Raw genomic sequence first — 115,343 nt, forward strand, 5'->3', positions numbered from 1 at the left:
TGAAATATTACCTATTACATATTCTTCAACTACTGACAATTTAAATTCTTTGCTATATGAACTATTTCTATTTGATGTTTCAAATGCACTAGGTCCATGTTCTTTATATCTTAGATACCAACGACGTACAGATGCTTCATCAGCTTCGACTGATTTCGCAATACTTTCAAAGCTACCATTACCTTTTTCATAATTCTTACATGCTTGAATCTTAATTTCTTTACTATGTTTAGTTTTTCTGCCCATAAAAAATACCTCCAAGTAGATAATCTAATTTTAATTAATTAGACTGTCTACTTTGGAAGTATCATATCATTGTGAGGATTTTTATTATTATTGTCTTACTTCTTCAATTGACTTTACAATGCTGTGAGTGATTGGTTTCCACTCGATTTTTCTAAACAGGGCAACTATAGATATTGGTATATAAGTAAATATGAAAATCGGGAATGAAAATATATATTTAATTTTCTTTAGTGGAGTAGAATTAATTTGTTTCCACTCTGTTATTGTTGTAATAAGGCCAAGTGCAAACAACACAAGGTATGAGTTTACTCCTGACATTATTATTGCTCCCGAAGTTTCGCTTATGATCTCAGGATATGTTTCTATGTTAATAAGCCCCACTGTAAGGAAAACGAGATTTATAAATACGCTGGCCAATGACAAAAGTAAAGCTGGCATAATTGTCATGAGCATGTCGTAGCAGCTGAAGCTTTTTTTAGTGAATATACTCTTAAACAATGTCTTGCCGTATTTAGCAAATACCTGATAAAAGCCTTTTGCCCAGCGAAGTCTCTGATTCCATGACTGTTCGAATATATAAGGCTGTTCATCGTAAAGCACAGCTGTACCGCAGTATCCTATCTTTTCACCTTCTATGGCGTTATCAATTGAAAATTCAATGTCTTCAGTAAGCAGATGATGCTTCCAGCCGTTGTTTTTTCTTATTATATCGTCACTTACCATGAAACCTGTTCCTGAAATAGCACAGCCTGTGTTAAGCATCATTCTTGAGTTGTTAAGATATTTTGCTTCTCTTAAGAACCAAAGAGAATAACCTGCTGATATCCAGTTTGTGTCATAATTTTTGGAATTTCTGTAACATGTAACTATTTTATATCCGTTGTCAAATACTTTATTCATTTCTGCTACATAGTTTTCATCAAGCAAATTATCTGCATCGAAAACAAAATATCCGTTGTAATGTTCATCACTTGCAATTATACTTTTAAACGCGTAATCAAGTGCATATCCTTTGCCCACATTTTGTCTGTTGAATCTTTCTAATACATACGCTCCTGCATCTCTTGCCACATCAGCTGTGTTATCGGTGCAGTTATCTGCAACCACATAAATATCAATCAGTTCAGAAGGATATTTTTGTTGCTTGATGCTGTTAATCAATTGCCCTATTACGGCACTTTCATTTCTAGCTGCAATAACCACGGCATATTTGTTGTTTTTTTGGGCAGTCATTACCTTGCTTTTTCTAAACAGTGCAATAACCACGTAATATGCCTGGTAAAAATAAAAACCTGTAAATAATATTAAAATTATAAAGTTAAATATATTTATAAATGATAACAATTTCATACCTCCACATTTATGTTGTTTCTGCTTACGCTTTGAAGTATAACATTTATTGTTTTTTAATCAATTAAGTATTTCTTAATTTTGTTTTAAAATTTATGAAAACGATGGTAATTTTATAAATTTGTTTTACTATTATTGCTGCAAAGTTTTTTTTTATGCTTTGGAAAATTTCTAAAAATTCCTTGCTTTTGTTGAAATTAGAAAATCAATTGACTATTGACAAAGTGTAGATTATAATTAAAGTACTATTAAAAAATTAGGAGTGATTTACAATAATGGATGATGACGGTATAAGTCAGGTCGCAATATTAATAATTTTGTTGATAATGTCAGCATTTTTTTCTGCATGCGAAGCAGCATTTAATGATTACAGCAGAATAAGGATGAAAAACCTGGCTTGTTCAAACAACAAAAAAGCAGAGTTAGTAATTAGATTGGATGAAAAAAGCGACAGTCTAATATCAACTATTCTTATTTTTAACAATACTTTCAATATTACTGCTGCTTCACTTGCAGTGTATATTTTTTCTAAAAATTTTGAAAGTAATGGAATTGCAATTTCAACTACTTTGATACTTCTTGCAATTCTTATTTTTGGGGAACTCATTCCAAAAGGTTTAGCGCAGTTTGCACCTGAAAAATTTGCAATGTTTGCAGCACCCATAATGAGCATATTTATATTCTTGTGTTCACCAATAAATACGGTTATTGCTGCTTTAAAGAAAATGTTTTACAAATTGTTTGAAACTGAGATTCAGCCTTCAATTACTGAAGATGAACTTCGAACAATGATTGACGAGGTTGAAAACGAAGGAGTAATAAACAAGAATGAAAGTGATTTGATTCGTTCTGCTATAGAATTCAATGAAACTGTAGTAGAAGACATATACACACCAAGAATAGAAATTGTAGGAATTGAGGAAGATGAAAGCCTGGATGAAATCAAGGAAAAATTCTTGGTCAGCGGTTATTCAAGATTACCGGTTTTCCAGGGAGACATGGACAACATAGTGGGAGTTCTTCATGAAAAAGACTTTTATCAGGCTCTCAGCAGAAAAGAAAAAGACATTAAAAAGCTTGTTTCCAAGATTATATATATAACTCCAAACAAGAAAATTTCAGAACTTTTAAAGGAACTGCAAAGGTCGAAAGCGCACATGGCTGCCGTTATTGATGAATATGGCGGAACTGAAGGAATTGTAACAATGGAAGACATCATAGAAGAGCTTGTGGGAGAAATTTGGGATGAGCATGATGAAGTTATAGAATGGTTTAAAAAAATCGGAGATGACAAATATCTGGTTTCATGCAATGCCGATGTGGATGACATGTTCGAATTGTTTAATATCGAGCCTGATGAAGAAGTAGATGTAACAACGGTTAACGGATGGATTACAATGCTTTTTGAAGAAATTCCGGATGTGGGCGGAAAAATGGTTTATAAAAACCTTCACATCACCATAACAAAGGCAGAAGCAAAAAGAGTTCTTGAAATTCAGGTGGAAAAAATAAACGAAGAAGAAAATAAAACTTTATAAATATAATCAAAAGAGCGCAAAAATGCGCTTTTTTTATTTGTCCGAAACATGCAAATCGTTTGCAATAATAGAAAGTTACTTTTAAAAATGTAATTATTTTCAAAAAAATATTGACAATTATTTACATGTAAATTACAATCTGTGTTATTAAATGAGACATGAGCATTGATGAAATTATGACGGAATATACCATATGAGAATATTCTAAATATAGGAATTTGATATAAGTTAAAGGAGTACATATGAACGAAAATGAAAAAAAACAAGATCGGCCCGGAAAGCTGGTGATTTATTATTATGTTATTGCAATATCAATAGTGTTGTTGATTAATTGGTTTTTGTTTCCTGCCGTGACTGGAACTAAAGCCGTGGAAGCAGAGTATTCACAATTTTTACAGCAAGTTAACGATCAACAGGTAGTCATGGTTGAAATACAGAATGATTACATTCTTTATAAAACAGATGTTGATGAAAACGAAAATTATTTCAAGACTGACTTCACCGATGATCCTGAACTTCTACAGGTTTTGAAATCTCAAAACGTTGAATTTGGACAAATAGGTCGTAAAAAACCAGATTACCTTGTAAGCTTAATCATCTGTTATATATTGCCCATTTCCATAATTCTGGTTGACGGATTCATGAAAAAAAACAAAACTAATGACTCTGAGTTATCTTCTTCTGAAGAAAAGTCAGGAAATAAAATTAATGTTACAACCGCAAGTAAGACTACATTTGCTGAAGTAGCAGGACAGGATGAGGCAAAGGAATCTCTTGCAGAAGTTGTAGATTACCTTTCCAATCCTGAAAAATATGCTGAAATCGGAGCAAAGTGTCCTAAGGGAATTCTGCTTGTGGGACCTCCGGGAACAGGTAAGACACTTATGGCAAAGGCTGTTGCAGGTGAAGCCAATGTTCCGTTCTTTGCAAGTTCTGGCTCTGAGTTTGTTGAAATGTATGTGGGACGAGGTGCAGCTAGAGTTCGAGAGCTGTTTGAAAAAGCAAAAAAGAAAGCACCATGCATTGTTTTTATTGATGAAATAGATACTGTGGGAAAGAAAAGAAACAGCAGTTTAAACAGCAATGAAGAACGTGAACAAACATTAAATCAGCTACTGACAGAAATGGATGGATTTGAAGATAACAAAGGTGTTCTTATTTTAGCAGCTACAAACAGACCTGAAACATTGGATCCAGCCCTCTTAAGGCCAGGACGTTTTGACAGGCAGGTTCGCGTTGAACTTCCAGACATGGAGGGGCGTATATCAATATTAAAGGTCCATGCCCAAAATTATAAAATGGAAGAAAAAATAGATTACAATTTAATTGCAAGGGCAACATCAGGTGCTTCAGGAGCTCAGCTAGCCAACATTGTCAACGAGGGAGCACTGCGTGCTGTCAGAATGGGAAGAGCAGAAGTATCCCATGCAGATCTTGAAGAATCAATTGAAGTTGTAATAGCAGGTGAGCAAAAGAAAAATGCAATTCTGAGCCTGCAGGAGAAAAAAATAGTTTCTTATCATGAAATCGGTCATGCAATACTTGCTGCAAAGCAGACAAACAGCGCTCCTGTTCACAAAATTACTATTGTTCCAAGAACATCCGGTGCTCTTGGATACACAATGCAGGTTGAAACAAGAGACAAGACACTATTAACCAGGACAGATGCAATGAATAAAATTGCTACATACTGCGGAGGCCGTGCTGCTGAGGAACTTGTGTTTGGAGAATATACTACAGGGGCTTCAAACGACATAGAACAGGCTACAAAGATTGCAAGAGCCATGGTTACGAAGTATGGAATGACTGACAAGTTTGACATGATGGCACTTGAAACCGGAGGAAGACAGTACCTTGGAGGAGATTCTCAGCTTTCCTGCTCTCCTGAAACAGCTCAGCTTGTAGACAGAGAATCTCTGTCAATAATCAAGGAAGCTCATGCAAGAGCAGCCAAAATTTTAAAGGACAATGAAAAAAAATTACATGAACTGGCAAACTACTTGTTTGAAAAGGAAACAATTACAGGAGAACAGTTTATGGAGATTCTTCAAGCATAATATATAAAAAACTAAGCAGCAATATTGCTCCTTTTTATTTTAGTCAGCATAATAAAAATCCTGTGAAATATAATTAATTAAGGATGTCTATTTTAATGTCTCAACTATGTTGAGGCATGTTATTTATTAATGATTATTGCGGGGTTGATTTCTTGAGGAAATTGTGGATTGGTTTAATTTTCATGGGTATATTTTTTTCTTTTGCCAATGGCAGGCCAGAGGTGCTTACAGATGTGCTTTTGTTTGACCTGCAAAAGGCAGTTGATCTTATAATAAGCCTGGTTCCTGTTATGGCGTTCTGGACAGGTATGATGCGTATTGTGGAAAAATCAGGAATTCTAAATAAAATATCTAAATTTTTAAGGCCTGCAGTCAGGTTTTTATTCAAGGAAGTCCAAAATGACACGAATGCTGTTAATGCAATAGTTATGACTATTGCTGCAAATATGCTTGGTATTGGTAATTCTGCCACAGCCTTTGGTATAAAGGCAATGCAGGAAATGCAAAAAATTAACAGTGATAAAAAAACAGCAAACAATGCAATGTGTATGTTTTTGATTATTAACATGTCTTCAATACAGCTTATTCCATTAAGCATCATAAAATTAAGAGCAGATTCAGGAGCCTCAGTTCCTGCGGATATTATGCTTCCTACTATTGCTGCAACAACATTTTCTACAATTGTAGCTGTTATGCTTGCTAAATATTATGAAAGGAAAATGTGAAATGAATTTTTCTGATTTAATCATGCCCTTTGTTGTGGGCGGAATTCTTTTTTATGGAATTATTGCGGATGTAGACATATATTCTGCATTTATTGAAGGGGCGATGGATGGAGCAAAATCAGCATTTAAAGTATTTCCTTACATACTGGCAGTTATATTTGCAATAAATTTGTTTATTCATTCCGGGGCGGAAGAATTTATTGTGAGTATGTTAAGGCCTGTAACGGATATTTTGGGATTTCCTCCGGAACTTCTGTCCCTGGCTGTTATTAAACCATTATCAGGAGGAGGGTCATTGGGGGTTTTTCAATCTATACTGGACAATTATGGAGCGGATTCTTTTATTGGAAGGAGTGCCTCTATACTGATGGGTTCATCTGAAACTATTTTTTATACAACTGCAGTGTACTTTGGTGCTGTTGGCATAACAAACACAAGACACACAGTCAAGGTGGGGCTTATGGCCCACGGCGCTTCCATATTTGCTGCGCTGGTTGTGGGAAGACTCATGTTTATGTAATTATTTTACGATTTTACGTGACTTTTTTCCTTCAAGCAGGTCCTGCCAAAATGCAAATACGCCTGCCAGCAAAAAAACATCGCCAACACTAATGGTCTTGGAAAAAGGATAGGGAGAAGGAATGGTTATGATGTCGCAAAGAAATTTGAATTTTGTTTTGTCTGTAAGAAGAGAATGTATTAAATCCTGTCCTGTCTGAAGATACAGTCTTTTAGCTTCAACATCTCCTAGAACATCAGAAACAAAGACGGGCATCTTAAAACCATTTGAAGCAATTGCTATGAAATTAAGCAATGTTCCAATAAAGAAAAGCATCATGTAAGACTTTTTTATGTTTATTGCAGCTACATAAAAAATAGCAAAATAAATCAGCCAGCTAAGTGAAAGATACCTTAACAAGCTGCTGCTGGGAAACCTTTTAAACAAAAATTGAGCAGTAATTTCTATTACTGCTGTCAATATTAATAATTTGTAGCCCTTTATCTCGAAATTTCGATTAGTGATATCAGGACTTTTTTTTGTTGCTATTAAAATTAGTATTGCAATTAAAATTGATAAAATGGATATCAATATTATTTCTGAAATCATAATACACCTTTATTCAGATAAGCTAAAATATGTTGCCTTTAAAGCAATTATTGCATCATCCACTATGTCTGGATTAAACTGTGTTCCAGCATTTATTTTTATTTCATTGAGTGCTGTTTCAAGGCTTAGTGAATGTCTGTATGGTCTGTTGGTTGTCATGGCGTCAAAGGAATCTGCAATTGTAAGAATTGAAGTTTCCAACGGAATTTTATCATGGTCCAAACCGTCAGGATAGCCTCTTCCGTCATTCCTTTCGTGGTGATGTCTTATTATTTCTGTAATGTTTGAAAGATAGCTTAAATCTGAAATTATTGTTGCTCCTATTTCAGGATGAGATTTGATAGTGTCAAATTCTTCTTTTTCAAGCTTTCCATCCTTGTTAAGAATCTTCTTGTCAATTCCTATTTTGCCTATGTCATGTAACAGGGCGGCACTCTTTATTAAATCAATTTTGCCTTGCGGAAGACCAAGTTGTTTTGCAATTGCTTCGGAATAAGCACCAACTCTCATGGAATGACCGCTGGTATACGGGTCGCTTGCTTCTATGGCTCGTACAAGGACATTCATGGTGTCAAAATAATTTTTGCGCATGTCTATGTACAATTTGAATGTGTATCTTGCAAATAAAAGTGGAATGAAGAACAAAAGCATTCCGCCTGTTCCGTAGCTATAAAATGCAAAAGCAAGTATTATGCCTAAAAGACTTACAAGCAATATGTTAATTAGCATTCCATAAAAACTACTTTTCCATATGTTTGAAAATTTTTCTTTTAATAATATAGCCATTAACACTGACATGCAAAAAGTGTTTAACAAAATATAAACAATTAATGCTGCAATGCCTGCTACCGGATTGTAAAATACAAATCTTACATTAAGGAGATTGTCTACAACAACATATGCTAATCCAGCTATGCCTGTATTAATAAAATATTGGCTTATATTAAAGATTGTTTTATAAGGTGGATTATTAAATATATGAACTCTTCCTTTGCCGTCAACGTAGGGACATCTGAACGCTACACCAGCTGCCATTACAACGGCAGCAATCAGGGGGTTTGTCAAGATTATTGCAGTAAATGCCAATGCTGTGCTGACTGATATGGCACCTATTTTAGGCAACGGTATTAGAAATGTCTCTGCTACGGCTGATAATACGCAGAAAACCGTAAGCAAAGTATAATCTTCAATTGTATACATTTCAAAAAAATTAATCAATAACATTACAGCAATGGATGCTAACAATGTTATGTATACATATAATTTTATATTAATTTTTTGTTTTTCTAGATTATTATTCATTGTACTTACACCATCTACCATTTTTTAACCTCTATATTTCTATATAATGAAGGGCTGACAAATGATCAATTAATTTTTATAGCCAGCTGATGCTTGCGCCTGCAGCCAATACCAAAGATACTAAAGAAGCTATTATAGGCATTAATTTTTTCATGGGAATCCTCCGACAGTTAGTCTCTGCTCGGTTCGCTATTAGAACAGGAAGGATCCGCTACGCTAGTTTTGAAATATTTTAGTCAGCCCGATCATTCTTTTATATATAAACAGATTTTTCTGTTTATAGCATTTAATGTTGCTTTTATTGTAGAGTCAATTTTGTTTGTTGTAACTATGGAGGAACCGATGAGAACATTTTCCTTCCCGTGGTCTATTTGAGTTATTGCTGCTACCATTACGTCTTTGCCTGCAACTTTGGCAGTCTGTATGTCTTCTACAATGAAGCAGTCAAGGTCTATGGCTTTTTTTATAGAATCCAGTGTAGATAAAGCAGCAACCATGAGTGTGTTTTTTTCTGTTTTAATTCCTTCAGCTTGTCCTGTATATTCCTTTTCATCCCAGGAAAGCTTTGTGTTTATTTTTATTCTGTCAGAAGAAGTTTCATTTGTGTAACCGTCATACAACAGCCTGAAATCAGTGTTTATTGAAATGTTTTTATTGATTTGTGCAACACTTATAATTTTATAATCCACATCTAAATTAAAATGAGACAACAAAGCTGTTCTGATATCACGTGATATTTGCTTTGAATGTCTGCTACTGTCAGACAGCACATGTATTTCGCTTATATTGTTGTTTGCATCAGAAATAATTTTACACGACATGACAGATTTAATATTGGCTAAAAAATACTCCACTTCATCAAAATTCATATTATTCCTCCAAATGTTATACTACACGCTTTCAGTATAATACACATTTCGCATATTTTCAACAATTTAATTAAGAAATTTTCATAATTTTATCAATATTATACAAAAAAAACACATCTTTTCGACAAAATGAAAAAATGTGTTCTGTAAATGACTGTTAAATTTCGTTGAAATATTTCATAAGTCCTGTATATATTGCCCAGGCTGTTTTTTCCTGGTATTCATCAGATACAAGTTTTTGCTCTTCAGCTGGATTGGATAAAAATCCACATTCAATTAATAAAACAGTGTTTTTTGTATCATCCATTATTTTTATATCTTGTTTAATTTGTGGTACGCGCTGGTTTTCCGGATCAAGGATTGTTTTCATACTGTCCTGTAAAATGAAGGCTGCTGCCTTTCCATACTCATTATTTTTTTGGTAAAAAACATGAGAACCATAATATTGTTGTTGTGGAAATGCATTTAAATGTATGGATACAACTATATCAGCATTTGATTTGTTTATTGTGCTCACTCTGTTTTTCAAGTCTTCGTTTTTCTTGTCTCTGATTGTATCTGATGCTGATGAATAAAGACCCGTATCATCATATCTTGTCATTTCAACTTCAAAACCGCTTCCTTCAAGAAATGTCATGAGCTTTTTTGATATCTCAAGATTAATTGGTGCTTCTCCTATATGTAGGCTTCCGCTTGCACCCTGATCGATGCCCCCATGCCCTGGATCTATGAGAATTTTTATTTTTGAGAGCTTTTCACCTGTTCCATTGATTGTTTCGCTGGTAATTCCTATATTTGAAAATAATATCAGCAAGGCTGTGATTATCAAAGCAATTGAAAATACTATATTTACTTTTTTAAATAATTCTTCCATATATCCTCCAAAACATTTTCTTACTTAAGCTTATGAAGGCTGAAAATTTATTATTACTATAATCTCATTTGACATTATGTATTTTTTAATATATAATGAGCTCAACTAAATATTAAAGTTTGGTAACTATAGTTTTAAAAGGGAAAACAGTAAAATCTGTTACAGCCCCCGCTACTGTGAAAGGTGATAAGGCTCAAAACCACTGTGATAAACGGGAAGGTGAGCTTTAGATGAACCGATAGTCAGGAGACCTGCCAAATTTTGATTTGAAGATTTTCGGGAGGATTATCTTAAATGTTAAAGTATATTTACTGTACATACATGTCTTCCAAGAAATTGGAAGATTTTTTATTTTGGAATAATTTTTACAAAAAATATAGTCTCAGGGTGATATTATGAGGGATTATATTATAAAAGACGGTAAAAAATTAAGGTGCGGCTATACAACCGGAACGTGTGCAGCTGCTGCTTCATCTGCTGCGGCAATTATGCTTCTCACAGGTAAGACAGTTGACAATGTGCAAGTGAGATTGCCCTCAGGAGAAACGATTTTCATGGACATAAAAAATCCATGTTTTGATGTTCATGGGGTGAGCTGCAGCGTCACAAAAGACAGCGGCGATGATCCGGATATAACTGACGGCATTGAAATTTATGCCAAAGTGAGCCTTGATGACACAGGAAAAATAAATATATATGGGGGACAGGGAGTGGGAAGAGTTACTCAAAAGGGTCTTGACTGCCAGGTTGGCGAGGCAGCCATAAATTCTGTTCCTAGAAAAATGATAACTGAAAATCTTAAGAGAATTTCAAATGAGTACAAGTACAGGGGAGGAATGAGCGTAACTGTATATGTTCCGGAAGGTGAAGAAAAAGCCTTGAAAACATTCAATCCTCAGCTTGGAATAATTGGAGGCATATCCATACTTGGAACAACAGGAATAGTTGAACCCATGAGCAAGAAGGCTCTTGTTGACAGCTTAAAAATAGAGATGAAAGTAATAAGAGAAAAGGGCTATACAAGACTTCTTGCTTTTCCCGGAAATTACGCTGAGAAATTTATAGACAGCGCTTTGGGAATACGAGGAGAAAACAGCCTTAAGTTCAGCAATTACTTAGGTGAGGTTCTGGACTTTTCTGTGGAGCTTGGTTTCAAGGAAGTTCTCATTGTAGGGCACATAGGCAAGATGGTTAAGGTAGCCGGAGGAATGCTTAACACCCATTCCCATAACGGTGATTTCAGGATGGAAGTCATTGCTTGTTATGCAGCATTGTACGGTGCAGGAAGCCATGCAGTAAATGAAATTTTATTAAGCGCCACAACAGAACATGCTTTATCAATACTTGAAAGAGAAAATGTAGAAAAGCCTGTATTGAAGAAAATTAGTGAAAAGGCTGAATATTACATAAATAAGCGTGTAAACAACACCATTAAAACGAAACTCATAATTTATTCAAATGACAAAGGCATATTAAACTAAGGAGAAATCATGGTACATTTTGTTGGAGCAGGCCCGGGAGCCGCAGATTTAATTACATTAAAGGGGCACAATTTATTGCAGAGAGCAGATGTGGTAATATATGCAGGCTCTTTGGTAAATCCTGAACTTTTGAAATACACAAGGGATAATTGCCTGATTTATAACAGCGCAAACATGACTCTTGAAGAAGTTATTGATGTTATAAAGAAAGCTGAAAAAGAAAATAAAGACACTGTGAGGCTCCACACAGGAGATCCAAGCATTTACGGGGCAATACGTGAACAAATTGACATTTTAAAAGAGCTTCATATTGAATTTGAAGTTGTTCCAGGGGTAAGCTCATTTTTTGGAGCAGCAGCTTCTTTAAATGCTGAATACACTCTTCCGGAAGTAAGTCAGACCGTTATTATTACCCGTATGGAGGGGAGGACTCCGGTGCCGGAAACAGAAAAAATAAGGTCACTGTCTTCTCATAAATCAACCATGGTTTTGTTCCTGAGTTCAGGACTATCTGAAAAGCTTTCAGAAGAACTGATTATGGGAGGATATGAACCCAGTACGCCGGTTGCAGTTGTTTACAAAGCAACATGGCCTGATGAAAAAATATTTCATGCCACCGTTGCAACTCTTCCTGAAATTATGAAAACAAACAACATAACGAAGACAGCCCTTATTCTTGTTGGAAACTTCCTGGGAAATGACTACAAGAGAAGTGAATTGTACAATCCTTCTTTTACACATGAATTCAGAAAGGCAGAAAATAAATAATGAATATCTGTATTTTCGGAGGAACCACAGAAGGAAGAAAACTTGCAGAATTTTTGTCTGAAAACAACATAAAGGCAGATTTATTCATTGCAACTGAGTACGGGCAGCAGTTTTTGAAAAATATCAGCAATATTTCTGTATATCAAAAGCGCATTGATGAAAAAGAAATGATAAATCTTTTTCTTGAGAAAAAATATGACTGTGTGGTGGATGCAACTCATCCATTTGCACGGCTTGTATCTCACAACATTGTGAAGGCAACACTTGTTAGCGGAACAAGATATGTGAGAGTAATAAGAAATTCAATGGAAAACAAAGACTGCATTTATTTTCAGTCTTTCTCGGAATGCATTGATTATCTTAAAAATAAAGAAGGAAACATTTTGCTTGCTACCGGCAGCAAGGATCTTGATAAGTTCACGGCAGTTGAAAATTACAGTGAAAGAATTTATGTAAGGATTCTTCCTATGGAAAGTTCACTTAAAAGATGCATTGAGCTTGGATATGAGAACAAAAATATAATATGCATGCAGGGACCATTCAGCACTGAACTTAATGCTGCAATGATAAAAAGCACAAATTCAAAGTTCCTTGTAACAAAGGAAAGCTCAGATTCCGGAGGATTTGACGAAAAGGTTCAGTCATGTGTGAACACGGGAGCAAAATGTCTTGTAATAAGGAAGCAATATGAAGACGGATTAACACTGGATGAAATAATGAACTTTTTTAAAAAAACGATCATGGAACAGGCAGGCTAACATGAAAAAATTAAATATTGTTGGATTAGGTATTGGCAGCAACAATTACATTCATTCTGCAGCAAAGGGAGCAATTGAAGAAGCAGACTGCCTTATAGGCGCCAGGAGAATGCTTGAAAGCTTTGAGTTTTTACATAAAGAAATGTTTGAAAGCATATGCACTCAGGATATTATAGATTATATAAAACATTCAAAGTGCAGAGTTTTCAGTTTGCTTGTGTCTGGAGATTCAGGATTTTACAGTTTGTCAAAAAAAATAACTGAAAACCTTCTGAAAGACCATGAAGTAACAGTTGAAAATATTCCTTCAATCAGTTCCATGCAGTATTTGTGTTCTAAATTAAATATTTCATGGGATGATGTTAAGCATCAAAGCGCTCACGGAAGAGACATTAACATTGCATCTGCTGTAATGTTCAGCAAAAAAACATTCTTTTTAACCGGTGGAGAATTTGGTCCTAGGGAAATATGCAAAGTTCTTTGCACTAAAGGATTGGGTCATGTAAATGTCACTGTAGGTGAAAATTTATCATACCCAAACGAAAAAATCATTACGGATACAGCATTCAATTTATCCCTGATGAATTTTGACAGCCTTAGTGCAATGCTGGTAGAAAACCGTGAAGCTCTTGATATAAATATTGGAATGCGAAGCATAGGGGATGATGAGTTTATAACAGGAAATATTCCCATGACCAAAAGCGAAGTAAGAACTATATCCATAGGAAAGCTTAACATAAAAAACAGTTCAACAGTCTATGATATTGGCGCAGGAACAGGCTCCGTTTCAATTGAAACTGCTCTTAAGCTCAGCTGTGGTCAGCTTTATGCCATTGAAAAAAATGAAGAAGCCATAAGTTTAATTAAAAAGAACAAAGAAAAATTCAAAGCATACAACATAGACATAGTAAAGGGACTGGCTCCCGACTGTCTTGAAAATCTTCCAAGCCCTGACTGTGTGTTCATAGGGGGAAGCGGAGGAAATCTTGAAAAAATAATCTGTGAAGTTTTGAAAAAGAATAAAACTGCAAATGTTGTTATAAATGCCATAGCCCTGGAAAGTGTCAATGAAGCCATAAGGTGCATGGAAAAGTTCAAATTTGAACATGTTGAAATAACAAACGCATGGATTTCAAAATCAAAAAAAATAGGATCATACAACATGATGATGGGACAAAACCCCATTTATATTATAAGCGGTAAGGGAAGTGGTTTAAATTAAAACAATCAAGGCACCGAGAATAATGATAGCTGCAGCAGGAAGCGGCAGCGGAAAAACTACAGTCACAACGGCTCTACTTAAGGCATTTTTGCTTGAAGGCAAAAATGTTGCAGCCTACAAGTGCGGCCCTGACTACATAGACCCCATGTTTCACAGCGAGGTTATAAAAATTCCTTCAAGAAACATTGACACATTTATACTTGGAGAAAACAACGTCAAATATGTAGTTGGAAAGAACAGCCTCAGCATGGACATATCGGTTGTAGAAGGTGTAATGGGATATTACGACGGTACAGGAATAGGAACTAATGGAAGTTCATATGAAATTGCAAGACTGCTCGGTTGTCCTGTTGTGTTGGTTTTAAACTGTGAAGGAATGGCGATATCTGTTTGTGCAGTAATTGAAGGGTTTAAAAACTTCAGGGAAGAAAGCAACATCAAGGGCGTCATCCTCAACAACATTTCCGAAGGGATGTACAGGTATTACAAAAATATTATTGAAACAAACATACAAGTGAAGGTTTATGGCTATATGAACCGTCTTGATGACTGCAAACTTGAAAGCAGGCACCTTGGACTTGTCACTGCTCAGGAAATAGGAAATTTACAGTCCATAGTAAACACTCTCGGAGAAAATGCTTCAAGAACAATTGACATTAAAGGATTAAATGAACTTGCACAAACTGCTCCTGTTATTGAATATGAAGACCCTGTTATAGAAAGAAAGGACGAAGTTAATATTGGCATTGCATATGACAAATCATTTTGCTTTTATTATAGGGACAGTCTTGAAGTTCTGGAAAAAATGGGAGCAAATTTAATATATTTCAGTCCAATGTCTGATAAAAAGCTTCCGGACAATTTAAGCGGTCTGATTTTTGGAGGTGGTTATCCTGAACTTTACATGGATGATCTTTCAAATAACAAGTCAATGCTTGAAGACATAAAAGAAAAAATAAGTTCTGGCATTCCAACATTTGCAGAGTGCGGAGGCTACATGTACCTTCTTGACAGTTTTAAGGAAGACGGCAATGAATATGAACTTGCCGGAGTTTGTGAAGGTCAAAGCTACATGACAAACAGGCTGAACAATTTTGGCTACGTTACTTTAACTGCAGACAAGGACAATCTTATGTGCAAAAAAGGCGACAAAATAAATGGACATGAATTTCATTACAGCACAAGCACTAATCTTGGGGATGCATTTACTGCAACAAAGCCTGAATCGGAAAAAACATGGAAGTGCATAGTTGCTGACGACACAAAATTCATGGGATATCCTCATCTGCACTTTCTTGGAAATATTGATTTTGCAAGAAATTTCATGGAAACGGCAATAAGTTACCAAAAGGGGCACATAAAATGATACCGTTGATTTTAGGTTACACACTGGACTTGTTAGTAGGAGATCCACAGGGTTTCCCTCATCCCATCAGGCTCATAGGGAAGATGATAGAAAATGTTGAAAGGGTTTTAAGAAAAAAATGCAAAAGTGCTCAGGATGAAAGGCGTGCAGGAATTATTCTATGGTTTGTTGTGGTTTTGACTTCGTATGCTGTGCCTCTTGTTATATTGTGGCTATCATCAAAAATCAGCCTTTTGCTTGCAGGGGCAATTGAAACAGTAATGTGTGCATTTATTCTGGCAACAAAGAGTCTTAAGGATGAAAGCATGATTGTTCATAAATACCTTGAACAAAATGACTTAAGCTCTGCCAGGAAATATTTGTCATACATAGTGGGCAGGGATGTGGAAAATCTAAACAGCAATCAAATTGCCAAGGCTGCAGTAGAAACCGTTGCAGAAAACACATCTGACGGTGTAATAGCTCCAATGTTGTTTATTCTTATTGGAGGAGCACCATTGGGATTTTTGTACAAAGGGATAAACACCCTTGATTCAATGGTTGGATACAAGAATGAAAAGTACATAAACATGGGAAGGTTCTCTGCTCTTCTTGATGATGCAGCAAATTTTCTGCCATCAAGAATTGCATCTTATTTAATGATTACTGCTTCCTACATATTGAATATGGATTATGTGTCAGCCTACAGAATATACAAAAGAGACAGGTACAATCACAAGAGCCCAAATTCGGCCCATACAGAATCCGTATGTGCAGGAGCATTGAACATTATGCTTGGGGGTCCTAATTATTACGGAGGAACTCTTGTTACAAAGCCTACCATTGGTGATGACAAAAGACCAGTTGTGAACGACGACATAAAAAAAGCAAACAAGCTCATGTATGCAACGTCTTTATTGTGCCTGGGTATTGGGATAACGGTAAAGTTTTTAATCTTGAGTTTTTAATATGGAGGAAGTATGGAATCTCACGGAGCAGACATATACACGGCTTCAAGAATATCAGGAATTCATGAAGACAGCATAATTGATTTTTCATCTAACATAAATCCCCTGGGAATACCTGAATCAGTTGAAATTGCTGCAATGAACTCAATCAAAAATGCAAACAGGTATCCGGATATAAATTCACGGGAACTAACAGAGGCTATAGCAGCAAGCGAGCATGTGCCCTCAGAGTGGATTTTTGTTTCAAACGGAGCTGCAGAGGCAATTTTTAGAATAGCTTTTTATTTAAAACCCGGAAAAGGACTTGTAACTGCTCCTACATTCAGTGAATATGAAAATTCTCTGAAATTATCCGGAACTGATGTGGATGTATATAACTTATGTGAAAAAAACAATTTTAAAATAAACCATGATGTATTAAAAAGCATAGACAATACGGATATTGTGTTTTTGTGCAATCCAAACAATCCAACAGGACAAATCACAGACAGCAGCACTGTTGTTAAAATAGCAGATCACTGCAAAAAAAATAATGCAGTACTTGTTGTTGATGAATGTTTTCTTGATTTTGTTGAAAATAAGGAAAAGTACAGCATTGTTAATAAACTTCAGGAATATGACAACCTGATTGTTTTAAAGGCTTTTACAAAGATATATGCAATTCCGGGGATACGTCTTGGATATTGCATGTGTTCAAATAAACAGTTAATCCGGGGACTGAAATCCTCAGGTCCGCCGTGGAACGTTTCAACCATTGCTCAAGCTGCAGGAATAGCTGCTTTAAAAGAAAAAGAATATGTTAAGAAGTCCGTGGACTATGTGAAAATACAAAGGGAATATATTGTATATGAGCTTCAAAAAATAAACATTAAGACATATGAAAGCCATGCAAATTATGTTTTTTTAAAAACAGATATTTTGCAGTTAAAACAAAAATTGCTTAAAAAGGGAATACTCATAAGAGACTGCTCAAACTACAGAAACTTAAGTGAAAATTACTACAGGATAGCAGTTAAAAGTGAATATGAAAACAAATTATTAATTCAAAAATTAAAAGAAATAACAGGTATGCAATGAAAACAATACTGGTGATAATTGACGGGCTCAGCGAAGATAAAATTCATGAACTTGGAAACAAAACTCCGCTTGAATTTGCCTGTACTCCGTTTATAGATAAAATTATAGAACAAGGTCATCACAGCCAGCGAACATTTTATCCATCCAACATGCAGCCGGACAGCTTAAACTGCATACTTGCCATACTTGGAGTGGATGAACGTTACATTCCCAAAAACAGGGCATTTCTTGAAGCGCTGGCTTCAAACATACATGTGGAACATGATGAAGTGGTTTTAAGATGCAACCTCATAAGCATCAAGGACGAAAAATTGGAATCTTTCAATGGGATAAATCTCACTGAAGAGCAAATGAAAAATGCATCTCTTAATGTGAAAACAACCGGAGAAATAAAGTTTCATCACATCAGCGGCTACCGTAATTTGATTGTTCTTAAAAAGAACCGGGAAATCATGTTGATGAAAAATATACCGCCTCATGAGAATGTGGGAAGTAGTATGGCAGAAATTTTAAAAAGTTTTGAACATATTGAAATCTTAAAAGAATTTGTTTTACATAACAAATTTTTTATAAACGGCCACAGCTATATGTTTTATCCATGGGGACCGTCAGAATATTCAGAGATACCCTCATTTCATGAACTCTACCAAAAGTCATGTTCGTGTGTCTGCAGTGCTGAAATAGTAAAAGGCATTGCAAAAGCAATGAAAATAGATGTAGCAGCTTTAAAAAACTCAACAGCAGATATAAATACTGATTTAAAGGAAAAATCATCAGCTGTTCTTAGAGAATTAAAAGATCACGATGTTGTTATTGCGCACATTAACGGCACGGATGAAGCTTCTCACAGAAAGGATCTCTCAGGAAAAATCAGTTTCATAGAAAAAATAGACAGTGATTTTATGAGGGAAATATACAATAATGCGTGTGACACAAGAATAATAGTTGTGTCAGATCACCAAACAAGCTCCCTTTCAGGAAGACATGAAAAAGGGAATGTGGATGTAATTTGTTTTGAAAAAACAAGAGGGAAGGAATGATAATATGGCTAAAGTAATAATGGTTCAGGGTACAACTTCTAATGCAGGCAAAAGCCTCATAACAGCTGCCCTTTGCAGAATATTCAAACAGGATGGTTTCAAGACTGCACCTTTTAAGTCTCAGAACATGGCTCTTAACTCATACATAACCCGTGACGGATTTGAAATGGGAAGAGCTCAGGTAATGCAGGCAGAAGCTTGCGGCATAGAACCTGATGTGAGAATGAATCCAATTCTACTTAAACCAACGGGAGACAAGGGCTCGCAGGTTGTGTTAAATGGCAGAGTTTTCAGGGATATGACAGCAGGGGAGTACTACACATACAAGGAAGACATGATTCCTCACATAACAAAGGCATTCAATTCATTGTCAGAGGAATATGACATCATAGTCATAGAAGGTGCAGGGAGCCCTGCTGAAATAAATCTCAAACAGCAGGACATTGTGAACATGGGCATGGCCAAAATTGCCGACTCTCCTGTAATTATAGTGGGAGACATTGACAGAGGCGGAGTATTTGCATCACTTTCCGGAACAATGCTCTTGTTTGATGATGAAGAAAAAGAAAGAGTCAAAGGATTTGTAATAAACAAGTTCAGAGGTGATGTGGACTTGTTGACTCCGGGACTAAAAATGCTTGAAGACATAACAAAAGTAGAAGTGCTTGGAGTTGTTCCGTACATAAAGGTTGACATCGACGATGAGGACAGCCTTTCAGAGCGCCTTACAAATACATTTGAACAAAAGTTAATTGACATAGCTGTAATAAAACTTCCACGGCTTTCAAATTTCACTGATTTTAATGTGTTTTCCATGAATGAAGCAGTGTCATTAAGATATGTGTCAAGTACAAGAGAGCTGGGAAATCCGGACATGATAATTATACCCGGCACAAAAAACACCATTGATGATTTGAAATGGCTCAGGCAGTCAGGCCTTGAAGCAAGAATAATCCGTTTTGCCGGTGAAGGAAATCCTGTGTTTGGTGTGTGCGGCGGTTATCAGATGCTTGGTGAAACAATCAATGACCCTGATAATGTTGAAGGGGGAGGCAGCATCCGGGGAATTGGACTTTTAAAAATGGATACAACATTTTACAGTGAAAAAACAACAGTGCAGACTACAGGAATTATAAATGAAGCAGAAGGAATTTTCAGCCCCCTGTCAGGCATTGAAGTTACCGGATATGAAATACACATGGGAGATACAATTGTCAGGGAAGGAAAATCTCTTTTAACAGCAGGGGGCAAGCAGGACGGCTGCATTTTCAACAATGTTGCAGGAAGCTACATCCACGGCATATTTGACAGCATGGACGTTGCAGATACAATTGTTCAAATTCTTGCTGAAAGAAAAGGAATAGGATTGACAAACAAAAAACAACTTGATATGAAGACATACAAGGAAATGCAGTATGACATTTTAGCAGATTGTGTGAGAAAATCTCTGGATATGGAAAAAATTTATAAAATAGTGGGAATTAAATGAAAATAGATGTTTACGCATTTTCCAGGAATGGTGTCTTGTTGTGCGATAAAATAAAGCATGGATTAACATTGGATGAAATAGATGTGTTTGTACCTGAAAAGTATTCCATGATAAAGGAAGAGTTGAATTCTATCGGCAACCTGCATAAGTCTGTAAGACAGTCGTTTGAAACAAGGGATGCTGTTTTGTTTGTATGTGCTGCAGGAATAGCTGTAAGAGCCATTGCTCCTTTTGTAAAAAGTAAAATCAAAGACCCGGCTGTAATATGCACAGATGAAAAAGGTAAAAATGTAATTTCTCTGCTCAGCGGTCACATGGGGGGAGCTAACAGACTTTCTAAAAAAATTGCTGCAATTACAGGAGGACAAGCAATTATAACAACTGCTACTGACATAAACGGAAAAATTGCTGTGGATGAATGGGCCCACGACAAAAATTTGAGTATTTTAAACATGAAAACTGCAAAATTATTTGCAGCCGAAATCCTTGAAAACAAGACAGCAGGACTTACAAGTGATTTTCCTGTAATTGGAGTTGTTCCTGAAGAAATTGACCCATACAATAAACAAAATTACGAAACGGGAATTTGTATAAGCCTTGATGAAAACAAAAAACCATACACAAACACATTGAACTTAGTACCAAGGATAGTTTCTGTGGGTGTAGGGTGCAGAAAAGGAACAGATTTTCATACAATACTTAAATCAATAAAAGAAGTTCTCAAGGAAAATAACATTTCATGCCTTGGGATTAAGTCAATAAATTCCATTGACATTAAAAAACATGAAGACGGAATAGTTAAAGCGGCGGAATTTTTAAATGTTCCGTTTTACACATATTCAAAAGACCAGCTCAACACACTGGAAGGCAGCTATACTGAATCAAACTTTGTAAAAAAAATTACAGGAGTTGACAGCGTTTGTGAAAGGTCGGCTTCCATGGGAAGTAACTGCAATAAATTGATTATAAATAAAACAATAAAAAATTCTGTCACTGTGGCTGCCTGCATGGATGAATACAATGTAGATTTTAATTACTGATTGGAGCTATGATGAACAACATAAAATTTGTAGAACCTCAAAATATTGAAAAGCGAAGTTTTGAAATAATTCAGAATGAACTTGGTGATTTTAAGCTTGAAAGCGAAAAAGAACCCATAATAAAACGTGTCATACATACAACTGCTGATTTTGATTATGTGGACAACTTAATTTTTTCAGATAATGTCGTTAAAAATGCAAAAGCTGCATTAAAAAGTGGAGCAACAATAATAACAGACACAAACATGGCCTATTCTGGAATAAATAAAAAGGCAGCAGCTAAGTATGGAGTTGACATAAAATGCTTCATGGCAGATGAAGATGTTGCAAAGGAAGCAAGCGAGCGCGGAGAAACAAGGGCAACAGTATCAATGGAGAGGGCTTCAAAAATACAAGGACCACTCATATTTGCCATAGGCAATGCACCTACTGCACTCATAAAGCTTTATGAGCTCATATCAGAAGGAAAAATAAATCCTGAACTGGTTATTGGTGTTCCTGTGGGATTTGTGAATGTGGTTGAAGCAAAGGAACTCATAATGAGTGCTAATATTCCCTACATAGTTGCAAAGGGAAGAAAAGGAGGCAGCAATGTTGCTGCAGCCATAATAAACGCCCTCTTGTACAATGTGGAGGAAAATTAATGGAAAAAGGAATGTTTTACGGCATTGGTGTGGGAGTTGGCAGCATGGATGCTGTTACAAAAAAAGCTGCTGACATCCTTAATATTCTTGATGTTTTATATGTGCCTGCTGCAAAAAAGGATGAATCAGCAAGTATAGCCCATGAAATAATAAAAGGCTTAATAAACAGCGGCACTGTTGTAAAAAGCAGGCACTTTCCAATGAATTATAACTCGGAAAATTTACAAAAATCATGGCAGACAACTGCCGATGAAATTGAACAGGATGTAATTGAAGGAAAAAACGTAGGTTTTGTAACAATAGGAGACCCCATGGTTTACAGCACATACATTTACTTACTGAGAATTCTTAAACAAAAAATAAATATAACAACAATACCAGGTATAACTTCATTTCTGGACATTGCATCCAAAAATAATTTTCCTCTGGTTGAGGGAGATGACCCTTTAATAGTGCTGCCTGCCACAATGGATACAGAAAAGCTTAAATGCTACATCAAAAATGAAAGCTCGATTGTTCTCATGAAAGTCTACAGAAATTTTGATGCAGTAATTGACTTGATTTTAAATGAAAAGCTTGAACACTGTTCATTAGCTGTGAGCAATTCATCAAAGGAAGGCGAAAGGGTTTATAAGAGCATCAAAGATTTGAAAAAAGAAGATGTTTCATATTTTACAACAATATTGATTAACAAAAAATGGGAGATTTAAATGATATACGCTGTGGGAATAGGACCTGGAAGCACCAGAACAATGACATACGAAGCAATGTATGCAATTGAAAATTCAGATGTAGTAGTGGGATACAAAACATATATTGATTTAATAAAAGACATCATCAAGGACAAGGAAGTAGTATCAAACGGAATGAAGCAGGAAATTGAAAGGGTAAAAAAAGCCGTTGAAATAGCAAAGACAGGAAAGACGGTTGCAGTCATAAGTTCCGGTGATGCAGGCGTCTACGGCATGGCGGGACTAGTGCTTGAGCTTGCTGAACATGAAGATGTTAAAATAATAAGCGGCGTGACAGCTTCAACTGCTGCAGCAGCAGTTCTGGGAGCTCCCCTTATGCATGATTACTGCCACATAAGTTTAAGCGACCTTTTAACTCCACTTGATTTAATTTATAAAAGAGTTGAGCTGGCTGCACAGGGTGATTTTGTAATGTGTATCTACAATCCAAGAAGCAACGGCCGCCCTGATTACCTTAAGAATGCCTTTGAAATAATAAAAAAATACAAGCATATTTCAACTCCTGTAGGAATTGTAAAAAATGCCGAAAGAGAAAACCAAAAGTCAGTTGTATGCACTCTGGGCACAATTGATTATGACGATATTGACATGTTAAGCATTGTAATTGTTGGAAACAGTTCCACATACATAAAAAACAATAAAATTATCACAAGAAGAGGTTATAAATTATAAAACAATAGTGATTACAGGTGTTAGGAAAGCGGTGAAAACCCGCTGCAGCCCCCGCTATTGTAAATGGAGGAAAAAATGAAAAAAACAAAATTATTATCATTAATCTTGTCCGCAGCATTAGTTTTAGCTATGGCTGGATGCAGCAAAAATGAAAAGGTGGCTGTGCCAGAATCAAATAATGCTTCAGCGCAAAACACAGAAGTTAAAAATGAAGAAACAAAAAAGGATTCAGAAGAAATTGTTTTAAAGTACGATGTTACAGTGGGGCAGAATGATGTAACATTTACAGATGCAACCGGGGAAAGAGTAACAATTGAAAAGAAACCTCAAAGAGTTGTGTGCCTGTACAATTCATATCTTGACATATGGGACAGCTGCGGAGGAACAGTTATAGGAAGAGTGGAGGAGTCAGAAGAAAAGCCTGTGGAAAATGCAAAGTCTGCTGAATCCGTAGGAACTGCCAGCGACCCCAGCCTTGAAAAAATAATTTCACTTAAACCGGACCTTGTTATTATGACTACAGCTTACAAGGTACAAAAAGAAATGGTTTCAACATTAAAGCAAAACAATATTCCTGTAATTGCACTGGATAACGACTATAAAAATGATTATTATGAAACAGTGAAGCTTTTTACAGCCGTAACAGACAGAGAAGACCTCTATGAAACTCAGGCAGAAGAAGTTAAAAACAACATTGATGAAATAATTGCAAAAGCCCCTGCAGATAAAAATTACAGCGTTCTTATATTGTTTGCTTCTGCAAAAAGCTTGTCGGTGAGGGATTCAAACTCAATGGTTGGTGAAATGCTCAAGGACTTGAACACAGTGAATATTTCTGATACGGAAATGGAAACATCCGATTCAAAAACATTCAGCATGGAGAAAATCCTGGAGGAAGATCCGGATTTCATATTTGTGTTGACCATGGGAACAGACATTGAAAAAGTCAAAGAAAGATTAAAAAGTGATGCTGAGGACAATCCTGCATGGGCATCTCTTACAGCTGTTAAGGAAGGTAATTACCACATACTGCCAAAGAATTTATACATGTACAAGCCAAACAACAATTATGATGAAGCTTATGAAAATCTGGCAAAAATTTTATACCCGGAAGTATTTAGCAAATAGAAGACAACATGAGGAGAGCTATGGACAGCAAAAACATGAAGATTGAAAAAATTAAGAAGAAATCTATATTGTTGATTTTCATCTTTCTTTCTGCAGCAGGTTTTTTAATAAGCATTGGAAACGGAGCTGTTAAAATACAATCAGGCGAAATATTGAGTTCACTATTATTTAGACAAGATACAGTAAACTCTCAAATAATATGGAATGTCAGACTGCCAAGAACAATAGCAGCATCTCTGACAGGAACATGTCTAGCGCTCTCCGGTTCGATTTTGCAGGGTGTTATGAGAAATCCCCTGGCTTCTCCAAATATCATAGGAGTGTCATCAGGGGCAGGGCTCATGACATTGGTTGTACTCATACTTTTTCCGGAGTTTTATTTTCTTGCACCACTGGGTGCATTTGCAGGAGCTTTACTTGCTACCATGTTTATTTATTTTCTGGCATGGAAAGATGGATCGGGCCCTAACAGGATCATACTTGCAGGAGTTGCGGTTTCTTCTCTTCTTGGAGCAGGAAACAACGCAATAATGACTTTTTATCCTGATAAGGTGTCAGGCATAATAGGGTTCATGGTTGGAGGCCTTTCAGCCACAAACTGGAATGATGTTTTTACAATCCTACCTTATGCTTTTGCAGGAGTAATAATGGTTTTATTAATACAAAACAAGCTCAACATATTGATGCTTGGAGACGAGGTTGCAACAGGACTTGGGATTAATGTTGAAAGAACACGTTTCTTTTTTATAATAATATCTTCTCTCTTAGCAGGTGCAGCGGTCAGTGTTGTGGGACTGCTTGGGTTCGTGGGACTCATAGTTCCTCACATGACCAGACTTTTCATAGGATCTGATTACAGATACCTGATGCCGGCAACAATTTTTACCGGTTCCTTTGTGGTTGTCATATGTGACACGCTGGCAAGAACAATGTTTGCTCCTGTTGAGATACCCGTGGGAATCATCATGTCTGCACTTGGAGCACCATTTTTTTTGTATTTGCTGAGAAGAAAGGCAGAATATTAATATGAATTTAGAAGTTGATAAGCTTAATGTAAGTTATGGTGAAAAGGAAGTCCTTAAAAATATAAGCTTTATGGTAAATAAAGGCGAAATTTTAACCATTATTGGACCAAACGGCTCGGGGAAAACCACATTGATAAAGGCTGCAAGCAGATGTCTTAAACCAACATGCGGTAACATTTATATCGGCGGCATGGACATAGATGAAATGAACACAAGGACAATAGCACAAAAGCTTGCGGTTCTCCCTCAGGTTAAAAATGTATCCAGTGATGTTTCAGTAGAAGAGCTTGTTTCTTACGGAAGATATCCTCATCTGAAATTCGGAAAAAAACTCTGCAGGGAAGACAAGGAAATTGTGGACTGGGCATTGGAAAAAACCGGAATGAAGGATCTCAGAAAAAGATATGCTGTTTCACTTTCAGGAGGAGAGAGGCAAAGGGCGTGGATAGCCATGACATTGGCCCAGAAGTCAAAAATTTTAATTCTTGACGAACCTACAACATTTCTTGATATATCCTACCAACTTGAAGTTCTTGAGCTTGTGAAGGAATTAAACCAGTCTCTGGGGCTTACTGTAATTATGGTTCTTCATGATTTAAACCAGGCAGCCAGATATTCCGATAAAATTCTTGTTATGAACAATGGGAGGGTTTGTTGTATGGGTCGTCCTGAAGATGTGGTGAACACATGTCTTTTAAATGACATTTTCAAAATAGATGCTGACATATATGATGACAAAGTTAACAACTGCCTTTTCCTAATACCTAGAAACACAATTTCTTAAAAATAAAAAAATTGATTAACAATGCTCCTTTACAAAGTATGAAATTATAAAAATTTATAATACTATAAAAAAGGAGGTTGAAATATGAACCAGAAATTAGCAAATTTATCATCAGAACAAGAAGAAAAATTAAAAAAGATTGAATCTGAACTGGGCTGTGTCTTAATAGCCTATGAAAATAAATCTCAGTCCATGGAAACTAATTTTCATTAGAAAATAAAAAATACGCCAAAGGGCGTATTTTTTAGAACAAATCGAAACTATCCTGCCACAATATAATGTTGTTCGCTTCAAAAGATTTTTTTAAATCTATAATTCTTTGATTTGAGGAACCCTTAAACCTTAAGTTGTTTTGAAAATAATTTATGTCAAAGGGACCATCTACTAATACATCACAAAATTTCAGAAGGTTCATATACATTTCATTACAAATTATTTCTTCGTATGTGTGGCCGGAATAAATCCATATATTTTTATTAGTGCAGGATTTGATTTTTTCGGCAAGCATAGAAAGAGCTGTTGCCTGAAGCATTGGTTCTCCGCCTATAAATGTTATGTCTGTAAAATAAGGCGTTATTTTATTATAGACTTCATCTATGCTCATTTCCTGGCCTGATTGTATGTCCCAGTAATTTTTGTTGTGGCAGTCAGGACACCTAATGTCGCAGCCGCTTACATAAAGACTTGTTCTGAATCCTTCACCGTCCACTATTGTGTTTTCTGTAATGCCGGCAACATAAATTGAATTTTCTAGCAACTGTGTTTCACCCTGTCTTTCAGTTCTGCCTTTTTAGCTGCATTCCAGCTGTCGGTACCTCCAACCAGGTATCCTGTTATACGCTGTATGGTGTCTATGCTTGTTCCTTTGCACTCAGGACACTCTGTAAGATTTTCTGAGGCATCTTCATACCCGCAGTCCATGCATCGGTTTCTTGTATGATTTACGGAGCCGTAGCCTATGTTGTACTTGTCCATCAAATCAACTGTCTGCATTACTGATGCAGGATTGTGGGTTGCATCTCCGTCAAGTTCCACATAAAATATGTGGCCGCCCTTTTCATATTCATGGTAAGGAGCTTCAATTCTTGCTTTGTGCTCAATTGAACACTTGTACCATACAGGAACGTGTGAACTGTTTGTATAATATTCCTTGTCTGTTATTGATGGTATTGAACCAAACTGTTTTCTGTCCTTTTTTATGAATCTTCCGCTTAAACCTTCTGCAGGAGTTGCAAGAAGACTGTAATTAAGGTCGTAATAATCTGATTTTTCCTTGATTTTGGAGTTCATGAACCTGATAATTTCAATTCCCAGCTCCTGAGATTTTTCGTCTTCGCCGTGATGATGTCCTGTTAATGAAATCAATGCCTCAGCAAGTCCTATGAAACCAATTCCCAACGTACCGTGCTTCAGAACACTTTCAATGCTCTCATCGGATTTAAGATTATTGCTTCCAACCCACATGCCGGACATTAGCATTGGAAACTGCTTTTTAACAGCAGTACACTGGAATACATACCTGTCATAAAGCTGGTCTGCAGCAGCATCTATACATTTTTGAAGAGATTTGAAAAATTCTTTTTTCTTTTCACTTGTATCTTCAATTTCGTGGCATTCAAGAGCAAGCTTCACCAGGTTTATTGTTGTGAATGACAGATTACCTCTTCCAATGGAAGTTTTTTCTCCATGTCTGTTTTCAAAAACTCTTGTTCTGCAGCCCATTGTAGCAACTTCTTTTTCAAATCTTCTTGGATCATTTATGTCCCAGCCTTCATGTATGTTGAATGAAGCATCAAGATTTAAAAAGTTAGGGAAAAATCTTTTTGCTGTAACCTTGCATGCATATTTGTATAAATCGTAATTTCTGTCGGAGGGGAGATAATTTACACCTGTTTTCTTTTTCCATATGTGAATTGGGAATATTGGTGTTTCTCCATTTCCAACGCCCTGGTACGTGGACTTCAACACTTCTCTTATAATGCATCTTCCTTCTGCACTTGTGTCTGTTCCGTAATTGATGGAACTGAACACAACCTGGTTGCCCCCACGTGAATGAATTGTGTTCATGTTGTGTATGAAAGCTTCCATGGACTGATGAATACGCTTCACACATGCATTTATTGCCTGTTGTTTGTATCTTTGATTCCCTGTGAGATTTGAAAGGGGAGTTTCTATATAATCTTCTATTTCAGCATCATAAAGTTCCTTTAAGTCCGTATCCAGAAGCTCTTCGATTTTTTTAACCTCTTCCTTGTACGTGAGTCTTACATATGGAGCAAGGTAAAAGTCAAATGCAGGAATAGATTGTCCGCCGTGCATTTCATTTTGTATTTGTTCCATGGAAATGCAGCCTATTATGGAAGCAGTTTCTATTCTCTTTGCCGGTCTGCTTGAGCCATGTCCAGCCCTGAAACCATTTTGAAGAATGTAATCAAGTGGGTGCTGCAGACATGTGAGAGATTTTGTTGGATAATAATCCTTGTCATGAACATGTATGTAGTTATTGTCTACAAAATATTTTGACTTTTCTGAAAGAAGACAGTCGTCGACAAATGGTTTTGAAGATTCGCTGGCAAACTTCATCATCATTCCGGCAGGAGTGTCTGCATTCATGTTTGCATTTTCTCTTGTTATGTCGTTTGGAACAGTGTTTACAATGTCCATGTAAATGTCATATTGTCTTCTGCCTCTTGCAATATTTCTTTTGTTTCTGTAAATTATATATTCTTTTGCAGCGTCTTGCCTTTTGCTGGACATGAGTTTTTTTTCAACCAAATCCTGTATTTGTTCAACGGAAGTTGTTTCGGTGGTGTTGTCTGCAATATCCTGTGCGATTTCCTTTGCAAGATATATATCCTGTCCTGCCATAGTGTGATTCATTGCTTTTAGAATTGCATCGGTAATTTTGCTCTTGTCAAATTCTATAAGCCTTCCGTCTCTTTTTATTACATTCATATTATTCCTCCTATAAAATGTTGCTGTAAATTAATGCTTTCTACATGATATACTTCGGCATAAATTAATAATTGTTAATAACCTGAAACCATGATACAGCTAACAATATTTTTAATATTTCATATGCCTGTTACATAAAAAAACTATGGTAATAAATTACCACAGTCCGAATTTACTGCTATTTATCACTTGTCCAATCTTCCGTTGGAGTGAATATTTTATGCAGGTCTTCTGGCTTGCACATGGCATTGCTTTCTCCTTCCCTTAACAGTGGCTATGAAAACAACTAAATGCGTACAGCGGCGGGACCGCGCAGGATTTTAACCTGCTTCCCTCTTAGCTGCCGATATGGCAGAACATAAAACTGTATTCAATTATAATGAGTCTAACATCAAAGAAATTATTTGTCAATGAAGTTAATTTTTTATCATCAGTGCTTTTTCCATATTGACGGAGAGAACAGTGTGATAACAGGCAGAACTTCAAGTCTTCCAATTATCATACACGCTGTCATTGTAATTTTACTAAGATCAGAAAACTCCGAAAAATTTCCCATAGGCCCTACTACTTCAAGACCTGGACCGATGTTGCTTATTGTTGCTAGCACTGCAGAAAAAGTTGTAGTGAAATCAAAATTGTCCAGAGAAACAATGATTATTGCTGAAATCATGACTGCAACATACGAGAAAAAAAATATCATTATGCTTTTCAAATTGTCATTGTCCAGAGATTTGCCGTCAATTTTAACTGTCTGGACTGAATTTGGATGGACAGTATGCCTAATTTCATAAGCAACAGATTTAATGAGCACAAGAATTCTGATGAATTTCACACCTCCTCCTGTTGAACCTGCACATGCGCCGAAGAACATGAGCATCAGGAGAATTGACTTTGAAAACATAGGCCAGAGATTGAAATCTGCAGTAGCATATCCTGTGGTTGTAACAACTGTAGAAACCTGAAATGCAGAATGTCTCAATGCTTCTATAACGGAATAGTTGTAAAGAGGCAATATGTTGATGCAAATCAATATGGCTGCAGCAAGTACTGTTATTCCGTAAAATCTGAACTCTTCATTCTTGAGGGCATTTTTCCACTCACCTTTTATTATAAGAAAGTAAAGAGCGAAGTTTGCTCCGAACAAGAACATGAATACTGCAATTATCCATTCTATCCAAGGATTGTTATAATAACCCACGCTCAGTGCCTTTGATGAAAATCCGCCTGTGCCTGCAGTACCAAAAGCATGAATCAAAGAGTCAAATACAGGCATACCTGCAATTATTAAAAACACTATTAGAATCAATGTCATGGCTCCATAAATGACGTAAAGAATCTTTGCTGTTTCAGAAATCTTTGGAACCAGTTTTCCAAATGACGGCCCAGGACTTTCAGCTCTGGCTAAAAAAACAGAACGTGCTCCCATTGAAGGAACTAAAGCCATAGTAAAAACAAGAACACCCATTCCTCCGATCCAGTGAGTGAAGCTTCTCCAGAAAAGTAAACCTCTGGGGAAACTTTCAATGTCAGTCACAATGCTTGATCCTGTTGTTGTAAATCCGGATGCAGTTTCAAACACCGCATCAACATAGCTTGGTATTGCTCCGCTTAAATAAAAAGGAAGTGCTCCAAGTAAGGACATTGCAAGCCAACAAATTGCAACAGAAGCATAACCCTCACGTTTTCTCAGTTGAGAATCGTTTGTGTTTGTATTTTTTAATATTAAACCGATAACTCCTATTAATACAATTGAGAATATGAATGCTTTTATTTCATATGTGTTATCAATTATTGAAATTATAAGTGAAGGAAACATAAGTAATGATTCCCAGAACAATACTGTACCTAATATTTTAAGTACAACTTTTATATTCATTTATTGCCTCCGACTAGTCTTCGAGTATCTCGCTAAGGTCTGAAATAAAGCCTGTCTTAGTTACGACTATAACCTTATCTCCTTCTTTGATATAATCATTTCCATATGGAATAATAATTTTTTTATTTCGCACAATGGCTGATATGAGGACGTCTTTTTTAAGTTTTAAATCCTTCAGCTTTATATTTAAAAGATTTGCAGAACTGCTTGCTGTAAATTCTGCAACCTCAGCTTCATCGTCAAGTATTTTGTAAAGTTTTTCAACTGCACTGCCCTGAGAGTTGTCCAAGGCACGCACATATCTTAAAATGTTGTTTGCCGTAGTGAATTTTGGGCTGACAATGCTGTCAAGACCAAGTTTTTTTACAATTGGGAAATAATTCTGACGGTTAATTTTTAAAACAACCTTGTTTACGCCGCATTGATGAGCGTACAGTGAGCTTATTAAATTTTCCTCGTCCCTGTCTGTTAAAGCAACAAAAGCATCGGCTGTCTGGATGTTTTCGTTGTCAAGAACTTCCTGATCAGTTCCGTCTCCGCATATAATCAATGTGTTTGACAATATTTCGTTCAATAAAATACAGCGGTTTTTATCAAGCTCTATAATTTTTACATTCATGCCGATTTCATTTAAAATCCAAGTGAGATATATGGCAATTCTGCTTCCGCCTATTATTGTTACGTTTTTTGCCTTGTGAGAACTTCTTCCCATGTATTTGAAGAAGTTTGATATGTCAGACCTTTCGCCCATTACATAAACCAAATCGTCAGTATTGAAAACAAAAGTTCCTTTTGGTATTATTATTTCACCGTTTCTTTTTACAGCACAAAAAAGAACCTTTGCAGGCAATTTCTTTGTTAAATCCATCAGTCTTGTGTCTATTAGCCTATCTGATTCTAAAACGCGGAATTCTACCATTTCCAGCATATTGTTGGCGAAAGTCTCGACGTTTGTTGCCAGAGTAAACTGCAGCATTCGTGCTATTTCATCGGCTGCATCCATTTCAGGATTTATTACCATATCAAGTTCCAGTTCTTGCTTAAGCATTTTATATTCATTGGAGTAATCTGTGTTTCTGATGCGGGCAACAGTGTGCTTAGCACCCAGCTTTTTTCCTATGACACAGCATACCATATTTAGTTCATCGCCGTCAGTAACTGCAATTAACAAATCAGCTTCTGCAACATTTGCTTCTTTTAAAATTTCGACACTTGCTCCGTTTCCCTTTATACACATGACATCAAGAGTGTCATCAGCGTGTGAGAGAACGTCTGCATCGCTGTCCACAAGCGTTATATCATGATCTTCTGTGGATAGTTGTTGTGCTAAAGTGTAGCCTACTTTACCGCTGCCGACGATAATTATTTTCATAACTTCCTCCTATACAATATGTAAATATTGTATTAAATATTATACCTTGTAAAAAGGTATTATAACACAAAATAGAGAATTTGCAAGTCATTTGCACTTATATGTCGTATAAGAAATTAACAAACGTAATATAATCTGGAAATTTTCAATTAAACAAATAGCATACACCCAGTAATCAGCACGCATAGAGTTATAATCATATCTATGTGTCAGATATTTGACGTAGTGTCAGTATTTGGACAAATTCTTATTAAACTTCACATAATAATTCATTGAAAATTACATTAAGAAAATATTTTCCATAATGGCACGCAAATTGCTTGCAGTATTACAGGAATTATAAAATAATATGTGGGAGATATAAATATGAGAATTGAACAGCATCCTATTCTCCAATTTCAAAAGGGAAAGAAATTGAAGTTTACATTCAACGGCGAGGAAGTTGAAGGATTTGAAGGAGAGACAATAGCTGCAGCACTTCACGCAGCAGGTGTTAGAGTTCTTGGAAGAAGTTTGTTTTTGCACAGACCAAGAGGCTTTTACTGTGCCATAGGAAACTGCTCCTCATGTTTTATGACTGTCAACGGAAAAGCAAATGTAAAAACATGCGTGACAGATCTTGAGGAAGGAATGGTTGTAGAAACTCAGGAAGGCAAGGGTGTGATAATATGAAACAAGCTGAATTATTGATAATAGGCGGAGGACCGGCAGGTCTGTGTGCTGCAATCAGTGCAGCATCATGCGGAGCCAATGTTCTTGTGGCTGAAAGAAACAAAAATCTCGGAGGGCAGCTGGTTAAGCAAACTCATATGTTTTTCGGCTCGGAAAAACAATATGCTTCAACAAGAGGAATTGACATAACCGGAATTTTGCTAAATGAACTGAACAAGTACAAGGAAAATGTGGAAATTATGACAGACACCACAATTGTGGGGATGTTTGAAGACGGTGTTGTAACAGCGTTGCACAAAGAAGACAATTATTTTAAAATTAAACCAGATGCAGTTGTTGTTGCAACCGGTGCTTTTGAAAAGGCTCTTGCATTTCCAAACAACGACCTTCCAGGAATTTACGGAGCCGGTGCAGTGCAGACTCTCATGAATGTGTACGGTGTTAAGCCAGGCAACAAAGTTCTCATGGTGGGAGCGGGAAACATAGGTCTTATTGTGAGCTACCAGCTCATGCAGGCCGGAGTTGAAGTAGCTGCAATACTTGATGCTGCGCCGAGAATAGGAGGATATCTTGTTCATGCATCAAAAATCAGAAGAATGGGAGTTCCCATATTAACATCACACACTGTTAAGAGTGCAATAGGCAAAAAATTTCTGGAAAAGGCAATCGTGTGCCGGGTTGATGATAAATTTAATCAAATTGAAGGAACTGAAATAGAATTTGATGTTGATGTAATGTGTATTTCTGTTGGATTAACACCACTTAATGAACTGCTGTCCATGAGGGGATGCCAGATGAAGTATGTTCCTCAGTTAAGCGGAATGGTTCCTTTAAGAAATGAAAACTATGAAACAACAATAGAAAATGTGTTTGCAGCAGGAGACACAACCGGCGTTGAAGAAGCAAGTGCAGCAATGGTTGAAGGATATCTTGCAGGGCTTTGTGCTGCAGCAAAAATAGGCCATATGACAGATGATTTTGAAGAGAGAAAAAATGACTATATTAAGCAGCTAGAAAGTCTGCGCTCAGGACCTGTTGGAAAGCATATTTTGTCAGGTATAGAACAAATAGTAATAAAAGGAGAACAATATGTTTGAGAAAACCGGAATTCCAAGCGAAGAAATGATAAGGGAGAAATTTCCTCCCATTGAAAGAATAAATAAAGGCCCTGTGGCCGTAGTTGAATGCTACAAGGAAATACCATGCAATCCCTGTGAAACAGCATGCAGGTTCAGTGCAATAACTATAGGCGAAGACATAAACAACATTCCTGTTTTAAATGAAGATAATTGCACAGGATGCGCCATATGCCTGAGCAAATGTCCGGGTCTTGCCATAATGGTTGTAGATGGTTCAAAATCTGACACTACAGTACAGGTGAAACTTCCTTATGAATTTTTGCCTCTTCCTTCAGCAGGAGAAACTGTTAAGGGACTTGACAGAGAAGGCAAAATCATAGCCGACGTCAAGGTTTTACAGGTTCAAAATCCAAAATCTTTTGACAGGACTCCCGTTGTAACAATCGAAGCAGACAGAAGCATAATGTATAAAATAAGAAATATCAGGACGGAGGCAAAGTAATGGATGATAATACAATTATCTGCAGATGCTCGGATGTAACCCTTAAGGAAGTAAGAGAACTCATAAGTGAAGGCTACGTTACATTTGATGAAATAAAAAGAATAACGCGCATAGGCATGGGACCGTGTCAGGGAAAGACATGCGGTCAGCTTGTCATGAGGGAAATTGCCAATGCCACAGGACAAAATATTAAAGACGTTAAATTTCAGACAAACAGACCTCCTGTTGTGGGAGTCAAACTAGGACTCATTGCAGAGGAGGGAAGAAGATGAAAAACATTGCTGATGTTGTAATTATAGGCGGAGGAATATCAGGCTGCTCAACTGCTTACAATCTGGCAAAAAAAGGAGTCAAAAACATAGTTGTTATTGAAAAGAACTATATATGCAGCGGCTCCACAGGCAGGTGCGGTGCAGGGGTGAGAATGCAGTGGGGAACAGAAATGAACTGCAAAATCGCAAAACAAAGCATAGAGTTTTACGAGCATGCCAATGAAATACTTGAATACGACAGAGATGTTGATTTCAAGCAAAGCGGATACCTTCTTATAGCAGATACTGACAAAGAAATAGAGCAGTTCAAAAAAAATATTGAAGTACAGCATGCATGCGGCATTCCTTCAAAAATGCTTTCACTGGAGGAAGCAAGAGAAATTGTTCCCTATCTTAACACAAGTATTTTAAAAGGAGCTGCGTTTTGCGAAAAAGACGGCTTCCTAAACCCATTCCACACTACAGATGCCTTTTACAAAGCAGCCAAAAGACTTGGTGTTGAATTCAACACATTTACTGAAGCAACGGGTATAAGGGTTGAAAAAGGAAGAGTTACAGGAGTTGAAACAAACAAGGGATTCATAGGGACAAACATAGTTGTCAATGCAGCAAATGCCTATTCAAAGAATCTCTGCAACATGGTCAATCTTGATATTCCTGTTTATTCTGAAAGGCATCAGATACTGGTTACAGAACCTGTGGAGCCCATGCAGGGACCAATGGTAATGGCATTCGGTCTTAATTTATATGTTCAGCAGTCTCCGGAAGGTTCATTCATAATGGGAAGAGGAGACGCCAATGAGCCAAGAGATTTGAGAATAACATCCAGCTGGCATTTCATAGAAGAAATGGCCAAGACAATTGACATGGTTCTTCCTCCTATTTCAAAACTAAGAGTTATCAGGCAGTGGGCAGGACTTTACAACATGACTCCTGACAAGCAGCCTATTTATGACAAGTCAGAGGAAGTTGAAGGGTTTTACATTGCTGTAGGGTTTAGCGGACACGGATTCATGTTTGGGCCAATAACCGGAATTGTAATGTCTGAAATGATACTTGGAGAAAAACCTACTATCGACGTGAGCATGCTTAATTTGAACCGCTTCAAAACAGGCAAACTTCTTCTGGAACCATCTGTAGTTTAACAAAAAATTTAATAAGATAGCGTACCTTGTTGCTTTTTAAGCAATGTAATACTATAATATTATTATGGAAAAATAAAAAGGGGATGCATGATGAGAAAAAAATACCTGGATAAACTTGTGGAAATACTCAATAAAAAAAATATGGATGCCATACTTATTGCTCCTTCAGAAGAAATGGAATTTATAATGGGGCACAACACACATTTGTGTGAAAGGTTTCAGGCATTGGTAATCAAAAACGACGGAACATATTTTTACATATGCAACTTGCTAACAGTTGACGAAGTTCAAGCTGTACTAGGTCCCGATATAAAAGTATACGGGTGGTTTGATGGAGATTTGTTTACAGACACTGTAAAAAAAGCATTTGAGGAAAATAACCTCATTGGAAAAACCATCGGAGTGAACTCAACTGAAAGAGCGTTCCTTATTCTTCAGATAATGGAAGCAGTTGACGTTAAGTTTGTAAACGGAAAGCCTCTTCTTGAAGAAATGAGAATGATTAAAGATGAGGAAGAACTGGAAAACTTAAGAACTGCAGCAAGAATAACGGATGAATCTTACATAGAGCTTTTGAAATTCATAAAGCCCGGCATCAAGGAAGCTGACATTGCAAGAAAAATGAATGAAATTTTCAAGGAAAAGGGTGCTGAGGAAGGATTCACAATGGTGTGCTCTGGACCTAACTCCTCATATCCTCACTACAACAGCGACCAGAGAGTTATTCAGGAAAAAGACGTTATTGTTCTTGATTGGGGCTGCAAGTACAAAGACATGTGCGCAGACATGTCAAGGACCGTGTTTGTGGGAGACATTACAGAAGAAGAAAGACAAGTTTACGAAATAGTCAGAGCATCTCAGGAAGCAGGTGAAAAGGCTGCTGTCAATGGAGCATACATTCCTGATGTTGACAGAGCTGCAAGAGAAATAATACAAAATTCAGGCTATGGAGATTATTTCTTCACAAGGCTTGGACATGGTATAGGATATTCCGTTCATGAAGCTCCGGACATAAAGAAGAGCAATGAAAGACAACTTGAAAAAGGCATGGTGTTCAGTATTGAGCCCGGCATTTATATGGCAGGAAAATTTGGTATGCGCATTGAAAACATAGTTGCTGTTACAGAAAATGGCAATGAAGTTTTAAATAAGGCTTCTAAAGAAATAATGATAATTAAAAATTGATAAAATTAGGCCTATGCCTAATTTTTTTCAGTTGAATATGGAGAATTTATGAAGAAGACATTGGCAATAGTAAGTTACAGCGTGGAATCCGTTAACTCCTATTACGAACAAATAATCAGCTTGTTTCAAGACAACATAATTGTTAATAAAATATGCATTGACGATTTGGACATGAAAAATACCATAGAGGCAGATGTTGTACTCGTGCCTTCTTTTGACATGTTCGAAAAAATAAAAAACAACATAAGCAAGGAAGCCGGGCTTATTTTTGCAGCAAGAACAATTTCTAAATCCGGAATGGACCTTATTAGAAATATTGAGCCGGGCACCGAGGTTGTTCTTATTGATGAAAGTCCTGAAATGGCTGAACAGATAATAACTGTGTTGTATCAGTTAGGAGTAAGGCATATTAAGCTTCAGTCCTACTGGAACATCGACAGGAACAATATGCATGACAAGACTGCAATAATTCTTGGGCAGACTGCATTTGTTCCTAAAGACGTGAAAAATATTGTCAACATAGGCAACAGTCTTCTTGATATAAACTCCATACTTGATTTGGGAGACAGGTTTGATTTGTTTCCTTTGCTTGACAAGCAGGACATCATAAGAACATATGAGGAAATAGAGCCATCAAATGTGGGACTTTTAAAAATTCTTGGACTGACAAACAGCAGAGAAAGCCAGCTAGAAATACTCCTTCAGTTCATTGATGCAGGTGTAATAGGAATCGGATTTGACGGAAATGTATTTTTGTACAATGAAAATGCCAAGAAAATAATCGGACTTGAGGACGAACAGGTTATAAACGAGGACGGAATAAAATTATTTGAACAAATCCCATTTGAACATGTGCTTAAAACCATGAAGTCTGAAGAAGAAAAGCTGGTGAAAATAAACGGATATGATGTTGTTGCCACGGTAAACCCAATCAGGCATTCAGGAAAGCTTTACGGAGCTGTTGCAATCATAAGAAAATATGTGGATATGGAAAAACAGGAACACATATTAAGACGTCAGCTCATAGGCCACGGTCACAATGCCAAGTACAATTTTGACGATATCATAGGAAAAAGCAATTTGATCAATGAATGCAAAAGTATTGCAAAAAGAATGTCTAAATCAGATTCATCAATACTTGTTACAGGAGAAACAGGAACAGGCAAAGAACTTTTTTCTCAGGCCATCCACAACAATTCAAAAAGAAAAAAGTATCAGTTTGTTGCGGTTAACTGCGGAGCATTTCCTGAAAATCTTCTTGAAAGCGAATTGTTCGGATATGAGGAAGGCGCTTTTACAGGAGCAAGAAAAGGAGGAAAGCCCGGACTGTTTGAGCTTGCTCACAAGGGAACATTGTTTCTTGACGAAATAACTGAAATGCCAATGAATCTTCAAGTGAAGCTATTAAGGGCGCTGCAGGAAAGGCAAATTGTAAGGATTGGCGGAGACAGACTCATTGATGTTGACATAAGAATAATTGCAGCCACAAACAAGGATATAAAAAAACTTGTGTCTAAAGGTGATTTCAGGCAGGATTTGTTTTACAGATTAAATGTTTTGCCTCTTAAAATTCCGCCTCTTAGGGATCGTAAAGAAGACATATTGTTTCTTGCCGAATACATAATTAAACGGTTTAAAAGCAATTTCTCCTTTACTGATGCTGCAAAAGAAATGCTTATAGAATATGACTGGAGCGGAAATGTAAGAGAGCTTAGAAACTGCATTGAATATCTTGTGAATCTTGAATTGGACACCATAGATTTAAAGGACCTTCCCTTTGATATGCACGACTATTTCAGAAACGAAGATGAAGGGCCCTTGCAGGATATAATGGTTGAGTTTTTAGAGACAGCAGGAAACAACATAAGAAAGTACATTTTTGTTCTGGATGAGCTGGAAAAGGGATATTTAAGCAACAAGAGGCTTGGAAGAAGAAGCATATCAGAAACGGCAAAGAAAAAAGGAGTATTCATAAGCGAGCAGGAAATAAGGACTATTCTCATAAATCTTGAAAAGTTTTCCATGGCTGAAATCTACAAAGGAAGAAGCGGCACGCTTATAACGGAAGCCGGAAGGCTGACTTTGAAGCATCTTACAATGAGTCAGAACCCATAGAGTTTTGACTGTTATGAAAATTAGCTTGTAAAATATTTTTAAACTATTTATAATGGAATTAATACTGGTAAAAGGAGAGGGAAATGGATTTTTATAAAACAGCGTTGAATTTGCATGAAAACAATGTAGTTGTTGATACCCACCTGGACCTGGCGGGGGAAATATACAACAGATATTTAGCCGGAGAAAAAGAAGTAATTAAAAATAGATACCTTGATAATTTTAAAAAGGGCGGATTTAATGTAATTGTTTCATCTTTGTACATAGATGATATGTTTTTACCAGAGTTAGGACTCAAGACTGCTCTGGGACAAATAAGTGCAATTATGGAAGATGTTGAATCATGCAAGGATGAAGTATTTTTAATCAAGAACAAAAATGACCTTCAAAGAGCAATCAAAGAAAACAAAATAGGAATTATGTTATCATTCGAAGGATTAGAACCAATTGGAAAAGATATTGGATTGTTAAGAGTTTTTTATGAACTTGGATTGAGGGCGGCAGGCCTTGTGTGGAGCAGAAGAAATTTTGTTGCTGACGGCTGCAGCTTCAACCCTGTGGAAGAAGGACAAAAGGGAGGACTCACAAAGTTTGGCGTTGAGGTTGTTCGTAAAATGGAAGAAATGAACATGCTGATTGACGTGAGCCACTTAAATGATGAAGGATTTTGGGATGTTGTTAAATTTACAAACAAGCCCTTTATAGCTTCTCATTCATGTGCAAGAAGTATTCACGGGAGAATGCGCAATCTGACAGATGAACAAATTAAAGTTATTGCTGAAAGAAACGGTGTAATAGGGATTAATGCATATAAAAATATTGCAGGAGTAAAGGAAGGCGAAGATCCTATTAAAAAGCTTGCTGACCACATAGAATACATGGTTGACCTTGTTGGACCAAGACACGTGGGTTATGGATTTGACCTGTGCAACAGCTATTATGACAGCGAACTGAAGTTCAAATTTGAACCTCACAACAGTGACAGCCTCAATTCTCACAAGGATGCTGTTCTGCTTACAGAAGAGCTGTTGAAAAGAGGAATGTCAACAGAAGATGCTAAACTTGTAATAGGCGGTAACTTTTTAAGAATTTTTAATGACATACTTCAGTAAAAACGTTGAATGAAAAGATATTCTTTCGGCTTGAATTTACGGAATTATTGCATTAAAGTAAGCTTCAGTACATATTTCTTCGCATAAATCGAAAATATTTAGTCGGAAAAATATAAAATTAATTTCAATTTGCAGCAGTAATATAGTATTAAGAAAGGTAAAAATAAAAATGAAGTATTTTATTAAAGAGTGGGTTGTGCCGATTGCAATTGCTCTGGTTATTGTGTTATTTCTGAATAAATTCATATTCATATTGGTTACAGTGCCCACCGGTTCTATGGAAGATACCATAATACCCGGTGACAGGCTTTATGTTAATGAACTGTTTGATGTTAAAGATGCTGTACGGGGAGATATTCTTGTTTTCAAATCAGAAGAACTTGACAACAAGAGACTTGTTAAAAGACTTATAGGCCTTCCGGGAGACACAGTTGAAGTAACTTCAAACAGCGAAGTCTATGTAAACAATGAGAAAATTGATGAGCCATATGCAGTTAAATGGGAAGGTGAAGCTAAAACTTTCAAAGTGCCGGAAAATTCTTACTTCTTCCTGGGTGATAACAGACCTATTTCCTATGATGCAAGGTACTGGGAAAATCCATATATTGATGAAAGCAAGATAATAGGAAAAGTATTGTTCAGATTCTTCCCGTTCAACAGAGTGGGAAAAGTGGAATAAAGAAAATAATTAAGAGTTAAGAATTAAGAATTAGAGGAAGGAAATATTGGAGTTCCAATATTTCCAACTTTAATAATTCAATGAAATAAAAAAAATTGGAGGTATTTATGGAAAGAGTTTTAGAAGGTCTTGAACCTGAAAGAGTGTTTTATTATTTTGAAGAAATATCAATGATTCCCAGGGGTTCAGGAAATGAAAAACAAGTATCCGACTATCTTTTTAACTTGGCTAAAGGTAAGGGGTGGGAAGTAATTCAGGACAAAAATCTGAACATTATAATAAAAAAGCCAGCAACAAAAGGTTATGAAAATTCACCGGCAGTAATGCTTCAGGGTCATATGGACATGGTTTGTGAAAAAAATGAAAACGTTATCCATGATTTTGAAAAGGATCCGTTGAAACTTAGAATTATTGACGATCACATTTACGCCACAGAAACAACACTGGGAGCTGACAACGGAATTGCTGTAGCCATGTGTCTTGCTGTTCTTGAATCAGAAGAATTAAAACATCCTGCACTGGAAGTGCTCATAACAACCGATGAAGAAAAAGGTATGACAGGTGCCCATAATGTTGATGGCACATTGTTTAAAAGCAAGTATCTATTAAATCTTGACAGTGAAGAGGAAGGAGTTTTCACTGCAGGCTGTGCTGGTGGATGCGAAGTTGTGTTTAAAATACCTGTATCGCATCACAATGTAAAAAACAAGGCTTACAAACTAATGGTAAAGGGTCTTTTAGGTGGACATTCAGGGGTTGACGCTGATAAGGAAAGAGGTAATGCCAACAAAGTATTGGCAAGAGTACTTCGTGATTTGTTTGATTATGTGGAACTTGTAAGCATAGAAGGCGGATCAAAAACAAATGTCATACCAAGAGAATCATATGCAATCATAAATATAGAATATATTGATCAGGTAAAAAATATAATAGAATTGTGGAATAAAATTCTTAAGAACGAATATGCCTTTACTGATCCATCAGTTGAATTAGTATTGGAAGACATGGGTATAGAATCATATCCTCTTGAAAAAAATATCTTTAATAAAATAGTTTCAGCCATAAATCTTATTCCAACAGGCGTTTTGTCAAGAAGTACTGCAATAGATCTTGTAATAAGCTCCAACAATCTTGGGGTGGTTACTACAAAAGAAGATTACGTGTATCTTCACTGCCATGCAAGAAGTTCAGTGGAAACACTGCTCACACATGGATTTATCCCTGCAATGAAGCAGCTTGGAGAAGCGCTGTCTGTGGAATGCGAAACAGGTGCCATGTACCCTGGATGGGAATATGCAAAACAATCGAAAATAAGAGATATATGTGTAGAAACATATGAAGAAATGTTTGGAAAAGAACCTGTTGTAAGTGCAATACATGCAGGACTTGAATGCGGACTTCTCATTGGCAAAATACCAGGTCTTGATGCCATTTCCATGGGCCCTGACGCATGTGATGCTCACTCTCCAAACGAGCATGTAAGCATAAAATCAACTGGAAATATTTACAAATTACTGTGCAAGATATTAGAAAAAGTAAAATAAAATTGCAAATACCATTTGCTCAAATTTTTCGACAATTAATAATATTATGTATTTGATTGAGAAAAATTTGTAAAAAAAAGCAAGCCATGTTTTTACATTGATTACAAAAAATGCTTTATGAATGTAATAAACAAGCTTGTTTTTTTTAGTAAAACACACATAAAATGTATAAATAAACAATTGGATTTTGCTTTTAAAAACCAAAATATGCAGTGAATAACTGAAAATAAAAGCGTTATCCCAGTCAGGAAAAACGATTTCTTACATATTTAAACAAAACTGGCATATAAATAAATCTGTTGTAATTGTAAAATATTTATGATATAATTATTTAAACATTTTGTTAAGAGAGGAGAAAATAAAGTGGCAAAATATATAGTAAAAAGAATTATTTCAGCAATAATTACTATATGGTTTATCATGACTTTGACCTTTATTCTGATGAACAGCATCCCTGGGGATCCTATGTCCATGGGAAAGGCTTTGCAGCCAGAGGTTGAAGCAGCGGTTAAGGCTAAATATGGTTTAGACAAGCCTTTAATTGAACAATATTTAACTTATTTAAAAAATTATACTCATGGTGATTTTGGTGTTTCCTTCCAAAAGATAGGACTTACAACAAACAGGATTATTGCCGATGGGTTCCCGTATTCATTGAAAATAGGTGGATGGTCTTCGCTTTTCATAATAGTTGCGGGTATTGGTTCTGGGATAATATCTGCACTTAAGCAGAATAAGATTCCGGACAGAGTAATGATGATTGTTTCAACGCTGGGAGCGACAGTTCCAAGTTTCGTTTTTGCAACATTGTTCCTTTATGTGTTTAACAGAAAATTAGGGTGGGTTCCTTCTTTCGGAGCCGGCACATGGAAACATTATATAGGTCCTGTACTGTGCATTGGTATGTTTTCGCTTGCATACGTAACCAGACTTACAAGAACATCAGTTCTTGATGTATTGCAGCAGGATTATATTAGAACAGCAAGAGCAAAGGGTTTGTCTGAAGGCGTTGTTATTATAAAGCATGCACTTAGAAATGCATTGATACCGGTAGTTACTTACCTTGGACCTATGATTGCCAGCCTTATAACTGGTTCATTTGTTGTAGAGAAAGTATTTGGTATTGCAGGAATAGGATCATTGTTTACAACAAGCATAACTAACAGAGACTATACATTGATTATGGGTATTACTGTATTCTTTGGAATATTTATAGTAATAGCCACATTGATAGTGGACGTACTTTATGTGTTTATTGATCCGCGTATAAAATATGATTAGGAGGAATATAATAAATGGAAAATGTTAAAATGTCTCCTGACATGTGGACACCCCTGGAGAAGCATGAAAAAGATGCGGAGAAGGTTTCGAGACAAAGTCTTACTTTTTGGCAGGATGTAAAAAGAAGACTTAAAGAAAACAAAGTTGCAATGGTTTCATTGGTGGCAATTGTAATTGTCATACTGGCCTGCGTATTTGTTCCTATGTTTTATCCCATAACATTTGAAAGTCAAATACTGGATTTTGCAAACATCGGAATAATGATGGACATTTATGAAGTTGACGGCAGCTATTTTTATATGAACGGTGAGTATTACCTCATTGATGTTACATCAGACGGAACATTGCTAAAAAAGCATCCTCTGATAAAAGACGATACAACAAATAAACGATATATTTATGATTTCAACGGAAAGGAAGTAATAGTTGATTACAGCCCATACTTCAATGCAAAAGTTGAATACATGAATTTGGAAAAGAAAGCAAAAAAGGATTCTTCCATAGATCTTACGGAAGCAAAGTTCAATTTGGACAATGCAAAGAAGGTTGAGATCAAAGCAGGAGATCAAATATTAAACCCTGTTGACAGAGTTCATAACAAAACTTATATTTTAGGAACGGACAACCTTGGAAGAGACATGTTCATAAGAATTCTCCACGGAGGTCGTATTTCATTAATAGTAGGTTTCGTTGCAGCATTTGTAAACCTTATTATAGGAGTTTTATACGGCGGTATTGCAGGATATGTTGGAGGCAGGGCTGACAACATAATGATGCGTGTAGTCGATGTTATCAGTGCAATTCCAACACTTTTATATGTTATATTGCTCATGGTAGTTATGGGAAATGGTATGATGCCGATTATCATAGCACTGAGTATAACTTACTGGCTTTCTATGGCAAGATTGGTAAGAGGACAGGTTCTTGGTCTTAAGGAACAGGAATTTGTGCTTGCAGCACAGTCTTTAGGGGCTTCAACAAAAAGAATAATGTTAAGGCATCTAGTTCCTAACATGATGGGACCTATAATGGTTTCAGCTACAATGCAAATACCAAGTGCAATATTTACAGAAGCTTTCCTTAGCTTTGTTGGTTTGGGAGTTTCAGCTCCTCAGGCTTCTTGGGGTTCACTTTGTAACGATGCATTGCTGACATACATGACATACCCTTATCAGTTGTTCTTACCGGCACTTGCAATATCTATAACTATATTGGCATTTAATTTGTTCAGCGATGGTCTGAGAGATGCTCTTGACCCAAAACAAAGAAAGTAAAGTGAGGTGTAAAAAATGTCAGATAAATTATTAGAAGTTAAAGATTTAAGAACATCTTTTTTCACTCACTTAGGCGAAGTAAAAGCAATACGAGGCATAAGCTTTGATGTTGAAAAAGGTGAATCAATAGGAATAGTTGGCGAATCAGGAAGCGGAAAGAGCGTTACATCTCTTTCAATAATGAAGCTGCTTCTTTATCCAGGAAAAATCGTAGGCGGAGAAATTCTGTTTAACGGTGAAGATTTAGTTAACAAAACAAACAAAGACATGATGGCTATAAGAGGAAATGAAATAGCAATGATATTCCAGGACCCTATGACATCATTAAACCCGGTTTACACCATTGGTGATCAAATTGCTGAAGCAATTATAAAACACCAGAAGTTATCAAGAAAAGAAGCTCATGAAAGAGCGTTGGAAATGCTGAAACTAGTTAATATACCTGACCCTGAAAAGAGAATTCACAATTTCCCTCATGAATTTTCAGGCGGTATGAGACAAAGAGCCATGATAGCAATTGCATTGTCATGTCAGCCTCAGCTTTTGATTGCAGACGAGCCTACAACTGCGCTTGACGTAACAATTCAAGCTCAGATACTTGATCTTATGAAGAGTCTGAATGCAAAACTTGACACTTCCACAATGCTGATCACTCACGATTTGGGAGTTGTTGCTGATGTATGTTCAAGAGTAGTGGTTATGTACGGAGGTCTTATAATGGAAAAAGGCTCCATCAGAGACATTTACTACGAACCTAGACATCCGTATACAATGGGATTGTTAAAATCAATACCAAAAGTTGCTTCTGACGAAAAACAAAGGTTGATACCAATACCAGGAACTCCTCCGGATTTATTAAATCCTCCTACAGGATGTCCGTTCTATGCAAGGTGCGAATATGCAATGCGCATTTGCAATACACAACAGCCACCGTATTTCAAGTCAGAAGATGGAAAGCACGAATCTATGTGCTGGTTACTTCACCCTGATGCACCAATAAATGAAAAATATGAACTATTGAAGGGGGGAGTAAAAGTTGGAAAATAACAAAAATGAAATTTTGGTTGAAGTAAAGAACCTGAAAAAACATTTTTTCAAAAATAAAGGGATTATAAAGAAACACTATGAAATAACAAAAGCAGTTGACGATGTTTCATTCTACATCAAAAAAGGAGAAACATTGGGACTGGTTGGAGAATCAGGCTGCGGAAAGTCAACAACAGGAAGGACTGTATTGAGGCTTTATGAGCCAACAGCAGGACAAATTCTTTACAACGGCGTTGACATTGCAGGCATGAACAGAGAACAGCTCATGCCTTACAGAAAGAAAATGCAGATGATTTTCCAGGACCCGTATGCTTCTTTGAATGCCAGAATGACTGTTGCTGACATTATCGGAGAGCCTATGGACATTCACAACCTGGCTCACGGACATGAAAGACAAGAAAAAATATTTGAACTTCTGGACACTGTAGGACTTAACAAGGACCATGCTGCCCGTTATCCTCATGAGTTTTCAGGTGGACAAAGACAGCGTATAGGAATAGCAAGATCCCTGGCTGTTGACCCTGAATTCATTATATGTGATGAGCCTATATCAGCTCTTGACGTTTCCATTCAGGCACAGGTTGTAAACATGCTTGAAGATTTGCAGGAGCAAAGAGGTCTCACTTATTTGTTCATTGCACATGATTTGTCAATGGTTAAACACATTTCTGACAGAGTAGGCGTTATGTACCTTGGAAGTCTGGTTGAAGTTGCATCAAGCAAAGAATTGTACAGGAACCCTGTTCATCCTTATACTCAGGCGTTGTTGTCATCAATTCCTATACCTGATCCTGACATAGCAGAAGCTTCTAGGAGAATTGTGCTTGAAGGGGATGTTCCAAGCCCTGTAAATCCTCCTTCAGGATGCAAGTTCAGAACAAGATGCAAGTATGCAACAGAAAGATGTAAAGAAGAAGACCCGATTCTCAGAGATATTGGCGGCGAACATTTCGTTGCTTGCCATCTTCTGGATAAATAATTGATATTTAGCCCTTTCGGTAATGTGAAAAGAGTAACTCTTGACATATTGCCGAAAAAGGGTGATAATATAAAATGCAGGTAACGATTACCTGCAAATACATAATTTTTTTGGAGGGATTTTATGTTAAAAAGAGTATTATCATTATTGCTCGTACTTGCAATGGTATTCTCTATATCAGTAGGCTGTGCTAAACAAGAACCGGCACCAGCTGAAGAGAAACCGGCAGGAGAAACACCAGTTGCAGAAACACCAGCTGGAGAAGAAGATTATCTTGTATGGAACATCGCAGTTGACCCTGAAACTTGGGACCCAACATTAAACAGCGCAGCTGACGGCGGACACATTATTCAAAATATGTTCGAAGGTCTGACTAAAGAAACTTCTGAAGGAATACAAGCTGCTGCAGCTGAATCTTGGGATATAACTAATGATGGAAAAACTTATACATTCCATTTAAGAGATGGTTTGAAATGGTCTGACGGACAGCCTGTAACAGCTAAAGACTTCGAATATGCTTGGAAAAGAGCATGTGATCCTAAAGTTGCATCTGACTATTCATTCCTTGTAACTACTTACTTAGTAGGTGGAGCTGAATACTTCAATGGAACTGGAACTATCGATCAAATAGGCGTTAAAGCACTTGATGACAAGACATTGGAAGTTAACCTGAAATTCCCTGTTGCTTATTTCTTAAGCTTGACTTCATTCTATACTTACATGCCAGTAAGACAAGACATAGTTGAAGCTAACGGCGAAGGTTGGGAAAAGAATCCTGCAACTTGCATTTCTAACGGAGCTTTCAAAATGACTGAATACCAGACAGGTTCTCACCTGACAATGGTTAAGAACGAAAACTACTGGGATGCAGCAAATGTTAAACTTGCAGGTATCAAAGGTCTTATGATCGTTGAAGGAACAACAGCTCTTAACGGTTATGAAAACGGAGAAATCCAGGTTCTTGACAGCATCACTATTGAACAGATTCCAAGACTTCAAAAAGAAGATCCAAACTTTGTAATCTATCCACATATTGGAACTTACTATGTTAACTTCAACGTTGACAATGAAGTGTTCAAAGATCCTAAAATCAGAAAAGCATTCTCACTTGCAATCGACAGAAAACAATTTGTTGAGCAGGTTACTAAAGGCGGACAGACTCCTGCAACTGGATTTATACCATCAGGTATGATTTTCTCAGACGGATCTGACATCAGACCACTTGATGCAAACGGAATGCCAGCACCTGAATACGGCATTGACCCAACAAAAGCAAATGTGGAAGAAGCTAAAGCATTGTTGGCTGAAGCTGGATATCCAGATGGAAAAGGACTTCCAAAGATTACATTCTTGTACAACACAAACGAAAACAACAAGAAAATTGCTGAAGCATTGCAAGGAATGTGGAAACAAAATCTTGGCGTAGACGTAGAACTTCTTAATCAAGACTGGGCAGTATTCCAGGAAACTAGAAGAGCAGGCGAGTACATGATGGCTAGAGGCGGCTGGTTAGGAGACTACGGCGACCCAATGACTATGCTTGATTTGTTCACAGTTGCTTCAGGAAACAACGATCCTCAGTGGAGATATGCTGAAGAACCTAACGGAGCACCACATGATAAAACTCTGAACCCTGAACAAAAAGAATTTGAAGATGCAATTTCTAAATCTCTTGTAACTTCAGGTAAAGACAGAGATGCAGCTTTGAAGGCAGCTGAAGATTCATTGATGAACAACATGGTTGTAGCACCAATTTACTACTATACATTTACAACAATAGTTGACTCATCTAAGGTTGAAGGTGTAGAACTCACATTGACAAACAAATGGGACTTCACACATGCTGAATTAATAAAATAATAAGCAAAAAGGATTGGAATCTGTTATACAGAATCCAGTCCTTTTTTTGTAGTATAATGTCTGTTTGCACTTCATTGAAACACAAATAACAATGTCGTCTATATACAAATTTCTGTTTTAATTGTATAATTAAGATGGAGATGATATTTATGAAATACAAAATGGTGGTACTGGATCTGGATGGAACTCTTTTAGATGACGAAAAACAAATAAGTGAAAAAAACATCCGCATTTTGAATGAACTGCACAAAAGCGGAGTGATTATAACAATTGCAACAGGCAGAAATTATTATATGGCAAAAGGTCTCACTGATAAGCTTAAAAATATTTCTCCTGTTATACTTGCCAACAACGGGGCAATTATAAGACGTTCTCACAACGATGAGCTTCTTCGTAAAAACTATCTGGATGCTGCAGCGTTTAAAAAAATATATGATGCAGGAATTAAAAGGGGTCTTAATCCTGTTGTGCACGTGGATGAATATAAAAATGGCTACGATCTTATTTATGAACGTGAAAACTATGAAGAAGCATATCTGGGCTACATAAAAAAAGACTATCCCAGAGCAAGGCTTAAAAAATTTGAAACTGATAGCCTGAAAAATATTCTTGCTGTATGCTATTTTGATGAATACAGCAAGCTTTCTGATTTCAGTCTTGAAATGATGGAGTTAAACAAAGGCGAGTACAATACCATATGCAACCGCAACATAAGCCAGAGGGCTCTTCTTGAATTTCTGCACAATGAAGGCTGCAAGTGGAAGGCACTTCAGAAATATGTAAATGACATCAACATCAGGAATGATGAAATTTTAGCCATTGGTGACGACAATAACGACATTGAGCTCATTTTAAATGCAGGACTGGGAATTGCCATGAAAAATGGAACAGAGGAATGCAAAAATGCTTCAAAATTAATATCAAAATATGACAACAACAATTCGGGAGTTTACTATGTTCTTTCGGAAGTATTTGAAATAAAATAACAAATTAACAAAAATATCAGAGATTGTACATATTTCTTCCATGCTCAAAATATAATGTAATAACATTGTATTAAAAACAAGGAGGAATTATGAAAATAATAGCTGCAATAGCATCAATTCTTATTATTATAGGAGCGTTGAACTGGGGTCTGTACGGAATAGCAAAAATTGATATAGTTGAAAATTTATTTGGAGGCTGGAATAACAAAATAGGAAGAATAATCTATATTATAATTGGAGTAGCTGGCTTGTATTCGCTTCTTTACGTCATTTTTGCATAAATAAAAAAACATGCCGACGGGCATGTTTTTTATTCTTTAGGAAAAGCGTCCAATTCCTACTGCTTTTGTCATTTTGTCCATGACGTTTTTACCCTGCATGTTCTGACTTATCATTTCTACAGAACCCAATGTAATGTGGGCTAAACCGAAACCTATAATACCATTAGTATAGGATTCAGGCAGGTTGTTATTACTATTTTTCAAAGCTATTCCGGTTGCAGTTACTACTGTTCCAAGCACTGTTGGAATTATGCCTTCTTTTATGTGCATTTAAATACCTCCTAAAATTTATTTGTTCACTTATTATTTGCAAAAATAATAAAAAAATTTGGTTTATTTCATGGCAATTAATAAAAATATTAAACAACAATTGATTAAAAAGGTTATATTATTTATAATATGATTAATATCCAAAATTTAAATTTAAACAAAGGAAAAAAATGACCAGATATAATGAATATTCAAATTATCTAAAAGAAAAATACAAGGAAAAAGTATACAAACTTCCTGTTAATATTCCCTGCACATGTCCAAACCGGGACGGCACATTAGGATACGGAGGATGCACTTTTTGTGCAGAAGTAGGAACTGGCTTTGAAATGCTGGACAACTCCATGAGTGTCAAAGCTCAGCTCAGGACGAACATGGAATATATTAAGAAAAAATATAAAGCAAAGAAATTTATTGCATATTTTCAAAACTACACAAACACATACCTGGAGTTTGAAAAATTCAAAAATTACATACGTGAAGCTATCATGGAAGACATAGTTGAAATATCAGTTTCCACAAGGCCTGACTGCGTTCCTGATCCGTACCTTGAATTCCTTTATGAACTTATGAAGGAAAGCGGAATAAACATTTCCATAGAGCTTGGACTTCAGACTGTAAATTACCACACGCTTATTGCTATAAACAGAGGACACACGCTGGCGGAATTTATTGACGCTGCAGTAAGAATAAAAAAATTCGGTTTTGAAATATGTGCTCATGTCATATTAAATCTCCCCGGTGATGATATGACGGATGTTGTAGAATCAGCAAAAATATTGTCGGTACTGGGCATAGACCAGGTGAAAGTTCATTCTCTTTATATAATGGAAAATACAGAAATGGGAAGAATGTATAAAAATGGAGAATTAAAGGTAATTACTAAAGACGAATATGTAGAAAGAGTCATCGTTTTTCTTGAACACTTAGACAGCAATGTTGCGGTTCAAAGACTGGTTGGAAGGGCACCAAAGGAAGATTCGCTGTTTGTAAACTGGGGAATGAGCTGGTGGAAAATCAAAGATGAAATTTTGGACAAAATGGAAAAAGAAAACCGGTACCAAGGAAAATTTCAACTGCAAAAAAAGTATAAATTGTAAAAATAAGTAGTGTAAACATTTTCAATTTGTGGTACAATATAATTGTAATTAACTTTATTCAAACAAATAAAAATAGGAGTGTGATTATTATGGTTCAATTGGTTTGCGGTCACAGCGGAAGTGGAAAAACGATGAGAATGATTGAAATGGCAAACAAGACTATGGATAGTATACAGGGAAAGATGGTTTTCCTGGAAGCTAACAACAGGCACATATTTGATTTGGATTACAGAATAAGATACATAAATACGAAAGAGTTTGGATTAACAAATGCCGATCAGTTTCAAGGCTTCGTATGTGGTTTAATTGCGACAGATTATGATATAGAACAGGTTTACATAGATGGATTATATAAGATTGCTCAGTCCGGAATGGAAAATTTAGAAGCAGTTGTAGAAAGACTTAATTTTTTATCAGAAAAGTTTAATGTTAATTTTATCATGAGCGTGAATCATGAAATGGATGATATTCCAGAAACATTGAGAGATAAAGTAATAGCATAGAAAATATCCACCGGCTTGCCGGTGGTTTTTATTTCTCATTTATGGATTATTCTTGCTTTTAATTGCTCTTGCTAAAAGTTTCAGCATCTGTTAGAATACATGTAGACAATTAGAAAGAGTGAGTTTATGAATTATTTTAAACCAAACAAGACAATATTTGATGAATTCTTTGAGCACAGAGATATGCTTATCATTCAGCACATGAATGGTGATATAAGCAAAAAGGAATATCTGGAGTTAAACTACAAATATATGCTTGAAAAGAACATAAAGCCTTTTCAGCGAATAGACAGCTTTGAAAAGGGAATGTACAATTACCAGTACTACAACATGCTTGCTAAGTACCACAGAATGATAGCTCAGGAAATAAAGGATAAGGGAAAGCACATCAGTTTTTACAGCAAGTATCTGGAAGAAGCAGATTATTACTACAATGAAAAGGATAAAACATCTTTCAGACTGTTAAGATACCTTCATTATGAAAATGTGGAATCATATTTTATAAAGATGGAGTCATCAGCTCTGGAAGGAAAGCTCTATGAAATAGTTCTGAAGGATTATGAATATGCAGTGCTGCATTCAAAATCCCTGTGGCTTTTAGATGTTCTGAAAAAAGAAAATGTATTTTTATCTGAAAGGAAGAAATCTGTAATAGACTATTATGTAAATCAAAAATATTAAGGAGCCCAATGGCTCCTTTCTTTTATTTTAATATGCGTTTGCAATTATTTTAATTATATCGTCCAGGCTTGTACCAACTTCAATTTCATATGTACCGCTTCTTAGTTTTGTATCAAGTCCAAGTTCTACGGATCTGTTTAAAAATTCGTTTGTGTCGCTAATAAGATTTGAACTTTGAAGTATTTTAGCAATGCTTGAAGGAAAAGAGCCTTCAGGAATTTCAACTGTTGCAATAAGTCCGCTTGGGGCAGGGGTGTCAGGTGTTTCACCTTCTGGTTTTTCAGGGTTTTCAGCATCATCAGGATCATCCGGTGTTTGCGGGTTTTTTGAATTGTTATATTCTTCTTCTGCAATAATCTGAGGCAAATCAGAAAGTTTGTCTTTTTCGATTCCTCTGTTAAATAAAATATCAAATCTCCATCCTAATATTAATACCATTACAACAATTACTACTATTATTAAACCGTAGTCGGTAATATTATATATAAAGTCTCTTATTGCATTTATTATTGTTTTCATCATCCACTCCTTGTTTATTATCAAGTAACTAACATTTTAACACAAAAATGGCTGATTTACAATAACCAAAAACATGTAATTATTTCTGGGTTAAAAATTTCATGTCTGGAAGAAGAAATAGAACTGATGAATAATTTAAAATTGCTTGCTATAGTAGATGTTATTGGTATAATATATAGATACTTAAAAAAATAACCAATTGGAGAAAATATGAAAGAAATATTAATAACTAAAAATGAAGAAGGACAAAGACTTGACAGATTTCTGAAAAAGTATCTCAATAAGGCAAACCAGTCATTTATATATAAAATGCTAAGGAAAAAAAACATTAAATTAAACAATTTGAAGGCAGAGCCTGAGGAGGTACTTAAAAAAGATGACCTTGTCCAGCTTTATTTATCCGATGAAACAATTGACAAATTCAGGGAGAAAAAAAGTTTGATTGAAACGGACATACATTTCGTTCCGGTATATGAGGACGATAATATTCTTGTTGTAAATAAACCCATAGGATTAAGCTCTCAGCCTGATGAAACAAGTGATGTCAATCTGGTTGATGAAATTAAAATGTACCTTGATGCAAAGGAAGAAAACATAAGCTTTACATTCAAACCGGCAGTGTGCAACAGGCTTGACAAGAATACATCAGGACTTGTGATTGCAGCTAAAAATTATGATGCTTTAAAACAGACTAACAAGGCAATAAGGGAAAGAGCAATCAAAAAATACTACAAGGCCAAGGTTCACGGTATTATAAAACAGGATATTGAGCTAAAGGATTACCTCATAAAGGATGAATCAAGAAACATGGTAAGAATAGTAAAAGAACAAGAAGAAAATGCCAAATTGGTAATTACAAATGCTCATCCTTTAAAAACAGAAGGAAATTTCACATGGCTTGAAATAGAAATTGAAACCGGAAGAGCACATCAGATAAGAGCACATTTGTCTTCCATAGGTCACCCTATAGTAGGAGACAAAAAATACGGAAGGAAAGACGATGAAAAACATCAGCTGCTTCATGCCTACAAGCTTGTTCTGGATGGATATGAAGGTGAGCTTGAATATCTGAACAAAATGGAAATAATTTCAGATGTGGACGAAAGGAAAACTTTGAAGCAATAAGGAGGATTCATGAAAATTATACTTGCAGGAGAAAAAAATCAAACAGTGGAAATAGGTGAGGATGAATCACTTTTTGATCTTCTTAAAAGAATCCATAAGGATGATTACACAAAGTATCTTGGAATAAAAGTAAACAACAAGCTACAGGATCTTCAGGGGGCAAAATTTAAAGAAAACGACAAAATTGAGTTCATCGACATAAGCGATAAAGATGGCAACAGAATTTACGTCAGGACGTTAACTATGATTTACATAAAAGCATGTAAGGACATTTTTGACCAAATAGACGTATGCATTGTCAATTCCCTAAGCAAGGGTCTTTATACAGAACTTAAGAATAAACATCTGGTAGACAACAAACTGCTTGAAGAAATCAGAACGAGAATGCAGGAAATCATAGATCAAAAAAGGCCCATAAATACAAGACTCATGAAAGTTGAAAAAGCAATGGAGATTTTTAAAAAACAAAATCTTCAGGATAAAATTGAGCTTCTTACGCAATGGGGCAAGAAAGACATAAGAGTTTGCGAACTTGACGGATATTATGATACATTTTACGGATACATTGCTCCAAACACAGAATTTGTTAAAGAATTTGATTTGAGACTTTTTTCACCGGGCATTATTTTAAATTATCCTACAAAGGAAAGCAACTTTGAAATTCCTGAATATATTGTACAGGAGAAACTTTCCAAAGTTTTTAAAGAAGCTGAAGATTGGGGGAAGATAATGGATGTTGGATATGTGGGTTCTTTGAACAAAAAAATCATAAACAATACAATTGACGACATGATAAGAGTCAATGAAGCGCTCCATGAGAAAAAAATAGCCTACATTGCTGATGAAATTTCAAATGATACAAACATAAAAATAGTTTTAATAGCAGGTCCGTCATCCTCAGGGAAAACCACATTTGCACAGAGGCTTTCTATTCAGCTAAGAGTGAATGGCAAAAAAACTTATGCTCTTTCTTTAGACGATTATTTTGTTGACAGGGAACATACTCCCAAAGATGAAAACGGAGAATTTGATTTTGAAACAATTGATGCCCTGGATCTTGAGCTTTTCAATGAACAGCTCTTAAGCCTTATGGCATGCGAAGAAGTTCAAATACCTACATTTAACTTCAAATCAGGAAAAAGGGAATACACAAAAGATGTTGTTAAGCTTACAAATGACCACATCATCATAATTGAAGGAATTCATGGTCTAAATGACAAGCTTACAAAAAACATTCCTCAAAAAAATAAGTTCAGAATATACATAAGTGCGCTTACGCAGCTTAATATTGATAATCACAACCGAATTTCAACTTCCGACTTGAGACTTGTAAGGCGAATTGTAAGAGACAACACTCACAGAGGCAACAATGTCTACAAGACCATGGAACTTTGGGATAATGTTGTTAAAGGAACAGAAAAGTATATTTTTCCTCACCAGGAAAATGCAGATGCCATATTTAACTCTGCTCTTGTTTATGAGCTCAGCGTCCTGAAAAAATATGCAGAGCCTCTTGTTAAGGAAATAAAAAAAGACAGTATATTTTATCCTGAAAGGCAGAGACTGTTGAAATTTTTCAGCTATTTCAAATCAATTGATGATGAAAGTGCAATTCCAAACACATCAATTTTAAGGGAATTTATCGGAGGAAGCTGTTTTGAATAAGTTAAGAATTAATAACACGGGCGGACACAAGATCCGCCCCTACACTTTTAATGATTAAAAGTCGTTCATGTCTATTTTGCCGCGTTTCATTCCAACTCCCAGAGCCAGACCAATACTTACCATGTTCACCAGCATGAACGTTCCTCCGGAGCTTATGAATGGAAGGGGGATTCCGGTTACTGGCATGAGACCCATGGTCATTCCTATGTTTTCAAAGATGTGAAACAAAAGCATTGCTGTTATTCCGGTTACTATGAGGGAACCAAATAAGTTTGCAGCATGTCGTGCAATTCTTATAAGTCGGTACAATAAAAGCGCATAAAGGAGCAAAAGCCCAAGGCCTCCTACCAGTCCCAGCTCTTCGCCTATTACTGCAAATATGAAGTCTGTTTCCTTTGTCGGAAGGTAACCAAGCTGATTTTGAACGCCTTTGTAAAGACCTCTTCCGTAAATCATGCCGGATCCAATGGCTGTCTTTGACTGAATTACCTGGTAACCTGTGTCTTCCGGGTCAAGCTCAGGATAAAAGAACGTAACTATTCTGTCTATTCTGTAATCTTCGTTGGGAGTGTAGTCCTTCATTATGAAATAAAATGAGATCAGCCCTATTACAAGCATTATAAGTGCAAGGATTATGACTGCAATAATATATTTTCTGTCTATTCCTGATACAAAAATCATTACTGCTATGAAAAATATGAAAACTAAAGCAGTTCCAAGGTCAGGCTGCATAAGAATCAGTGCAACAGGAAAGAAAGCAAACACGAGCACCTTAATAAGCACAACAGGTTCGTTGATGTTGTCCTTGTTAATGTCGATAAACTTTGCAACAGATATAATAACTCCAAACTTTGCAAGTTCAGATGGCTGGAAAACCACAGGACCTATTGCGATCCAGCTCCTAACATCACCCCATTCAGAGGCGCTTACAGGATTAATGAGTACGTATAGAAGAAGTATTACCGACACTCCGTAAATTGGAAGGTAAAAGCTTCCGTAAATATCAAAATCAATCATTACGAGAAAAAACATCACACCCAAACCAAGGGCAAAAGCAACTATTTGTGTTTTAAGGTATGGTTCGCTTCCCGAAGCTTTGCTCATGGTGGCGCTGTTAATTATTATAAATCCGTAAATACACAATGCAATTGTTGTAAAAAACAATATAAAATCAAACCTTTTAAGTTTGTTATCCTTCTTGAACATATCTATCTCCGTTTGTGTTTTTTTAAATTATAACATACTTTGCAACAATGCAAAACATAATTTTAATCAAAAAGATTTACTTAAATGCTGATTTGAAAGGGTAAAAAGTTCTTAACAACAGAACAAATGTATGCTATAATGAAAAACAATAGCATACTGAAAATGAACAATATAATTGCTTTATGAATAAACAATGAGGTATTCATATGATTATATTTGGAATAGACCCGGGCCTTGCCATTTCAGGCTACGGTATAGTAAATTATGCTGGAAATAAGTTTGAAATAATTGAATACGGTGCTGTTATAACATCAAGCTTCGATGAATATCCTAAAAGACTTAAAATAATCTATGACAGGTATACGGAGCTTTTTGAAATGTACAAGCCTGAGGCCGTTGCAGTAGAGGAATTGTTTTACAACAAAAATACAAAGACAGCCATGGCAATAGCACAATCAAGAGGAGTTCACCTCTTGGCTGCAGCTAACAAAAATATACCTCTTTATGAATACACACCGCTTCAGATAAAACAAGGCACTGTCGGATATGGAAGGGCTCAAAAAAAACAGGTACAGGAAATGGTAAGACTGATTTTAAAGCTTGAACAGGTTCCAAAGCCTGACGATGCTGCCGACGGTCTGGCAGCGGCAATTTGCCATGCCCATTCCCTTAAATTTGCAGAAAATTTCAGGATAAAATATTAACTACTTACAAACTGATACAGGTTTACGGCTCGCTTCGGAGGATATTATGATAAGCTACATCAAAGGAGAAATTGCTAAAAAAGGTCTGGATTACATAATCATTGATAACAACAACATGGGATATTACATAAGCACATCTTTTTCCACCCTAAATAAACTTAAGGAAAAAGATCATGCCATGATACTCACATACATGCACGTAAGAGAAGACATAGTGGCTCTTTTCGGATTTTTGACTCAGGATGAAATGGATTTGTTCAAGAAGCTCATAACAGTGAACGGAATTGGTCCTAAGGCCGGGCTTGCGGTTCTTTCAACCTATGAAACCAACACCATAAAGGAAATAATTTTAAAAGAAGATGCAAACAGAATGTCAAAGGTTCCGGGCATCGGCAAGAAGACTGCAAGCAAAATTATCCTTGAACTAAAGGACAAAGTTGGAACACTGGATAGCCTGACTGTTGGAGAAAGTGAAACTGTCACAGGCAGAGATACATCTGATATTTTAGATGCGCTTATTTCTTTGGGCTTTAATTCTAATGACGCAAAAAATGCTCTTGATTCCATGGATATTGAAGGCAAGAGTGAAAACGACATAATCAAGGAAGCATTGAAAAATATTACTAGGCAGGTATTATGATGTTTGAAAGAGATAATGAAATAGTTGCAAGCACATTAAACATCGGGGATGAGGACCTGGAATTAAGCTTAAGACCCCAGAGGCTTGTACAGTACATAGGACAAAATAAAGTTAAGGAAGTTCTGGGTATTTTTATTGAATCGGCAAAAATGAGGAATCAGCCTCTTGACCACGTGTTGCTTTCTGGACCTCCGGGACTTGGAAAAACAACGCTGGCCAATATAATATCCAATGAGATGGGTGTTAACATAAGAGTCACGTCAGGTCCTGCCATAGAAAGACCGGGAGATCTGGCTGCAATACTTACAAATTTAAATGAAAATGACGTGCTGTTCATCGATGAAATTCACAGACTCAACAAGACTGTTGAAGAAATAATGTATCCTGCACTGGAAGATTATGCTCTGGATATAATAATTGGAAAGGGTCCTTCTGCCAGGTCCATACGCCTTGACCTTCCAAAGTTTACATTAATAGGAGCAACAACACGCTCAGGAATGCTGGCTTCTCCTCTTCGTGACCGCTTCGGCGTAATGTGTACTCTGGATTTTTACAATGCTGATGACCTTAAGGAAATAGTTCTTCGTTCAGCAGGAATAATAAATGTTGAAATAAATGATAGCGGAGCAGAAGAAATTGCAAGGCGTTCAAGAGGAACTCCACGTATAGCCAACAGGCTTTTAAAACGTGTGAGAGATTATGCAATTGTTAAATGCAACGGCAAAATAGATTTAAAGACTGCTGACAGCGCCCTTAAAATGCTTGAAATAGATGAAATGGGTCTGGACAAGCTTGACAGGAGAATACTCAATACAATAATTGAATATTACAGAGGCGGGCCAGTTGGTCTTGACACTCTTGCAGCTTCCATAGGTGAAGAAAAAGTTACAATTGAGGATGTTTATGAACCTTACCTCCTTCAGATTGGGTACTTGAACCGTACACCCAGAGGAAGAGTTGTTACGGAAATGGGATATAGGCACGTAAATAAAGTTAAAAAAAATATTGGACAGATGACAATTGATTTCGAGGGGTAGATTATGAAACTGTTAAAAAAAATTACTGCTGCAACATTAATGATGATATTTTTGATTGTTTTTACATGCTATGCACAAGAAGATTATTCAGTTAGGGTGAGAATAAGGTCACCAAGGCTTTACAACCAGCAGGCAAATCTTGCAGGCTACGATGATATTACAGTGTACGAGGAAGATGAAGAAATTTTTACACTTGGTGACAATTTAAGCATATTGATAGATTCTTACTATGATGGAAACTATAACTTCCTTACTTCAGCAGAATCAGGTGCTGCTAAATACGGCGCTTTTCACGCAAGGTTGGACGGTACATACAAATCATATGATGAAGCTATGGATGCAGCTGATGACTTTGAAAATACTATGAACGGCGACTTTTATCCATATTACAACGGAAGAGATTATTATGTTTATGCAGGAAACTTCAAAGACAAAAGTTCAGCAGGCTCATTCCTGGGCAAACTTTCAGGTAATGGCATAACAAGCGATGTTGTTTATTCAGACCTTGAGAACATTGTTGTATTCGACAATTACAGCAACATAGTATTCATGTATGAAAAAGAACTTGACATAAGATTTTCTTCAATTAAAGGTAATGAAAATATAAACTTGATTAAAATTGACGGAAGACCATACAGAGGAACAATGGGATTTAATATAATCGAGGGAACTAAGCTCATATCAATAAATTTTGTTCAGCTTGAAGATTACTTGTATGGAGTTGTTCCCAATGAAATAGCAGCTTCATGGGGAATGGAGTCACTGAAGGCTCAGGCTGTTGCAGCAAGAACTTATGCAGTTTACAGCATAAGACCTAACTCATCATATGGCTATGACCTTGAGGACAATCAAAACAGCCAGGTTTACTGGGGATATTCTTATGAAAAACCATCAACAAACAAGGCTGTTGATGAAACAAAAGGTGAGATGATATATTATGATAATAAGCTCATTCAGGCGTTTTATCATTCAACCAGCGGCGGAAGCACAGAAAATTCAGAAAATGTGTGGACAGCATCTCTTCCATATGCAAGAGGGGTTAAAGATGAATATTCAGACAAATCAGGCTCACCATACAATCAGTGGGTAAAAACTTACACAAAGGATGAAATAATAAAAAAATTAAATGCTGACGGCAACAGTGTAACGGATCTGTATGGCATACAAATTAAAGAAGTTTCTGAAAATAACAGGGTAATGGAATGTATATTTTTAACTGATAATGGAGAAATTTCATACAAGAAGGAAAATGCAAGGTTGCTTTTGGGACTCATGAGCTCATGGTTTAAAATTGAAAACGGAAGTGTATTTTATTTTGCTGACAAAGATTCCATACAAGGTACTGGGGACAATCTAGGGGTGATTCCATCCAGAGGGATATTGGATAACATTACAGAAAAGAAAGAAGAATCTTCCGGCACAAAAGCTCTTTCTTCAGGAAGTGTGCTTGGGAAATATGCTGTAACAAGCACAGGCAACAAAAAAATAGACAAACAAAAGCTTGCCTTCATAAGCTCTGAAGGAGTAAAAATAGTTGATACTAATTCAACACAGTACAGCTTTGACGGAAGAGGATGGGGTCACGGCATAGGAATGAGCCAGTACGGAGCAAAGGAAATGGCTGCGGAAGGCTTTACATATGATGAGATATTAAAACATTATTATACTGGAGTAACAATTAAATGATAGAAAATGAGAAAAATTTTAAAACAAGCGATTTTTATTACCACCTTCCTGAAGAACTCATAGCTCAAACTCCCATTAAGGAAAGGGACCATTCAAGACTTCTGGTTCTTGATAAAAAAACAGGAGCAGTGGAGCACAAACATTTTTACGATGTAATTGATTATTTAAATGCGGGCGACTGCCTGGTAATCAATGAAACGAAGGTTCTTCCTGCAAGACTTTATGGCACAAGAAAGGACACCGGAGCGGTAATAGAACTTCTTCTTTTAAAAAGAATAGACGACAAGTGCTGGGAAACCCTGGTGAAGCCGGGAAAGAAGGCAAAAGAGGGAACAGAAATTGTTTTTAAGGAAAATCTTTTGACAGGAATAATAACGGAAGTTCAAGAAGACGGAAACAGAATCATTAAATTCCAATATGAAGGAATTTTTGAAGAGATACTCGACCAGCTTGGAGAAATGCCTCTTCCTCCTTACATACATGAAAAGCTTGAGGACAAAAACAGATACCAGACAATTTATGCCAAGAATCCCGGTTCTGCTGCTGCACCAACTGCAGGACTTCACTTCAACGATGAACTGTTAAAGAAAGTCGAAGAGAAGGGAATTAAAATTGCAAGGCTCACTCTTCATGTGGGGCTTGGAACTTTCAGACCCGTAAAGGCAGAATTTATTTCAGAACATAAAATGCATTCTGAATATTACGAGCTTACACAGACAGAAGCAGACAAAATAAATTCTGCAAAAATCGGTGGCTTTAAAGTTTTTTCAGTGGGAACAACAAGCACCAGGACTCTTGAAACCATTGGTGATGAAAATGGACTTGTGAGAGCACAAAGCGGGTGGACTGACATATTCATATTCCCGGGATACGAGTACAAAGTGGTGGATTGTCTGATTACAAATTTCCATCTCCCTGAATCAACGCTTGTGATGCTTGTAAGCGCACTGGCAGGAAAAGAAAATATCATGAATGCATACAATGAAGCAGTACAAGAAAAATACAGGTTTTTCAGCTTTGGAGATGCAATGCTTATAAAATAAAAAAGTGGGTGAATTATGTTTAGTTTTGAACTTATAAAAGAATCAAAGGAATGCAAGGCAAGGCTTGGTAAAATCCATACAAACCACGGTGATATTGAAACACCTATATTCATGCCTGTAGGAACAAAAGCAACTGTTAAGGCCATGACTCCTGAAGAAATGAAGGAGCTGGAGGCTCAAATAATTCTGGGGAACACATACCATCTGTACCTCAGACCGGGACATGAGCTTATAAAGGAAGCCGGAGGACTTCATAAATTTATGAACTGGGATAGGCCAATACTTACTGACAGCGGCGGATTTCAGGTATTCAGCCTTGGAAATTTAAGAAAAATAAAGGAAGAAGGGGTTGAGTTCCGTTCTCATGTGGATGGATCAAAACATTTTTTAAGTCCTGAAAAATCAATGGAAATTCAAAATTACCTTGGCTCTGACATCATGATGGCATTCGACGAGTGCATACCATATCCTGCATCACGGGAATATGTGGAGCAGTCTATAAAAAGAACAACAAGATGGGCCAAAAGATGCAAGGAGTTCCATGAAAACACAGAAAATCAGGCACTTTTTGGAATAGTGCAGGGTGGTATGTACGAGGATTTGAGAAGAGAAAGCGCAAAGCAAATAACAGACATTGATTTCCCCGGATATGCTATTGGCGGATTAAGCGTCGGTGAACCAAGGGAATTAATGTGTGAGGTAATGGATTACACCGTTGATTTGCTTCCCAAGGACAAACCAAGATATCTAATGGGAGTTGGAAGTCCTGATTACCTTTTTGAAGCAGTTGAAAGAGGTATAGACATGGCAGACTGTGTTCTTCCAACAAGAATGGCAAGACATGGAGCGTTTTTCACAAGCAGGGGACAGCTAACAATTAAAAACGCCAAGTACAAAAGAGATTTTGGTCCAATAGATGAAAACTGCAACTGCTACACATGCAGAAATTATTCAAGAGCATATATAAGGCACTTGTTCAATGAAAATGAAATTCTTGGAGCAAGGCTTGCCTCAATTCACAATTTATTTTTCTTGATTAATTTGATGAAAAGTATTAGAATTAGTATAAAGGAAGATAATTTCATGAACTTCAAAAAAGAATTTTATGACAATTATGGATATTAATAAACCTAGGAGGAAATATGCCACAAGAATACAGCGGAATTTTAATGATGGTCATTTTATTTGCAGTAATGTATTTCATGATGATCAGACCACAGAAAAAGAAAGATAAAGAAATAAAGTCTATGAGAGACAATTTGACAATAGGAGACGAAGTTATCACTATCGGTGGAATCCACGGCAAAGTTGTTAAAGTAAATGATGAAATAATCACACTTGAAATGGCACATGCAAAACAAAGAATTGAATTTTCCAAATGGGCTATAGGAAGCGTAGCTAAAAAAGGCAAAGAAAAAGTTGAAATAAAAGATGCTGTTGAAGAAACAGAAGAACCTAAAGAAGAAGAATAATAATTTAAAAGCCGCTAAAAGCGGCTTTTGTTATGTCTTTATTTATTTCTTATTATTTTTTTAAAACCAACTACAATTTCGTGTGAAAGAAGCGGGATCATTGCTATTAAAATGAGGTTGAACCATTCTTTAAGAGAAAGTCTCACTGTTTCAAACACAACTGTCAGGAATGGAATTTCAGTAACAGCTATTTGAAGGAGAAGTCCAACAGCAAATGCTAAGAGCATTGATTTGTTTTCAAGATGGTTCATTTTAAACAGCGATTTGTTGTAGTTTCTCATACCAATAGCATGGAAAAGCTGAGAAACTCCTAAAGTTGTAAATGCATATGTCTGAGCATGCATTAAAATATCTGGATCCTGAAGCATTAGCTTAATTCCTTCAAGAGTTACACTTTGGCCTGCAGCAGTCAAGTGTTGAACAGGTGACCAAATGAATGCTCCAAGAGTCAATGCTGCAATCATGAATCCGTTGTAAACGGTAAATATTAGACCACCGTTGGCAAAGAGGCTTTCCTTAGGATCACGTGGCTTTGCATCCATTATGTCGCTGTCTTTAGGGTCAACACCAAGAGCAAGACCCGGAAGCGAATCCGTAATAAGGTTGATCCACAGTATGTGTATTGACTGAAGCGGTGAAGCAAGACCTGCTGCAATTGCAGTGAACATGGAAATTACTTCTCCAAAGTTTGATGAAAGAAGAAAAAGAACAGTCTTTTTAATGTTCTGATAAATTCCCCTTCCTTCTGCTACAGCTTTTTCAATTGTTGAGAAATTGTCATCTGTTAGAACCATGTCGGCTGCACCCTTTGCAACGTCTGTTCCCGTTATTCCCATTGCGACTCCAATGTCAGCGGCTTTAAGAGAAGGTGCGTCGTTTACTCCGTCACCTGTCATTGATACTATGCTTCCGTGAGATTTAAATGCTTTAACAATCATAACTTTGTGCTCAGGAGAAACACGTGCAAAAACTCTAAGGTTGTTAACAATTTTATTGAGTTCTTCCTGGGACATTTCATTTAATTCGTTTCCTGTGATGCATTGAGACTCAGAATCTGCAATTCCAAGCTCCTTTGCAATTGCAAGAGCTGTATCCTTGTGGTCTCCGGTTATCATAATTGTTTTGATGCCTGCATTTTTAAATTCAAGAACAGAATTTTTTGCTTCCGGACGAGGAGGGTCAATCATACCTACAAGACCTACAAATGTAAGATCTTCTTCGCTGGCAGAATCATCATTTTCCTTGATTCCAAGAGCAAGGACCCTCAGTGCCTGTTTTGCCATTTCACCGGCGGCCGTTGTAATTTCATTTATGTGGTTTTCAGTAATCTTTATTGTTTCACCATTTATAAGAATCCTGCTGCACCTTTTAAGGAGAATGTCCATTGCTCCTTTTGTATAGCTCATCACATTGTTATTATTATCCTTGTGGACTGTAGTCATAAGCTTTCTTGCGGAATCAAATGACAATTCGTTTATACGCGGCATTTGCCCTTCAAGACCTTCCCTTGTTACATTCATCAAACTTCCCATATCCAGAAGTGCAAGCTCTGTAGGATCTCCTATACGGCTGTTATTTGCCGTAGAAGCGTCGTTACAAAGTATGAAGCCGTTGTTGAACACCTTGTTGTCATCATAAGAGAGTTCTTTTACATCTTTGGAAATACCATCAAAATATACTTTTAGAACAGTCATTTTGTTTTGAGTTAGCGTTCCTGTTTTGTCTGAACACACTATGCTTACTGCTCCTAGTGTTTCAACTGCAGGAAGCTTTCTCACAATTGTGTTTACTCTGACCATTCTTGTTACTCCAAGTGCCAGGACAATTGTCACCACGGCTGTAAGTCCTTCAGGTATTGCTGCTACAGCAAGTGAAATGGCAGTAATGAGCATCTCGACCATGTCTCTTCCTTGCAAAACGGCTATTCCAAACATTGCAGCAACAATTACTATTGCAACAATTCCTAAAACTTTTCCAAGGTCATTGAGCCTTTTTTGAAGAGGAGTGAGTTCTTCTGTTGCTTCACTTATCATGGTGGCAATTTTACCGATTTCCGTATCCATTCCTGTGTAGACTACAATTCCTTCACCTCTTCCGTATGAAACGCTTGTAGAAGAAAATGCCATGTTTATCTGGTCACCTATTCCTGTATCGCCTTCTGCAACATATTCTGCACTTTTGTCAACAGGAACTGATTCTCCGGTCAGTGCCGATTCTTCAATTTTTAAGTTTACAGTCTGGGTGAGCCTTAAGTCTGCAGGTATTATTCTTCCTGCTTCAAGAACAACAATGTCACCTTTTACAAGTTCACTTGCAGGAATCTCTACGATTTTGCCGCCTCGCTTAACCATTGCCGACGGACTTGAAAGATTTTTCAAAGCTTCAAGAGCTGCTTCAGCTTTTGATTCCTGAACCATTCCTATAATTGCATTCAAAAGAACAACAATCAATATGATTATGGCATCTGTAACTTCATCAAGCATTATTGATATTGCAGCTGCAGCAAATAAAATATAAATCATTGTGTCCTGAAGCTGAGATAAGAACATTTGAAGTTTTGTTTTTGATTTTTTTTCAACCAAAGTGTTCGGCCCGTCTTGCTCAAGCCTTTTTTTTGCTTCTTCCTGAGTGAGTCCGTTCTGCTCGGAAGAATTCAATTGTGAACATACGTCTTTTACTTTTTTTTGATAATACATAATTTACTCCTTGTTATGATATTTTATAGTATGCCAATCTTTACATAAAAAAAGACTTCTAGCATATCTTTTTTTACGAAAGATATACTAAAAGTCTGGTTACCTATGTTGCAGTGCAGATTTTCAGCCAGAATATTTCTATCCATGATGTTGACTGAAAATTTAAAACTACTCCCTCTTAGTAAAATTAACTTTACCAAAAGTGCAAATTTTTGTCAAGATATTTTTGTATGTTCTTTTTTTAGTGTACATGAATATTATTAAACAAGAACTTGTATCGGAGGTTGTTATGAATATTGGTAAACTGATTAAATATTCTCTGTACTTGCTTATAATGCTGCTGGCGGTTTTTTTAGTCCTGACATTGTACATGTATTTTTTCTCTTCTTCCCCTTCAGCTGAATTTGCGTACATAGTGGCAATACCTGTTTGCATATTTATTGTTTCTCTTTTGTTTTCAAGAAGTACAAGGGAGAAGGGACTTTTTTGCGGAATAGAAATATGGATTGTTTATTTTGCATTTGTTCTTCTTTTGAAGGTAATGTTTAAGATGACACAGGAAATAAGCATTGTACAAAACTTGATCTATCTTCCTGTTGCTATCCTTGGGGGAGTTCTCGGAGTAAATATGAAACATAGGGCAGTTCAAAAGTAAATGATAATATTGTTCTAAAATTTATAAAAAAATGCTTTTAAATATTCTCCAAAAATGCTATAATTTATAAAGCTAAAAAGGAGGTTCAATATGGTACATATAAAAACATTAAACAACACAAAATTAACAGATAATATGAACGTAAAAGGATGCGGAGAATGCCAGACTTCATGTCAATCTGCATGTAAAACTTCTTGTACAGTAGGAAATCAAAAGTGCGAGAACAAATAATGGTAGTGGCTTAGCCACTACTTTTTATATGATAGGACTTTTTTCCTATCATATAAACTCGTAGCGTAGTGACGGAGCAACTTTTTATGTTAAAGGAAAAACGGAGGAAACAATGATACACATATTTAAAATGGACGACATGCATTTTGCCCTGGACACAAGCAGCGGACTGGTTCATGTTGTTGACGAAGTAATATATGATTTGCTGACAGATGAAAATTTCAAAAATGAAGATAAAGTAAATGACATAAAGAATAAATACGGAGCAGAAACAACTGATGAAGCTGTTTCTGAAATCAATTATTTAATAGAAAACAAAATGCTTTACACTGATGACGCAAATGCAGTCAATAAAATAAAGCCTGCCATAAAGGCGATGTGCCTTAACATGACACATGACTGCAACTTAAGATGCGAGTATTGTTTTGCTTCTCAGGGAAGCTACAACGGTGAAAGAAGCTACCTGAGTTTTGAAACAGGCAAGAAAGCATTTGATTTTCTTGTTAAAAGTTCAGGCAAGAGAGTGAACCTTGAAGTTGATTTCTTCGGAGGCGAGCCACTCATGAATTTTGAAACAATAAAAAAACTTGTTGACTATGCCAGAAGTATTGAAAAACAGCACAACAAGAATTTCCGTTTTACAGCAACAACAAACGGTGTGCTTTTAGATGATGAAAAAATAGATTACCTCAATGAAAACATGGACAATGTGGTGTTAAGCATTGACGGAAGAAAAGAAACAAACGACCACATGAGAAAGACCGTGAATCAAAAGGGAAGCTACGATGTAATCACTGAAAACTTTAAAAAGTTTGTAGCAAAGAGAATGGACAAGGATTATTTTGCCAGAGGAACATACACTGCTTACAACCTTGACTTTTCAGAAGACGTAAAGCACATGAGGGACTTAGGGTTTGATAAAATTTCTGTTGAGCCTGTTGTTGCAAAACCTGAAGAAAAATATGCACTGAAAGAAGAACATCTTGATATTCTTAAGGCTGAATATGAAAAGCTTGCAAAGCTGTATCTTGATTCATACGGCAGCAAGGACAAGAAGTTCCAGTTTTTCCACTTCAACATCGAACTTGACGGCGGTCCATGCATTTACAAAAGAAGCATTGGCTGCGGAGCAGGAACTGAATATGTGGCTGTTACTCCCGATGGAGACTTGTATCCATGCCATCAGTTTGTAGGACAGGAAGAGTTCATCGTAGGTAATGTTGATGAAGGAATTGTGAAAGATGAAGTAATAGACATGTTCAAAAACGTGTCTGTAAATGAAAAGCCTGTGTGTAAGGACTGCTGGGCAAAATATTACTGCAGCGGTGGCTGTCATGCAAATGCATATAATTTTAACAAGGATTTTAAAGTTCCTTACAGCGTGGGATGCGAGCTTGAGAAAAAAAGAATTGAATGTTCAATTTATATAAAGGCCAGATTAGCCCAGTAAATTGCAGAAATATTGGTTTAAAAGCAAAAAATAGTGGTAAATATATATTGATGTATAGTATAATGTAGGTGATTATAACAAATAAAGTTTACCTGAGAGGAGTGTTACTATGCAAATTGGTTTTATTTTAATATTGGTAATTGCAATTTTTGTTGCAATATTTTCCATTCAAAACGGAACGCCGGTTCCTGTTGATTTATTCCTTGCTCGTTATGAAATGCCTCTTGCATTAGTCATGATGGCGTGTATAATAATAGGCGCTGTTATTGTTCTGATTTTAGGAACATCAAGACAGTTCAAGAAAAGATCTGAAGGCAAGGAAATGAAGAATAAACTCAAGACGTTTGAAAATGAGAAACTTCAATTTGAAAACAATGCAAAAACAATGGAAACAGAAATACAGTCCCTTAAGGACAACAATGCCGCACTCATTGCAAAGGCCACTGAATTCGAGGAAAAACTGAAACTCAAAGATGACCACATTGCACTTCTTACAAAAGAAATTGATGAGATGAAAACAAAATCCAATATAAATATTAATGAAGGCGCTGATCCAAATTCAAATGATGAAAAAAGTGAAGCTTAAAGTTAATGAATTTGAACAATCTGAAATAGATGAAATAAAAAACAACTTTAATTTATCAGATATTTCTTCAAAGATACTTTTAAGCAGAAATATACGAACACACGAGGAAATAGAACAATTTCTTAATCCGGATTTCAAATATTTTGAAGATGCTTCACATTACAAGGATCTGGTGAAAGGCTGCCAAAGGATTCTACAAGCAATTGACAATGGCGAAAGAATTTTAATATACGGCGATTACGATGTGGACGGTATTACATCCATAAGCCAGTTTTTTATTCTTTTGTCAAAAGCCGGAGCAAAAGTAGACTATTACGTTCCGGAAAGAGAAAGTGAAGGCTATGGACTAAGTACGGATTTTGTGAACTGCCTGAAAACCGGAGATATAAAAGCTGATTTATTGATAACTGTTGACTGCGGAATTGCTGAAGTAGAAAAAATAAAAGAAATTACAAACTTCAGCAAGGATGTAATCATTTTGGATCATCATCAATGTAAGGAAGAAATTCCAGATGCATATGCCGTAATAAACCCAAAACAAAAAGATTGTCCGTCGAAAAACAAGCAGTTGTGCGCGTCAGGACTGTCTTTTAAATTTTTGAAGCATTTGAACACATATTTGAAAATAGAAGATATAGAAGAGGTGCTTCTTGAACTTGCATGTCTCGGAACAATTGCAGACATAGTGGATCTTATTGGAGACAACAGGATTATAGCAAAGAACGGACTTAAGAAAATAAATGACACCAGAATAATCGGACTCAAAAAACTCATTGAAGTTTCCGGGATAAATGTAAAGGAAATTGAATCCTATCACATTGGATTTATTATAGCTCCAAGAATAAATGCAGCCGGCAGAATGGACTCTGCTAAAAAAGCAATTGAACTCATGCTCACAAATGATGAAGACGAAGCTGAAAAACTTGCTTTTGAACTGGAAAGCTTAAATGTACTAAGAAAACAAACTGAGCAGGAAATATTTGATGAGGCCGTTAAAAAAATTGAAACTAATTTTCTATACAAAAAGAACGCAATAGTTGTTTATGGAGAGAACTGGCATGAGGGAGTTCTTGGAATTGTAGCGTCAAAGCTCACTGAAAAATACGAAAGACCAAGCGTTGTGATTTCAATTAAGGATGGAATAGGCAAGGGCTCTGCAAGAAGCCTTGAATACCTGGACATTTTCGAAGCATTCAAAAAAAACGACTTGTACCTGGAGAAATATGGAGGGCATAAGCTTGCAGCAGGATTGACTATTTTGGAAAAAAACATAAGCAGTTTTGCAAATGCACTGAACAGCTATATTGGAAACATTAGTTTAAGTCATTTTGATTACAGGGAAATCGAGTCTGATGCTATGCTTAAAATTTCTGACGTGAATTTCAGCCTGTATGAAGAAATAAATAAATTCGAACCATTCGGCGCCGGAAATCCAAAGCCTGTATTGATTTTAGAAAATGTCGCGATGAAAAACATCAAGAAGGTAGGCAGATATGGAAACCACTTAAGTTTTGTTCTTTCTGACGAAGGCATGGACATACCTGTAATAGGGTTCGGAAAAATAAACATATTGGAAAAGGTGCTTACAAGACCACCTTCCTATGCAGTGACTTTGAGCCTCAATGAATTCAACGGCAAAAAAAGCATGCAGCTGGTGCTCTTAAATGTTGAGGAAAGAGAAGAACTCGATTACAAAATAGATGACGAAAAAGTCAGAATGCTTAACTCCATACTCAACAAAACAAAGTCGAAAATTATCAAGACCGATATTTTTGTGCTGGTAGAAAGGTTTAATCATTTATATAATGCTAAGATAACAGCAGATGAAATAATATGCATACTTAAAAAGACTAATAATATACAATATGCTTTAAAAAATGACATGTTGTACATAAAAAAATAATCATCTCAATTTGGAGGAGTTATGGATTTAAAAGAAAAGATCAGAGTGATAGACGGTTTTCCTGTAGATGGAATAAGCTTTAAAGATATTACCACATTGTTAAAGGATGCTGGGGCACTTAACGAATGCATAAATCAAATGGCTGAAAGGTTCAAGGATACTCAGGTTGACATTATAGTGGGACCTGAATCAAGAGGTTTCATCTTGGCAACACCCCTTGCCTATGTAATGAACACAGGATTTGTACCTGTGAGAAAACCTGGGAAACTTCCCGGAGAAACAATAAAATATGAATACTCACTGGAATATGGAATGGATTCTCTTGAAATACACAAAGATGCTATAAAGCCTGGACAAAAGGTTCTCATTATTGATGACCTTCTTGCAACGGGAGGTACAATGTTTGCAGCTGCCAAGCTTGTGGAAAAGCTGGGCGGAGATGTTGTAGGCCTTGGATTTTTAATAGAGCTAGAAGATTTGAACGGAAGAGAAAAACTTTCTGATTATAAAGTTGAATCGTTGGTAAAATACAACTAATAAAACAAATAAAAATTAAGAATTAAGAGTTAAGAGTAAGGAGTTAATTCTTAATTAAAAGTGAGGTGAGCACAATGTTGGAAAATATAATCAATCAAATAGAATCATACAATCCCAATGCAGATGTTTCAGTTGTTGCCAAGGCATACAACTATGCGGAAATGGCACATTCAAATGCACAGACTAGATTTTCAGGTGAAAGATACTTTATTCACCCATACAATGTTGCGCTCATTCTGGCAGATCTGCACGTTGACGTACAGACAATTGCAGCAGGACTACTGCATGATGTTGTTGAGGACACGGGAATAACCTATGATGATATAAAAAGAGAATTCGGTGAAGAAATAGCCAATATGGTGGATGGCGTCACAAAGCTTAGCAAAGTCAAGTACAGAAACAAGGAAGAGCGTCAGGCAGAATCCCTGAGAAAGATGATTATTGCCATGTCTAAGGACATAAGGGTCGTAATCATAAAACTGGCCGACCGTCTGCACAACATCAGGACTCTTCAGTACATGCCAAAGGAAAAACAATATCAAAAAGCAATGGAGACAATAGAAATATATGCTCCCATTGCCAACCGACTTGGTATTGCGTCCATAAAGTGGGAGCTTGAAGATCTGAGTTTGAAATATATTGATCCTGAAGGCTACCAGGATTTGCTTGAAAAGGTACAGCAAAAAAGCGAGCAAAGAAAGGATTACATATCCCGAATCATATCGGTAATGCAGGAAAAGTTAAGCGATGCAGGAATAGAAGCAGATATAAAGGGAAGGCCAAAGAGCCTTTACAGCATTTATAAAAAAATGTATTTCAAAAACAGGGCTTTTGAGCAGATTTATGATTTGATTGCTGTTAGAATAATTGTTGACAGCATCAAGGACTGCTATGGAGCGCTGGGAACAATGCACACACTTTGGAAGCCAATTCCGGGAAGATTCAAGGATTATATTGCAATGCCGAAGCCCAACATGTACCAGTCACTGCACACAACAGTCATAGGACCTGCAGGCGAGCCATTTGAAATTCAAATAAGAACCCTTGAAATGCACAGAACGGCTGAATACGGTATAGCTGCTCACTGGAAATACAAGGAAGGAATAGATGAGCAGACAAATTACGAAGAAAAATTAAACTGGCTGAGACAAATGCTTGAGTGGCAGCAGGAAACTAATGATCCGGCAGAATTTATGGAAACACTGAAAATTGATCTTTATGCAGATGAAGTGTTTGTGTTCACCCCTAAGGGAGAAGTTGTAAATATTCCTACAGGATCAACACCAATTGACTTTGCTTACAGAGTCCACTCAGCTGTAGGAAATAAATGCGTTGGTGCAAAGGTAAACGGCAGAATTGTGCCCATTGACACAAAACTTAAAACCGGAGATCAAATTGAAATATTAACTTCTCAATCAAGTGCAGGGCCAAGCAGGGACTGGCTTAAAATAGCAGCTTCAAGTCAGGCAAAATCAAAAATCAGAAAATTTTTCAAAGAAAGAGACAAAGATTTCAATGTTGAAAAAGGCAAGGAACTTGTTGAAAGAGAAGTAAAGAAACAAGGTTACCAGGTATCTGATTTGTTGAAGGACGACTGGCTTAAATTTGTTGCCGACAAGTACAGCATGTTCACTGCAAACAATCTTTATGCAGCTGTTGGCAATGGAGGCATTACAGAAAATCAGATAGTAAACAGGCTTAAACTTTTGTACATGGAAAAAAACAAGGATAAAATTGAGCTTGAGAAAATAGAAAACCTTGAGAAAAATACAAACATTACCAGCAAGACGCCTTCAAGGATAGAAAAACATGCTTCAGGTGTTATAATAAAGGGAATTGACAACGTGAAGGTTCGTTTTTCCAAGTGCTGCAGTCCTGTTCCGGGAGACGCCATAGTAGGCTACATTACAAGAGGAAGAGGAGTGTCTGTTCACAGGGCAGACTGCACAAACATTCACGACCTTACAGATTCTGAAGATCAAAGGTTCATAGAAGTTGAGTGGGATTACGGCAAGAAGGCTACATTTGTAAGCGAGCTGCAAATAAAGGCGCTTGACAGACCAAGGCTTCTGCAGGATTTAACAGCTCTTTATGCTGAGGCTAAGCTGAACGCTGTTTCTCTTAACCTGAGGATTACCAAGGACAGGGTTGCCATAGTAGACATTGGTTTTGAAATAAATGAAACAAAACAAATTGAAGATTTGATGAAAAAAATAAAAAAACTTGACGGTGTACTTGAAGTGTACAGAAACAAAAAATAAATGATAATATTGAAAATACTGTATTGCCGCAAGGTGATGCGGATTTTCTTTTATAAATCAGAAAACAGTAAGCAGGTGATTTAGTGAGAGGCGTTGTACAGCGTGTCAAACGCGCCAAAGTAACGGTTGATGATAAGACAATAGGTCAAATTGACCATGGAATAATGCTTTTACTTGGTGTAGAAGAAGACGATGAAGAAAAAGATCTGGAGTACATGTGCGACAAGGTTGCAAATTTGAGAATATTTGAAGATGAAGAAGGAAAGATGAACAAAAGCGTCCTGGACGTTTGTGGAAGTCTTCTTGTAGTTTCTCAGTTTACACTTTTAGGAGATGCAAGAAAAGGCAGGAGACCAAGCTTCATTCAAGCAGCACGTCCTGAAAAAGCAGTACCCATGTATGAAAAATTCATCCATAACATGATAAAATCAGGATTGAAAACACAGACAGGCGAATTTGGTGCCGACATGCAGGTAGAGCTTGTAAATGACGGACCGGTCACAATTTTGCTTGACAGCAAAAAAAATTTTTAGGAGGAAATTATGATATTTGAAGCAATGACAGTGGGCTCGTATTACTCAAACTGCTACATAGTGGCAAGCGACAGTACAAAAGAAGCTGCAATAATAGACCCGGGGGCTGATTTTAGTAAAATTGACCAGAAAATAATTGAGCTGGGATTAAATCCTAAGATGATAATTTTGACCCACGCTCACGGTGACCACATTTGCGCCGTAAAGGAACTTATTGAAAAATACAACGCAAAAGTCTGCATACACGAAATTGATGCCCTGGCTTTATCTGACAGCAAAATAAATTTTTCAAAGGTATTGTTTGGAAAAGATATATCCATTGATGCTGATGTAAAATTGAAAGACGGTGATGTGCTTGAGCTGGGAGATCTTAAGCTTGAAATAATTCACACTCCCGGACACACAAAAGGCGGCATATGCATCAAAGTCGGAAATATAATGATGACAGGGGATACTCTTTTTAACAATTCTATAGGAAGAACAGATTTTCCTGGAGGATCTTTTGAAGAAATAATTGATTCCATACAGGAAAAAATATTCAAGTACGACGAAGATATAATAATCTATCCGGGACACAATTCTCCTTCAACAATAAAATCTGAAAAACTGAGCAATCCTTTTGTCAATTAAGGAGAAGTGATGCTTAGATTTTATTTTTCAGGTCATAACTTTGAATATGAAGCAAGAAATGCCCTAAGGGTTTTTGACCTTAACATTGAATATGATGTTAAAAATATGGATGCAGAAGAGCCTGACTTTCAGTGTGAATATTCTATTGTTTCAACTTTGGAAGAACAAGAAGGAGCATATATAAGCACAGCTGTTTTGTACCGAAAAAAAGAAAAGATTAATGAAAAAAGCTTTAAAAGCCATGAAATAATCCTGGAAAAAGAAAATGACAGGAAGATGAAAAAAACTCTTGTTACAAAATCTATTCACAATGTTTTGAAAAGTCACTACTCAATTGTTCCTGATTACGGTATATTAACGGGTGTAAGAGTTGTGAAAATACTCATAGCATCAAGGCAGTACGGAAGAAGCGATTCTGAAATAACACGAATACTCAAAAACACATATGAAGTAACTGATGAAAAAATTGAACTTTTATGGGATATACTAAACATAGAAGAAAAATACATAAATGAAAAAATGAACAAAGAAAATTACAACTTGTATATTGGAATTCCATTTTGCCCTACTAAGTGCAGCTATTGTTCATTCACATCATTTATAAATTGCGGTCAGAAAAAAATTGATGATTATGTTGATGTACTTGTACAGGAAATTCACGCAACAATTAAAATGGCAAAAGTCAGGAATTTAAAGCTGCATTCTGTTTATATAGGTGGAGGAACACCTTCTGTTCTTAATATAGAGCAAATTGATAAATTGTTTGCGGCAATTAAAAGTCATTATGATTTGAACAGCATAAGGGAAATAACATTTGAAGCAGGAAGGCCTGATACAATAACATTGGAAAAGCTTCAGTGCCTTAAAAACAACAATGTGACAAGAATAAGCATCAATCCTCAGTCCATGAATGAAAAAACTCTCCTTTCCATGGGAAGGAATCATAACACACAAGACATTTTAGAAAAATTCCAATTGGCAAGAAACATCGGTTTTGACTGTATTAACATGGACGTAATACTGGGCCTGCCCGGTGAAAATGAAGAAGATGCACTTAATACCATCGAAAAAATTGTGAACCTGAAACCTGAAAATATCACGGTTCATTCACTGGCCTACAAGAAAAATGCAGAGCTTACAAGAGAAAGTTCACAGCTTTTAAAAGATTACAACTTGATGAGACTTATGCATGATGAGGTAAGAGAAAGCTGCAGAAAAAACGGCTACAAACCATACTACATGTACAGACAAAAAAATATAAAGGGCAATTCTGAAAATGTGGGATATTGCCTACCTGCAAAGGAAAGCATATACAACATGATAATAATTGAGGAGCTTGAAACCATACTTGCCTGCGGCATCGGTGGATCGAGCAAAATCATGACAGAGAACAACCATCACGAGCCTCTTCGCAATTTCAAGAGCCTGGAGGAATACATAAGCCGAATTGATGAAATATTGGAAAAGAAGAAAAATTTGTTAAATAGTTCATTGGAGGGTATATGAAGAAGTTAACTATGTTTTATCTGGAAAATTGTCCTCACTGCAGACGTGCATACAGCATGATTGAGGAACTTAAAAGTCAAAATCAGAAATATTCGAATGTTAATATTGAGCTTGTTGAGGAATCAAAAAATGTACAAATGGCCAGTGCCCATGACTACTATTACGTACCTGCGTTCTTCCTTGATGGGGAGAAGCTGTTTGAAGGCGTACCGTCAATTGATAAAATCGAAGAAGTGTTGAAAAAAGCAACAGCATAAAAGTTGTTTGCAGCTACTACATATAAAATAAAAGAACAGCCGCTTAGCGGCTGTTCTTAATTTTCATGATTTTCATGATTTTCATCTTCATGAGAATTTTTTTCAATTACTTGTTTTATTTTGTTAGCAAATTTCATTTCCTTAAAATGATTTGCTCTTTTAGAGTCAGACTCTATTTCCCAATGAATAATCAATGTGAGAGCTGCTCTTAAAACAACTATTGATGCAAGTATTATGAGCTCGTCAATAGTCCTTATTACAAGGGTTTTAAGAATCTCCGCACCGAGTTTAAACTCCAAAGCCATTGCAAGAGCCTGAGAAAATTCTATTTTTACGGTTTCATCCGAAAAGTTGAAGAATCTCAGAGCATATTTTACGAATGCTATTAAGGCAGAAAATACTATTATAAATACTCCGATTAACTCCAATACATGTGCAATGTTAGGGACTAGTGTTGAAATAAGATGTTCTAGCATAAGTTCCTCCGTTTTTTTAAATCAAATGCACTGAAAACATTTACTTAATATTATAAATCATTTCAAGCAGTATGTCAAAGGTACATGCATTGTTTTTAAAGATAAATTTTGTAAATAATTCCTTTTTTTATATTCATAAATTGTCCATTTGTTTATATAAATGAATAAAGGGGTGGAAATATGATAATAGGAATTAAAAAAAGGAATCTGGCAATTATTTTAAGCTGTATGTTGCTGATGATAATTATTTTTGCATATGAAACAATAAGTAATTTTTCTGTGTCCGTATCTGCAGGAATTTCAAACTGGGGGCTTAAGTTCAATGAAAGCGGCACAACCCCCATAGGGAATGAAACAAGGGATTATCTTAAAAAATATAATGCATATTATGCGGGCAATAATGATGAAAAAGTCATTTATCTAACTTTTGATGCCGGTTATGAGAATGGATACACGCAGGATATTCTTGACACGCTGAAGAAACATGATGTTAAAGCTGCATTCTTCCTGGTTGGGCATTATATTGATAAGGAACCTGAATTGGTGAAAAGGATGATTGAGGAAGGGCATATTGTTGGAAACCACACATACAGCCATCCAGACATGTCAAAAATTGCAGATGTGGAATCTTTCAAAAAGGAACTTAATTCTCTGGAAGACATTTATAAACAAACAACCGGTCTTGATATGCCCAAGTACTACAGACCTCCTCAGGGGAAATTCAACGAAGAAAATCTTAAGATGGCAAATGAGATGGGATATAAAACAATATTCTGGAGCCTTGCATACCAGGACTGGTCAAATGACAAGCAGCCCAGCAGAGAGACTGCATTTGAAAAATTAATACCCCGCATTCATCCGGGAGCAGTTGTTCTTTTGCACAGCACTTCAAAAACAAATTCCGAAATTTTAGATGAACTCCTTACAAAGTGGAAAGAAATGGGCTACACATTTAGAACAATCGACGAACTTGTAAAAAATTAAGAATGAAGAGTTAAGAATTAAGAATTATAAGAAGGAATTGCGGCGGCGCAATTCCAACAATTGATTTTTCATTCTTCATTCTTAATTCTTAATTAACGAAGTTTTTGTTGTTGACAAATAATTTTTAATGTGTTAATTTTAATGTAAACAAATTGCTTGGGGAAGAGTAATCATAAAGAATTAATTACAGCAAGACAGGGACGATGGAAGCCTGTTATTAACTTGTGGTGAAGACACCTCTATTACAGCAGTTACTTAATTGAGAGGGACTATTTATAGTCCAAGTAGGGTGGCAACGCGGGTTATACTCGTCCCTAAGGGGATGGGTTATTTTTTTTGATAAATTGCTTGGAGGATAATTATGGAAACTATGGGAACACTCAGAAGAACTAACATGTGCGGACAACTGAACAAGGACCATATTGGCAAAGAAGTTGTAGTCATGGGATGGGTTCAAAAAAGAAGAAGTCTCGGAGGTCTTATTTTTGCCGATGTAAGAGATGTTACAGGGTTGATTCAGGTTGTATTCGACACTGATGTTAACAAGGAAGCATTTGATAAGGCTGAAAGTTTGAGAAGTGAATTCGTTATTGCTGTAAGAGGCGAAGTTTTAGAAAGACAATCTAAAAATCCTGATATGGCAACAGGAGAAATTGAGGTTTATGCTCATGAACTTAAAATATTGGACACAGCTGAAACTCCTCCGATTTATATAAAAGACAACGACGACGTATCTGAACAAATGCGTTTGAAATACAGATATTTGGATTTAAGAAAACCATCCATGCAGAAGAATCTTTTGACAAGAAGCAAGACTTCAAAGGTAATAAGAGACTTTTTGTATGACAACGGCTTCAATGAAGTTGAAACTCCATTTCTGGCAAAGCCTACTCCAGAAGGAGCAAGAGATTATCTTGTGCCAAGCAGGGTAAATCCGGGAAACTTTTATGCACTTCCACAGTCACCTCAGCTTTACAAGCAGCTTTTGATGGTGTCAGGCATGAACAGATACTATCAGATAGTAAGATGCTTCAGAGATGAAGACTTAAGAGCAAATAGGCAGCCGGAATTTACTCAGGTGGATATTGAAATGTCATTTGTTGACGTAGAAGATGTAATTGGCATCAATGAAAAACTCATACAAAAAATATTCAAGGAAATTAAAAATGTTGATATAACTCTTCCTATAAGACGCATGTCATATCAGGAGGCCATGGACAAGTACGGATGCGACAAGCCTGATCTTCGTTTTGGTTTTGAACTTGAAAACATCACTGACATTTTTGCAAATTCTGAGTTTAATGCATTTAAATCAACTTACGACAACGGTGGTAAAATTAAGTGTGTAAAAATAGACGGTTCAGCTGATGAATTCTCAAAGAAGGGAATTTCCAAGCTTGAAAAGTTTGTCAAGACATATGGAGCTAAAGGACTTGCATGGTTCAAATATGAAAACAACACATTTGAATCTCCAATAGCAAAATTCCTGACAGAAGAAGAAATAAACAAATTAATTGAAAGATTAGAAATCAAAGAAAAAGATGTTGTTTTCATATTGGCTGACAAGGAATCAGTTGTAAACACAGCCTTGGGAGCATTGAGAATTGAAATTGCACACGATAAGAATTTAATTGACAACAATAAATTTGAACTTGTATGGATAACTGAATTCCCGTTGTTTGAATACAGCGAAGAAGAAGACAGATATGTTGCCAAGCACCATCCTTTTACAGCTCCTGTTGATGAAGATATTGACAAAATAGAATCTGATCCTGGCGCTGTGAGAGCAAAAGCATACGACATTGTTATTAATGGAGATGAAATAGGCGGAGGAAGTATTCGTATAACAAACAGAACACTGCAGAACAGAATGTTCAGAGCCCTTGGCTTCACTGATGAAGAAGCACAGGACAAATTCGGATATCTTCTTGAAGCATTCAAATACGGAGTACCCCCTCACGGAGGAATTGCTTACGGACTTGACCGTTTCATGATGCTTCTTACAGAAAGCGACAACATAAGAGACGTAATAGCATTTCCTAAAACTCAAAGCGCTTCATGCCTCATGACTGACTCACCAAGCGGTGTAACAGACAAACAGCTGAAGGAACTTGAGATTGAGGTAACAGCTGAATAACATTGTATTATATGAAAGGAATGTTCAATGAATCAGGTAGGTAAGATAGAAAAAATAAATGGAAACATAGCAACAGTTTCAGTTAGAAGACCAAGTGGATGCGGTTCAAGCTGCGCCAGCTGCAGCGGTACATGCAGCCAGGCAAATGTAATTGTTGAAACAGAGATCAATGAGGGATATGAAGTGGGAGATTATGTTGAAATCACAACTGAGAATGAGGTTGCATTCAAACAGATTTTCATACTTTACGGAATTCCATTTGGATTGATGATGATAACAATAGCTGCTGTGCAGCTTTTATCAACCAGCCCAAACAAAGACATGATTTCAGCAGTTGCTTCTGTATTATCACTTGGAGTATCATATATTCTTTTAAAGGCATATGATAAAAGGGAAATGAAAAAAAACACTTTGAAGCTTACAATAGGAAGAAAGCTTTATTAAGATAATATGATGAATATATTTGAAATGCAATATGAAAATTCAATCAAAAAAAATGGGCCTCTTGCACAGCGCATGAGGCCTGCAACGCTTGAAACATTTGTGGGGCAGGAGCATATAGTTGGAGAGGGGAAAATTCTTAACAGAGCCATAAAGGCTGACAAGCTTTCCTCTGCTATATTTTACGGACCTCCGGGAACCGGAAAAACAACTTTGGCTAAAATTATTGCTGAAAACACCAACAATAATTTCACCACCCTCAATGCAGTAACAAGCGGTATAAAAGACATAAAGGATAAAATAAGCTATGCTGTTGACCAGTTGTCCATGTACAACAAGAGGACAATCCTGTTTATCGATGAAATTCATCGTTTCAACAAATCTCAGCAGGATGCTTTGCTTCCTTATGTTGAAAACGGAACTATAATTTTGATTGGCGCTACAACCGAAAATCCTTACTTCGAAGTAAATCCTGCTTTGATATCACGTTCACTTGTGTTTGAATTCAAGAAAATTACAGATGATGACATAATTAAAGTTTTAAAAAAAGCTGCAATGGACAAAGAAAACGGATATGGAGCAAAAAATGTAAAAATTACTGAAGAAGCAATAAATCATATTGTTAACAATTCAAACGGTGACGCAAGAAAGGCGTTAAGCGCACTGGAGCTTGGAGTCGAAACAACTCCGGAGACAGACGGAGAAATAATCATAGATATTTCTGTTGCAGAAGAATGCATACAGCAGAAAAAACTTGAATATGATAAAAACGGAGACAGTCATTACGACACAATTTCGGCATTTATCAAAAGTATGAGGGGCTCTGACCCTGATGCAGCGGTTTTCTGGCTGGCAAAAATGATAAAATCGGGAGAAGATCCAAAGTTCATTGCAAGGCGAATTATAATCTGTGCTTCCGAAGATGTTGGAAATGCAGACCCAAGGGCTCTTGAAGTTGCAGTGAATGCCTTTAAGGCTGTGGAGATAATAGGTTTTCCAGAAGGGCGTATTATTCTTGCACAAGCTGTATTATACATTGCCTGTGCTCCTAAAAGCAACGCCTCAATCATTGCAATTGACAGAGCCATGGATGCTGTGGAGAAAAATGCCGTTGATGTTCCTCTTCACTTGAAAGACAAACATTACAGCGGAGCAGAAAAGCTTGGAAGAGGAGTAAGCTACAAATACCCTCACGATTATGAAAAGTTTTATGTAAAGCAGAATTATCTGCCTGATACAATGAGAAACTCGACTTTTTATCAGCCTAAGGAATCAGGGTATGAAAGCAGAATCAAAAAGTTTTTAGAATACCTGAAACAGTAACGGAGGGACTTCTATGAATTACAAATTATTTAATTCCTGTATTACAGATACGGATATAGATGAAATATTAGAAAACAAAATAAAATTTGAAGAATACGACACAAATGACAAATATGATGTTTCTGTGGATTTTTACAATCAAGATCTGCAGGATGAGGTTTTAAATGACAACGTGTCATTTGAAATAAAAAGAAACCATTATTTGTTCATAAAAAAAGTGAGAGACTTGTTTGAACAGCACAACATTAAAATAAACAAGTTTTTTCTCATGGGAACAATTCTGGAGCTGGACAAAGATGAAATGGTCATTTCGGTTCTGAAATCAAACCATGAGAACAAAAGCAACACCATATGGCCCTGCAAGGAAATCTTCATTTTTGAAGACAGCAAAAACAAGCTGGATGACTTACTGTTCAACAATCAGATTTCTGAAGAGGACTACGAATCAAACTTGGAATACCTAAAAGACGAACTGAGTATTTACGACAACGAAGACGAACACGGATATCTAAATTAATTGCAGGAGAGAAAAAATGAAAGCATATGATTTAATAAACAAAGTTGAGTTGGAAGTGACAACTAAGGACCTCATAGACTTGATGAAAGAAAAGAACAGACAGGTAGATTTAATTTTGTACGAAAAGAAAACAGATGAAGACGGATACCTCACTTGGGATGCTGAGCATTGGACAACAGTTGACTCAAAAAGATTCATGAGATGTTATTCTCTTGGTGACAGACAGCTTAGAGATTATACTTCTCACAATATTTATGATTTGAAAAATGATTTTAAGCCTGAAGAAGCAAAGGAAATTCAAATTAACTGATATTGAAATTTCTCCTTGTAACCTTATGTGTTATTTTTAATAAAATAGTACTGGGAATAATAAAGGAGGATTTCTATGGAACTTTATATAATAACCTTTAAACACGGGAATTATGCTGTAGCCGCATACAACAAGCTGCTGGGCTACGGAGTAAGAAATATCAGGTTGATGCAGACACCTTTCAGCATCAAAAGCGAGTGCGATTTATGCATCAAAGCTTTTGGAAAAGAAGCATTAAATACAGTTCTCAATGAATGCAGCGGAAAATATTCCGTAGACAATGTGTACAGCGCTGTCAATAAAAATGGTAGTTATGTTTACAAACTTCTTCCATAAAAAACAGACAATAACGAAAACCGCAAGCGGTTTTCGTTTTATTTTGTGAAATTATGTAAATGTTAGTAAAATATAATATTTTTTACTGGAATCAAAAGGTAAGTAGTGGTATAATTATGTTGAAAATTGGTGTTTTTTTAAATTAAAACAGAAATTAGAAATTATATAAAATATTATGACAGGATATTGACATGAAGGAAACTGTTAGTAAAGAAATATATGAAATTCTGGAGAAATCAAAGAAGATTGCTGCCATAAAACCATATAAATCCTATGAAATGAGCTTGGAAGCGTACAATAAGTCAAGGAAATTCAGCTTAAAAACTGAAGAAGGCTACAGCCTTGTAGCAATGGCTTTTGCCTGCAGGGCAAAATCTGAAATAAGTCAAATGCTTGATTGTTCTCTTAGAGCATTGGAAATTTTTGAGGATACAAATAATGCAGACGGAAAGATGAAATCATTGAATCTTGCTGGCATTGCTTACTTTTATAGCTCAATGTATGAAGAAGCACTGAGATATTTTTTGGAAGTTTCTGATGTTGCATTTAAACAAAGTGATAAATTTATGCAAAGCTGTGTAATGAACAACATTGGCGAAATATACCGGGAATCTTCCAGCAACGAAAAGGCATTGGATTATTTTTTTGATTCTCTTAAAATATGCCAGGACAACAAATATCAGATGAACGAAGCATCCATACTTGGAAACATAGGTGAGATTTTTTTCAATGAAGGTAAGTATGATGAATCCCTGGATTACTATTTAAAAAGCTATGATATTTTAGTTGAAAAAAATGACATGTTAACAATGGGCGGCATTGAAAACAGGCTGGGAAAAATAAGCTTTTCAGTCAAAGATTTCATGAAGGCAGAAGAATACTATTTCAGGGCACTTAACAGGTTAGAGGAAGTTAACAACAAATATTTTACCATAGATGTTCTTATGAATATTGCAGAGCTAATGTTTAATAAAAATGACAGAAAAGCTTTTGTTTATATTGAAAAGGCCATGTCCTATGCGGAACAAATAAATGCGAAAAAAAAGATGTGCCAAGTTTATAAGTATATTTCTGAATGTTACGAATGTGAAGAAGATTATAAATCATCTCTTGAATATTACAAAAAATTCTATAATATTAATGAAGAAATAACAGCTTCAAATTTGGGAAACAAAATTGAGCTGTTAAATGTAGAATTGAAATACATTAAGGCAAATGAAAAATACGAGAAGTTAAAAACGAGGCTTCAGGAGGAAATATCTGCTAAAACAAAGGAACTGCAAAGAATAAGAGAGGCAAATAAAATACTTGAAAAAAGAGCTTATGAAGATGAACTTACAGGCATTCCAAACAGAAGGAGCATAAACTTCTGTTTGAACAACACTGTGGAGGAAGCTTTGACAAATGATGACAGCCTGGTATTGTTCATGATAGATATTGACCATTTTAAAAAATACAATGATTGCTGGGGACATTCTAAAGGTGATTATTGTTTGAAGAAAGTGGCAGATTGTATTAGAAATATTCAAAATAAAAGAAAGGATACATTTGGCAGGTATGGTGGCGAAGAATTTGTATACTTTGCAAAGTCCATAGACTATGAACAATCGTTGGAACTGGGAAACTATATAAGAAATGAAGTTGGAAAGCTTAATCTTTACTACACTTCAAATGGACAAACAAATGCTGTAACCATTAGCATTGGAGGAGTTACAGGTAAGGCAGCCACATTGGGAAGTGCTTCAAAAATCATGGAAGCAGCTGATAAAGAGCTGTACAATGCAAAGGAAGCAGGCAGGAACAAAACTGTATTGAAACTTGTTGACTAAGAAGATTTAATCGCAATATTATTTAATGTTGCGGTTTTTTTAACTACATAAAAAAATTTTAAATAATGTTGACAAAATTAGTAGGGTATATTATAATAAGCCATACCCTACTAAAAAGGTAGGAATTGATGAAAGGAGAGCAGAAATGATTTTATCAACAAAGGGCAGATATGGACTTAAAGCAATATTTGAACTTGCGCTGAACTACGGTTTGGGACCTGTTTCTCTTAAAAAAATATCAGATAAATATGATATATCAGAAAGTTATCTGGAGCAGCTTTTTGCTAAATTAAAAAAAGGTGGCTTTATAGATACGGTCAGGGGTCCTCAGGGAGGATACATGCTTGCAAAACGACCGGATGAAATAACCGTGGGAATGGTACTTAGAACACTGGAAGGCGAAATCACAACTTCCGAATGCATAAACAAGGAAGTGTGTTCAAGAGAATCAATTTGTGCCACAAGAGTTATATTTGAAAAAATAGAAAACAGTATAAACGATGTTATAGATAATATAACTTTAGCTGATATGTATGAGGAACGAAAAACAATATTAACGGAGGAATAAAATGAGCAAGAAACTTTATCTTGACAATGCTGCAACAACAAGAGTTAAAAAAGAAGTAGTAGAAGAAATGCGTCAATATTTCGATGAATATTACGGCAATCCTTCAAGTTCTTTGTATGAACTTGGAAGAAAGTCTAAAGAAGCCATAGAAAATGCAAGAAAACAGGTTGCAGACTTCTTAAATGCAGATGAAAAGGAAATATATTTTACTGCAGGGGGCTCCGAATCAGACAACTGGGCTGTTAAAGGAGTGGCATTTGCAAACAAGAACAAAGGAAATCATATAATTACTACAAAAATAGAGCATCATGCAATTTTACACACATGTGAATATCTTGAAAAGTTCGGATTCGAAACAACATATCTCGATGTTGACAAATATGGAATGATTGACCTTGAAAAATTAAAAGAAGCCATAAGACCAGAAACAATACTTATATCAATAATGTATGCAAACAATGAAATAGGAACAATTCAGCCTATTGAACAAATTGGAGAGATTGCTCAGGAGCATGGAATCATATTTCACACTGATGCAGTCCAGGCTCTTGGCAGCGTGAAAATCGATGTTAAAAAGCAGCACATAGATCTTTTGTCAATGTCAGCTCATAAAATCGGCGGTCCTAAAGGCGTTGGAGGAATGTTCATCCGCAAAGGAGTTAAAATAGACAACTTCATTCACGGCGGCGGACAGGAAAGAGGAAGAAGAGCTGGAACAGAAGGAGTTCAAAATATAGCTGGATTTGGCAAGGCTGTTGAAATAGCTGAAAGAGATTTTGACAAGCACATTGCGAGACTCACTGAGCTCAGAGACAGACTCATTGAGGGAATAAAAACAAATATTCCTGATGTTGTTCTTAACGGACATCCTACAATGAGACTTCCAAACAATGTAAACTTCTCATACAAGTATGTTGAAGGAGAATCAATACTCTTGCTTCTGGATATGGAAGGAATTTCTGCTTCAAGCGGTTCTGCATGTACTTCAGGCTCACTTGATCCTTCACACGTACTTTTAGCAACTGGACTTGACCATGGTACAGCACACGGATCAATTCGTTTCTCCATCAGTGAAGAAATTACTGAAGAAGACATAGATTATACAGTTGAAACAATGAAAAATATAATTTCAAAATTAAGGATGATGTCACCTATTAAAAACGACGAAGACTTAAAAAAAGGAAACAGTCTATAATATAAAATATTAACATATATTTAAAATCGGAGGATATTATGTATACAGAAACAGTGATGGACCACTTCAGAAACCCAAGGAATGTAGGTTCAATGGAAAACGCAGACGGAGTAGGCCAGGTTGGAAACCCAAAATGCGGAGATATAATGAAAATTTATTTGAAAATAAACAATGATATAATTGAAGATGTAAAGTTTGAAACTTTTGGATGCGGCTCTGCCATAGCTTCTTCAAGCATGGCAACAGAACTCATAAAAGGAAAGAGCATTGACGAAGCAGTTGAACTTTCAAATAAAGCAGTTATAGAAGCATTGGGCGGACTTCCGCCTGTAAAGGTTCACTGTTCAGTTTTAGCTGAGCAGGCAGTTAAATCAGCACTTTTTGATTATTCACAAAAAACAGGCAAGGTTATAAAGGGTTTGGAGGATTACAAGCCTGAAGATGACGAAGACATCCACTGCCACTAAAAATATTAATTAAAGCGGAGCGCGGCTCCGCTTTTAATTATTATGATATGGTAACCCATTGGATTTTGTTTCTAAATTGGAGAAATTTGAAATATAGTTGACAATAGGGGAAAGAATACATTATAATTTCTTAATAAAGAGTACCTATGAGAAATGGAGGAACCATGGATACATTAGATAGATTTTCCATAAACAATATAAGAAAAGAGTATTTAAATTTTTTTAAAAGTAAAGGACATTTAACTGAGCAAAGCTTTTCATTGATTCCAAAAAATGATAAGAGTCTGCTTTTAATAGGAGCCGGTATGGCACCTTTGAAGAAATACTTCACGGGAGCTGAAACACCGCCCTCAAAAAGAATGGCAACATGTCAGAAGTGCGTAAGAACAGGCGACATAGACAATGTTGGTCTCACTGCAAGACATTTGACTTTTTTTGAAATGCTTGGAAACTTTTCATTCGGTGATTATTTCAAAAATGAAGCAATTGCATGGGCCTGGGAACTTCTTACTGACGTTTTAAAAATAGATGCAAACAGACTTTGGGTAACAGTGTATGAAGATGACGACGAAGCAGCTGAAATCTGGCATAACAGCGTAGGAATTCCTAAGGAAAGAATAGTGAGACTTGGAAAAGACGACAACTTCTGGGAACTTGAAGTGGGACCAAGCGGACCATGTTCTGAAATATATTACGACACGGGAGCTGACAGAGGATGCGGTTCACCAGACTGCAAACCAGGATGTGACTGCAACCGATACATAGAAATATGGAATCTGGTGTTCACTCAGTTCGACAAGGATGAACAAGGAGTGTACCATCCGCTTCCAAATCCAAACATAGACACAGGGATGGGACTTGAAAGAGTAGCATCGGTTCTTCAGGGAAAACCAACAGTTTACGACGTTGAGCCATTAATTTCAATTATATATAAAGTAGAAGAAATATCTAAAGTTACATATGGTGTCGACAAGAAAAAAGACACATCAATGAAAATAATCTGCGACCACTCAAGAGCAGCAACATTCATGATAGGAGACGGAGTTATACCTTCAAATGAAGGAAGAGGATATGTCTTAAGAAGACTCATAAGAAGAGCTATTCGTCAGGGAAAATCTCTTGGGATACATTCTGAGTTCCTCACAAAGACAGTGAAGGTTGTAATTGACAACTGGAAGGAAGCATACCCTCAGCTGGCTGAAAAGGAAAGCTACATTCTTAAGGTTGTTCAGCTTGAAGAAGAAAAGTTCAAAACAACCATAGACCAGGGGCTTGAGCTTCTCATGAAAGAACTTGAAGCAATGAAAGGAACTGACAAAAAGGTTTTTGACGGAAGTGTTGCGTTCAAGCTTTATGATACTTACGGTTTTCCGTCAGAACTTACAGAAGAAATACTTGTAGAAAATGGATTTGAATTCGACAAGAACCAGTTTAAATCAATAATGGAAGAGCACAGACAAATGGCCAGAGAAGCAAGAAGCAAGACTGGCAGCTCCGGATGGAAAGATGAAGAATTCAATATAGATACTGAAAAAACAATTTTTACAGGATATGAAAAGTTATGTGATACTGCAGAAGTAGTAGCAATTGTTGTTGATCAGGAACAGGTAAACACAATAAGCGAAGGTCAAAGCGGTATTGTTGTTCTTGACAAAACTCCGTTTTATGGAGAAAGCGGCGGACAGACCGGAGACTCGGGAAAATTATTTGCAGAAGGAATGGAAGCTTCAGTTACAGATACAAAGAAGTTTAAAAAGAGTATTTTCCTTCATGAAACAACAGTTTTAAAGGGAAGTATTTCTGTTGGGGATAAAATTTCTGCAGATGTAAATACTGACCAGAGGAAAAACACTGCAAAGAATCACACATGTACACATATTCTGCACAAAGTATTGAAGGAAATGCTTGGGGACCATGTAAATCAGGCAGGTTCATACGTTTCAAAGGACAGACTCAGATTTGACTACACACATTTTGAAGCAGTGGACCATGAAACACTTCGTGAAATTGAAAGACGTGTTAATGAAGCAATACTTGAAGATTACAAAGTCAACACTGATGTTCTTAACATAGAAGAAGCAAGAAATTCAGGAGCTACAGCTTTGTTTGACGAAAAATACGAGGAAGTTGTCAGAGTTGTCAGCGTTGGAGATTTCAGCAAGGAACTTTGCGGTGGAACTCACATTGATGAAACTTCAAAAATAGGTATGTTTAAAATAATTTCTGAAGGAGGAATTGCTTCAGGAATCAGAAGAATAGAAGCAATTACTGGAAGAACAGCAATAGAATACTTAAATGATCTTGTTAAAATAACAGATGAAGTATGTGCTGCCATGAAAACAAGCAAGGAAGAGCTGCCTTCAAAAGTGAATGCTCTTAAAAAGGAATCTAAGGACAAAGAAAAAGAAATCCAAAAGCTGAACAATGAAATACTTAAAAAAAGCATGGATCAGATCCTTGACCAGTATGAAGAAATAAACGGCATAAAACTTTTTGCCCTTAAACTTAAAGACAAGGATGCAAATTCTCTAAGGGAAATTGCAGACAAAATAAAAGATAAAAATGAAAGCTGTGCAATTATTCTGTCATCGGACTTAGGAGACAAGGTGCTGTTCGTATCTTCTGTTACAAAAGATTTAAACGCTAAGGGAATTCAGGCAGGAAACATTGTAAAGGCTGCTGCTTTAGTTGCAGGAGGCGGCGGAGGCGGAAGACCAGACTTTGCCCAGGCAGGTGGAAAAAATCCTGAAAAAATTGACGAAGCAATCGAAGCAGTAAAGGAACTTTTAAAAAATTAAGAATGAAGAATGAAGAGTGAAGAATTGAATGAAGGAAATGTGCCGCGGCACATTTCCAACAATAATTCTTAATTCTTAACTATTAATTATTAATTGTTTTAATAATGTTTGATTTTATTACAAAAATGTAGTACAATATACAAAGGTTATGTAAAGAGGTGGTTATTATGGATAGCAATGTAAACAATACAGCAAAATTTGATTACAATATGGAGTCATTAAATGAAGCCAGAGAGATTATAGCACAGGTGTATCAGTCACTGAAAGAAAAAGGTTATAATCCCAACAACCAGCTCATTGGTTATATATTGTCAGGTGATCCTACTTATATAACAAATCATAACAATGCAAGAAGTTTAATACGTAAAATAGAGAGAGACGAACTGTTAGAAGAAATATTAAATGTTTATTTACAAGTAATAGACCTTTAAAATTCTATGTGGAAAGCAGTATATGTGTATATACTGCTCTATTTTATAATATAGGAAAGTTCTTTTTCCTATATTATAAAAACGGGGATTGCAAAGGGCGGGACGCCCTTGCCGTCTCTTTTATATTGCATATGCAATATTGGAGAAACAATGAAATATATAAATTTATTTGATAAAGAAAATGTATCGAAATTATGTTACGGAACACTGTCATTAAGCGATTTACAAAACAACAATACCGAAGAAAACAAAGTGAAATTACTGAACTACGCTTATGACAAAGGAATAAATTTTTTTGACACAGCCGAGCTTTATGACAACTATAATATTATAAAACAATTCATAAAAGACAAAGACAGGGTTAAACTAAACATAGCAACAAAAAGCTATGCATATGACAGAAAATCTGCAGAATATAGTGTCAATAAGGCTTTAGAAGAAATGAACACGGATTATCTCGATGTATTCATGCTTCACGAACAGGATAACGGCAACAATTTTTTGGGCCATTATCAGGCAGTGGAGAGACTTCTGGAGTACAAACAACAAGGTATAATAAAACATTTTGGAATATCAACTCACAGAGTTGAAGCTGTACGTGACAGCATAATGTTTAAGGAAATTGAATTTGTTTTTCCGCTTTTAAACATGAAAGGCATTGGAATCTCAGACGGTACAATTGATGACATGCTCCAAGCCGTAAAAAAGGCAAAAGAAAACAACAAATTCATAATGGCAATGAAAATCTATGGAGGAGGACATTTGATAAACCAGGCAAGGGAAGCCTTCAAGTTTGCAAATGATTTGAGTTTTGTGGACTCCATAGCAGTAGGTATGAGCACAGTTGAAGAAATTGATGCTAATATCGCTTATTTAGAAAACAATGAGTTAAATATTAATATAAAAAATAAAATCAGAAATCAAAAGAGAACTCTCGTTGTAGAAGAGTGGTGTATTGGTTGCGGAAAATGCGCAAGAAAGTGCAGACAGAATGCCCTTGAGATTGTTGACGGCAAGTGTGTCGTTGATATGAGCAAATGTGTTTTGTGCAGCTACTGCGCCGGTGAATGTACGGATTTTTATATCAAAATTGTGTGAGGTTGCTATGGACAGATTAATGGGTCTAGATGTGGGAGACAGAACTATTGGAGTGGCGGTGAGTGATTTGTTGATGATCACAGCCCAAGGAGTCACTACAATAAAAAGAACAAATATTAAGAATGATATTAATGAGCTCAAGAAGATCATAGATGAATATCAGGTAACAAAGATAGTGTCAGGGTTACCCAAAATGCTTGATGGAACAGTAGGCATTCAAGGTGAGAAAGTTCTGGCATTCATCGAAAAGATGAAGCAGCACATTGATTTGCCTGTTGAGTTCGAAGATGAAAGGTTCACCACAACTATTTCCGAAAGAATGTTGATAGACGCCGATGTTAAAAGGAAGAAAAGAAAAGAAGTAATAGACAAATTAGCCGCAGTTCAAATTCTGTCAGGATATATGCAGAGAACAAAAAAATAAAATATAGGCCAAGAGGAGAAAAATGGAAGAAAATATTATTGAACTGATAAATGAAGAAGGAAAAAAAGAAAAACTTGTTGTGGAAGCTACGTTTCATATTGATGATACAATGTATGCTGTTCTTCATGAAATCAACTCTGACGAAGGCATGATATTTTATGTTGAAGAAACTGAAGACGGAAACGGTGTATTCATTCCTGTAGAAGATGAAGAAGAAATTCAGGAAGTTATTGAAGTTTACGAAGGAATAGCTGATGATTTAATTTAAATCAAAAAAGGGGGTGTTTTTATGAGTGAAGCAGATAATTTGGTTAAATTGCTGTGTGAAAACGGATATAAATCTACAATACAGAGAACCATGATATATGAAATCCTGGTCGAAAACAAAGATAAGCATTTAAGTACAGAAGAAATCTACGAACTTGTAAAAAACAAAAACCCTAAGATGGGAATTGCAACCACTTACAGGACACTTCAGCTTTTTGAAGAAATCGGTATGGTATACAAGCATAATTTTGATGACGGACTCAGCAGATATGAAATTTTGTCGCCAAACAGCAACGAAATTCATCAGCATCATCATTTATTGTGCAAAAAATGCGGAAAGATCATTGAAGTCAAAGAAGACTTGATGAACTCATTGGAAGAAATAATAGAAAAACAATACAATTTTGAAATATTGAATCACGTGGTCAAATTCACCGGAATCTGCGGTCAATGCAGAAATAAGGAGAATGAAAATGGCAACAGAAAAGAAACATAAATTAAAGGTAATACCCCTTGGAGGTCTTGGGGAAATCGGAAAAAACATGACTGTAATAGAATATGGCACAAACATCATAGTCATAGACTGCGGCATGTCATTTCCTGATGACCAAATGCTAGGAATAGACATAGTAATTCCGGATATAACATATTTAATAAAAAACAAAGACAAAATAAAAGGAATAATCCTTACACACGGTCACGAAGACCACATAGGCAACATTCCTTACTTGCTTAAAAAAATAAATGTTCCTATTTATGGAACAAAGCTTACACTTGGTTTGGTAAAAAATAAAATACTGGAACATAAAATTGAAGATGCTTCCCTCAATGTTGTTGAAAAGGGACAGACAATCAACCTGGGGTGCTTCAAGGTTAAATTTATCCAAACAAACCACAGTATTCCAGATGCCGTTGGCTTTGCTATCGACACACCAATTGGAATGGTTGTGCATACAGGAGACTTTAAAATAGACTTCACGCCTATAGACGATGATGTTATTGATCTTGGAACATTTGCAGAGCTTGGAAGAAAAGGTGTTCTCTTGGCCATGTCCGACAGCACTAACGTGGAAAGACAAGGATTTTCAGCTTCAGAAAGAACTGTTGGAGAAAAGTTCATAGAATCTTTCAAAAACTGCGAATCAAGAATACTGGTTGCAACATTTGCATCAAACATTCACCGCGTACAGCAGGTTATTAATGCTGCTGTAATATATGGAAGAAAGGTGGCTGTTTCCGGCAGAAGCATGATAAATAACATCGATGTTGCACAGGAACTTGGATATCTGGACATTCCTGAAGACACGCTCATAAATGTTAATGACCTTAAAAAATACAAAGACAATGAAGTGGTAATTATAACAACAGGCAGCCAGGGTGAACCTATGTCGGCTCTTACACGAATTGCCAACAATGATCATAAAAAAATACAAATAAAGCAGGGTGACCTGGTTATTATTTCTGCCAGTGCCATACCGGGAAATGAAAAAACCGTTTCAAGAGTAATAAACACTCTTTATGAAAAGGGAGCCATAGTATACTATGACGCATTGACTCAGGTTCACGTGTCAGGACACGCCAGAAGAGATGAATTAAAGCTTATGCTTTCTCTTTTAAAGCCAAAGTTCTTCATACCTGTACACGGTGAATACAGACACTTGGTTCAGCACGCAAGACTGGCTGAAGAACTTGGAATTCCGAAGGAAAATACTTTAATAGGTAAAAATGGAGATGTTATTGAACTAACATCAAAATCCATAACAAAAAATTCTACTGTTACATCAGGAAATATTCTTGTTGATGGATTAGGTGTTGGAGATGTTGGAAACATAGTTCTTAGAGACAGAAAACTTTTGTCCGAAAACGGACTCATCATAGTTGTGCTGTCTACAGAAAAAGGAACCGGAAAAGTTCTTGCAGGTCCTGAAATTGTATCCAGAGGCTTCATATATGTTCGTGAAAACATAGATTTGATTGAAGATTCAAAATTTGTTATCCGAAAAGCTCTTTCAAAATGCCAGGAAACAAATGTGAAGGAATGGAACAACATTAAAATGGCAATAAAGGATGCCCTCAGCAGCTTTATTTACGATAAAATCAGACGTAATCCTATGATACTTCCAATTATAATTGAAGTTGACAACGATAAGTTTGATGATGATAATTTGTTTGAAAAGCTTGAAAGTGAACAATTTGACTTTGAAGAAATTTTGCATTAAATAAATTAATAAAAAATGCTCCCTTCAAGATAAAATCATGAGGGAGCATTTTTTAATCTTCTTTGATGATGCCCTGGGGTTCACCGCCTGTTAAATCTCCTGCAGAGCCATCGCCTGTGGGAGTAGTTGAGCCTGCAGCTTCACCTGGATAATCCGTATAGCACATATACCATTGTCTGCAGTTCCATTCAGGATCAGGATTAGTTGATCTTTGGATAACTTCATTAAATGTTCTTGGAGCAGGAACAATAACTGGATCACCAGGCATCCAGTTAGCAGGGGTACCCACACTGTATTCTGTTGAAATTTGAAGAGCATCAATGAGCCTTAAAAGTTCATACATATTTCTTCCGTTTGTAGCCGGGTATGTAAGTATTGCTCTTATTCGTTGATTGGGATCAATTATGAATACGTCTCTAACACTTTGTTCATAAATTCTGTCTGGATTTACCATTCCGTAAAGAACTGAAACTTCTGCATCTCTGTCGGCAATCAGCGGAAATGGAATTGTTATTCCTGTAAACTGAAGAATATCGTAGAACCAGCCAAGATGGGCAGGGTTACTGTCTATGCTAATACCAATTAGCTGTACATTTCTTTTTACAAATTCAGAGTACAGATTCGAAAAAGCAATAAATTCAGAAGTACATATAGGAGTAAAGTCTCCTGGATGTGAAAATAAGAGAACCCATTTTCCTCTGTACTGGGACATTGTTATGATGCCGTCAGTTGTTATGGCCGTAAAGTCAGGCGCTATTCTTCCGATGGTCAGACACTGATGATTTCTTTCCACAACAGGATTTATTGTATTTAAATTTGGATCATTCACATTGTTCTTAGATATCATAATAACCTCCTAAAGCATTTGGTATTATAATATGTGTATTCTTTGAATAATGTTAATTCATTAAATAAAATGTGATGTAATATCGTAAGGACTTTTGCTGAATCATAATAAAATAAAGCAGCCGGCGAAGTTCGCCGACTGCTTATGTGCCTATTACTTTTTGATAATGTGGAAGTTAACACCCCAAATAGGTCCGAATTGGGATGGTTTGTTATTAACAATTTTCTTATTTTCCATTCTCGTATTCTCTTTTTTTGAAAGAATATTTAAATTTGAATTTGGTTTATCATTAAAGTCACTGGATAAACCTGAAATGCCATCCATTCTTAATCTTGCTACGCTAAAATTATCTATCTTCGTATTGGGAGCGTCACCCAAGTTCAATCTGTCCAAAAGAACCAACCCTCTCTTCGAAGTAATAAGCATTATTATAATGACCAACAGACCAATTTTTATTCATAAATTTTAAAAAAATTGATTTTTATTGTAATTGATGCTGAAAGGTTGTATAATTTAATGGATTTCAAAATAAGCCAGCAACAATACGGAGGTATTATGAAAAAAATAATTGCTGTCCTTCTTGTTATAATAATAGCATCAGGAGCTTACATGTTTATTAACAATTTTGTGCAGGAAAATTTAAAAGCAGTAGACATTTACGATGAAAGTAAATTATCTGTGGAAATTCCTTCTGGAAGCACAACAGTTGACATAGCAGAAATACTGCTTGAGAATAATCTCATAAGAAATACAAAAGTTTTCAAATATCATGCTGAAAAAATCGGAGCAGACAGTAAGCTTAAGGCAGGTACATTTGTGTTTTCAAAAAGCATGGATGCTGATGATATACTTGAAACTTTAATAAACGGAGGATCTTCAGGAAACACTTTAAACATAACAATAATTGAAGGACTCACCCTGGAAGAAGCGGCCTCTTCAATTGCAGAGCAGACAGGTCTTGACTACGACAAAATCGTTGCTTTAATGACGGACGGGCAATATTTCAAAGAAGATTTTGATTTTTTAAAAGAAAACCCGGATATAACAAATCTGCAGGGATTTCTTATGCCTGACACATACAACATTTACAAAAATGCAAGTGAAGAGGATGTTGTAAGAACTCTTCTTGATCAGTTTGACGGATTTTACATGGATGAAATAAAACCAAGAATGGAAAATGCAAAGTTAGACTTTGAAAAAACCATTATTCTTGCAAGCATTGTTGAAAAGGAAGCATTGCTTGATGAAGAAAGGGACGAAGTTGCTGCAGTATTTTTAAACAGGCTTGATATTAACATGAAACTTCAGTCCTGTGCAACTGTAAACTATGCCCATGATGAGTGGAAGGAACGACTTACTTATGATGACATTGCAATTGACTCACCGTACAACACATATGTTGTAGAAGGACTTCCGCCTACAGCAATAAACTCCCCCGGAAAAGCTTCTATAAAGGCGGTGCTTGAACCGGCAGATGTTGATTATTTGTTTTTCGTTGCAAAGGGAGACGGTTCACATTACTTTTCAAAAAGTTATGACCAGCACATTAAAGCTGCAGACGAGTATTTAGATTAAGGATGAAAAATGGACAATATAAACAGAGATTATATAGACGCATATATACAAAATCTCATTAAAAATGAGGATGAAAAATTAGAAAATTTCAGACAGCAATGTGTTGAAAGAGGCCTTCCAATAATTCACAAGGAAGTAGGGCAGTACTTAAGGCTTGTGATAAATCAGCTCCATGCCAGAAGTATCATTGAAGTTGGAACAAATGTAGGTTATTCTTCAATATTCATGAGTATGGTCATGAAAAATGAAGGAAAAGTTGTTACTCTGGAAAGAAGCGAAAAATTTTACGAAGAAGCTTTGAAAAACATACAAAGCTTTAATCTTGAAAAAAACATAGACGTTCATTTTGGAGATGCTGTTGAAAATCTGGATAAAATTGAAGGAACATTCGACATTGCATTCATAGATGCTGCAAAAAGCTATTACAGGACTTTCTTTGACAAATGCAGCATGAAGATGAAGTCAGGAGGAATAATAATTTCCGACAACGTTCTTTATCAGGGAATGATAGCAACAGATGAACTTGTAGTAAGAAGAAAGAAAACACTGGTCAGAAACATGAGAAATTATTTAGAATATATTTCAAATGATGAAAGATACATTACAACGGTCCTTCCCCTAGGAGACGGGCTGGCAGTCACATTAATCAAATAAAGGAGAAAATATGTTACCAAAGTTATTAGCACCTGCAGGAAATTTAGATAAGCTCATAATGGCAGTGGAATACGGAGCAGACGAAGTATACTTTGCCGGAAAGACAATGGGAATGAGAGCAGGGGGCAAGAATTTCACAAGCAAGGATTTAGAATTCGGAATCGACTACTGCCACAAGCACGGCAGAAAATCAAATATAACAGTAAATATAGCACCACACAACGATGATTTACAGGGACTTGAGGAATATCTCAAATATCTTCAAACAATAGGAGCAGATGCGCTTATAGTTGCAGACCCTGGTGTAATAGAAGTTGTTAAACAAACAATACCTGACATGAGAATTCACCTTAGCACTCAGGCAAACACAACTAATTTTCATTCAGCAAATTTCTGGTACAAACAAGGTGTGAGCCGAATTGTGCTTGCTCGTGAGCTTTCATTTCCTGAAATTGAAGCTATAGTTAAAAATTCCCCTAAGGAACTTGAGTTTGAAACATTTGTACATGGAGCAATGTGCATATCATATTCAGGAAGATGTTTGTTGTCAAGCTTCATGACTGGTCGTTATTCAAACAAGGGAGACTGTGCGCAGGCCTGCAGATGGAAGTACAATCTTGTTGAAGAAAAGCGTCCGGGAGAATACTACCCAATTGATGAAGATGAAGAAGGCACATTCATCATGAACTCCAAGGATATGTGTATGGTTGAACACCTGCAGAAGTTCAAGGATCTTGGAATAACAGCACTTAAAATCGAAGGAAGAAACAAAAGCGAATACTACACAGCAATTGCTGTTCGTTCATACAGAAATGCACTTGATGAACTGGAAAAACCGGAAAGTGAAAGGAACACAAAGTACTGGAAGGAAGAAGTTGAAAAATCATCACACAGAGATTTCTCATACGGATTTTTCTTCGGTAACCCATACAAGGACGGTCAGCTTTACACTTCAAGCAGCTACATCAGGACATACGACGTTGTTGGAATTATTAGATCCTACGACAAACTAACAGGAACCTGTGTAATTGAACAAAGAAACAAGTTCTCAGAAGGCGACACTCTTGAATGCTTCGGGCCAAAGGGAACACATTTTGAAGTTATTGCCAAAAACATGCAGGATAAAGACGGGAATAAAATCGAATCAGCACCTCACGCTCAGATGACAGTAAAAATGGACATGGACCATGAGGTTGAACCATACTTCATTTTAAGAAAAAAGGTTGAAGAATAAAACTGAATAAAAACAACAAAACAGGCAAATTACTTAATTTGCCTGTTTTGTTGTTTGGCTTAAATGTTTTTAATTATTCCTGAATATAATCTTCAGGATTTATCAAAGGAATTATTCGTTCTAATTCCGCTGTATGAATATTTAACAGTTCATTCAGTAATTCTTCTGTTTTTTTATGATCTTCTGAATATTCAATTTTTATAATCCATTTAGGATTGTAGTCTTCAGATAATTCTTCAAAACCAACTGCTTTACCTGAAAAAATTTCTTCATTGTACAAATCAAAGATTCCTGAAAATTTCCAGTCTTCTTCAATATCAAGAGTTGTAAGGGTTAAGAAGATATATAATTTACTACCTTCCTCCATTGCATATATTTTATCTATGTATTCCATGTTTTTATGAATTTCATATGAACCCATTGTTTTGTCGAAAAAACCGGTTTTTGAATCCTTAAGCATTAATACCAGATTGTTGTAATTTTCCATTTTGCCTCCAAATATAATTTACGTTTCAAATTATTATATTATATAATTCAACATTAGTATATAAAATTGTTTTAGAATTTTATTTAATGGGCATTTATTTACATATGATAAAATAAATGAGTTAATTCATGAATGATAAAATTTATTCTGCTGGGAATCTTAATATTTTTGTAGCAGGAAAATTATAAAATTAATATGTCAGAGAATACAGAGAAATTGTAAGAATAAAATGTTTTACATATATTGCCAAATAACTAAAATAGTAGTATGCTTAATATACATTAAAGGGAAAGGGGTAACATCATGTCAAACAACTCATTCAGCGGACTTGAAATGCTTAAAGTTGCAATATTAATGGAAGAAGAGGGCTACAATTTTTACAGGAATGGAGCAAACAACACTTCAGGAAAAACCAAAGAATTTCTAATAGCAGCTGCCAGTCAGGAATTTTTCCACAAAGAAAAGTTTTTACAGCTTTATGATGAATTAAAAAAAGGCGATGAAGCCGGTTCGGAATATCTTTATGATGAAGAAGTAACAAATTATTTAAGATCATTAATAGAAAATCAGGTTTTTAATAAAAAGGATGAACCAAAAGAGGCGTTCAAAGATTTTGAATCAGCTGTTTTAAGCTCATTAAAAACAGAAGAGCTGACTGTAACAGTATATAATGAGATGTATAAGGGAATATCAAACCATACTGCCAAAGAAGTAATGCAAAAAATTATTGAAGAGGAAAAGCAGCACGTAGAATATTTTAAGAATTTACTTAAGGCATAAAAATAAAAGCAAATCCAAAAGGTTTGCTTTTTTTGTGTGTGTAATTTTGGTTAAAATTTACAAATGTTTATTGTTGACAACAGCAAAAGTTTAATATATTATAATACATACAAAACATATAAGAATAGTCAGAAAACCATGGAGGAAAAATGAAAAGATTTGACAAAATGATGAGGAACTCAGGAGCCGGCGGAAAAATATGTTGCTGTTGCAGATATAATTAAAAATTATTTAATGTATTTATTTATCACAACATCATAAATCTAAAGGAGAAAATCATGAATTTAAATATTGACGTAACATCATATCTGGCGCTTCTTGCTGCCTTGGTATTAATAGGAATACTTGCATTAATGGCAAAGAAGGAAATTTATTTTGGAATTAGAACAATTACTGCCCTTGGACTTGGGATAGGGCTTGGAATTTTGTTTAGAGGAAAACTGGATCTTGTACAGCCCATAGGAAAAATATATGTGAGCTTAATATCCGCTTTTGTGCTGCCATTGTTGTTCTTCGGAGTAGTATCAAGCATATCAGCTCTTGATAACATTCAAAGACTTAAGACAATCGGAATGAAAAGCGTTGCATGGCTCACAGCAAACACTGCAATAGCATCAGGACTTACAGTTGTGACAGCACTTATGTTGTTTGTAGGAAAGGGAGCAGAGGTTAGTCTTCCAACAGATTATGTTCCAAAGGAAGTTCCGGCATTCACTCAAGTAATAATTGATCTTTTCCCGAAAAATATAATTGCTCAGGCATCAAATAACGCAATCGTTCCAGTAATATTATTTTCAGTAATCATAGGAATAGCTTTCGTTTCACTTTCTTCTGAAAATGAAAAGGATGCAAAACCCTTTAAAGATTTTATAGATTCTGGTTCAAAAATAATATATAAAGTAATATCATATATAATAGAACTGACACCATATGCAGTGCTTGCTCTTGTTGCCAGTGCAGTTTCAAACAACGGACCGGACAAACTTCTTCCGTTGTTGTCAGTGCTGTTAATAGCTTACGCTCTTTGCTTTGTTCAAACATTTATTGTAAGCGGTGCTATGATAGCTTTTGTGGCAAAATTAAATCCTTTTAAATTTTTCAAACACATATGGCCTGCTCAGGTTGTTGCTTTTACATCTCAAAGCAGCATAGGAACAATTCCTGTTACAGTCAAATCTTTAAAAAATTCAGGAGTGTCCGAAAGCATTGCATCATTTGTTGCACCTCTTGGAGCAAACATGGGAATGCCTGGATGCGCAGGAATATGGCCTACACTTCTCGCTGTATTTGCAATAAATGCTCTTGGAATTGAATATTCAGTATCACAGTATGTTATTCTCATAGCACTTACTACAGTTGTAAGCATAGGAACTGTTGGAGTTCCAGGAACATCAACCATTACAACAACAGCTGTGTTTGCTGCGGCAGGTCTTCCTATTGAAATAATAGTTCTTATGACGCCAATAAGCTCAATAGTTGACATGGCTCGTACAGCAACTAATGTTACAGCAGCTGCAACAAGTTCACTTCTTGTTGCCAAAAGCGAAAATGAACTTGACATAGACATGTACAACGGAAAAGTTTTGCAGTCATAAATATAAACTCTGACTTATATTGCGTCACATGTGATAGAAAGTTTAAAAGTTTGCAAAAATAAGCACCCAGGTGCTTATTTTTATTTCTATTCATTCTAATATTTCTTACATTAATTGACTTTTGAAAAAAACTGAAGTACAATGAAATTGAAAACGATATCAATTGTATTGGGAGGTATTATGAATAGTGAATTTTTTGTTCCATCCTTTGATAACACAAAACTTTTTGCAAAAAAGGATATCCCGTCAGAGCCTAAAGGTATTGTGCTCATAGTGCACGGCCTTTGTGAACATCAGGGAAGATATGACTATCTAACAAAAAAACTTAATGAAAGCGGCTATGGAGTTTTCCGCTTTGACCACAGGGGGCATGGAAGGTCAGAAGGAAAGAAAGTTTTCTACAGTAATTTTAACGAACTTATTGATGATGTTAATTTTTTTGCAGACATGGCAAAGAATGAATATCCATCTATTCCTTTATTTGTGCTGGGACACAGCATGGGAGGATTTGCAGTTTCGATGTTCGGCATCAAATATCCAGGCAAAGCAAACGGATTTGTAATGTCCGGAGCACTGACAAGAAACAACATTGGACTTGCTTCTGATTTGCCCAGAGATTTGCCCGTTGATACATATTTTCCAAATGAACTGGGCGGAGGAGTTTGCTCTGACCCTAATGTGGTTGAAGCTTACGCCAATGACCCTTATGTAGAAAAACAAATATCTGCAGGACTATTCTACGAAGTTTTCAAGGGAGTGGAATGGGTTAAGGAAAATTCAGAAAAATTTGCTGACCCCGTGCTTCTCCTTCATGGCTGCAACGATGGTCTTGTAAGCGAAAAGGATTCAAGGGATTTCTTCGGAGACATTTCTTCCAAGGACAAAAGTCTTAAAATATATCCGTTATTGTTCCATGAAATCTACAATGAACCTGTAAGAGATGAAGTGATACTTGATACAACAAACTGGCTTGACAAAAGAATAAATCAATAACTACAAATGGAGAAAAAGCTGATGCAAAGTGCATCAGCTATTTTTATAAACGAGGAAAGTTCTCTTTCCTAGTTTATAAAAAACGGGGATTGCAAAGGGCGGGACGCCCTTGCCGTCAAGGGGGGTACTCAGCAAAAAATACGTTAGTATTTTTTGCGCCGAAGGGGGACATAGGTCCCCCTAGCGGAGTTGCGGAGCAACTTTTTTATATATTTTAATTTTCAAGCATCTATTTTAAAAATCATTCTTTTGTAGTACAATAAATATCATACTATGAAAGCTGGAGATTATGAACTGGATAGAAGCTATAAAAAACTATGAACCCTGCTGTTATCAGGAAGTAAGCGATAAGGAAATAATGATTAAATTTGCAGATGAGTTTGATGATGTGCTTACAAGAAACAATAAAGTAGCACACATGACCAGCTCTGCTTTTGTTGTAAACAAAAAAAGAGACAAGGTGCTCATGGTGCATCACAACATTTACAATGCGTGGTCATGGACAGGCGGGCATGCTGACGGCGATGAGGATTTACTTTGTGTGGCAATGAAGGAATTAAATGAAGAAACAGGTATTAGAAATTTTTCATCTTTAAGCGACAGTATTGTATCGCTTGACATCATACCTGTATACGGTCACATTAAAAACGGAAAATACGTATCTCCTCATCTTCATTTTAATGCTGCATTTCTCTTTGAAGCTGACGAACATGAAGAACTCATTGTCAAGGCTGATGAAAACAGCGGTGTAACATGGATACCATATTTTGAAATAGATTCTTATTCCAATGAAAAACATATGATAAATATATATTTTAAAATATTATCAAAGTTGAAATAATTCTGTGAGAATAAAATGCTTCTTGCTGTGAATAATAATATTAAAATTCTGAAGGAGCAATGTTATGGAAAAACCTGAAATGTCAGAAGAACCGGAAGTACCATTGAAACAACCTGTTGCTGTGCAGCTTAAGCAAGGGGAAGACTACTACTACTGCACATGCGGAAAAAGCGGTACTCAGCCGTTTTGCGACGGTTCTCATGAAGGAACTTCGTTCACTCCACTAAAATTTACAGCTACACTTGACGGAACATCTTATTTGTGCGGTTGTAAGCACACAAAAAATCCTCCATACTGTGACGGAACACATGAAGAACTATGATTTTATAACTTCGTTTCGCTAATTAGAAACGAAGTTTTTTTATGCCCTAACCCAGGTTTTTCGACCGTAGAGAGGAAAAACCTGCGGTAGGTCAAACGCAACGAAATCCAAATTTATGCGACCAAAGGGAGCTGATAAATTTGTGATTGAGACTGTGATATGCCCTAACCTTGTATTTTAATCACTTTCAATATGTGTTGGATAAATGAGTTTAATATGTTATAATTATATATATTATAAAAGGAGCTGAGAAAATGATTTATTCAAATGATGATGTAATACAGGGATTTGACGAAGAACTGAGATATCTTAACCTTTTATCAAAACAATTCCCTACAATTGCATCAGCATGCACTGAGATAATAAACTTACAGGCAATTTTAAACCTTCCTAAAGGAACAGAACATTTTTTGTCTGACATTCACGGAGAATGCGAGTCATTTAATCACGTCATTAAAAACGGATCCGGGAATATTAAGCGAAAGATAACCGAAGTTTATGGAGATACATTAAGCGAGAAGGAAATTAAAAGCCTTGCAACTCTGATTTATTATCCGGAACAAAAATTGGAAATCATTCATAAGCAGGAAGAAGACATTGAAGAATGGTACAGAATAACCATTTACAGACTTATTGAAATAAGCAGAAAAGCAGCATTCAAATATTCCAGAATGAAGGTAAGAAAAGCACTTCCCGAGGAATTTGCATACATAATAGAAGAATTAATGCACAGGGGACCTGAAGAATACGATAAGGAAGAATACTACAGCGGAATCATAAAAGCAATTATAAAAATAGGAAGAGCAGATGAATTCATTATTGCCATGTCAAAGCTTATTCAAAGACTTGTAATTGACAGACTGCACATTGTAGGTGACATATTTGACAGAGGGCCGGGAGCTGATGTTGTAATGGACACTATAACAAAGTACCACTCCGTGGACATTCAGTGGGGAAACCACGATGTATTATGGATGGGAGCTGCTGCAGGCAGTGTAGCATGCATTGCAACGGTCTTAAGAATCTGCGCAAGATATGTCAACCTGGATACCATTGAAGACGGGTATGGAATCAACATGCTTCCTCTTGCAACATTTGCACTGGAATTTTACAACAGCGATGAATGTGCTTCATTTAAGCCCATAGTTGAAAGTGACAAAATATATACGGACAACGACCTTAAGCTTATAGCAAAAATGCACAAGGCAATATCAATCATACAGTTCAAGCTAGAAGGAGAAATTATCAAAAGGCGCCCTCATTTTAACATGGAAGATAGACTCCTGCTTAATAAAATAAATTACAGCGAAGGAACAATAGAACTAAACGGAAAAACATACAGTTTAAACGACAAGTGCTTTCCAACAATAAATCCTGACAAACCCTATGAACTTACTCAAGAAGAAAGGGAGCTTATGGAAAAACTCAAATCATCGTTTTTAAACAGTGAAAAGCTGCAGAAACATGTGAGATTTTTGTTTTCCAATGGAAGCATGTATCTTAAATTTAATTCAAATCTTCTATATCACGGCTGCATTCCTGTCAATGATGATGGAAGTTTCAAGAAGGTTAAAATTGGATCCTCGGGGAAATACTACAGCGGAAAATCTTATTTTGACAGGCTTGAAATACTTGTGAGAGAAGGCTATTTCCACATAAACAATCCTGAAGCAAGGCTCTACGGAATGGATATAACATGGTACCTGTGGACAGGGCCAGATTCACCTTTATTCGGCAAGGATAAGATGACAACATTTGAAAGGTATTTTATAGACGACAAAGAAACACATGTAGAAAAGAAGAGCCCTTACTTCAAGCTTGAAGACAGCGAAAAAATGTGCAGGATGATTTTTGAGGAATTTGGTCTGAATCCGGAAGTTTCTCACATAATAAACGGACACATGCCTGTAAAATTAAAAAGCGGTGAAAGTCCCATAAGAGCAAACGGAAAGCTTTTAGTAATAGACGGAGGTTTTTCAAGAGCTTATCAAAAAGCCACAGGCATTGCAGGTTACACTCTCATATACAATTCCTATGGACTGCTGCTTGTATCTCATGATCCTTTTGAATCAACACAGGTGGCAATTGAAGAAGAAAAGGACATTCATTCAACCACCATGGTTCTTGAAAAGGAAGTTGAAAGAAAAAGGGTTCGGGATACAGATGACGGAGAAAAATTAATAGCTCAGATTAAAGATCTTGAAATGCTCCTGGATGCATATCGCATAGGACTCATAAAAGAGCAAAGATAATACATAAATAAAAAGCATTCTTGGAATGCTTTTTATTTTATGTATTAATTTCCAACATTTGAAACTAAGGCGTCATATAGTTTTTTTAGAGCCTTTTTTTCTATTCTTGACACATATGATCTTGAAATTCCCAGGAGCTTTGCAATTTCCCTCTGAGTTTTGTGTTCGTTGTTTCTTATGCCGTACCTCATTTCTATGATACTCTTTTCTCTTTTTTGAAGTGTTTTGTCCAGTATTTCATCCAGTGCCTTAATTTTTTCTTCCTTGTCGAGGCGTCCTACAATTTCTTCGCCTTCGTATTTTATAATATCAATGAGATATATGTTGTTGCCTTCTTTATCTGTTCCCAAAGGTCCTTGAAGGGAAATTTCTTTTTTTAATTTTTTGTCGCTTCGTATTGTCATTAAAACCTCGTTGTCGATGCACTTGGCTGCATATGTAGCAAGCCGTATGCCCTTGTTGTTGTCAAATGTTGAAACTGCTTTTATTAATCCGATTGTCCCTATAGATATTAAATCTTCCTGGTCTATGCCTACTGTCTTATATTTTTTTATTACATGGGCAACCAGCCTTAGATTTCTTTCTATAAGAGTGTTTCGCGCTTCTTTGTCACCATCTTTCGATTTTTGTATGAGCTCGAATTCTTCGTCTTTGTTTAATGGTTGAGGGAATGAACTCCCACTGGTTATATAACCAAAGATGAATATTGACAATGGAAAGATTAGCTGCAATACATTTTCTATCAAAAAAACACCCCCAGAGTTATACATTATATGCTGAAGATTTGAAAAAACTGTATGTACACTTTTTAATTATTTTATTTTTTTATATATTAGAAGGGAAATAGTATTATTTTTCGGGCAATATATAAATTTTGATAAAATGCGACCTTATATGACCTAAAACACGTTTACATAAATAATAAATATGTAATATTCAAGCCGAAGCTTGAATATTACATGAATTTATCTGTAAAAACGGCTTATACCGTGATTGTTGTGGGTTCCCGGAGCTGCAGGAGCAGTCGGTGTAGAAGGCATAGTAGGTGTTGTAGGCATAGTCGGTGTAGTTGGAGTGCGTGGTGTTGTTGGCATTGTCGGTGTTGTTGGAGATGCAGGAGTTTCCGGCATTGTTGTATGATCACCGTTCATGTTGTGTAAAAATTCATGCATTTCTTCCAGGCATTCCATGTTCCTGGTCAGCTCAATAAGCTGTTCACATGTCATTTCCATAGGCATATTTGAACCTGGCATTGTAACTCCTGGATACATATTTCCATCTCCAGGCATCTGCGGCATTGCCGGAAGATTTCCAGGCTGGTTAAATTCAGGCATTCTCATGTCAGAGCCCCTTGGAAGTGCAGGCATATCTCCATCTGGAAGATTATCCATTTCACTTTCAGGAATGAATGGTGCCATGCCAGGTCCAGGAGCAGTAGGCATACTTGGCATACTTGGCATAGACGGCATACCAGGCATACCAGGCATACCAGGCATGTTCGGCATACTAGGCATGTTCGGCATGCTTGGCATAGTAGGAGAATTGTTTCCTGTCATGAAGGGCATGGAAGGAAAGTAATTCTGCATGTACATGCTGTTTCCATAAGGGGGCATTCCAGGCACTGATCTCATGTTCATTCCTTGTGCATAGTTCATGGGGTCATTGCTGTAAGGCATCGAATTATAATGCGGCGTATTATTTCTATAATTTGAATAACTCATATATATCCTCCAAAAAATTTTGTAATTTATTATTAATATACGTAAGAAAAGGATTTTAGTGAATTAAAAGTAAAAATTGTTTCTTTACTAATTCAATAACTTCAATTACAATATAACTGGCAGGAGGAATCACTATGAATTTAACGAATTTACATACTCACACTTTATACTGCGACGGTATGTACAGCGCAGAAGACATGATATTGGCTGCAATAAACTTAAAGTTTCAATCAATAGGAATATCCACCCACGGACCCACGCCATTTGTTTCAGACTGGAACATTCAGAGTGGACGTGTCGAAAACTATATGGAAGAAATAACAGTTTTAAAAGAAAAATACAAAAATCAAATTGATGTGTTACTGGGAATGGAACTGGACTATATTCCGGGAATAGGCTTTGATGAACTGTCAAGGTCATTAATAAAAAGGCTTGATTACTACATAGGTTCTGTTCATTACCTGGGGTATTTTGAAAGCGGCATCATGTGGACCGTTGACTATAACCTGGAAGAGCTTACCCAGGGTATCAAGGAAAGCTTTGGAGGAAATGCAAGGCATGCAGTTGAATTATACTACAAAATGATTTCTGAAATGGCAACAAATTACCAGCCGCCAATAATAGGCCATCTGGATTTATTTAAAAAGAACAACAAAGACAATGCCTTGTTTGATGAAAAAGAGGATTGGTATGTGAAGGCAGTTGAAAACTGTCTGAAGGTCATAAAAAACACATCATGTTCAATTGAAATAAATACCGGAGGAATTGCAAGGGGTTACACAAAGGAACAGTACCCGTCCACATTCATTTTAAAAATGATAAAGGACATGGAAATTCCGGTTGTAATAAATTCTGATGCCCACACAAAAGAGGGAATTGACTGCAAGTTTACTGAGATGTATGACCTTGTGAGGGAGCTTGGATTTAACAGCCTAAACTACCTTACAAAAGAAGGATGGTCAAAGCAAAATATTTAAACAAGGAAATATGTGTAAAATTCAAAAATATATGATATAATATTATACCAACATAAGGAGATGAAATAATGATAAATATTTTACTTGTAACACACGGAGATTTCGGCAAGGAATTATTGAAGAGTTCTGAACTTATAATAGGTAAAATTGAAGGAGCACAAAGCATATCATTTCATCAGGGGGAAAGTTTTGATGAACTTTTAAGTCAGGTTGAAGAAACAGTCGAAAAACTTTCCAAGGACGATCTGATTGTTTTTACTGACATGTACGGCGGAAGCCCATACAATGCAGTTTTAAGAACAATGAAAAACAGAAAATTCTATCATATAACTGGAATAAATTTTCCGCTGTTTATTGACATTGCTGTAAGCAGGGATTCGTACACCATGGAAGAAGTTGCGGAAAAAATAATCAAAAACGGAAAAAAGAGCATAGTGTTTGTAAATGAGAAGTTCTCTACAGACTAATGGAGGAATAATGAAGAATGTAGTATTGGCCAGAATAGACGACAGACTTCTGCACGGGCAGGTCGTTGTTTCCTGGATACCATTTATTAAAGCCAATGAAGTTGTAATTGTTGACAATGAATACGCAGAAGACGAATTCATGTGGGAATTGATAAAACACGCAGCACCTGAAAATATAAAAGTAAATTTGTTCGATGTTGCTGGTGCAGCAGATTATCTTAAAGGCAGCGATGATGGTTCAAGGATTTTAATCCTTTCAAGATGTGTTGAAAATATAAATGAATTAATAAATCAAGACGTTGATATTAAATGTGTCAATGTTGGTGGACTTGGAAATGTCAAAGGCCGCGAAAGGTATTTAAACTCAATTCACCTAAGCAGCCAGGAAATTGAAATACTGAAAAGTATATCTAAGAAAAATATTGCAGTTGAAATAAAAATGCTTCCAAATGACAAAACAGTGTCAGTTGAATAGGTAGAAAAATGACTGCATTTAATTTCTTTTTAATAAGCATTTTGTACTTTTGGGCAAGCAGTACGGCACTTTCATTGGGAATAGGATATTACACAGTATACAGGCCGGTTGTATCGGGTTTCGTGACCGGACTCATACTTGGAGATCCTTTTTTGGGAATGGCTGCCGGAGCTGTTGTCAATGTTATTTATATGAATTTTGTTTCAACAGGAGGATCCTTTAAGGGAGATCAGTGCCTGACTGCGGTAATAGCTGCCTCAGCAGCGATACTTTTAGGTCTCAGTCCTGTGGAAGCCTCCGCTTTTGCGTATCCTTTCGGATATCTGGGAATATTAATATGGAAGTACAGGCTGAACATCAATCACATATTTGTAAACAAGTACGAGAAGGCATATGATGAAGGGAAAAATCCAGACATCAGTCTTTATGACGGTTTATATCCTCAGCTTTTGTTGTACATCATGAGCAGTGTTGTTGTGGGGGCTGCATTTTTGATAATGTCGCTGTTTGATAACATGATCGTGGAATATCATGAAAACATCAAAATATTTTTGTTCATGGCAGGGATGTTTTTAGTATCTTATTCTGTAATAAGCATATTGACAAATCTTAAAAACAAGTATGCTTATTTAAGTTTCGGATTGTTTTTTCTTGCTGTAATTATTTTTAACATTGGTTCATACTGGTTTTTAACGGCTGCAGCAATATTTCTTTTTGCTTTGTCAAATAAAAATTTACGCATTGATAATAAAAGAAGCAATAAAATCAATAATATTAACAAGAAGGATCTCACGTATGCATGGTTCATATGGATGAATTTTTCTCATTCATGCTACAGCTATGACAGGCTGCAGGGATTGGCATTTGCACACAGCATGAAAAACATCTTTAAAAAGCTCTATAATGAAAAAAATGAAGTATCACGTGCAATTCACAGACATACAGAATTTTTTAACACCGAACCTAATATGGGTACTCCTATACATGGATACATAATTTCTATAGAGGAACAGGCATCTTTAAATGCAAATGATACAGACACAGCATATATTAAAAAGGGAATGATGGGAATTGCTGCAGGATTAGGGGATTCTTACACACAGGTTGTGCTTACTCCTTTGTTTATTTCATTGTCGGTGATGATGTGTGTGGATGGAATTTATATAGCAGCATTTTTGCCTATTCTTTATCTGGCCGGATCAATATTGTTAATATCATATTCCGGCTGGATGAACGGTTATTATGCAGGACGTGAATACCTTTTAGAAAGAATCAACACTGTCAAAAATTCCAAGATAAAAAAGCATTTTCCGCATATATTTTCAGGAATACTTGGAGTTGCTGCTGCAAAACTAATTTTAACAAGCATTGAATCCACAAACACCGTTTATACTCTATCATCTGTAGTATTGTCAGCTGCAGCTTACTGGGTAATGAAGAGGAGCAAAAGATGAAAAAAAAAGTAGGAATTATGGGTGGTACATTTGACCCCATTCATACAGGACATCTGGTTGTTGCCAATGAAGTGCTAAACTTCTATGGACTTGAAGAAATAATTTTCATACCGGCCGGAAATCCTCCTCACAAGAAGGGTACTGTGGCAGATTCATTAGACAGGTATGTTATGACTGAAATAGCTGTTTTGTCAAACAATAGATTTAAGGTTTCAGACATTGAAATAAAAAAAGATGGTAAAAGTTATACACTGAACACATTGAGGGAGCTAACAAAAAAATATCCAGATGCCGAATTTTATTTCATAACGGGGACAGATGCGGTAATTGAGCTTCCAAGCTGGCGGGAGCCGGAAGAGCTTCTTAAACTATGCAGGTTTGTAGCAGTTTCAAGGCCAGGAATAAGCATGGAGGATGCAAAGGCTAAAATTTCTGAAATTAACAAGATGTTTAAAGGCAACATTGAGCTATTTCAGGCACCAATGCTTCAGATTTCTTCAACTGATATAAGACAGAGATTAATGGATGGAAAATCAGCCAAGTATCTGCTGCCGGAATCTGTTGAGCAATACATCATTAAAAACAATTTGTATGAGGAATGATTTAGGATGAATTTAGATGAAATGAAAGATATTCTTGAAAAATCAATTGGGCAAAAGCGCTACATCCATTCACTGGGAACAATGGAAGAAGCAGTGCGCTTAAGTGGTTTATACGGAGCAGACAAGGAAAAGGCAAGAATAGCAGGACTTTTGCATGACTGCGGCAAGTCCATGGAGAAAGACGACAACCTTACACATGCTGCAAAAAGCGCTGAACTTGCCAAAACAATATACCAGGTTTATGATGATGAAATTATAAATGCAATTCTTTATCACACCACCGGAAGAGAGAATATGACAATTCTTGAAAAAATTATTTTTCTTGCAGACAAGACAGAACCTTGCAGAAAATATGATGGCGTTGAAGATTTAAGAAAACTTGCCGATTTTAACATAAATGATGCTTTGATATATTCTTTGGAAAGAACAATAGAATATGTGGAACAAAAAAATCAGAATCTTAACATAGAATCAATAAAAACATTGAAATTCCTAAAGGAGGAAAAATGAATTTAGACAAAAAAAATATTGAAACAATATTGAAAGCATGTGACAACAAGAAAGCTTACAATTTCGTTGTTTTGGATGTATCCAAAACAAGCTCCATAACTGATTACTTCATAATATGCAGCGGCAACAACGAAAGACAGACTGTTGCCATAGCTGAAGAAGTGATTGAAAAAGGAGCTAAAGAAGGTGTAGACTTCTACTATACAGAAGGCTTCGACACAGGAAGATGGGTGTTATTAGAAACGGACAACATAATTGTTCATATCTTCCACAAGGATGAAAGAGAAATATATGACCTTGAATCCTTATGGTTTGACAACAATTCAATAGATGTTGAACAATATGGAATAAAAAATTGGAAATAGGAGGAGGATGTTATGTCAAATATAACCATTCAAACAAGCAATGCACCTGCTGCAGTAGGTCCTTATTCACAGGCTCAAAAGGCAGGTAATACAATTTATGTTTCAGGACAGCTGGCTTTTAACCCTGCAACAGGAGAACTGTATAAAGACGGCGACATAAAGGAAGAAACAAGATTGTCTCTTATGAACGTAAAGGCAATTCTTGAAGCTGCAGGAGCAACATTGAACGATGTTGTTAAATGCACCGTATACATCAAGGACATGAATCAATTCGGCCTTATTAATGAAATGTATGCAGAAATGTTCAAAGACCATAAACCTGCAAGAGTATGCGTTGAAGTTGCAAGACTTCCAAGAGATGCTAACGTAGAAATTGATGCAATAGCAGTTGTTGAATAAAATAAAAAATTCAGGATATTTTAGATATCCTGAATTTTTTTAACCGTTATTATATTTTTTGCGTCTTTTTTTTCTGTTGATTCTAATTCTTATATCATTGTACACTTTTAGTAAAATCAATGCCACAAGCGAAAATACAACTAAGGTTCCCAGAAATTTAAGTATGGAGTAAAATATTCCTCCTCCTGAACTTTCAACTAGAGTGCTCTTGACTTCAATTGGAGTTATAAGATTCACACTTCCGATAATTTCTCCGTCCATTGAATACTCTATTTTTCCAATTACATCATTTGCTTCAAGAGGAAGTTTAATTTCATTTATTACTACATTTGATTTCACTTCTGCAGAGGCGCTCTTTTTCAAGAGTGTAGTGAAATCACTTTCTGTAATTACAGATATTTCCTTGCTGTCTCCGTTTTGAATTTTAATGTTTTGTACAAATGTGTTCTTGCTTACCAAAATAGTATTTTGATATTCTTCAAATCCATAGTTGAACAGATTGTGGGCATCCTGGTACATTTCAAGGGATACGCCTTTCATTGCCACAGCAATTAAATCCGTTCCGTTTTTTGAAGCTGTTGCCACAAGGCAGTTTCCTGCTTCCGGAGTATAGCCTGTCTTTGCTCCGGTGGCATATTCGTAATAAGGGCTGATGTATGCTCCGTCCACGAATATCTGGCTGGAACTTGTGTTGTACAACAGCTTGTTCAATGTTGTAAAATAGCGTGTTTCCGTTTTTTTGTTTGTAGGCTGAATTTCATATTTTGTAGTTTCTACAATTTTTCTGAATGTTTCATTCTGCATGGCATACTTTGTAATCAATGCAAGGTCTGCTGCCGTAGTGTAATGATTTTCATCGTGAAGTCCGTGAGGATTTGCAAAATGAGTGTTGTAGGCTCCAAGTTCCTTTGCCTTCTCATTCATTAAATTCACAAATTTTTCAGTGGTTCCTCCATAGTGCTTTGCAATGGCAGAAGCTGCATCATTGGCTGATGGAAGCATCAGCGCGTAAAGCAAATCCTTGAGTGTCACTATTTCCCCGGGCTCCAGGGCAATGTGACTTCCAGCGATTTCATATGGAGTGTCATCATCAACTGTTATTACGTCGGATAAGTCTCCCATTTCAATTGCAAGAATGGCAGTCATTATCTTTGTCGTACTGGCAGGATACATTTTCTGATCGGCATTTTTACCTGCCAATATAGTTCCTGTATTTGCATCTATAAGTACTGCTGTATCACACAATATGGCCGGATCAGCATAAGCAAAGCTTAAGTTTAACAAAAGAACCGAAAAAACGAAAAAACTTGCAATTACTTTTTTTATCATGCGAAAACTCCTTACAATACAAATCAAATAATAGTATAGCAGAAAAAAATGTGTTTGTAATTAAAAATTTTGTTTTTTTTGCTGAAATAATGTATAATACTTACAATGGAATTTTCTCGGAGGATTTTATGAACAACAGCATTTACAAAAAAGGACTTGCAGTTGTTTTAATCATAGCATTAATAGTAATGGCAACTCTGGGGATTAAGCTGTCAGTCAAGGAAAATGAGATAATGTATACATCTTCTCCCGATATGACAAACAATGATA

The 115,343-nt window shown here is 36.2% G+C and carries 118 protein-coding genes and 2 riboswitches (1 of these 120 running past the window's edge); of the genes, 97 read left to right on the top strand and 21 right to left on the bottom strand.

The annotated features are described in order from the left end of the window. Both LY60_RS09860 and LY60_RS09865 read right to left on the bottom strand, forming a co-directional pair. On the bottom strand, positions 1-246 hold a 246-nt coding region (locus LY60_RS09860), incomplete at its 3' end, for a helix-turn-helix domain-containing protein (protein ID WP_145082957.1). An 87-nt stretch (positions 247-333) separates the two neighbouring features. Then, positions 334-1,596, bottom strand: a complete 1,263-nt coding sequence (locus LY60_RS09865; protein WP_145082959.1) for a glycosyltransferase family 2 protein — start codon at positions 1,594-1,596, stop codon at positions 334-336. Positions 1,597-1,871: 275 nt separating this feature from the next. Between LY60_RS09865 and LY60_RS09870 the strand changes: the two genes are divergently transcribed. From LY60_RS09870 to LY60_RS09885, 4 genes are all read left to right on the top strand, one after another. Further along, on the top strand, positions 1,872-3,134 hold the full coding sequence (locus LY60_RS09870) for an HlyC/CorC family transporter (protein WP_145082961.1): 1,263 nt from the start codon (positions 1,872-1,874) through the stop codon (positions 3,132-3,134). Positions 3,135-3,376: 242 nt separating this feature from the next. Further along, positions 3,377-5,191, top strand: a complete 1,815-nt coding sequence (gene ftsH / locus LY60_RS09875; RefSeq protein WP_145082963.1) for an ATP-dependent zinc metalloprotease FtsH — start codon at positions 3,377-3,379, stop codon at positions 5,189-5,191. A 152-nt stretch (positions 5,192-5,343) separates the two neighbouring features. Then, positions 5,344-5,916 (top strand): nucleoside recognition domain-containing protein, encoded by a 573-nt coding sequence (locus tag LY60_RS09880; RefSeq protein WP_212633474.1) that lies wholly within the window; start codon positions 5,344-5,346, stop codon positions 5,914-5,916. Continuing rightward, positions 5,900-6,436: a spore maturation protein gene (locus LY60_RS09885; RefSeq protein ID WP_212633475.1), complete on the top strand. Its 537-nt coding sequence runs from the start codon at positions 5,900-5,902 to the stop codon at positions 6,434-6,436. The genes LY60_RS09880 and LY60_RS09885 overlap by 17 nt, the downstream gene beginning before the upstream one ends. On the opposite strand, the gene LY60_RS09890 is transcribed toward LY60_RS09885, so the two are convergent. From LY60_RS09890 to LY60_RS09905, 4 genes are all read right to left on the bottom strand, one after another. Further along, positions 6,437-7,024, bottom strand: coding sequence for a DUF5317 domain-containing protein (locus LY60_RS09890; protein WP_145082968.1), 588 nt, complete (start codon positions 7,022-7,024; stop codon positions 6,437-6,439). Positions 7,025-7,033: 9 nt separating this feature from the next. Beyond that, the gene (locus LY60_RS09895) at positions 7,034-8,347 is read right to left on the bottom strand and encodes an HD-GYP domain-containing protein (protein ID WP_145082970.1); all 1,314 of its coding nucleotides are present in this window, start codon (positions 8,345-8,347) and stop codon (positions 7,034-7,036) included. A gap of 224 nt (positions 8,348-8,571) precedes the next feature. Further along, the gene (locus tag LY60_RS09900; RefSeq protein ID WP_145082972.1) at positions 8,572-9,195 is read right to left on the bottom strand and encodes a hypothetical protein; all 624 of its coding nucleotides are present in this window, start codon (positions 9,193-9,195) and stop codon (positions 8,572-8,574) included. A gap of 157 nt (positions 9,196-9,352) precedes the next feature. Further along, a complete protein-coding gene (locus tag LY60_RS09905; protein WP_145082974.1) occupies positions 9,353-10,069 on the bottom strand; it encodes an N-acetylmuramoyl-L-alanine amidase in 717 nt (238 codons plus the stop codon). Between the two features lie 103 nt (positions 10,070-10,172). Beyond that, positions 10,173-10,342, top strand: a riboswitch (cobalamin riboswitch). A gap of 122 nt (positions 10,343-10,464) precedes the next feature. Between LY60_RS09905 and cbiD the strand changes: the two genes are divergently transcribed. The 17 genes from cbiD to LY60_RS18330 all read left to right on the top strand — a co-directional run bounded on the left by cbiD (position 10,465) and on the right by LY60_RS18330 (position 26,475). Continuing rightward, on the top strand, positions 10,465-11,550 hold the full coding sequence (gene cbiD / locus LY60_RS09910; RefSeq protein WP_145082976.1) for a cobalt-precorrin-5B (C(1))-methyltransferase CbiD: 1,086 nt from the start codon (positions 10,465-10,467) through the stop codon (positions 11,548-11,550). Positions 11,551-11,559: 9 nt separating this feature from the next. Beyond that, positions 11,560-12,318 (top strand): precorrin-4 C(11)-methyltransferase, encoded by a 759-nt coding sequence (gene cobM, locus LY60_RS09915; protein WP_145082978.1) that lies wholly within the window; start codon positions 11,560-11,562, stop codon positions 12,316-12,318. Further along, entirely contained in the window at positions 12,318-13,076 is a 759-nt protein-coding gene (cobK, locus tag LY60_RS09920; protein ID WP_145082980.1) for a precorrin-6A reductase, read from the top strand. The genes cobM and cobK overlap by 1 nt, the downstream gene beginning before the upstream one ends. A 1-nt stretch (position 13,077) precedes the next feature. Further along, positions 13,078-14,298 (top strand): precorrin-6y C5,15-methyltransferase (decarboxylating) subunit CbiE, encoded by a 1,221-nt coding sequence (cbiE, locus tag LY60_RS09925; protein ID WP_145082982.1) that lies wholly within the window; start codon positions 13,078-13,080, stop codon positions 14,296-14,298. A 22-nt stretch (positions 14,299-14,320) separates the two neighbouring features. Beyond that, positions 14,321-15,664, top strand: coding sequence for a cobyrinic acid a,c-diamide synthase CobB (locus tag LY60_RS09930; RefSeq protein ID WP_145082984.1), 1,344 nt, complete (start codon positions 14,321-14,323; stop codon positions 15,662-15,664). Then, positions 15,661-16,611 (top strand): adenosylcobinamide-phosphate synthase CbiB, encoded by a 951-nt coding sequence (cbiB, locus tag LY60_RS09935; RefSeq protein ID WP_145082986.1) that lies wholly within the window; start codon positions 15,661-15,663, stop codon positions 16,609-16,611. The genes LY60_RS09930 and cbiB overlap by 4 nt, the downstream gene beginning before the upstream one ends. Positions 16,612-16,623: 12 nt before the next feature. Continuing rightward, positions 16,624-17,688, top strand: a complete 1,065-nt coding sequence (gene cobD, locus LY60_RS09940; RefSeq protein ID WP_145082988.1) for a threonine-phosphate decarboxylase CobD — start codon at positions 16,624-16,626, stop codon at positions 17,686-17,688. Continuing rightward, on the top strand, positions 17,685-18,728 hold the full coding sequence (locus LY60_RS09945) for a phosphoglycerate mutase (RefSeq protein ID WP_145082990.1): 1,044 nt from the start codon (positions 17,685-17,687) through the stop codon (positions 18,726-18,728). Before cobD ends, LY60_RS09945 begins: the two co-directional genes overlap by 4 nt. Before the next feature lie 4 nt (positions 18,729-18,732). Beyond that, entirely contained in the window at positions 18,733-20,217 is a 1,485-nt protein-coding gene (locus LY60_RS09950) for a cobyric acid synthase (RefSeq protein WP_145083490.1), read from the top strand. Then, complete coding sequence (locus LY60_RS09955) at positions 20,214-21,257, top strand: cobalt-precorrin 5A hydrolase (RefSeq protein WP_145082992.1); 1,044 nt, start codon at positions 20,214-20,216, stop codon at positions 21,255-21,257. The genes LY60_RS09950 and LY60_RS09955 overlap by 4 nt, the downstream gene beginning before the upstream one ends. Before the next feature lie 8 nt (positions 21,258-21,265). Next, entirely contained in the window at positions 21,266-21,901 is a 636-nt protein-coding gene (locus LY60_RS09960; RefSeq protein ID WP_145082994.1) for a precorrin-8X methylmutase, read from the top strand. Beyond that, entirely contained in the window at positions 21,901-22,611 is a 711-nt protein-coding gene (gene cobI / locus LY60_RS09965; protein ID WP_246145414.1) for a precorrin-2 C(20)-methyltransferase, read from the top strand. The genes LY60_RS09960 and cobI overlap by 1 nt, the downstream gene beginning before the upstream one ends. Then, the gene (cobJ, locus tag LY60_RS09970) at positions 22,612-23,325 is read left to right on the top strand and encodes a precorrin-3B C(17)-methyltransferase (RefSeq protein WP_145082996.1); all 714 of its coding nucleotides are present in this window, start codon (positions 22,612-22,614) and stop codon (positions 23,323-23,325) included. It begins immediately after the preceding gene. 75 nt (positions 23,326-23,400) lie between these two features. After that, positions 23,401-24,453, top strand: a complete 1,053-nt coding sequence (locus tag LY60_RS09975; RefSeq protein WP_170226170.1) for an ABC transporter substrate-binding protein — start codon at positions 23,401-23,403, stop codon at positions 24,451-24,453. A gap of 20 nt (positions 24,454-24,473) precedes the next feature. Beyond that, complete coding sequence (locus LY60_RS09980; RefSeq protein ID WP_145083000.1) at positions 24,474-25,478, top strand: FecCD family ABC transporter permease; 1,005 nt, start codon at positions 24,474-24,476, stop codon at positions 25,476-25,478. Position 25,479: 1 nt separating this feature from the next. Further along, a complete protein-coding gene (locus tag LY60_RS09985) occupies positions 25,480-26,262 on the top strand; it encodes an ABC transporter ATP-binding protein (protein WP_145083002.1) in 783 nt (260 codons plus the stop codon). A gap of 84 nt (positions 26,263-26,346) precedes the next feature. Beyond that, a complete protein-coding gene (locus LY60_RS18330) occupies positions 26,347-26,475 on the top strand; it encodes a hypothetical protein (protein WP_281291837.1) in 129 nt (42 codons plus the stop codon). A 31-nt stretch (positions 26,476-26,506) separates the two neighbouring features. On the opposite strand, the gene nrdG is transcribed toward LY60_RS18330, so the two are convergent. The 4 genes from nrdG to trkA all read right to left on the bottom strand — a co-directional run bounded on the left by nrdG (position 26,507) and on the right by trkA (position 32,465). Then, a complete protein-coding gene (gene nrdG / locus LY60_RS09990; RefSeq protein WP_246145415.1) occupies positions 26,507-27,019 on the bottom strand; it encodes an anaerobic ribonucleoside-triphosphate reductase activating protein in 513 nt (170 codons plus the stop codon). Then, entirely contained in the window at positions 27,013-29,217 is a 2,205-nt protein-coding gene (locus LY60_RS09995; RefSeq protein ID WP_145083004.1) for an anaerobic ribonucleoside triphosphate reductase, read from the bottom strand. The genes nrdG and LY60_RS09995 overlap by 7 nt, the downstream gene beginning before the upstream one ends. A 204-nt stretch (positions 29,218-29,421) precedes the next feature. Beyond that, a riboswitch (cobalamin riboswitch) is annotated at positions 29,422-29,594 on the bottom strand. Between the two features lie 53 nt (positions 29,595-29,647). Beyond that, positions 29,648-31,093, bottom strand: a complete 1,446-nt coding sequence (locus LY60_RS10000) for a TrkH family potassium uptake protein (RefSeq protein ID WP_145083006.1) — start codon at positions 31,091-31,093, stop codon at positions 29,648-29,650. Positions 31,094-31,106: 13 nt separating this feature from the next. Next, positions 31,107-32,465, bottom strand: a complete 1,359-nt coding sequence (gene trkA, locus LY60_RS10005) for a Trk system potassium transporter TrkA (RefSeq protein WP_145083007.1) — start codon at positions 32,463-32,465, stop codon at positions 31,107-31,109. A 366-nt stretch (positions 32,466-32,831) separates the two neighbouring features. Between trkA and LY60_RS10010 the strand changes: the two genes are divergently transcribed. From LY60_RS10010 to LY60_RS10090, 17 genes are all read left to right on the top strand, one after another. Beyond that, positions 32,832-33,137, top strand: a complete 306-nt coding sequence (locus LY60_RS10010; RefSeq protein WP_145083009.1) for a (2Fe-2S)-binding protein — start codon at positions 32,832-32,834, stop codon at positions 33,135-33,137. Continuing rightward, positions 33,134-34,234 carry an NAD(P)/FAD-dependent oxidoreductase gene (locus LY60_RS10015; RefSeq protein ID WP_145083011.1) on the top strand — a complete coding sequence of 367 codons (1,101 nt, stop codon included), beginning with the start codon at positions 33,134-33,136 and terminating at the stop codon, positions 34,232-34,234. The genes LY60_RS10010 and LY60_RS10015 overlap by 4 nt, the downstream gene beginning before the upstream one ends. Next, entirely contained in the window at positions 34,227-34,718 is a 492-nt protein-coding gene (locus LY60_RS10020) for a 4Fe-4S dicluster domain-containing protein (RefSeq protein WP_145083013.1), read from the top strand. The genes LY60_RS10015 and LY60_RS10020 overlap by 8 nt, the downstream gene beginning before the upstream one ends. Beyond that, positions 34,718-34,990 carry a (2Fe-2S)-binding protein gene (locus tag LY60_RS10025; protein ID WP_145083015.1) on the top strand — a complete coding sequence of 91 codons (273 nt, stop codon included), beginning with the start codon at positions 34,718-34,720 and terminating at the stop codon, positions 34,988-34,990. The genes LY60_RS10020 and LY60_RS10025 overlap by 1 nt, the downstream gene beginning before the upstream one ends. Continuing rightward, on the top strand, positions 34,987-36,135 hold the full coding sequence (locus LY60_RS10030; RefSeq protein ID WP_145083017.1) for an NAD(P)/FAD-dependent oxidoreductase: 1,149 nt from the start codon (positions 34,987-34,989) through the stop codon (positions 36,133-36,135). Before LY60_RS10025 ends, LY60_RS10030 begins: the two co-directional genes overlap by 4 nt. A 90-nt stretch (positions 36,136-36,225) precedes the next feature. Next, positions 36,226-37,320, top strand: a complete 1,095-nt coding sequence (locus LY60_RS10035) for a M24 family metallopeptidase (protein ID WP_212633476.1) — start codon at positions 36,226-36,228, stop codon at positions 37,318-37,320. A gap of 48 nt (positions 37,321-37,368) precedes the next feature. Next, complete coding sequence (locus LY60_RS10040; RefSeq protein ID WP_145083021.1) at positions 37,369-39,435, top strand: sigma-54 interaction domain-containing protein; 2,067 nt, start codon at positions 37,369-37,371, stop codon at positions 39,433-39,435. Positions 39,436-39,518: 83 nt separating this feature from the next. Next, on the top strand, positions 39,519-40,547 hold the full coding sequence (locus LY60_RS10045; RefSeq protein WP_246145416.1) for a dipeptidase: 1,029 nt from the start codon (positions 39,519-39,521) through the stop codon (positions 40,545-40,547). A 169-nt stretch (positions 40,548-40,716) separates the two neighbouring features. Then, positions 40,717-41,226, top strand: coding sequence for a signal peptidase I (gene lepB, locus LY60_RS10050; RefSeq protein WP_145083023.1), 510 nt, complete (start codon positions 40,717-40,719; stop codon positions 41,224-41,226). 107 nt (positions 41,227-41,333) lie between these two features. After that, a complete protein-coding gene (locus LY60_RS10055; RefSeq protein ID WP_145083024.1) occupies positions 41,334-42,770 on the top strand; it encodes an aminoacyl-histidine dipeptidase in 1,437 nt (478 codons plus the stop codon). Between the two features lie 363 nt (positions 42,771-43,133). Next, entirely contained in the window at positions 43,134-44,051 is a 918-nt protein-coding gene (locus LY60_RS10060; protein WP_019228017.1) for an ABC transporter permease, read from the top strand. 14 nt (positions 44,052-44,065) lie between these two features. Continuing rightward, positions 44,066-45,325 (top strand): ABC transporter permease, encoded by a 1,260-nt coding sequence (locus LY60_RS10065; protein ID WP_145083025.1) that lies wholly within the window; start codon positions 44,066-44,068, stop codon positions 45,323-45,325. Positions 45,326-45,340: 15 nt separating this feature from the next. Continuing rightward, on the top strand, positions 45,341-46,372 hold the full coding sequence (locus tag LY60_RS10070) for an ABC transporter ATP-binding protein (protein WP_145083026.1): 1,032 nt from the start codon (positions 45,341-45,343) through the stop codon (positions 46,370-46,372). Beyond that, positions 46,362-47,351, top strand: coding sequence for an ABC transporter ATP-binding protein (locus LY60_RS10075; protein ID WP_145083027.1), 990 nt, complete (start codon positions 46,362-46,364; stop codon positions 47,349-47,351). Before LY60_RS10070 ends, LY60_RS10075 begins: the two co-directional genes overlap by 11 nt. Before the next feature lie 123 nt (positions 47,352-47,474). Further along, positions 47,475-49,211: a peptide ABC transporter substrate-binding protein gene (locus LY60_RS10080; RefSeq protein WP_145083028.1), complete on the top strand. Its 1,737-nt coding sequence runs from the start codon at positions 47,475-47,477 to the stop codon at positions 49,209-49,211. A 149-nt stretch (positions 49,212-49,360) separates the two neighbouring features. Continuing rightward, entirely contained in the window at positions 49,361-50,197 is an 837-nt protein-coding gene (locus tag LY60_RS10085) for a Cof-type HAD-IIB family hydrolase (RefSeq protein ID WP_170226171.1), read from the top strand. Positions 50,198-50,286: 89 nt separating this feature from the next. After that, positions 50,287-50,478 carry a DUF378 domain-containing protein gene (locus tag LY60_RS10090; protein WP_145083032.1) on the top strand — a complete coding sequence of 64 codons (192 nt, stop codon included), beginning with the start codon at positions 50,287-50,289 and terminating at the stop codon, positions 50,476-50,478. Positions 50,479-50,514: 36 nt separating this feature from the next. On the opposite strand, the gene LY60_RS10095 is transcribed toward LY60_RS10090, so the two are convergent. Beyond that, entirely contained in the window at positions 50,515-50,748 is a 234-nt protein-coding gene (locus tag LY60_RS10095; RefSeq protein ID WP_019228024.1) for a hypothetical protein, read from the bottom strand. A gap of 170 nt (positions 50,749-50,918) precedes the next feature. Between LY60_RS10095 and mnmL the strand changes: the two genes are divergently transcribed. From mnmL to LY60_RS10110, 3 genes are all read left to right on the top strand, one after another. Next, the gene (gene mnmL, locus LY60_RS10100; protein ID WP_145083034.1) at positions 50,919-51,848 is read left to right on the top strand and encodes a tRNA modification radical SAM protein MnmL/YtqA; all 930 of its coding nucleotides are present in this window, start codon (positions 50,919-50,921) and stop codon (positions 51,846-51,848) included. Positions 51,849-51,937: 89 nt separating this feature from the next. Then, a complete protein-coding gene (locus LY60_RS10105) occupies positions 51,938-52,351 on the top strand; it encodes an ATP-binding protein (RefSeq protein WP_145083036.1) in 414 nt (137 codons plus the stop codon). A gap of 126 nt (positions 52,352-52,477) precedes the next feature. Further along, positions 52,478-53,032, top strand: coding sequence for a DUF6648 family protein (locus LY60_RS10110; RefSeq protein ID WP_145083038.1), 555 nt, complete (start codon positions 52,478-52,480; stop codon positions 53,030-53,032). 27 nt (positions 53,033-53,059) lie between these two features. Here the strand turns inward: LY60_RS10110 and LY60_RS10115 are convergent, their stop codons facing one another. Continuing rightward, positions 53,060-53,551 carry an endolytic transglycosylase MltG gene (locus LY60_RS10115; protein ID WP_145083041.1) on the bottom strand — a complete coding sequence of 164 codons (492 nt, stop codon included), beginning with the start codon at positions 53,549-53,551 and terminating at the stop codon, positions 53,060-53,062. 210 nt (positions 53,552-53,761) lie between these two features. On the opposite strand from LY60_RS10115, the gene LY60_RS10120 reads away from it, so the two are divergent. Both LY60_RS10120 and LY60_RS10125 read left to right on the top strand, forming a co-directional pair. Further along, positions 53,762-54,676 carry an RluA family pseudouridine synthase gene (locus LY60_RS10120; protein ID WP_145083044.1) on the top strand — a complete coding sequence of 305 codons (915 nt, stop codon included), beginning with the start codon at positions 53,762-53,764 and terminating at the stop codon, positions 54,674-54,676. Between the two features lie 9 nt (positions 54,677-54,685). After that, on the top strand, positions 54,686-56,341 hold the full coding sequence (locus LY60_RS10125; protein WP_170226172.1) for a nucleoside kinase: 1,656 nt from the start codon (positions 54,686-54,688) through the stop codon (positions 56,339-56,341). Between the two features lie 54 nt (positions 56,342-56,395). Here LY60_RS10125 and rodA read toward each other — a convergent pair whose 3' ends face one another. Next, on the bottom strand, positions 56,396-57,547 hold the full coding sequence (gene rodA, locus LY60_RS10130) for a rod shape-determining protein RodA (protein ID WP_145083047.1): 1,152 nt from the start codon (positions 57,545-57,547) through the stop codon (positions 56,396-56,398). Between the two features lie 206 nt (positions 57,548-57,753). Between rodA and ruvC the strand changes: the two genes are divergently transcribed. Genes ruvC through yajC form a run of 7 tightly spaced genes read left to right on the top strand, consistent with a single transcriptional unit; the run spans position 57,754 to position 64,129 of the window. Next, positions 57,754-58,251 (top strand): crossover junction endodeoxyribonuclease RuvC, encoded by a 498-nt coding sequence (ruvC, locus tag LY60_RS10135; RefSeq protein ID WP_145083051.1) that lies wholly within the window; start codon positions 57,754-57,756, stop codon positions 58,249-58,251. A 46-nt stretch (positions 58,252-58,297) separates the two neighbouring features. After that, on the top strand, positions 58,298-58,891 hold the full coding sequence (gene ruvA, locus LY60_RS10140; protein ID WP_145083054.1) for a Holliday junction branch migration protein RuvA: 594 nt from the start codon (positions 58,298-58,300) through the stop codon (positions 58,889-58,891). Then, positions 58,891-59,928 (top strand): Holliday junction branch migration DNA helicase RuvB, encoded by a 1,038-nt coding sequence (gene ruvB / locus LY60_RS10145; RefSeq protein ID WP_145083505.1) that lies wholly within the window; start codon positions 58,891-58,893, stop codon positions 59,926-59,928. The genes ruvA and ruvB overlap by 1 nt, the downstream gene beginning before the upstream one ends. A gap of 3 nt (positions 59,929-59,931) precedes the next feature. Further along, positions 59,932-61,614: a SpoIID/LytB domain-containing protein gene (locus LY60_RS10150; protein WP_145083057.1), complete on the top strand. Its 1,683-nt coding sequence runs from the start codon at positions 59,932-59,934 to the stop codon at positions 61,612-61,614. Then, positions 61,611-62,657, top strand: coding sequence for a tRNA preQ1(34) S-adenosylmethionine ribosyltransferase-isomerase QueA (gene queA, locus LY60_RS10155; protein ID WP_145083060.1), 1,047 nt, complete (start codon positions 61,611-61,613; stop codon positions 62,655-62,657). Before LY60_RS10150 ends, queA begins: the two co-directional genes overlap by 4 nt. A 15-nt stretch (positions 62,658-62,672) precedes the next feature. After that, complete coding sequence (gene tgt, locus LY60_RS10160) at positions 62,673-63,782, top strand: tRNA guanosine(34) transglycosylase Tgt (protein ID WP_145083063.1); 1,110 nt, start codon at positions 62,673-62,675, stop codon at positions 63,780-63,782. Between the two features lie 17 nt (positions 63,783-63,799). Then, complete coding sequence (gene yajC / locus LY60_RS10165) at positions 63,800-64,129, top strand: preprotein translocase subunit YajC (RefSeq protein WP_145083066.1); 330 nt, start codon at positions 63,800-63,802, stop codon at positions 64,127-64,129. A gap of 38 nt (positions 64,130-64,167) precedes the next feature. On the opposite strand, the gene LY60_RS10170 is transcribed toward yajC, so the two are convergent. After that, positions 64,168-66,825 (bottom strand): cation-translocating P-type ATPase, encoded by a 2,658-nt coding sequence (locus LY60_RS10170; RefSeq protein WP_145083068.1) that lies wholly within the window; start codon positions 66,823-66,825, stop codon positions 64,168-64,170. A gap of 289 nt (positions 66,826-67,114) precedes the next feature. Between LY60_RS10170 and LY60_RS10175 the strand changes: the two genes are divergently transcribed. From LY60_RS10175 to LY60_RS10225, 11 genes are all read left to right on the top strand, one after another. Then, positions 67,115-67,480 (top strand): TIGR04086 family membrane protein, encoded by a 366-nt coding sequence (locus LY60_RS10175; protein WP_170226173.1) that lies wholly within the window; start codon positions 67,115-67,117, stop codon positions 67,478-67,480. A 90-nt stretch (positions 67,481-67,570) separates the two neighbouring features. After that, positions 67,571-67,711 (top strand): six-cysteine ranthipeptide SCIFF, encoded by a 141-nt coding sequence (scfA, locus tag LY60_RS10180; protein ID WP_019228042.1) that lies wholly within the window; start codon positions 67,571-67,573, stop codon positions 67,709-67,711. A 112-nt stretch (positions 67,712-67,823) separates the two neighbouring features. Next, positions 67,824-69,161 carry a thioether cross-link-forming SCIFF peptide maturase gene (gene scfB, locus LY60_RS10185; protein WP_145083074.1) on the top strand — a complete coding sequence of 446 codons (1,338 nt, stop codon included), beginning with the start codon at positions 67,824-67,826 and terminating at the stop codon, positions 69,159-69,161. 109 nt (positions 69,162-69,270) lie between these two features. Next, a complete protein-coding gene (locus LY60_RS10190) occupies positions 69,271-69,747 on the top strand; it encodes a LapA family protein (protein WP_019228153.1) in 477 nt (158 codons plus the stop codon). Next, complete coding sequence (recJ, locus tag LY60_RS10195; RefSeq protein WP_170226174.1) at positions 69,725-71,650, top strand: single-stranded-DNA-specific exonuclease RecJ; 1,926 nt, start codon at positions 69,725-69,727, stop codon at positions 71,648-71,650. The genes LY60_RS10190 and recJ overlap by 23 nt, the downstream gene beginning before the upstream one ends. A gap of 21 nt (positions 71,651-71,671) precedes the next feature. Then, positions 71,672-72,187, top strand: coding sequence for an adenine phosphoribosyltransferase (locus tag LY60_RS10200; protein WP_145083080.1), 516 nt, complete (start codon positions 71,672-71,674; stop codon positions 72,185-72,187). 74 nt (positions 72,188-72,261) lie between these two features. Then, the gene (locus LY60_RS10205) at positions 72,262-74,448 is read left to right on the top strand and encodes a RelA/SpoT family protein (protein ID WP_145083083.1); all 2,187 of its coding nucleotides are present in this window, start codon (positions 72,262-72,264) and stop codon (positions 74,446-74,448) included. A gap of 83 nt (positions 74,449-74,531) precedes the next feature. Further along, entirely contained in the window at positions 74,532-74,981 is a 450-nt protein-coding gene (dtd, locus tag LY60_RS10210) for a D-aminoacyl-tRNA deacylase (RefSeq protein ID WP_145083086.1), read from the top strand. Positions 74,982-74,990: 9 nt separating this feature from the next. Further along, on the top strand, positions 74,991-75,611 hold the full coding sequence (locus LY60_RS10215) for an MBL fold metallo-hydrolase (protein ID WP_019228148.1): 621 nt from the start codon (positions 74,991-74,993) through the stop codon (positions 75,609-75,611). Positions 75,612-75,620: 9 nt separating this feature from the next. After that, positions 75,621-77,117, top strand: a complete 1,497-nt coding sequence (gene hemZ / locus LY60_RS10220) for a coproporphyrinogen dehydrogenase HemZ (protein WP_145083089.1) — start codon at positions 75,621-75,623, stop codon at positions 77,115-77,117. Continuing rightward, positions 77,114-77,374, top strand: coding sequence for a glutaredoxin family protein (locus tag LY60_RS10225; RefSeq protein ID WP_145083092.1), 261 nt, complete (start codon positions 77,114-77,116; stop codon positions 77,372-77,374). The genes hemZ and LY60_RS10225 overlap by 4 nt, the downstream gene beginning before the upstream one ends. 56 nt (positions 77,375-77,430) lie before the next feature. Here LY60_RS10225 and LY60_RS10230 read toward each other — a convergent pair whose 3' ends face one another. Further along, the gene (locus LY60_RS10230) at positions 77,431-77,850 is read right to left on the bottom strand and encodes a DUF1622 domain-containing protein (RefSeq protein WP_145083095.1); all 420 of its coding nucleotides are present in this window, start codon (positions 77,848-77,850) and stop codon (positions 77,431-77,433) included. A 237-nt stretch (positions 77,851-78,087) separates the two neighbouring features. On the opposite strand from LY60_RS10230, the gene pdaA reads away from it, so the two are divergent. The 18 genes from pdaA (at position 78,088) to LY60_RS10320 (ending at position 95,194) form a co-directional block, all read left to right on the top strand. After that, positions 78,088-78,834, top strand: a complete 747-nt coding sequence (gene pdaA, locus LY60_RS10235) for a delta-lactam-biosynthetic de-N-acetylase (RefSeq protein WP_410176553.1) — start codon at positions 78,088-78,090, stop codon at positions 78,832-78,834. A gap of 361 nt (positions 78,835-79,195) precedes the next feature. Further along, positions 79,196-80,971, top strand: a complete 1,776-nt coding sequence (aspS, locus tag LY60_RS10240; protein ID WP_145083101.1) for an aspartate--tRNA ligase — start codon at positions 79,196-79,198, stop codon at positions 80,969-80,971. Positions 80,972-80,998: 27 nt separating this feature from the next. Continuing rightward, positions 80,999-81,415, top strand: coding sequence for a SoxR reducing system RseC family protein (locus LY60_RS10245; RefSeq protein WP_145083104.1), 417 nt, complete (start codon positions 80,999-81,001; stop codon positions 81,413-81,415). A 9-nt stretch (positions 81,416-81,424) separates the two neighbouring features. Continuing rightward, positions 81,425-82,735: a replication-associated recombination protein A gene (locus LY60_RS10250; protein WP_145083508.1), complete on the top strand. Its 1,311-nt coding sequence runs from the start codon at positions 81,425-81,427 to the stop codon at positions 82,733-82,735. A 13-nt stretch (positions 82,736-82,748) separates the two neighbouring features. Next, complete coding sequence (locus tag LY60_RS10255; RefSeq protein WP_145083107.1) at positions 82,749-83,252, top strand: hypothetical protein; 504 nt, start codon at positions 82,749-82,751, stop codon at positions 83,250-83,252. A gap of 16 nt (positions 83,253-83,268) precedes the next feature. After that, complete coding sequence (locus tag LY60_RS10260) at positions 83,269-83,562, top strand: ligand-gated ion channel (protein WP_145083110.1); 294 nt, start codon at positions 83,269-83,271, stop codon at positions 83,560-83,562. 75 nt (positions 83,563-83,637) lie between these two features. Next, positions 83,638-83,898: a putative Se/S carrier-like protein gene (locus LY60_RS10265; protein WP_019228138.1), complete on the top strand. Its 261-nt coding sequence runs from the start codon at positions 83,638-83,640 to the stop codon at positions 83,896-83,898. Between the two features lie 191 nt (positions 83,899-84,089). Then, positions 84,090-85,727 carry a tetratricopeptide repeat-containing diguanylate cyclase gene (locus LY60_RS10270; RefSeq protein ID WP_145083112.1) on the top strand — a complete coding sequence of 546 codons (1,638 nt, stop codon included), beginning with the start codon at positions 84,090-84,092 and terminating at the stop codon, positions 85,725-85,727. A gap of 145 nt (positions 85,728-85,872) precedes the next feature. Further along, a complete protein-coding gene (locus LY60_RS10275) occupies positions 85,873-86,295 on the top strand; it encodes an RrF2 family transcriptional regulator (RefSeq protein ID WP_145083115.1) in 423 nt (140 codons plus the stop codon). Position 86,296: 1 nt separating this feature from the next. Then, a complete protein-coding gene (gene nifS, locus LY60_RS10280; protein WP_145083118.1) occupies positions 86,297-87,490 on the top strand; it encodes a cysteine desulfurase NifS in 1,194 nt (397 codons plus the stop codon). 38 nt (positions 87,491-87,528) lie between these two features. Then, complete coding sequence (nifU, locus tag LY60_RS10285) at positions 87,529-87,957, top strand: Fe-S cluster assembly scaffold protein NifU (RefSeq protein ID WP_019228134.1); 429 nt, start codon at positions 87,529-87,531, stop codon at positions 87,955-87,957. A 164-nt stretch (positions 87,958-88,121) separates the two neighbouring features. Next, positions 88,122-90,755 (top strand): alanine--tRNA ligase, encoded by a 2,634-nt coding sequence (alaS, locus tag LY60_RS10290; RefSeq protein ID WP_145083121.1) that lies wholly within the window; start codon positions 88,122-88,124, stop codon positions 90,753-90,755. A 167-nt stretch (positions 90,756-90,922) separates the two neighbouring features. Beyond that, the gene (locus LY60_RS10295) at positions 90,923-91,186 is read left to right on the top strand and encodes an IreB family regulatory phosphoprotein (RefSeq protein ID WP_145083124.1); all 264 of its coding nucleotides are present in this window, start codon (positions 90,923-90,925) and stop codon (positions 91,184-91,186) included. Positions 91,187-91,336: 150 nt separating this feature from the next. Next, the gene (locus LY60_RS10300) at positions 91,337-92,284 is read left to right on the top strand and encodes an aldo/keto reductase (RefSeq protein WP_145083127.1); all 948 of its coding nucleotides are present in this window, start codon (positions 91,337-91,339) and stop codon (positions 92,282-92,284) included. 7 nt (positions 92,285-92,291) lie between these two features. After that, positions 92,292-92,708: a Holliday junction resolvase RuvX gene (ruvX, locus tag LY60_RS10305; protein WP_145083130.1), complete on the top strand. Its 417-nt coding sequence runs from the start codon at positions 92,292-92,294 to the stop codon at positions 92,706-92,708. Between the two features lie 22 nt (positions 92,709-92,730). Beyond that, complete coding sequence (locus LY60_RS10310) at positions 92,731-92,976, top strand: DUF1292 domain-containing protein (RefSeq protein ID WP_019228129.1); 246 nt, start codon at positions 92,731-92,733, stop codon at positions 92,974-92,976. Positions 92,977-92,997: 21 nt separating this feature from the next. Beyond that, positions 92,998-93,471: a Fur family transcriptional regulator gene (locus LY60_RS10315; RefSeq protein ID WP_019228128.1), complete on the top strand. Its 474-nt coding sequence runs from the start codon at positions 92,998-93,000 to the stop codon at positions 93,469-93,471. Beyond that, positions 93,449-95,194 carry a ribonuclease J gene (locus tag LY60_RS10320; RefSeq protein ID WP_145083133.1) on the top strand — a complete coding sequence of 582 codons (1,746 nt, stop codon included), beginning with the start codon at positions 93,449-93,451 and terminating at the stop codon, positions 95,192-95,194. Before LY60_RS10315 ends, LY60_RS10320 begins: the two co-directional genes overlap by 23 nt. A 52-nt stretch (positions 95,195-95,246) precedes the next feature. Here the strand turns inward: LY60_RS10320 and LY60_RS10325 are convergent, their stop codons facing one another. After that, complete coding sequence (locus LY60_RS10325) at positions 95,247-96,041, bottom strand: peroxiredoxin (RefSeq protein ID WP_145083137.1); 795 nt, start codon at positions 96,039-96,041, stop codon at positions 95,247-95,249. A gap of 153 nt (positions 96,042-96,194) precedes the next feature. Then, complete coding sequence (locus LY60_RS10330) at positions 96,195-96,434, bottom strand: hypothetical protein (RefSeq protein ID WP_145083140.1); 240 nt, start codon at positions 96,432-96,434, stop codon at positions 96,195-96,197. Positions 96,435-96,596: 162 nt separating this feature from the next. On the opposite strand from LY60_RS10330, the gene mltG reads away from it, so the two are divergent. Genes mltG through LY60_RS10345 form a run of 3 tightly spaced genes read left to right on the top strand, consistent with a single transcriptional unit; the run spans position 96,597 to position 99,504 of the window. After that, complete coding sequence (mltG, locus tag LY60_RS10335) at positions 96,597-97,616, top strand: endolytic transglycosylase MltG (protein ID WP_170226175.1); 1,020 nt, start codon at positions 96,597-96,599, stop codon at positions 97,614-97,616. 9 nt (positions 97,617-97,625) lie between these two features. Continuing rightward, entirely contained in the window at positions 97,626-98,270 is a 645-nt protein-coding gene (locus LY60_RS10340; RefSeq protein WP_145083145.1) for an O-methyltransferase, read from the top strand. Positions 98,271-98,280: 10 nt separating this feature from the next. After that, the gene (locus tag LY60_RS10345) at positions 98,281-99,504 is read left to right on the top strand and encodes a peptidase U32 family protein (RefSeq protein ID WP_145083148.1); all 1,224 of its coding nucleotides are present in this window, start codon (positions 98,281-98,283) and stop codon (positions 99,502-99,504) included. Positions 99,505-99,577: 73 nt separating this feature from the next. Here the strand turns inward: LY60_RS10345 and LY60_RS10350 are convergent, their stop codons facing one another. After that, entirely contained in the window at positions 99,578-99,991 is a 414-nt protein-coding gene (locus tag LY60_RS10350; protein WP_145083150.1) for a DUF6762 family protein, read from the bottom strand. A 303-nt stretch (positions 99,992-100,294) separates the two neighbouring features. On the opposite strand from LY60_RS10350, the gene LY60_RS10355 reads away from it, so the two are divergent. From LY60_RS10355 to LY60_RS10380, 6 genes are all read left to right on the top strand, one after another. After that, a complete protein-coding gene (locus tag LY60_RS10355; protein ID WP_145083153.1) occupies positions 100,295-100,771 on the top strand; it encodes a ferritin family protein in 477 nt (158 codons plus the stop codon). Between the two features lie 278 nt (positions 100,772-101,049). Then, on the top strand, positions 101,050-102,366 hold the full coding sequence (locus LY60_RS10360; protein ID WP_145083155.1) for a dicarboxylate/amino acid:cation symporter: 1,317 nt from the start codon (positions 101,050-101,052) through the stop codon (positions 102,364-102,366). 180 nt (positions 102,367-102,546) lie between these two features. Next, entirely contained in the window at positions 102,547-103,359 is an 813-nt protein-coding gene (locus LY60_RS10365) for an alpha/beta hydrolase (protein WP_145083157.1), read from the top strand. A 289-nt stretch (positions 103,360-103,648) separates the two neighbouring features. Beyond that, positions 103,649-104,200: an NUDIX hydrolase gene (locus LY60_RS10370; protein WP_145083160.1), complete on the top strand. Its 552-nt coding sequence runs from the start codon at positions 103,649-103,651 to the stop codon at positions 104,198-104,200. Positions 104,201-104,264: 64 nt separating this feature from the next. Further along, on the top strand, positions 104,265-104,522 hold the full coding sequence (locus LY60_RS10375; protein ID WP_246145417.1) for a CDGSH iron-sulfur domain-containing protein: 258 nt from the start codon (positions 104,265-104,267) through the stop codon (positions 104,520-104,522). A gap of 254 nt (positions 104,523-104,776) precedes the next feature. Continuing rightward, the gene (locus LY60_RS10380; protein ID WP_145083163.1) at positions 104,777-106,774 is read left to right on the top strand and encodes a fructose-1,6-bisphosphatase; all 1,998 of its coding nucleotides are present in this window, start codon (positions 104,777-104,779) and stop codon (positions 106,772-106,774) included. Between the two features lie 44 nt (positions 106,775-106,818). On the opposite strand, the gene sigK is transcribed toward LY60_RS10380, so the two are convergent. Next, complete coding sequence (gene sigK / locus LY60_RS10385; protein WP_019230266.1) at positions 106,819-107,520, bottom strand: RNA polymerase sporulation sigma factor SigK; 702 nt, start codon at positions 107,518-107,520, stop codon at positions 106,819-106,821. 219 nt (positions 107,521-107,739) lie between these two features. Then, positions 107,740-108,495 carry a hypothetical protein gene (locus LY60_RS10390; RefSeq protein ID WP_145083170.1) on the bottom strand — a complete coding sequence of 252 codons (756 nt, stop codon included), beginning with the start codon at positions 108,493-108,495 and terminating at the stop codon, positions 107,740-107,742. Positions 108,496-108,629: 134 nt separating this feature from the next. Here LY60_RS10390 and hisJ point away from each other — a divergent pair, with 134 nt between their 5' ends. The 8 genes from hisJ to LY60_RS10430 all read left to right on the top strand — a co-directional run bounded on the left by hisJ (position 108,630) and on the right by LY60_RS10430 (position 113,744). Further along, a complete protein-coding gene (gene hisJ, locus LY60_RS10395; protein WP_145083173.1) occupies positions 108,630-109,472 on the top strand; it encodes a histidinol-phosphatase HisJ in 843 nt (280 codons plus the stop codon). 68 nt (positions 109,473-109,540) lie between these two features. Beyond that, positions 109,541-109,939 carry a PTS sugar transporter subunit IIA gene (locus LY60_RS10400; protein ID WP_019230269.1) on the top strand — a complete coding sequence of 133 codons (399 nt, stop codon included), beginning with the start codon at positions 109,541-109,543 and terminating at the stop codon, positions 109,937-109,939. Between the two features lie 10 nt (positions 109,940-109,949). Then, the gene (locus tag LY60_RS10405; RefSeq protein WP_170226176.1) at positions 109,950-110,414 is read left to right on the top strand and encodes a PTS sugar transporter subunit IIB; all 465 of its coding nucleotides are present in this window, start codon (positions 109,950-109,952) and stop codon (positions 110,412-110,414) included. An 8-nt stretch (positions 110,415-110,422) separates the two neighbouring features. After that, positions 110,423-111,868, top strand: a complete 1,446-nt coding sequence (locus tag LY60_RS10410) for a PTS system mannose/fructose/sorbose family transporter subunit IID (protein WP_145083179.1) — start codon at positions 110,423-110,425, stop codon at positions 111,866-111,868. Then, positions 111,865-112,470: a nicotinate-nucleotide adenylyltransferase gene (gene nadD / locus LY60_RS10415; RefSeq protein ID WP_145083182.1), complete on the top strand. Its 606-nt coding sequence runs from the start codon at positions 111,865-111,867 to the stop codon at positions 112,468-112,470. Before LY60_RS10410 ends, nadD begins: the two co-directional genes overlap by 4 nt. 6 nt (positions 112,471-112,476) lie before the next feature. Next, positions 112,477-112,980, top strand: coding sequence for a bis(5'-nucleosyl)-tetraphosphatase (symmetrical) YqeK (yqeK, locus tag LY60_RS10420; protein WP_145083185.1), 504 nt, complete (start codon positions 112,477-112,479; stop codon positions 112,978-112,980). Beyond that, positions 112,977-113,345, top strand: a complete 369-nt coding sequence (rsfS, locus tag LY60_RS10425) for a ribosome silencing factor (protein WP_145083188.1) — start codon at positions 112,977-112,979, stop codon at positions 113,343-113,345. The genes yqeK and rsfS overlap by 4 nt, the downstream gene beginning before the upstream one ends. Before the next feature lie 12 nt (positions 113,346-113,357). Next, the gene (locus LY60_RS10430; RefSeq protein ID WP_145083191.1) at positions 113,358-113,744 is read left to right on the top strand and encodes a RidA family protein; all 387 of its coding nucleotides are present in this window, start codon (positions 113,358-113,360) and stop codon (positions 113,742-113,744) included. A gap of 39 nt (positions 113,745-113,783) precedes the next feature. Here the strand turns inward: LY60_RS10430 and LY60_RS10435 are convergent, their stop codons facing one another. Further along, entirely contained in the window at positions 113,784-115,073 is a 1,290-nt protein-coding gene (locus LY60_RS10435; RefSeq protein ID WP_145083194.1) for a D-alanyl-D-alanine carboxypeptidase family protein, read from the bottom strand. 128 nt (positions 115,074-115,201) lie between these two features. Between LY60_RS10435 and LY60_RS10440 the strand changes: the two genes are divergently transcribed. After that, positions 115,202-115,343: the beginning of a helix-hairpin-helix domain-containing protein gene (locus tag LY60_RS10440; protein WP_170226177.1), read on the top strand. 452 nt of this gene lie beyond the right edge of the window; only the first 142 of its 594 coding nucleotides appear in the window; the start codon lies at positions 115,202-115,204; its stop codon lies beyond the right edge, outside the window.

This window comes from Sedimentibacter saalensis (assembly GCF_007830175.1).
In the GTDB taxonomy this organism is placed as follows: domain Bacteria; phylum Bacillota; class Clostridia; order Tissierellales; family Sedimentibacteraceae; genus Sedimentibacter; species Sedimentibacter saalensis.

Coding starts and splice junctions, on each gene's coding strand:
- LY60_RS09865 (WP_145082959.1), bottom strand. CDS start 1,596: ATGAAATTGTTATCATTTATAAATATATTTAACTTTATAATTTTAATA.
- LY60_RS09870 (WP_145082961.1), top strand. CDS start 1,872: ATGGATGATGACGGTATAAGTCAGGTCGCAATATTAATAATTTTGTTG.
- ftsH (WP_145082963.1), top strand. CDS start 3,377: ATGAACGAAAATGAAAAAAAACAAGATCGGCCCGGAAAGCTGGTGATT.
- LY60_RS09885 (WP_212633475.1), top strand. CDS start 5,900: ATGAAAGGAAAATGTGAAATGAATTTTTCTGATTTAATCATGCCCTTT.
- LY60_RS09890 (WP_145082968.1), bottom strand. CDS start 7,024: ATGATTTCAGAAATAATATTGATATCCATTTTATCAATTTTAATTGCA.
- LY60_RS09895 (WP_145082970.1), bottom strand. CDS start 8,347: ATGGTAGATGGTGTAAGTACAATGAATAATAATCTAGAAAAACAAAAA.
- LY60_RS09900 (WP_145082972.1), bottom strand. CDS start 9,195: ATGAATTTTGATGAAGTGGAGTATTTTTTAGCCAATATTAAATCTGTC.
- LY60_RS09905 (WP_145082974.1), bottom strand. CDS start 10,069: ATGGAAGAATTATTTAAAAAAGTAAATATAGTATTTTCAATTGCTTTG.
- cbiD (WP_145082976.1), top strand. CDS start 10,465: ATGAGGGATTATATTATAAAAGACGGTAAAAAATTAAGGTGCGGCTAT.
- cobM (WP_145082978.1), top strand. CDS start 11,560: ATGGTACATTTTGTTGGAGCAGGCCCGGGAGCCGCAGATTTAATTACA.
- cobK (WP_145082980.1), top strand. CDS start 12,318: ATGAATATCTGTATTTTCGGAGGAACCACAGAAGGAAGAAAACTTGCA.
- cbiE (WP_145082982.1), top strand. CDS start 13,078: ATGAAAAAATTAAATATTGTTGGATTAGGTATTGGCAGCAACAATTAC.
- LY60_RS09930 (WP_145082984.1), top strand. CDS start 14,321: ATGATAGCTGCAGCAGGAAGCGGCAGCGGAAAAACTACAGTCACAACG.
- cbiB (WP_145082986.1), top strand. CDS start 15,661: ATGATACCGTTGATTTTAGGTTACACACTGGACTTGTTAGTAGGAGAT.
- cobD (WP_145082988.1), top strand. CDS start 16,624: ATGGAATCTCACGGAGCAGACATATACACGGCTTCAAGAATATCAGGA.
- LY60_RS09945 (WP_145082990.1), top strand. CDS start 17,685: ATGAAAACAATACTGGTGATAATTGACGGGCTCAGCGAAGATAAAATT.
- LY60_RS09950 (WP_145083490.1), top strand. CDS start 18,733: ATGGCTAAAGTAATAATGGTTCAGGGTACAACTTCTAATGCAGGCAAA.
- LY60_RS09955 (WP_145082992.1), top strand. CDS start 20,214: ATGAAAATAGATGTTTACGCATTTTCCAGGAATGGTGTCTTGTTGTGC.
- LY60_RS09960 (WP_145082994.1), top strand. CDS start 21,266: ATGATGAACAACATAAAATTTGTAGAACCTCAAAATATTGAAAAGCGA.
- cobI (WP_246145414.1), top strand. CDS start 21,901: ATGGAAAAAGGAATGTTTTACGGCATTGGTGTGGGAGTTGGCAGCATG.
- cobJ (WP_145082996.1), top strand. CDS start 22,612: ATGATATACGCTGTGGGAATAGGACCTGGAAGCACCAGAACAATGACA.
- LY60_RS09975 (WP_170226170.1), top strand. CDS start 23,401: ATGAAAAAAACAAAATTATTATCATTAATCTTGTCCGCAGCATTAGTT.
- LY60_RS09980 (WP_145083000.1), top strand. CDS start 24,474: ATGGACAGCAAAAACATGAAGATTGAAAAAATTAAGAAGAAATCTATA.
- LY60_RS09985 (WP_145083002.1), top strand. CDS start 25,480: ATGAATTTAGAAGTTGATAAGCTTAATGTAAGTTATGGTGAAAAGGAA.
- LY60_RS18330 (WP_281291837.1), top strand. CDS start 26,347: ATGAACCAGAAATTAGCAAATTTATCATCAGAACAAGAAGAAAAATTA.
- LY60_RS09995 (WP_145083004.1), bottom strand. CDS start 29,217: ATGAATGTAATAAAAAGAGACGGAAGGCTTATAGAATTTGACAAGAGC.
- LY60_RS10000 (WP_145083006.1), bottom strand. CDS start 31,093: ATGAATATAAAAGTTGTACTTAAAATATTAGGTACAGTATTGTTCTGG.
- trkA (WP_145083007.1), bottom strand. CDS start 32,465: ATGAAAATAATTATCGTCGGCAGCGGTAAAGTAGGCTACACTTTAGCA.
- LY60_RS10010 (WP_145083009.1), top strand. CDS start 32,832: ATGAGAATTGAACAGCATCCTATTCTCCAATTTCAAAAGGGAAAGAAA.
- LY60_RS10015 (WP_145083011.1), top strand. CDS start 33,134: ATGAAACAAGCTGAATTATTGATAATAGGCGGAGGACCGGCAGGTCTG.
- LY60_RS10020 (WP_145083013.1), top strand. CDS start 34,227: ATGTTTGAGAAAACCGGAATTCCAAGCGAAGAAATGATAAGGGAGAAA.
- LY60_RS10025 (WP_145083015.1), top strand. CDS start 34,718: ATGGATGATAATACAATTATCTGCAGATGCTCGGATGTAACCCTTAAG.
- LY60_RS10030 (WP_145083017.1), top strand. CDS start 34,987: ATGAAAAACATTGCTGATGTTGTAATTATAGGCGGAGGAATATCAGGC.
- LY60_RS10035 (WP_212633476.1), top strand. CDS start 36,226: ATGAGAAAAAAATACCTGGATAAACTTGTGGAAATACTCAATAAAAAA.
- LY60_RS10040 (WP_145083021.1), top strand. CDS start 37,369: ATGAAGAAGACATTGGCAATAGTAAGTTACAGCGTGGAATCCGTTAAC.
- LY60_RS10045 (WP_246145416.1), top strand. CDS start 39,519: ATGGATTTTTATAAAACAGCGTTGAATTTGCATGAAAACAATGTAGTT.
- lepB (WP_145083023.1), top strand. CDS start 40,717: ATGAAGTATTTTATTAAAGAGTGGGTTGTGCCGATTGCAATTGCTCTG.
- LY60_RS10055 (WP_145083024.1), top strand. CDS start 41,334: ATGGAAAGAGTTTTAGAAGGTCTTGAACCTGAAAGAGTGTTTTATTAT.
- LY60_RS10065 (WP_145083025.1), top strand. CDS start 44,066: ATGGAAAATGTTAAAATGTCTCCTGACATGTGGACACCCCTGGAGAAG.
- LY60_RS10070 (WP_145083026.1), top strand. CDS start 45,341: ATGTCAGATAAATTATTAGAAGTTAAAGATTTAAGAACATCTTTTTTC.
- LY60_RS10080 (WP_145083028.1), top strand. CDS start 47,475: ATGTTAAAAAGAGTATTATCATTATTGCTCGTACTTGCAATGGTATTC.
- LY60_RS10085 (WP_170226171.1), top strand. CDS start 49,361: ATGAAATACAAAATGGTGGTACTGGATCTGGATGGAACTCTTTTAGAT.
- LY60_RS10090 (WP_145083032.1), top strand. CDS start 50,287: ATGAAAATAATAGCTGCAATAGCATCAATTCTTATTATTATAGGAGCG.
- LY60_RS10095 (WP_019228024.1), bottom strand. CDS start 50,748: ATGCACATAAAAGAAGGCATAATTCCAACAGTGCTTGGAACAGTAGTA.
- mnmL (WP_145083034.1), top strand. CDS start 50,919: ATGACCAGATATAATGAATATTCAAATTATCTAAAAGAAAAATACAAG.
- LY60_RS10105 (WP_145083036.1), top strand. CDS start 51,938: ATGGTTCAATTGGTTTGCGGTCACAGCGGAAGTGGAAAAACGATGAGA.
- LY60_RS10110 (WP_145083038.1), top strand. CDS start 52,478: ATGAATTATTTTAAACCAAACAAGACAATATTTGATGAATTCTTTGAG.
- LY60_RS10115 (WP_145083041.1), bottom strand. CDS start 53,551: ATGAAAACAATAATAAATGCAATAAGAGACTTTATATATAATATTACC.
- LY60_RS10120 (WP_145083044.1), top strand. CDS start 53,762: ATGAAAGAAATATTAATAACTAAAAATGAAGAAGGACAAAGACTTGAC.
- LY60_RS10125 (WP_170226172.1), top strand. CDS start 54,686: ATGAAAATTATACTTGCAGGAGAAAAAAATCAAACAGTGGAAATAGGT.
- rodA (WP_145083047.1), bottom strand. CDS start 57,547: ATGTTCAAGAAGGATAACAAACTTAAAAGGTTTGATTTTATATTGTTT.
- ruvC (WP_145083051.1), top strand. CDS start 57,754: ATGATTATATTTGGAATAGACCCGGGCCTTGCCATTTCAGGCTACGGT.
- ruvA (WP_145083054.1), top strand. CDS start 58,298: ATGATAAGCTACATCAAAGGAGAAATTGCTAAAAAAGGTCTGGATTAC.
- ruvB (WP_145083505.1), top strand. CDS start 58,891: ATGTTTGAAAGAGATAATGAAATAGTTGCAAGCACATTAAACATCGGG.
- LY60_RS10150 (WP_145083057.1), top strand. CDS start 59,932: ATGAAACTGTTAAAAAAAATTACTGCTGCAACATTAATGATGATATTT.
- queA (WP_145083060.1), top strand. CDS start 61,611: ATGATAGAAAATGAGAAAAATTTTAAAACAAGCGATTTTTATTACCAC.
- tgt (WP_145083063.1), top strand. CDS start 62,673: ATGTTTAGTTTTGAACTTATAAAAGAATCAAAGGAATGCAAGGCAAGG.
- yajC (WP_145083066.1), top strand. CDS start 63,800: ATGCCACAAGAATACAGCGGAATTTTAATGATGGTCATTTTATTTGCA.
- LY60_RS10170 (WP_145083068.1), bottom strand. CDS start 66,825: ATGTATTATCAAAAAAAAGTAAAAGACGTATGTTCACAATTGAATTCT.
- LY60_RS10175 (WP_170226173.1), top strand. CDS start 67,115: ATGAATATTGGTAAACTGATTAAATATTCTCTGTACTTGCTTATAATG.
- scfA (WP_019228042.1), top strand. CDS start 67,571: ATGGTACATATAAAAACATTAAACAACACAAAATTAACAGATAATATG.
- scfB (WP_145083074.1), top strand. CDS start 67,824: ATGATACACATATTTAAAATGGACGACATGCATTTTGCCCTGGACACA.
- LY60_RS10190 (WP_019228153.1), top strand. CDS start 69,271: ATGCAAATTGGTTTTATTTTAATATTGGTAATTGCAATTTTTGTTGCA.
- recJ (WP_170226174.1), top strand. CDS start 69,725: ATGATGAAAAAAGTGAAGCTTAAAGTTAATGAATTTGAACAATCTGAA.
- LY60_RS10200 (WP_145083080.1), top strand. CDS start 71,672: ATGGATTTAAAAGAAAAGATCAGAGTGATAGACGGTTTTCCTGTAGAT.
- LY60_RS10205 (WP_145083083.1), top strand. CDS start 72,262: ATGTTGGAAAATATAATCAATCAAATAGAATCATACAATCCCAATGCA.
- LY60_RS10215 (WP_019228148.1), top strand. CDS start 74,991: ATGATATTTGAAGCAATGACAGTGGGCTCGTATTACTCAAACTGCTAC.
- hemZ (WP_145083089.1), top strand. CDS start 75,621: ATGCTTAGATTTTATTTTTCAGGTCATAACTTTGAATATGAAGCAAGA.
- LY60_RS10225 (WP_145083092.1), top strand. CDS start 77,114: ATGAAGAAGTTAACTATGTTTTATCTGGAAAATTGTCCTCACTGCAGA.
- LY60_RS10230 (WP_145083095.1), bottom strand. CDS start 77,850: ATGCTAGAACATCTTATTTCAACACTAGTCCCTAACATTGCACATGTA.
- pdaA (WP_410176553.1), top strand. CDS start 78,088: ATGATAATTATTTTTGCATATGAAACAATAAGTAATTTTTCTGTGTCC.
- aspS (WP_145083101.1), top strand. CDS start 79,196: ATGGAAACTATGGGAACACTCAGAAGAACTAACATGTGCGGACAACTG.
- LY60_RS10245 (WP_145083104.1), top strand. CDS start 80,999: ATGAATCAGGTAGGTAAGATAGAAAAAATAAATGGAAACATAGCAACA.
- LY60_RS10250 (WP_145083508.1), top strand. CDS start 81,425: ATGAATATATTTGAAATGCAATATGAAAATTCAATCAAAAAAAATGGG.
- LY60_RS10255 (WP_145083107.1), top strand. CDS start 82,749: ATGAATTACAAATTATTTAATTCCTGTATTACAGATACGGATATAGAT.
- LY60_RS10260 (WP_145083110.1), top strand. CDS start 83,269: ATGAAAGCATATGATTTAATAAACAAAGTTGAGTTGGAAGTGACAACT.
- LY60_RS10265 (WP_019228138.1), top strand. CDS start 83,638: ATGGAACTTTATATAATAACCTTTAAACACGGGAATTATGCTGTAGCC.
- LY60_RS10270 (WP_145083112.1), top strand. CDS start 84,090: ATGAAGGAAACTGTTAGTAAAGAAATATATGAAATTCTGGAGAAATCA.
- LY60_RS10275 (WP_145083115.1), top strand. CDS start 85,873: ATGATTTTATCAACAAAGGGCAGATATGGACTTAAAGCAATATTTGAA.
- nifS (WP_145083118.1), top strand. CDS start 86,297: ATGAGCAAGAAACTTTATCTTGACAATGCTGCAACAACAAGAGTTAAA.
- nifU (WP_019228134.1), top strand. CDS start 87,529: ATGTATACAGAAACAGTGATGGACCACTTCAGAAACCCAAGGAATGTA.
- alaS (WP_145083121.1), top strand. CDS start 88,122: ATGGATACATTAGATAGATTTTCCATAAACAATATAAGAAAAGAGTAT.
- LY60_RS10295 (WP_145083124.1), top strand. CDS start 90,923: ATGGATAGCAATGTAAACAATACAGCAAAATTTGATTACAATATGGAG.
- LY60_RS10300 (WP_145083127.1), top strand. CDS start 91,337: ATGAAATATATAAATTTATTTGATAAAGAAAATGTATCGAAATTATGT.
- ruvX (WP_145083130.1), top strand. CDS start 92,292: ATGGACAGATTAATGGGTCTAGATGTGGGAGACAGAACTATTGGAGTG.
- LY60_RS10310 (WP_019228129.1), top strand. CDS start 92,731: ATGGAAGAAAATATTATTGAACTGATAAATGAAGAAGGAAAAAAAGAA.
- LY60_RS10315 (WP_019228128.1), top strand. CDS start 92,998: ATGAGTGAAGCAGATAATTTGGTTAAATTGCTGTGTGAAAACGGATAT.
- LY60_RS10320 (WP_145083133.1), top strand. CDS start 93,449: ATGGCAACAGAAAAGAAACATAAATTAAAGGTAATACCCCTTGGAGGT.
- LY60_RS10325 (WP_145083137.1), bottom strand. CDS start 96,041: ATGATATCTAAGAACAATGTGAATGATCCAAATTTAAATACAATAAAT.
- mltG (WP_170226175.1), top strand. CDS start 96,597: ATGAAAAAAATAATTGCTGTCCTTCTTGTTATAATAATAGCATCAGGA.
- LY60_RS10340 (WP_145083145.1), top strand. CDS start 97,626: ATGGACAATATAAACAGAGATTATATAGACGCATATATACAAAATCTC.
- LY60_RS10345 (WP_145083148.1), top strand. CDS start 98,281: ATGTTACCAAAGTTATTAGCACCTGCAGGAAATTTAGATAAGCTCATA.
- LY60_RS10350 (WP_145083150.1), bottom strand. CDS start 99,991: ATGGAAAATTACAACAATCTGGTATTAATGCTTAAGGATTCAAAAACC.
- LY60_RS10355 (WP_145083153.1), top strand. CDS start 100,295: ATGTCAAACAACTCATTCAGCGGACTTGAAATGCTTAAAGTTGCAATA.
- LY60_RS10360 (WP_145083155.1), top strand. CDS start 101,050: ATGAATTTAAATATTGACGTAACATCATATCTGGCGCTTCTTGCTGCC.
- LY60_RS10365 (WP_145083157.1), top strand. CDS start 102,547: ATGAATAGTGAATTTTTTGTTCCATCCTTTGATAACACAAAACTTTTT.
- LY60_RS10370 (WP_145083160.1), top strand. CDS start 103,649: ATGAACTGGATAGAAGCTATAAAAAACTATGAACCCTGCTGTTATCAG.
- LY60_RS10375 (WP_246145417.1), top strand. CDS start 104,265: ATGGAAAAACCTGAAATGTCAGAAGAACCGGAAGTACCATTGAAACAA.
- LY60_RS10380 (WP_145083163.1), top strand. CDS start 104,777: ATGATTTATTCAAATGATGATGTAATACAGGGATTTGACGAAGAACTG.
- LY60_RS10390 (WP_145083170.1), bottom strand. CDS start 108,495: ATGAGTTATTCAAATTATAGAAATAATACGCCGCATTATAATTCGATG.
- hisJ (WP_145083173.1), top strand. CDS start 108,630: ATGAATTTAACGAATTTACATACTCACACTTTATACTGCGACGGTATG.
- LY60_RS10400 (WP_019230269.1), top strand. CDS start 109,541: ATGATAAATATTTTACTTGTAACACACGGAGATTTCGGCAAGGAATTA.
- LY60_RS10405 (WP_170226176.1), top strand. CDS start 109,950: ATGAAGAATGTAGTATTGGCCAGAATAGACGACAGACTTCTGCACGGG.
- LY60_RS10410 (WP_145083179.1), top strand. CDS start 110,423: ATGACTGCATTTAATTTCTTTTTAATAAGCATTTTGTACTTTTGGGCA.
- nadD (WP_145083182.1), top strand. CDS start 111,865: ATGAAAAAAAAAGTAGGAATTATGGGTGGTACATTTGACCCCATTCAT.
- yqeK (WP_145083185.1), top strand. CDS start 112,477: ATGAATTTAGATGAAATGAAAGATATTCTTGAAAAATCAATTGGGCAA.
- rsfS (WP_145083188.1), top strand. CDS start 112,977: ATGAATTTAGACAAAAAAAATATTGAAACAATATTGAAAGCATGTGAC.
- LY60_RS10430 (WP_145083191.1), top strand. CDS start 113,358: ATGTCAAATATAACCATTCAAACAAGCAATGCACCTGCTGCAGTAGGT.
- LY60_RS10435 (WP_145083194.1), bottom strand. CDS start 115,073: ATGATAAAAAAAGTAATTGCAAGTTTTTTCGTTTTTTCGGTTCTTTTG.